The sequence below is a fragment of the Streptomyces sp. NPDC052109 genome, assembly GCF_040680195.1.
GTDB lineage: Bacteria > Actinomycetota > Actinomycetes > Streptomycetales > Streptomycetaceae > Streptomyces.
In genome coordinates this window covers 106,786-219,491 of the sequence record NZ_JBFAWF010000007.1, presented here as the reverse complement: position 1 = coordinate 219,491, position 112,706 = coordinate 106,786, and the positions used below count along the sequence as shown (strand labels likewise).

At 70.8% G+C, this 112,706-nt stretch carries 107 protein-coding genes, 5 tRNA genes and 1 riboswitch (1 of these 113 running past the window's edge); of the genes, 76 read left to right on the top strand and 36 right to left on the bottom strand.

Features of this window, described 5'->3' with window-relative positions; translation table 11 throughout:
- From AB0L59_RS17475 to AB0L59_RS17440, 8 genes are all read right to left on the bottom strand, one after another.
- A protein-coding gene (locus AB0L59_RS17475; protein ID WP_026248371.1) for an ATP/GTP-binding protein crosses the window boundary here: on the bottom strand, window positions 1-221 show its 5' portion. Its footprint begins 361 nt before the window's first position; 221 of the gene's 582 nt are visible here — the first part of the coding sequence; it begins with the start codon at window positions 219-221; its stop codon lies beyond the left edge, outside the window.
- Complete coding sequence (locus tag AB0L59_RS17470; protein ID WP_365584017.1) at window positions 202-771, bottom strand: DUF742 domain-containing protein; 570 nt, start codon at window positions 769-771, stop codon at window positions 202-204. The genes AB0L59_RS17475 and AB0L59_RS17470 overlap by 20 nt, the downstream gene beginning before the upstream one ends.
- A 97-nt stretch (window positions 772-868) precedes the next feature.
- The gene (locus AB0L59_RS17465) at window positions 869-1,282 is read right to left on the bottom strand and encodes a roadblock/LC7 domain-containing protein (protein WP_004983065.1); all 414 of its coding nucleotides are present in this window, start codon (window positions 1,280-1,282) and stop codon (window positions 869-871) included.
- Between the two features lie 10 nt (window positions 1,283-1,292).
- Window positions 1,293-4,505 carry a nitrate- and nitrite sensing domain-containing protein gene (locus AB0L59_RS17460; RefSeq protein ID WP_365584014.1) on the bottom strand — a complete coding sequence of 1,071 codons (3,213 nt, stop codon included), beginning with the start codon at window positions 4,503-4,505 and terminating at the stop codon, window positions 1,293-1,295.
- Between the two features lie 393 nt (window positions 4,506-4,898).
- Window positions 4,899-5,474, bottom strand: coding sequence for an ATP/GTP-binding protein (locus AB0L59_RS17455; protein WP_184970470.1), 576 nt, complete (start codon window positions 5,472-5,474; stop codon window positions 4,899-4,901).
- Window positions 5,455-5,853: a DUF742 domain-containing protein gene (locus AB0L59_RS17450; protein WP_009190816.1), complete on the bottom strand. Its 399-nt coding sequence runs from the start codon at window positions 5,851-5,853 to the stop codon at window positions 5,455-5,457. The genes AB0L59_RS17455 and AB0L59_RS17450 overlap by 20 nt, the downstream gene beginning before the upstream one ends.
- A gap of 112 nt (window positions 5,854-5,965) precedes the next feature.
- Window positions 5,966-6,379 (bottom strand): roadblock/LC7 domain-containing protein, encoded by a 414-nt coding sequence (locus tag AB0L59_RS17445; protein WP_005479910.1) that lies wholly within the window; start codon window positions 6,377-6,379, stop codon window positions 5,966-5,968.
- A 9-nt stretch (window positions 6,380-6,388) separates the two neighbouring features.
- Entirely contained in the window at window positions 6,389-10,240 is a 3,852-nt protein-coding gene (locus AB0L59_RS17440) for a nitrate- and nitrite sensing domain-containing protein (RefSeq protein WP_365584012.1), read from the bottom strand.
- 569 nt (window positions 10,241-10,809) lie between these two features.
- On the opposite strand from AB0L59_RS17440, the gene AB0L59_RS17435 reads away from it, so the two are divergent.
- From AB0L59_RS17435 to AB0L59_RS17395, 9 genes are all read left to right on the top strand, one after another.
- A complete protein-coding gene (locus AB0L59_RS17435; RefSeq protein ID WP_365584010.1) occupies window positions 10,810-10,998 on the top strand; it encodes a hypothetical protein in 189 nt (62 codons plus the stop codon).
- Between the two features lie 336 nt (window positions 10,999-11,334).
- Complete coding sequence (locus AB0L59_RS17430) at window positions 11,335-12,120, top strand: fumarylacetoacetate hydrolase family protein (protein ID WP_365584007.1); 786 nt, start codon at window positions 11,335-11,337, stop codon at window positions 12,118-12,120.
- Window positions 12,113-13,597 (top strand): glutamate--tRNA ligase, encoded by a 1,485-nt coding sequence (gene gltX / locus AB0L59_RS17425; protein WP_365584004.1) that lies wholly within the window; start codon window positions 12,113-12,115, stop codon window positions 13,595-13,597. Before AB0L59_RS17430 ends, gltX begins: the two co-directional genes overlap by 8 nt.
- 253 nt (window positions 13,598-13,850) lie before the next feature.
- Window positions 13,851-14,582, top strand: a complete 732-nt coding sequence (locus AB0L59_RS17420; protein ID WP_365584002.1) for an HAD family hydrolase — start codon at window positions 13,851-13,853, stop codon at window positions 14,580-14,582.
- A 90-nt stretch (window positions 14,583-14,672) separates the two neighbouring features.
- Window positions 14,673-14,744 (top strand) — tRNA-Gln (locus tag AB0L59_RS17415).
- 21 nt (window positions 14,745-14,765) lie between these two features.
- Window positions 14,766-14,838, top strand: a tRNA-Glu gene (locus AB0L59_RS17410).
- Window positions 14,839-14,867: 29 nt separating this feature from the next.
- Window positions 14,868-14,940, top strand: a tRNA-Glu gene (locus tag AB0L59_RS17405).
- A gap of 21 nt (window positions 14,941-14,961) precedes the next feature.
- Window positions 14,962-15,033: transfer RNA gene (locus AB0L59_RS17400), tRNA-Gln, on the top strand.
- Window positions 15,034-15,061: 28 nt separating this feature from the next.
- Window positions 15,062-15,134, top strand: a tRNA-Glu gene (locus tag AB0L59_RS17395).
- A 54-nt stretch (window positions 15,135-15,188) separates the two neighbouring features.
- Here AB0L59_RS17395 and AB0L59_RS17390 read toward each other — a convergent pair.
- Window positions 15,189-15,833 carry a MerR family transcriptional regulator gene (locus AB0L59_RS17390; protein ID WP_365584000.1) on the bottom strand — a complete coding sequence of 215 codons (645 nt, stop codon included), beginning with the start codon at window positions 15,831-15,833 and terminating at the stop codon, window positions 15,189-15,191.
- An 84-nt stretch (window positions 15,834-15,917) separates the two neighbouring features.
- On the opposite strand from AB0L59_RS17390, the gene AB0L59_RS17385 reads away from it, so the two are divergent.
- Window positions 15,918-16,427, top strand: a complete 510-nt coding sequence (locus tag AB0L59_RS17385) for a DUF4188 domain-containing protein (RefSeq protein WP_365583997.1) — start codon at window positions 15,918-15,920, stop codon at window positions 16,425-16,427.
- Between the two features lie 70 nt (window positions 16,428-16,497).
- Here AB0L59_RS17385 and ndgR read toward each other — a convergent pair whose 3' ends face one another.
- Window positions 16,498-17,214 (bottom strand): IclR family transcriptional regulator NdgR, encoded by a 717-nt coding sequence (gene ndgR / locus AB0L59_RS17380; protein WP_009320373.1) that lies wholly within the window; start codon window positions 17,212-17,214, stop codon window positions 16,498-16,500.
- A 195-nt stretch (window positions 17,215-17,409) separates the two neighbouring features.
- Between ndgR and leuC the strand changes: the two genes are divergently transcribed.
- The 4 genes from leuC to AB0L59_RS17360 all read left to right on the top strand — a co-directional run bounded on the left by leuC (window position 17,410) and on the right by AB0L59_RS17360 (window position 20,716).
- Window positions 17,410-18,834, top strand: a complete 1,425-nt coding sequence (gene leuC / locus AB0L59_RS17375; RefSeq protein WP_365583994.1) for a 3-isopropylmalate dehydratase large subunit — start codon at window positions 17,410-17,412, stop codon at window positions 18,832-18,834.
- A 5-nt stretch (window positions 18,835-18,839) separates the two neighbouring features.
- On the top strand, window positions 18,840-19,433 hold the full coding sequence (gene leuD / locus AB0L59_RS17370; RefSeq protein WP_365583992.1) for a 3-isopropylmalate dehydratase small subunit: 594 nt from the start codon (window positions 18,840-18,842) through the stop codon (window positions 19,431-19,433).
- A 265-nt stretch (window positions 19,434-19,698) separates the two neighbouring features.
- A complete protein-coding gene (locus AB0L59_RS17365) occupies window positions 19,699-19,929 on the top strand; it encodes a hypothetical protein (protein ID WP_365583990.1) in 231 nt (76 codons plus the stop codon).
- A gap of 136 nt (window positions 19,930-20,065) precedes the next feature.
- Window positions 20,066-20,716 (top strand): HU family DNA-binding protein, encoded by a 651-nt coding sequence (locus AB0L59_RS17360; protein WP_365583988.1) that lies wholly within the window; start codon window positions 20,066-20,068, stop codon window positions 20,714-20,716.
- A 70-nt stretch (window positions 20,717-20,786) separates the two neighbouring features.
- On the opposite strand, the gene AB0L59_RS17355 is transcribed toward AB0L59_RS17360, so the two are convergent.
- The gene (locus AB0L59_RS17355) at window positions 20,787-20,990 is read right to left on the bottom strand and encodes a hypothetical protein (protein ID WP_365583986.1); all 204 of its coding nucleotides are present in this window, start codon (window positions 20,988-20,990) and stop codon (window positions 20,787-20,789) included.
- Window positions 20,991-21,112: 122 nt separating this feature from the next.
- Window positions 21,113-21,751, bottom strand: coding sequence for a 2-phospho-L-lactate guanylyltransferase (gene cofC, locus AB0L59_RS17350; protein ID WP_365583983.1), 639 nt, complete (start codon window positions 21,749-21,751; stop codon window positions 21,113-21,115).
- Between the two features lie 152 nt (window positions 21,752-21,903).
- Here cofC and AB0L59_RS17345 point away from each other — a divergent pair, with 152 nt between their 5' ends.
- From AB0L59_RS17345 to AB0L59_RS17335, 3 genes are all read left to right on the top strand, one after another.
- Window positions 21,904-22,674 carry a lysophospholipid acyltransferase family protein gene (locus AB0L59_RS17345; protein WP_365583981.1) on the top strand — a complete coding sequence of 257 codons (771 nt, stop codon included), beginning with the start codon at window positions 21,904-21,906 and terminating at the stop codon, window positions 22,672-22,674.
- On the top strand, window positions 22,671-23,681 hold the full coding sequence (locus tag AB0L59_RS17340) for an NAD(P)H-dependent glycerol-3-phosphate dehydrogenase (protein WP_365583979.1): 1,011 nt from the start codon (window positions 22,671-22,673) through the stop codon (window positions 23,679-23,681). The genes AB0L59_RS17345 and AB0L59_RS17340 overlap by 4 nt, the downstream gene beginning before the upstream one ends.
- Window positions 23,682-23,783: 102 nt before the next feature.
- Window positions 23,784-24,941, top strand: coding sequence for a D-alanine--D-alanine ligase family protein (locus tag AB0L59_RS17335; protein ID WP_365583976.1), 1,158 nt, complete (start codon window positions 23,784-23,786; stop codon window positions 24,939-24,941).
- A 9-nt stretch (window positions 24,942-24,950) separates the two neighbouring features.
- On the opposite strand, the gene AB0L59_RS17330 is transcribed toward AB0L59_RS17335, so the two are convergent.
- Window positions 24,951-25,469, bottom strand: coding sequence for a DUF3515 domain-containing protein (locus AB0L59_RS17330; RefSeq protein WP_365583973.1), 519 nt, complete (start codon window positions 25,467-25,469; stop codon window positions 24,951-24,953).
- Between the two features lie 20 nt (window positions 25,470-25,489).
- Complete coding sequence (locus AB0L59_RS17325; protein WP_053137604.1) at window positions 25,490-25,723, bottom strand: Lrp/AsnC ligand binding domain-containing protein; 234 nt, start codon at window positions 25,721-25,723, stop codon at window positions 25,490-25,492.
- A gap of 246 nt (window positions 25,724-25,969) precedes the next feature.
- Here AB0L59_RS17325 and AB0L59_RS17320 point away from each other — a divergent pair, with 246 nt between their 5' ends.
- Both AB0L59_RS17320 and thiD read left to right on the top strand, forming a co-directional pair.
- Window positions 25,970-26,935, top strand: a complete 966-nt coding sequence (locus AB0L59_RS17320) for a thiamine-phosphate kinase (RefSeq protein ID WP_365583971.1) — start codon at window positions 25,970-25,972, stop codon at window positions 26,933-26,935.
- A complete protein-coding gene (gene thiD / locus AB0L59_RS17315; protein ID WP_365583968.1) occupies window positions 26,887-27,717 on the top strand; it encodes a bifunctional hydroxymethylpyrimidine kinase/phosphomethylpyrimidine kinase in 831 nt (276 codons plus the stop codon). Before AB0L59_RS17320 ends, thiD begins: the two co-directional genes overlap by 49 nt.
- Window positions 27,718-27,805: 88 nt before the next feature.
- Here the strand turns inward: thiD and rpmB are convergent, their stop codons facing one another.
- On the bottom strand, window positions 27,806-27,991 hold the full coding sequence (gene rpmB, locus AB0L59_RS17310) for a 50S ribosomal protein L28 (RefSeq protein ID WP_003993230.1): 186 nt from the start codon (window positions 27,989-27,991) through the stop codon (window positions 27,806-27,808).
- A 257-nt stretch (window positions 27,992-28,248) separates the two neighbouring features.
- Here rpmB and AB0L59_RS17305 point away from each other — a divergent pair, with 257 nt between their 5' ends.
- A complete protein-coding gene (locus AB0L59_RS17305; protein WP_365583966.1) occupies window positions 28,249-29,970 on the top strand; it encodes a DAK2 domain-containing protein in 1,722 nt (573 codons plus the stop codon).
- A gap of 48 nt (window positions 29,971-30,018) precedes the next feature.
- On the opposite strand, the gene AB0L59_RS17300 is transcribed toward AB0L59_RS17305, so the two are convergent.
- Together AB0L59_RS17300 and AB0L59_RS17295 are read right to left on the bottom strand one after the other, a co-directional pair.
- Window positions 30,019-32,982: a tetratricopeptide repeat protein gene (locus AB0L59_RS17300; RefSeq protein ID WP_365583963.1), complete on the bottom strand. Its 2,964-nt coding sequence runs from the start codon at window positions 32,980-32,982 to the stop codon at window positions 30,019-30,021.
- Window positions 32,982-34,808: an HSP90 family protein gene (locus tag AB0L59_RS17295; protein WP_365583960.1), complete on the bottom strand. Its 1,827-nt coding sequence runs from the start codon at window positions 34,806-34,808 to the stop codon at window positions 32,982-32,984. Before AB0L59_RS17295 ends, AB0L59_RS17300 begins: the two co-directional genes overlap by 1 nt.
- A gap of 222 nt (window positions 34,809-35,030) precedes the next feature.
- Here AB0L59_RS17295 and recG point away from each other — a divergent pair, with 222 nt between their 5' ends.
- From recG to mutM, 8 genes are all read left to right on the top strand, one after another.
- Entirely contained in the window at window positions 35,031-37,250 is a 2,220-nt protein-coding gene (gene recG, locus AB0L59_RS17290; protein ID WP_365583958.1) for an ATP-dependent DNA helicase RecG, read from the top strand.
- Between the two features lie 80 nt (window positions 37,251-37,330).
- Window positions 37,331-37,918 carry a 16S rRNA (guanine(966)-N(2))-methyltransferase RsmD gene (gene rsmD, locus AB0L59_RS17285; protein WP_365583956.1) on the top strand — a complete coding sequence of 196 codons (588 nt, stop codon included), beginning with the start codon at window positions 37,331-37,333 and terminating at the stop codon, window positions 37,916-37,918.
- A 26-nt stretch (window positions 37,919-37,944) separates the two neighbouring features.
- A complete protein-coding gene (gene coaD / locus AB0L59_RS17280) occupies window positions 37,945-38,424 on the top strand; it encodes a pantetheine-phosphate adenylyltransferase (protein WP_365584371.1) in 480 nt (159 codons plus the stop codon).
- A gap of 57 nt (window positions 38,425-38,481) precedes the next feature.
- Window positions 38,482-39,552, top strand: a complete 1,071-nt coding sequence (locus AB0L59_RS17275; RefSeq protein WP_365583955.1) for an ATP synthase F0 subunit B — start codon at window positions 38,482-38,484, stop codon at window positions 39,550-39,552.
- Between the two features lie 159 nt (window positions 39,553-39,711).
- A complete protein-coding gene (locus AB0L59_RS17270; protein WP_365583953.1) occupies window positions 39,712-40,356 on the top strand; it encodes a YceD family protein in 645 nt (214 codons plus the stop codon).
- A gap of 2 nt (window positions 40,357-40,358) precedes the next feature.
- Entirely contained in the window at window positions 40,359-40,532 is a 174-nt protein-coding gene (gene rpmF, locus AB0L59_RS17265; RefSeq protein WP_003951102.1) for a 50S ribosomal protein L32, read from the top strand.
- A gap of 8 nt (window positions 40,533-40,540) precedes the next feature.
- A complete protein-coding gene (rnc, locus tag AB0L59_RS17260) occupies window positions 40,541-41,401 on the top strand; it encodes a ribonuclease III (protein ID WP_365583951.1) in 861 nt (286 codons plus the stop codon).
- A gap of 81 nt (window positions 41,402-41,482) precedes the next feature.
- Entirely contained in the window at window positions 41,483-42,343 is an 861-nt protein-coding gene (gene mutM / locus AB0L59_RS17255; RefSeq protein ID WP_365583949.1) for a bifunctional DNA-formamidopyrimidine glycosylase/DNA-(apurinic or apyrimidinic site) lyase, read from the top strand.
- Here the strand turns inward: mutM and AB0L59_RS17250 are convergent.
- On the bottom strand, window positions 42,316-42,711 hold the full coding sequence (locus tag AB0L59_RS17250) for a helix-turn-helix domain-containing protein (protein ID WP_365584368.1): 396 nt from the start codon (window positions 42,709-42,711) through the stop codon (window positions 42,316-42,318). The two genes, mutM and AB0L59_RS17250, sit on opposite strands and share 28 nt — an antisense overlap.
- Window positions 42,712-42,849: 138 nt before the next feature.
- Here AB0L59_RS17250 and AB0L59_RS17245 point away from each other — a divergent pair, with 138 nt between their 5' ends.
- Both AB0L59_RS17245 and atpF read left to right on the top strand, forming a co-directional pair.
- Window positions 42,850-43,431, top strand: a complete 582-nt coding sequence (locus tag AB0L59_RS17245) for a flavodoxin family protein (RefSeq protein ID WP_365583947.1) — start codon at window positions 42,850-42,852, stop codon at window positions 43,429-43,431.
- 537 nt (window positions 43,432-43,968) lie between these two features.
- Window positions 43,969-44,478: a F0F1 ATP synthase subunit B gene (gene atpF / locus AB0L59_RS17240; RefSeq protein ID WP_365583944.1), complete on the top strand. Its 510-nt coding sequence runs from the start codon at window positions 43,969-43,971 to the stop codon at window positions 44,476-44,478.
- Between the two features lie 162 nt (window positions 44,479-44,640).
- On the opposite strand, the gene AB0L59_RS17235 is transcribed toward atpF, so the two are convergent.
- Window positions 44,641-45,921 carry a CAP domain-containing protein gene (locus AB0L59_RS17235; protein ID WP_365583942.1) on the bottom strand — a complete coding sequence of 427 codons (1,281 nt, stop codon included), beginning with the start codon at window positions 45,919-45,921 and terminating at the stop codon, window positions 44,641-44,643.
- 191 nt (window positions 45,922-46,112) lie between these two features.
- Here AB0L59_RS17235 and AB0L59_RS17230 point away from each other — a divergent pair, with 191 nt between their 5' ends.
- From AB0L59_RS17230 to AB0L59_RS17215, 4 genes are all read left to right on the top strand, one after another.
- Complete coding sequence (locus AB0L59_RS17230) at window positions 46,113-46,394, top strand: acylphosphatase (RefSeq protein WP_365583940.1); 282 nt, start codon at window positions 46,113-46,115, stop codon at window positions 46,392-46,394.
- Window positions 46,395-46,776: 382 nt separating this feature from the next.
- A complete protein-coding gene (locus AB0L59_RS17225; RefSeq protein WP_031167290.1) occupies window positions 46,777-46,980 on the top strand; it encodes a hypothetical protein in 204 nt (67 codons plus the stop codon).
- 245 nt (window positions 46,981-47,225) lie between these two features.
- The gene (locus tag AB0L59_RS17220; RefSeq protein ID WP_365583938.1) at window positions 47,226-50,921 is read left to right on the top strand and encodes an AAA family ATPase; all 3,696 of its coding nucleotides are present in this window, start codon (window positions 47,226-47,228) and stop codon (window positions 50,919-50,921) included.
- A gap of 255 nt (window positions 50,922-51,176) precedes the next feature.
- Window positions 51,177-52,595 (top strand): sugar porter family MFS transporter, encoded by a 1,419-nt coding sequence (locus AB0L59_RS17215; protein ID WP_365583935.1) that lies wholly within the window; start codon window positions 51,177-51,179, stop codon window positions 52,593-52,595.
- Window positions 52,596-52,901: 306 nt separating this feature from the next.
- Here the strand turns inward: AB0L59_RS17215 and AB0L59_RS17210 are convergent, their stop codons facing one another.
- Window positions 52,902-53,873 carry an LLM class flavin-dependent oxidoreductase gene (locus tag AB0L59_RS17210; protein WP_365583933.1) on the bottom strand — a complete coding sequence of 324 codons (972 nt, stop codon included), beginning with the start codon at window positions 53,871-53,873 and terminating at the stop codon, window positions 52,902-52,904.
- A 92-nt stretch (window positions 53,874-53,965) separates the two neighbouring features.
- Between AB0L59_RS17210 and AB0L59_RS17205 the strand changes: the two genes are divergently transcribed.
- Entirely contained in the window at window positions 53,966-54,166 is a 201-nt protein-coding gene (locus tag AB0L59_RS17205) for a hypothetical protein (protein ID WP_365583931.1), read from the top strand.
- Between the two features lie 6 nt (window positions 54,167-54,172).
- Here AB0L59_RS17205 and AB0L59_RS17200 read toward each other — a convergent pair whose 3' ends face one another.
- On the bottom strand, window positions 54,173-55,624 hold the full coding sequence (locus tag AB0L59_RS17200) for a cytosine permease (RefSeq protein ID WP_365583928.1): 1,452 nt from the start codon (window positions 55,622-55,624) through the stop codon (window positions 54,173-54,175).
- Between the two features lie 170 nt (window positions 55,625-55,794).
- Between AB0L59_RS17200 and ftsY the strand changes: the two genes are divergently transcribed.
- Window positions 55,795-57,003, top strand: coding sequence for a signal recognition particle-docking protein FtsY (gene ftsY / locus AB0L59_RS17195; protein WP_365583925.1), 1,209 nt, complete (start codon window positions 55,795-55,797; stop codon window positions 57,001-57,003).
- 92 nt (window positions 57,004-57,095) lie between these two features.
- On the opposite strand, the gene AB0L59_RS17190 is transcribed toward ftsY, so the two are convergent.
- On the bottom strand, window positions 57,096-57,758 hold the full coding sequence (locus AB0L59_RS17190; protein ID WP_365583922.1) for a bifunctional DNA primase/polymerase: 663 nt from the start codon (window positions 57,756-57,758) through the stop codon (window positions 57,096-57,098).
- Between the two features lie 456 nt (window positions 57,759-58,214).
- Here AB0L59_RS17190 and AB0L59_RS17185 point away from each other — a divergent pair, with 456 nt between their 5' ends.
- The 6 genes from AB0L59_RS17185 (at window position 58,215) to ftsH (ending at window position 67,991) form a co-directional block, all read left to right on the top strand.
- Entirely contained in the window at window positions 58,215-59,696 is a 1,482-nt protein-coding gene (locus AB0L59_RS17185; protein WP_365583919.1) for a hypothetical protein, read from the top strand.
- A gap of 343 nt (window positions 59,697-60,039) precedes the next feature.
- On the top strand, window positions 60,040-61,383 hold the full coding sequence (locus AB0L59_RS17180; RefSeq protein WP_365583916.1) for an ammonium transporter: 1,344 nt from the start codon (window positions 60,040-60,042) through the stop codon (window positions 61,381-61,383).
- Window positions 61,380-61,718, top strand: a complete 339-nt coding sequence (locus AB0L59_RS17175) for a P-II family nitrogen regulator (protein ID WP_030990174.1) — start codon at window positions 61,380-61,382, stop codon at window positions 61,716-61,718. The genes AB0L59_RS17180 and AB0L59_RS17175 overlap by 4 nt, the downstream gene beginning before the upstream one ends.
- A gap of 29 nt (window positions 61,719-61,747) precedes the next feature.
- On the top strand, window positions 61,748-64,192 hold the full coding sequence (locus AB0L59_RS17170; RefSeq protein ID WP_365583913.1) for a [protein-PII] uridylyltransferase: 2,445 nt from the start codon (window positions 61,748-61,750) through the stop codon (window positions 64,190-64,192).
- Window positions 64,193-64,441: 249 nt separating this feature from the next.
- Window positions 64,442-65,992, top strand: a complete 1,551-nt coding sequence (gene ffh, locus AB0L59_RS17165; RefSeq protein WP_365583910.1) for a signal recognition particle protein — start codon at window positions 64,442-64,444, stop codon at window positions 65,990-65,992.
- 58 nt (window positions 65,993-66,050) lie between these two features.
- A complete protein-coding gene (gene ftsH / locus AB0L59_RS17160; RefSeq protein WP_365583908.1) occupies window positions 66,051-67,991 on the top strand; it encodes an ATP-dependent zinc metalloprotease FtsH in 1,941 nt (646 codons plus the stop codon).
- A gap of 100 nt (window positions 67,992-68,091) precedes the next feature.
- Here ftsH and AB0L59_RS17155 read toward each other — a convergent pair whose 3' ends face one another.
- Window positions 68,092-69,024, bottom strand: a complete 933-nt coding sequence (locus AB0L59_RS17155; protein ID WP_365583906.1) for an SAM-dependent methyltransferase — start codon at window positions 69,022-69,024, stop codon at window positions 68,092-68,094.
- A 523-nt stretch (window positions 69,025-69,547) separates the two neighbouring features.
- Here AB0L59_RS17155 and AB0L59_RS17150 point away from each other — a divergent pair.
- From AB0L59_RS17150 to AB0L59_RS17070, 17 genes are all read left to right on the top strand, one after another.
- Window positions 69,548-70,144, top strand: a complete 597-nt coding sequence (locus tag AB0L59_RS17150; RefSeq protein WP_365583904.1) for a hypothetical protein — start codon at window positions 69,548-69,550, stop codon at window positions 70,142-70,144.
- A gap of 305 nt (window positions 70,145-70,449) precedes the next feature.
- Window positions 70,450-70,869, top strand: a complete 420-nt coding sequence (rpsP, locus tag AB0L59_RS17145) for a 30S ribosomal protein S16 (RefSeq protein ID WP_030785131.1) — start codon at window positions 70,450-70,452, stop codon at window positions 70,867-70,869.
- Between the two features lie 5 nt (window positions 70,870-70,874).
- Window positions 70,875-71,114 carry an RNA-binding protein gene (locus AB0L59_RS17140; protein WP_003973401.1) on the top strand — a complete coding sequence of 80 codons (240 nt, stop codon included), beginning with the start codon at window positions 70,875-70,877 and terminating at the stop codon, window positions 71,112-71,114.
- Between the two features lie 82 nt (window positions 71,115-71,196).
- Window positions 71,197-71,754, top strand: a complete 558-nt coding sequence (gene rimM / locus AB0L59_RS17135) for a ribosome maturation factor RimM (RefSeq protein WP_365583901.1) — start codon at window positions 71,197-71,199, stop codon at window positions 71,752-71,754.
- Window positions 71,751-72,584, top strand: a complete 834-nt coding sequence (gene trmD / locus AB0L59_RS17130) for a tRNA (guanosine(37)-N1)-methyltransferase TrmD (protein ID WP_365583899.1) — start codon at window positions 71,751-71,753, stop codon at window positions 72,582-72,584. The genes rimM and trmD overlap by 4 nt, the downstream gene beginning before the upstream one ends.
- Window positions 72,585-72,716: 132 nt before the next feature.
- Entirely contained in the window at window positions 72,717-73,067 is a 351-nt protein-coding gene (gene rplS, locus AB0L59_RS17125) for a 50S ribosomal protein L19 (protein WP_070022289.1), read from the top strand.
- Window positions 73,068-73,130: 63 nt separating this feature from the next.
- A complete protein-coding gene (lepB, locus tag AB0L59_RS17120; protein ID WP_365583895.1) occupies window positions 73,131-73,841 on the top strand; it encodes a signal peptidase I in 711 nt (236 codons plus the stop codon).
- On the top strand, window positions 73,834-74,928 hold the full coding sequence (gene lepB / locus AB0L59_RS17115) for a signal peptidase I (RefSeq protein ID WP_365583892.1): 1,095 nt from the start codon (window positions 73,834-73,836) through the stop codon (window positions 74,926-74,928). Before lepB (AB0L59_RS17120) ends, lepB (AB0L59_RS17115) begins: the two co-directional genes overlap by 8 nt.
- The gene (gene lepB, locus AB0L59_RS17110) at window positions 74,816-75,826 is read left to right on the top strand and encodes a signal peptidase I (RefSeq protein WP_365583890.1); all 1,011 of its coding nucleotides are present in this window, start codon (window positions 74,816-74,818) and stop codon (window positions 75,824-75,826) included. Before lepB (AB0L59_RS17115) ends, lepB (AB0L59_RS17110) begins: the two co-directional genes overlap by 113 nt.
- Window positions 75,827-76,043: 217 nt before the next feature.
- Window positions 76,044-76,829 (top strand): signal peptidase I, encoded by a 786-nt coding sequence (lepB, locus tag AB0L59_RS17105; protein WP_365583888.1) that lies wholly within the window; start codon window positions 76,044-76,046, stop codon window positions 76,827-76,829.
- Window positions 76,819-77,343 carry an NUDIX hydrolase gene (locus AB0L59_RS17100; protein WP_365583886.1) on the top strand — a complete coding sequence of 175 codons (525 nt, stop codon included), beginning with the start codon at window positions 76,819-76,821 and terminating at the stop codon, window positions 77,341-77,343. Before lepB (AB0L59_RS17105) ends, AB0L59_RS17100 begins: the two co-directional genes overlap by 11 nt.
- A gap of 56 nt (window positions 77,344-77,399) precedes the next feature.
- Entirely contained in the window at window positions 77,400-77,708 is a 309-nt protein-coding gene (locus AB0L59_RS17095; RefSeq protein WP_003965949.1) for a DUF2469 domain-containing protein, read from the top strand.
- A 112-nt stretch (window positions 77,709-77,820) separates the two neighbouring features.
- Window positions 77,821-78,186, top strand: coding sequence for a YraN family protein (locus AB0L59_RS17090; protein ID WP_365583884.1), 366 nt, complete (start codon window positions 77,821-77,823; stop codon window positions 78,184-78,186).
- Window positions 78,187-79,812 carry a YifB family Mg chelatase-like AAA ATPase gene (locus AB0L59_RS17085; RefSeq protein ID WP_365583881.1) on the top strand — a complete coding sequence of 542 codons (1,626 nt, stop codon included), beginning with the start codon at window positions 78,187-78,189 and terminating at the stop codon, window positions 79,810-79,812. It begins immediately after the preceding gene.
- Window positions 79,809-80,969 carry a DNA-processing protein DprA gene (dprA, locus tag AB0L59_RS17080; RefSeq protein WP_365583879.1) on the top strand — a complete coding sequence of 387 codons (1,161 nt, stop codon included), beginning with the start codon at window positions 79,809-79,811 and terminating at the stop codon, window positions 80,967-80,969. The genes AB0L59_RS17085 and dprA overlap by 4 nt, the downstream gene beginning before the upstream one ends.
- 331 nt (window positions 80,970-81,300) lie before the next feature.
- The gene (gene whiG / locus AB0L59_RS17075) at window positions 81,301-82,143 is read left to right on the top strand and encodes an RNA polymerase sigma factor WhiG (protein ID WP_365583876.1); all 843 of its coding nucleotides are present in this window, start codon (window positions 81,301-81,303) and stop codon (window positions 82,141-82,143) included.
- A 127-nt stretch (window positions 82,144-82,270) separates the two neighbouring features.
- On the top strand, window positions 82,271-82,828 hold the full coding sequence (locus tag AB0L59_RS17070) for a helix-turn-helix domain-containing protein (RefSeq protein ID WP_365584365.1): 558 nt from the start codon (window positions 82,271-82,273) through the stop codon (window positions 82,826-82,828).
- Window positions 82,829-82,973: 145 nt separating this feature from the next.
- Here AB0L59_RS17070 and AB0L59_RS17065 read toward each other — a convergent pair whose 3' ends face one another.
- Window positions 82,974-83,570, bottom strand: coding sequence for a M23 family metallopeptidase (locus tag AB0L59_RS17065; RefSeq protein ID WP_365583874.1), 597 nt, complete (start codon window positions 83,568-83,570; stop codon window positions 82,974-82,976).
- Window positions 83,571-83,843: 273 nt separating this feature from the next.
- Here AB0L59_RS17065 and rpsB point away from each other — a divergent pair, with 273 nt between their 5' ends.
- The 6 genes from rpsB (at window position 83,844) to AB0L59_RS17035 (ending at window position 89,161) form a co-directional block, all read left to right on the top strand.
- Window positions 83,844-84,740 (top strand): 30S ribosomal protein S2, encoded by an 897-nt coding sequence (gene rpsB, locus AB0L59_RS17060; protein ID WP_365583871.1) that lies wholly within the window; start codon window positions 83,844-83,846, stop codon window positions 84,738-84,740.
- Between the two features lie 184 nt (window positions 84,741-84,924).
- A complete protein-coding gene (gene tsf / locus AB0L59_RS17055) occupies window positions 84,925-85,761 on the top strand; it encodes a translation elongation factor Ts (protein WP_365583869.1) in 837 nt (278 codons plus the stop codon).
- A 201-nt stretch (window positions 85,762-85,962) separates the two neighbouring features.
- The gene (pyrH, locus tag AB0L59_RS17050) at window positions 85,963-86,721 is read left to right on the top strand and encodes a UMP kinase (protein ID WP_365583867.1); all 759 of its coding nucleotides are present in this window, start codon (window positions 85,963-85,965) and stop codon (window positions 86,719-86,721) included.
- Window positions 86,722-86,897: 176 nt separating this feature from the next.
- Entirely contained in the window at window positions 86,898-87,455 is a 558-nt protein-coding gene (gene frr, locus AB0L59_RS17045; RefSeq protein WP_365583864.1) for a ribosome recycling factor, read from the top strand.
- Window positions 87,455-88,588 (top strand): phosphatidate cytidylyltransferase, encoded by a 1,134-nt coding sequence (locus AB0L59_RS17040; RefSeq protein ID WP_365583861.1) that lies wholly within the window; start codon window positions 87,455-87,457, stop codon window positions 88,586-88,588. Before frr ends, AB0L59_RS17040 begins: the two co-directional genes overlap by 1 nt.
- 126 nt (window positions 88,589-88,714) lie before the next feature.
- Window positions 88,715-89,161, top strand: coding sequence for an SRPBCC family protein (locus AB0L59_RS17035; protein WP_365583858.1), 447 nt, complete (start codon window positions 88,715-88,717; stop codon window positions 89,159-89,161).
- Between the two features lie 59 nt (window positions 89,162-89,220).
- On the opposite strand, the gene AB0L59_RS17030 is transcribed toward AB0L59_RS17035, so the two are convergent.
- The 3 genes from AB0L59_RS17030 to AB0L59_RS17020 form a co-directional block, all read right to left on the bottom strand.
- Entirely contained in the window at window positions 89,221-89,883 is a 663-nt protein-coding gene (locus AB0L59_RS17030) for a YceI family protein (protein ID WP_365583856.1), read from the bottom strand.
- A 139-nt stretch (window positions 89,884-90,022) separates the two neighbouring features.
- Entirely contained in the window at window positions 90,023-90,226 is a 204-nt protein-coding gene (locus AB0L59_RS17025) for a hypothetical protein (protein ID WP_365583853.1), read from the bottom strand.
- Between the two features lie 206 nt (window positions 90,227-90,432).
- Complete coding sequence (locus AB0L59_RS17020) at window positions 90,433-90,684, bottom strand: hypothetical protein (RefSeq protein ID WP_365583850.1); 252 nt, start codon at window positions 90,682-90,684, stop codon at window positions 90,433-90,435.
- Window positions 90,685-90,714: 30 nt separating this feature from the next.
- Here AB0L59_RS17020 and AB0L59_RS17015 point away from each other — a divergent pair, with 30 nt between their 5' ends.
- Window positions 90,715-91,014, top strand: coding sequence for a hypothetical protein (locus tag AB0L59_RS17015; RefSeq protein ID WP_365583847.1), 300 nt, complete (start codon window positions 90,715-90,717; stop codon window positions 91,012-91,014).
- A 157-nt stretch (window positions 91,015-91,171) separates the two neighbouring features.
- On the opposite strand, the gene AB0L59_RS17010 is transcribed toward AB0L59_RS17015, so the two are convergent.
- Both AB0L59_RS17010 and AB0L59_RS17005 read right to left on the bottom strand, forming a co-directional pair.
- Window positions 91,172-92,074, bottom strand: coding sequence for an NmrA family NAD(P)-binding protein (locus AB0L59_RS17010; protein ID WP_365583844.1), 903 nt, complete (start codon window positions 92,072-92,074; stop codon window positions 91,172-91,174).
- Window positions 92,075-92,261: 187 nt separating this feature from the next.
- Window positions 92,262-93,818 (bottom strand): MFS transporter, encoded by a 1,557-nt coding sequence (locus AB0L59_RS17005; protein WP_365583841.1) that lies wholly within the window; start codon window positions 93,816-93,818, stop codon window positions 92,262-92,264.
- A 253-nt stretch (window positions 93,819-94,071) separates the two neighbouring features.
- Between AB0L59_RS17005 and AB0L59_RS17000 the strand changes: the two genes are divergently transcribed.
- The 6 genes from AB0L59_RS17000 (at window position 94,072) to AB0L59_RS16975 (ending at window position 101,027) form a co-directional block, all read left to right on the top strand.
- Entirely contained in the window at window positions 94,072-94,668 is a 597-nt protein-coding gene (locus AB0L59_RS17000) for a TetR family transcriptional regulator (protein WP_365583838.1), read from the top strand.
- A gap of 480 nt (window positions 94,669-95,148) precedes the next feature.
- Entirely contained in the window at window positions 95,149-96,255 is a 1,107-nt protein-coding gene (rlmN, locus tag AB0L59_RS16995) for a 23S rRNA (adenine(2503)-C(2))-methyltransferase RlmN (RefSeq protein ID WP_365583836.1), read from the top strand.
- A gap of 23 nt (window positions 96,256-96,278) precedes the next feature.
- Window positions 96,279-96,387: riboswitch (TPP riboswitch) on the top strand.
- A gap of 83 nt (window positions 96,388-96,470) precedes the next feature.
- Window positions 96,471-97,544, top strand: a complete 1,074-nt coding sequence (locus tag AB0L59_RS16990) for a thiamine ABC transporter substrate-binding protein (protein ID WP_365583833.1) — start codon at window positions 96,471-96,473, stop codon at window positions 97,542-97,544.
- A gap of 38 nt (window positions 97,545-97,582) precedes the next feature.
- Complete coding sequence (locus AB0L59_RS16985) at window positions 97,583-99,184, top strand: iron ABC transporter permease (protein ID WP_365583831.1); 1,602 nt, start codon at window positions 97,583-97,585, stop codon at window positions 99,182-99,184.
- On the top strand, window positions 99,185-100,204 hold the full coding sequence (locus AB0L59_RS16980; RefSeq protein ID WP_365583828.1) for an ABC transporter ATP-binding protein: 1,020 nt from the start codon (window positions 99,185-99,187) through the stop codon (window positions 100,202-100,204). It abuts the gene before it with no gap.
- Between the two features lie 25 nt (window positions 100,205-100,229).
- Window positions 100,230-101,027 carry a maleylpyruvate isomerase family mycothiol-dependent enzyme gene (locus AB0L59_RS16975; RefSeq protein ID WP_365583826.1) on the top strand — a complete coding sequence of 266 codons (798 nt, stop codon included), beginning with the start codon at window positions 100,230-100,232 and terminating at the stop codon, window positions 101,025-101,027.
- Window positions 101,028-101,109: 82 nt separating this feature from the next.
- Here AB0L59_RS16975 and AB0L59_RS16970 read toward each other — a convergent pair whose 3' ends face one another.
- From AB0L59_RS16970 to AB0L59_RS16940, 7 genes are all read right to left on the bottom strand, one after another.
- Window positions 101,110-101,805 (bottom strand): LAETG motif-containing sortase-dependent surface protein, encoded by a 696-nt coding sequence (locus tag AB0L59_RS16970; protein ID WP_365583823.1) that lies wholly within the window; start codon window positions 101,803-101,805, stop codon window positions 101,110-101,112.
- Window positions 101,806-101,967: 162 nt separating this feature from the next.
- On the bottom strand, window positions 101,968-103,092 hold the full coding sequence (locus AB0L59_RS16965) for a Rossmann fold nucleotide-binding protein (protein WP_365583820.1): 1,125 nt from the start codon (window positions 103,090-103,092) through the stop codon (window positions 101,968-101,970).
- A gap of 38 nt (window positions 103,093-103,130) precedes the next feature.
- Window positions 103,131-103,538, bottom strand: a complete 408-nt coding sequence (locus AB0L59_RS16960) for a VOC family protein (protein ID WP_365583818.1) — start codon at window positions 103,536-103,538, stop codon at window positions 103,131-103,133.
- A gap of 98 nt (window positions 103,539-103,636) precedes the next feature.
- Complete coding sequence (locus AB0L59_RS16955) at window positions 103,637-105,013, bottom strand: hypothetical protein (protein WP_365583815.1); 1,377 nt, start codon at window positions 105,011-105,013, stop codon at window positions 103,637-103,639.
- On the bottom strand, window positions 104,995-105,735 hold the full coding sequence (locus AB0L59_RS16950; RefSeq protein ID WP_365583812.1) for an ATP-binding cassette domain-containing protein: 741 nt from the start codon (window positions 105,733-105,735) through the stop codon (window positions 104,995-104,997). Before AB0L59_RS16950 ends, AB0L59_RS16955 begins: the two co-directional genes overlap by 19 nt.
- A gap of 206 nt (window positions 105,736-105,941) precedes the next feature.
- Entirely contained in the window at window positions 105,942-107,324 is a 1,383-nt protein-coding gene (locus tag AB0L59_RS16945; protein ID WP_365583809.1) for an aspartate aminotransferase family protein, read from the bottom strand.
- Window positions 107,309-107,830: an Lrp/AsnC family transcriptional regulator gene (locus AB0L59_RS16940; protein WP_365583806.1), complete on the bottom strand. Its 522-nt coding sequence runs from the start codon at window positions 107,828-107,830 to the stop codon at window positions 107,309-107,311. Before AB0L59_RS16940 ends, AB0L59_RS16945 begins: the two co-directional genes overlap by 16 nt.
- A 206-nt stretch (window positions 107,831-108,036) precedes the next feature.
- Between AB0L59_RS16940 and AB0L59_RS16935 the strand changes: the two genes are divergently transcribed.
- The 4 genes from AB0L59_RS16935 to AB0L59_RS16920 form a co-directional block, all read left to right on the top strand.
- Window positions 108,037-109,476, top strand: a complete 1,440-nt coding sequence (locus tag AB0L59_RS16935) for a gamma-aminobutyraldehyde dehydrogenase (RefSeq protein ID WP_365583804.1) — start codon at window positions 108,037-108,039, stop codon at window positions 109,474-109,476.
- Window positions 109,477-109,761: 285 nt separating this feature from the next.
- Window positions 109,762-110,925 (top strand): extracellular solute-binding protein, encoded by a 1,164-nt coding sequence (locus AB0L59_RS16930; RefSeq protein WP_365584363.1) that lies wholly within the window; start codon window positions 109,762-109,764, stop codon window positions 110,923-110,925.
- A 355-nt stretch (window positions 110,926-111,280) separates the two neighbouring features.
- Window positions 111,281-111,781, top strand: coding sequence for a hypothetical protein (locus AB0L59_RS16925; protein ID WP_365583801.1), 501 nt, complete (start codon window positions 111,281-111,283; stop codon window positions 111,779-111,781).
- A gap of 365 nt (window positions 111,782-112,146) precedes the next feature.
- A partial coding sequence (locus AB0L59_RS16920; protein ID WP_365583798.1) for a hypothetical protein occupies window positions 112,147-112,706 on the top strand: 560 nt, incomplete at its 3' end.

Below are 112,706 nucleotides of genomic sequence, written 5' to 3'. Positions count from 1 at the left end.
CCGAAGTCCATGGCCACCGTGGTGGTGGTCTTGTCTCCGGTGTGGGTGAGGTCGTCGATGCCGGCCGAAGCGGACGTCATGACGGCCTCTGTGCGCAGCGGGTTGATCTCCGAGACGGCGCCGACGAACGTGGTCTTGCCCACGCCGAAGCCGCCCGCCACCACGATCTTCGCGGAGGTGGTGGAGCGGGAAGGACCGCCGCTAGAGCTTGCGAAGTCCACTGAGCACCCTTTCGAGCAGTGTCACGTCTGGCTGGCCACCGGCGTTCTCGTCGCCGCCGGGCTGATGGATGGCGACCAGGCCCGCCTCCGCCAAGTCGGCGACGAGGATCCTGGCCACGCCGAGGGGGATTGTCAGGAGCGCGGAGATTTCGGCTACCGACTTGATCTCACGGCAGAGGTTGCAGATCCGCTGATGCTCGGGCAGCTGGCCCTGCATCTGGTGCGGAGCGGCGGTGGTGTGCACCAGCGCCTCGATGGCGAGCTGGTAGCGCGGGCGGGTCCGGCCGCCGGTCATGGCGTACGGACGCACCAAGGGGTTGTTCGACGCGGTCGCCGGCGCCGGCTCGGGGCGGCGCTGCGGCTGCACCGGCTGGATCCGCGGGGCCGGCGGCTGGTCGTACGGCGACGGGCCCGGGCCCTGCGGCGCGTACGGCTGCCGGTGGCTCGGGGCGGAGGGGAAGTTGTACCGGTTCGCCGAACCGTCGCCCTGACCCTGGGCAGGGCCGTACGACCAGTTACCCGAAGACGAACCGCTTGGGGGTGTTGCCACTCTCTTCTCCTCCTCCGACTGCGCCGGGCGCCCATCCCTGTGGAGCCGCGTCCCGAAACCTTACGGCCCCGGGACGCGAATACGCATCGTCCCTTGATTAGTTGAGAAGGCTTCCCTGGAGCTCCGCACGGAGATCCGGAGTGAGGACCGTGCCCGCGCGGTCCACCAGAAGGGCCATCTCGTACCCGATGAGGCCGATGTCCGCTTCCGGGTGGGCCAGAACGGCGAGCGAGGAACCGTCGGAGATGGACATGATGAAGAGGAATCCCCGCTCCATCTCCACAACCGTCTGGTTCACGCTGCCCCCCTCGAAGATGCGGGAGGCGCCTGCCGTCAGAGACGTCAGACCGGAGGCGACGGCCGCGAGCTGGTCGGCGCGGTCGCGGGGGAAGCCTTCGGACATCGCCAGAAGGAGTCCGTCGGCGGAGACCACCACCGTGTGGGACACCCCCGGGGTGTTGTCCACGAAGTTGGTGATCAACCAGTTCAGGTTCTGTGCCGCCTGGCTCATCGGGCTCACACTAACGCTCCTGGTTGTAGGTGCTGTCAGGACCGAAGCCCTGGCCGTTCGTTTCACTGCCTGCGCTGCGTCCGCGCTGGACGCCCCGACGCAGGTTGCTCAGCCTGCCCCGGACGTCCTCCGGGGCGCGGGAGACCTGTGGGCCTCCCTGAGGGGTGGTTTCGGCGGAACCCGAGACCAGATTGGCCTTGGGCACCCGCCGCGGCAGGCCCGAGGCGGTGACCCCGCCTGCCTTGGGCTTCCGGAGCTGCGACGCCTGCTGCCAGCGCTCGTCGTTCTGCGAACGCCAGCCGCTGTCGCCGCCCGTCGCCGGGGTGTTGCCCGGTGCCGGCGTTTCCTGCTGCACGCGCGCCGTGCCGCCCGCGGGACCGGAGCCGTTGGCGCCGCTCGCGACGGATCCGCGGCGGGGCAGCCCGGCGTCGGTCATCTCGTGTGCGGCGGGAGAGGCCGCTCCCGGACGGTCGAAGCCTACGCGGTTCCCCTCACTCGCGTCAGCGGCCTGCGGGGATTCCGTTTCCGGAGCGTAATGGGCCGGGTAGCCGTTCTGGAACGCGTCCTGCTGGGGCTGCTGCGGCCAGTCGTCCTGGTACGACGGGTTCGCCGCCGGCTCCGTGTACGCGGGTTCCGGGTAACCGCCGGTGGGGGAGAAGCCGTCGTGCTGCGGCAGCTCGCCGTTCGGTGCGTAGTACTGCTCGTCGTACGGCTTCTCGTACGAGGCGGAGGGCGACTCCGAGTAGGTCTCCTGGTACGGCTCCTGGTACGCGGCCTGCTGCTCCTCGTACCCGCGCTGCTGTTCCTGGTAGGCGGGCTGCCCGGTGAAGAGCGGGTCCTCGTACGCCGGAGTCTCGGCGGTCTCCCGCTGTGCCTCGGCGGGCTGCTGGCCGTGGCTCTGCGCCTCCAGGGCCGCCCGGCGCTCCTCACGCATCAGGGAGCGGCCGACGGGGTCCAGCTCGCGGATGTCGTCGGGGACCTCCGGGTACTGGCTGTCGTCGAAGCCCAGCTCGGCAGCGGTGCGCATCGGCTGCACCTGCTGGAAGCTCTCGCCCTGGAACTGCTGCTCCGGGATGATCTGCGAGACGGTGAACTCCTCGCGGTCCAGCGGCGCCTCGCCGCCACCGCCGTGCGTGATCGCGTCCGGCAGCATGACCAGGGAGGTCGTACCGGCCTGCTCGCCCGAGGGCCGCAGCTGGACGCGGATGCCGTGCCGGTCGGACAGCCGGCCGACCACGAACAGGCCCATGCGCTGGGAGATCGCGGCGTCCACGGTCGGCGGGTTGGCCAGCTTGTGGTTGATGTCCGCGAAGTCCTCGGCCGTCAGGCCGATGCCCTTGTCGTGGATCTCGATCATGACGCGGCCGTCGGGGAGACGGGTCGCGGTGACGCGGACCTTGGTCTGCGGGGAGGAGAACGTCGTCGCGTTCTCCAGCAGCTCGGCGAGCAGGTGCACGAGGTCGGTGACCGCGCGGCCGTGGATCTCGGCCTCCGGGACGCCGGACAGCTCGATGCGCTCGTACTGCTCCACCTCGGAGGAGGCGGCGCGCAGCACGTCGACCAGCGGGACCGGCTGGTCCCAGCGGCGGCCGGGCTCCTCGCCGGCGAGGACCAGGAGGTTCTCGCCGTTGCGGCGCATACGGGTGGCCAGGTGGTCCAGCTTGAAGAGGTTCTCCAGCTGGTCCGGGTCGGCCTCGTTGTTCTCCAGGTCGGTGATCAGGGTCAGCTGGCCCTCGATCAGCGACTGGTTGCGGCGCGAGAGGTTGGTGAAGATCGCGTTGATGTTGCCCCGCAGCAGGGCCTGCTCGGAGGCGAGCCGGACCGCCTCGCGGTGGACCTGGTCGAAGGCGCGGGCGACCTCGCCGATCTCGTCCTTGGTGGTGATCGGGATCGGGGCGACCCGGGTGTCGACCCGGCCGGGGTCGGTGCGCGAGAGCTGGTCGACCAGCATCGGCAGGCGCTGCTCGGCGATGCCGAAGGCGGCGTTGCGCAGCTGGCGCATCGAGCGGCTCATCTGGCGGGCCACGGCACCGGCCAGGATGAACGCGAGCAGCAGGGCGACCACGACGACGGCACCGGTGATGAAGGCCGAGGTCTTGGCGTTGTCGGCGATGTCCGAGGCCTCGCTCACCGCCTTGTCGGCCATGTCCGACTCGATCTGGCGGTAGGCCTTGTACTTCAGCGTGTTGACCGCGAACCAGTTGTCGGCGGTGATGCCCCTCAGCGCGAGCCCCTGGCGGGTGAGCGCGCTGGTGTCCCTCATGGTGGAGAGCGCCGCGACGATGTCCTTGGGGTCGGACAGGAACTGCGGGTTGCTCGCCTTGGCCTTCGCCGCCTGGGCGGAGACCTCCGCCTTGATCTGGTCCTCGAGGCCGCTCAGCTTCTGCGCGTCGGCCTCGGTGCCACCGCCGATGTACTCCTCCCGGGCAATGCCCTCCAGGTAGGCGTACGAGGACAGGGCCACCCGCTGGGTCGCCAGGTTGGGGGCGTCCGGACCGGGCTTGACCAGCAGATGGGTGCCGATCGACCGCTCCAGCGACAGCGCAGCCTTGGTCAGCGAGATGGCGTAGACGGTACGGCCGTAGGAGGTGATGTTGCCGGTGCCCAGACCCAGCTCGTTGGCGAACTCCATCAGGGGGTGGCTGACGGCGACGTAGCCCTCTTCGGTCTCTACGCCGTGCTCCCTGGAGGTGTACGCGATCTGCCGCAGCTGGCCCAGCTTGGGCTCCGCCTCACGGAACAGCTTCAGCCGGCGCACCAGGCCCGACTTCTGCGGCATGTTCTGCGCCGCCTGGTCGAAGGCGTCGGCGGCGTCGTCCGTGGCCTTGCGGGCCCCGTCCACGATCGCCTTGCTCTTGCTGTCCGTCTTGTGCAGCAGCAAGGGCTCCGCGGTGACGTCACGTTCGTTGTCGAGCGCGTCGGCGTAGGTGAGGGCGGCACGCACCAGGCGGGCGGTGTTCTCGGCGTCCCGGGCCTGCTGCCAGGTGTCGATCGAGCTCTTCACCTGGAAGCCGCCCATGACGAGGCCGACCGCCACGGGTATCAGCAGGATCGCGTTCAGCCTGGTCGGCACGCGCCAGTTTCTCGGCGAGAAACGGCCGCCGCTCGGCGCGGGAGTGGCCGCCGGCTCCGCACCGGGTACGGGGGTGGGCGCCGCAGCGCGCGGCGGCGGGGTGAAGTTGCCCCGCGCCGACGGCTCGGGACCGTTCTTGCTTCGCCTCACTCGACCAACAACCTCTCGGCGGTCGGCACCTACGTCGTGCCGCAGTCTCTCAGAGCCCCGTTCGTCATCGACTGATGAGTACGTCTTCGACTATTGGGCAGTTCAGGCATTCCAGCACGTGGACCAGTGCTCTTCCAAACAGCGGAAACCCCTGAGGGGCACGCTTGTAAGCCCCAGATAAAACGGTCATAAAGAGCGAGCCCCGTCAAAAGGCGGGGCGTTTGTGAGCGCAGCGGTACTGCGTGACCGCGTCGCGTGGTGATGTCAGGGGATTCCTCTGCCGAACTGTTATGAACACCGGAGCCGACCGTGTCAAAGGCCACAGTCGGCTCCAGTGTGTTTACGACAACTGCCGTACCGGACGTCGTACTTGGGTGCGTACGTACGTCCGTGCTACTTGAGGCGCGCCATCAGGGCGTGTTCGACCAGGGTGATCAGGGCGCTCTTGGCGTCGGCCCGGTGCCGGGCGTCGGTCGTGATGATCGGCGTGTCCGGCCCGATCTGCAGCGCCTCCCGCACTTCCTCGGGGGCGTAGGGCTGCTGGCCGTCGAAGCCGTTGAGCGCGACGACGAACGGCAGGCCGCTGTTCTCGAAGTAGTCGACGGCCGGGAAGCAGTCGGCGAGGCGCCGGGTGTCCACGAGCACCACCGCGCCGATCGCGCCGCGTACCAGGTCGTCCCACATGAACCAGAAGCGGTCCTGGCCGGGGGTGCCGAACAGGTACAGGATGAGGTCCTGGTCCAGGGTGATGCGGCCGAAGTCCATGGCCACCGTGGTGGTGGTCTTGTCTCCGGTGTGGGTGAGGTCGTCGATGCCGGCCGAAGCGGACGTCATGACGGCCTCTGTGCGCAGCGGGTTGATCTCCGAGACGGCGCCGACGAACGTGGTCTTGCCCACGCCGAAGCCGCCCGCCACCACGATCTTCGCGGAAGTGGTGGCCCGGCCCGCGTCAGAGCTTGCGAAGTCCACTGAGCACCCTTTCGAGCAGCGTCACGTCCGGAGCGCCGCCGTTGTTCTCGTCGCCACCCGGCTGGTGGATGGCGACCAGGCCGGCCTCGGCGAGGTCGGCGACCAGGATCCGGGCCACTCCGAGCGGCATGGCCAGCAGCGCGGAGACCTCCGCGACCGACTTGACCTCTCGGCACAGGTGGCAGATGCGCTGGTGCTCCGGGAGCAGTCCCATCAGGGCTGCCGGGTCGGCCGTGGTGCTGATCAGCGCCTCTATCGCGAGCTGATACCGCGGCCGGGTCCGGCCGCCGGTCATCGCGTACGGACGGACCAGCGGCTGGTCGCCCTCGTCCCCGTACGGTTCCGCGTACGGATCGTGATGGGCGGTGGGCGGGGTCATGAATCCTCCGGGCGGGACAGCAAGTCGGTCGGTCAAACCGTCTGTCGGGGGCCGGTGGGGGGATTGTGTCGGCCGGACGGTGGTTTGGTGAGGTGGGTGGTGCCGGGGGCGGTCAGTGGAGCAGACTTCCTTGGAGTTCGGCGCGAAGGTCCGGGGTGAGTACCGCACCCGCGCGGTCGACGAGCAGCGCCATCTCGTAGCCGACGAGACCGATGTCGCACTCGGGGTGGGCCAGGACCGCGAGGGACGATCCGTCCGAGACGGACATCAGGAAGAGAAACCCGCGCTCCATCTCGACGACCGTCTGTGCCACGTCGCCGCCCTCGAAGATCCGGGACGCCCCGGCCGTCAGCGAGGTCAGCCCGGAGGCGACGGCCGCCAGCTGGTCGGCGCGGTCCCGCGGGAACCCTTCGGACATCGCCAGCAGAAGGCCGTCGGCGGAGACCACCACCGTGTGCGACACCCCGGGGGTGTTGTCCACGAAGTTGGTGATCAACCAGTTCAGGTTCTGTGCCGCCTGGCTCATCGGACTCAACTAACGCTCCTGCTGGTGAGTGGGGCTCGGGTAGCTGCCGGTCTGGCCGCTGCCGGCCTGACGGCCCTGAGCGATGCCCCGACGGAGATTGGTCAGCCGTCCGCGCACGTCGTCAGGCGCACGCGAGACCTGCGGACCGGCTTGGTGCTGTTGCTGCTGAGCCGTGCCCGGGACGAGGTTCGCCCGGGGCACCCGGCGCGGCAGGCCGGAGGTGGTGACACCGCCCGCGGCGGGCTGCCGGACGCGCTCCGCCTGCCGGACGAGTTCGTCGTTCGGCGAGGTGCGCCAGGAACCGGTGGTGGAGCCGTTGCCGTTGCCGCCCACGGGGCGCTGCGGAGCCGGGGCCGGTGCCTGGGGCTGCTGCGGCGCGGACTCCTGCTGCGGACCGCCGTGGAACCAGTTGGTCTCCAGCGTGTCGTACAGCGGGGTGCGGCCGTCGACCGGACCGCTGGCCGGCGGCAGCGCCTCCGGCTCACGGTGCACCGGACGCTGCTGCTGCGGGGCCGGCGGGCGCGGGGCGCCGAAGTCGCCGCGACCGGCCGGCTGCGGGCGCTCGAACTGACCGGTGTGGGCGGGGTTCTGGCGCCCGGGCAGCGCGTGCCGGCCGGTGGAGCTGCCGTCGTAGCCGCCGTCGAAGTTCTGCGGCGCCGGGAACTGACCGATGTCCTGGCCCGTGTTCCGCGCGGCGTCGTCCTGCCGGGGCGCCGGCGTGCCGAAGACGTCCGAGCGGACGAACGGGCCGGAGCCCTGACGGTCGCCGGGCTGCTCGAAACGGCCGGACGGCTCGGGCGCCTCGGGACGCTGGAACTGGCCGGTCTGCTGGGGGTTGTCGGGACGCGCGAACTGGCCGGTCTGCTGAGGGTTGTCGGGACGCTGGAACTGGCCGGTCTGCTGCGGGTTGTCCGGGCGGGCGAACTGGCCCGTGTTCTGCGGGTCGCCCAGGCCGTTCGGATCGCGGCGCGGGAACTCGCCCGTGGCGGCCGGTCCGTGGGTGTCGATCCGGGGCATCTCCGCGGTCGAGCCCGGGCCCTGCCGGTCGTCGATGCGCGGCATGCGCCCGGTGTGCGCCGGGTCCTGCTCGTCGTGGCCGCGCGGGATGTCCAGCGAGGCACGCGACAGCGGGGCCTGGGTGTCGCCCCAGTCCGGGGTGCGAGGCTGCCGGCCGTCGCCGCCGGGCAGTTCGGCCCGCGGGCCGCCGCGCGGCGGCAGCTGGGGCTGGCGTCCCTGGTCGGAGGCGGCGCCGGGCCGCTGCGGGCCGCGACCGCCGAAGGCGTCCTGCTGCGGTCCGCCCGGATTCGTGGCCTGCGGCCCCTGCGAGGCGCCGGGCGCCTGACCGCCGAAGCCACCCGCACCGGAACCCGCGGGCGCCGGCCGGCCCTGCTGCGGGCCACCGAGGCCACCGGGACCGCCCTGGGGGCCACGCGCACCTGGGCGGCCGCCCTGGCCGGTACCGGGCAGCGCGGCCCGGGGACCCTGGCCGGCGCCGACCTGGCCGCGCGGAGCGGGACCGGCACCGAGCAGACCGCCGCCGGCCGGAGCGCCGCCGAGGGCACCGCCCTGGCCGTTGCCGCCGTTCGCGCGACGGGCCGCGGCCGCACCGGCGGCCGCCTGCGCGGCGGCGGGGCCGCCGGTGCCACCGGGCGCGCCCGGCTTGCCCGGAGCGGGCTTCTTGCCGCCCTGGGCCACGTCCACGGGCAGCATGACCAGCGCGGTCGTACCACCGGAGTCGGACGGGCGCAGCTGGATGCGGATGCCGTGCCGCTGGGACAGACGGCCGACCACGAAGAGGCCCATGCGGCGGGAGACGGAGACGTCCACGGTGGGCGGCGAGGCGAGCCGCTCGTTGATCGCCGCGAGGTCCTCCGGGGAGAGGCCGATACCGGTGTCGTGGATCTCGATCAGCACCCGGCCGTCGGGCAGTGCGTGACCGGTGACCTTGACCTTGGTCTGCGGCGAGGAGAACGACGTCGCGTTCTCCAGCAGCTCGGCGAGCAGGTGCACGAGGTCGTTGACCACGCGGCCGGCGACCTCGGTGGTCGGCACGGAGGCCAGCTCGATGCGCTCGTACTGCTCCACCTCGGACGCGGCGGCGCGGAGCACGTCGACCAGCGGGACCGGGCGGGTCCAGCGGCGGCCGGGCTCCTCACCGGCGAGGACGAGGAGGTTCTCACCGTTACGGCGCATACGCGTCGCGAGGTGGTCGAGCTTGAAGAGCGAGGACAGCTGGTCCGGGTCGGCCTCGCGGGACTCCAGTTCGGAGATGAGCGACAGCTGCCGCTGGATGAGGCCCTGGGAGCGGCGCGAGAGGTTGGTGAACATCGCGTTGACGTTGCCCCGCAGCAGGGCCTGCTCGGCGGCGAGGCGGACCGCCTCGCGGTGCACGTCGTCGAAGGCCGCGGCCACCTGGCCGATCTCGTCCCGGGAGTGCACACCGACCGACTCCACGGAGGTGTCCACGTCCTGCGGGTCGGACTCCGACAGCTGCTTGACCAGGTCGGGCAGGCGGTCCTGAGCGACCTTGGTGGCGGTCTCCTGGAGCCGGCGCAGCGAGCGGATCATGGAGCGGGCCACGACGAAGGCGCCGACCAGCGACACGCCGAGCACGAGCAGGATCAGCGCACCGGAGATGATCGCGTCCTGCTGGGTGGCGCTCTTCAGCTCGCGGGCCTTCTGCTCCATGTCCTCGAGCAGCGTGTGCTCGATCTTCTTCATCTGCTCGATCTTGGTCGAGCTGTCGTCCACCCAGTCCTTGTACGAGCGGGCGTTCAGGCTCTGGAGGCCGTCGGGAGAGTCGAAGACGCGCTTGGCGTAGGTGTCCGCGGACTCGATCGTCGGGTTGCCCTCGTCGATCGGCTTGAGGAGTTCCTCGGCGTTGTTGCTGGCGTAGATCTTCCGGAAGATCGCGATCTCGGAGTTCTCGCTCTCGTACGCCGACTGGCCGTAGAGGCGGTCGTTCGTCGAGAGGTCGCCCTTGGTGGAAGTGGTCGCGGGCAGTGCGGCGGCGATCGTGGCGCGCTGCACGGAGGCGTACTCCTTGGCGGTGGAGAAGGCCGCCAGGGCGCGGGTGCGCGAGATCATCTCCGGGTTGCTGGACGCCTGGGCCATGTCCTGGGACAGGTCGATCAGCTGGGTGATGAGCCGGTGGTAGGCCTCGATCGTCTGGGTCGAGTTGCCCTTCGAGTCATAGGCGCTCTTGCGGATCTTCGCCAGCTGGTCGAGCTGGTTGAAGATGCCGACGAGGTTGTCGCGGACGCCCTGGAGGTTGCCCTCCTTGCTCGCGGCGTCGATCTCCTCGGTGGCGTTCTGGAAGTTCAGCAGGGCGCGGTCGGTCTTGTCCCGGTAGCCCTTGATCGAGTAGTCGCTCGCCGTCAGACCGTGGGACATCGGACCGGCGGACTGGTCGCGCTCCTCCTGGAGCGCGGCTGCCAGCTCGGTGGCCTGCTTGGTCATGTCCGTCAGCAGCTTCATGTTGTCGAGCTGCTGGATGTCGGTGATGTTCTGGTCGATGCGCAGCGCGCCCAGCGAGGTCGCCGCGACCACGGGCAGCGCCAGCAGCGAGACCAGGCGCGTGGAGATGCGCCAGTTGCGCAGGGCCATGCGCGAGCCGGGGCCGGTGGGTCCCTTGACGGGCTTCACGGCCGGCGCGGGGGTGGCGCCGGAGTTGCCGGTCCCGATGGAGGCCGACGAGGCCGACACGCCGGGGCGTCCGCCGCGCTCACCGCCGTCCCCGGACGGGGCCGGGCCCGGGTTCTGGGCGTGCTGGGGCGAGGAGCTGCCCTTCATGGGACCAGTCCCGTCGTGCGACTCCGGCTCCGCCGAAGCGCTGCCATCCCTCTTGAAACGTCCCTGCACTAGTGTCGCAACCTCTGGACCAGGCGCCCCTCCGCGCGAACGGAGGGACACGGTGTCGGCGTTCTGGAGAGCGTCCTGAACACGCCCCCCGGTGGTCTTGAGTGACCGGCGCTGGTTCCCCCCTGTCTCGCCGCCGCTCGGCGCTGCTTCGCGCCCTGTGCGCCGGCTCGATCCCGCGGCGGTCCGTGGAATTCCAGCACAGTGCCGGATCTCCAACAAGAGCCGTGCCCCGAGCTGTGACCTCCGTGACGGGCTGTGAGTGGCGCGTCACCAGCCGTGGACGATGATCCCGAACATAACGGGCGTATCGCTGCGAGTCGTTGCTCGGTGCCAGGTGTCTGAGTCGCCATGATCAGGAGCGGAATGATGGCTTCAGGGAGTCAATGTCCGTTTCATCGGGGCGAGTTGGGGATGCGATTTGACCGAATTGTCCGCGAGGTCGTGAGCAAACTCACACGCGCCGCCTCGGCAGTTGGCGCCATCGGCGGGGAATCGGATGTTTAGCCTGACGCTTTACAAGAGGGACGACTCTGCAAACCCACTCGACCAGAGGGCACAGGACCACAACGGTGAAGACGACGATGATGTTCCACAAGATCGCCAACCCGCGACGCACGACCCTGGCGCATCTGAAGGACGCCGGCGAACTGCAGACGCCCGAGCCGCCGGAGGGCTCCGTCGATCTCCCCGCCCAGACGGCCAACCCCCGGCGCACGATCCTGGAGGTCGTCCCGGCAGGCGCGGCGGCCGCAGAGTAGCCGACCGGCACTCACCTATTCCGCTGAATTTCCGGGATCGCGTTTTCGTACGAGCCCCGGCCCGGTGGTGACGCACCCGCCTGAATTCTCCCGGACCGCATTTCCGGGTGCCTCGGCGATCATCCCGAACGCACCGGCGGCCGCGCTCCCGCGGCCGTCGGCGCAGCGTTCGGCCCAGGTCACGGCGGTGCGGCCGCACACCGAACCCCGCGAACCCGCAATTCCGGCGCCCCCCATTCCCGCACCGGAAAAGCGCTGCCGCCGAACCTGTCCGGGCCCGACCGGTTAACCTGGGGCGTCAGTACGCCGGTTCTCAGTAAGGGGCGCAAGGATCCCGTGCGCATCGCCAGGTTCTCCATCGACGGGAACGTAGCCTTCGGCGCGGTCGAGGGCGACAAGCAGGACGGACTCGTCCTCGACATCATCAAGGGCATCCCGTTCGCGGACTACGAGCTGTCCGGTACGAAGGTGCCGCTGAGCAAGGTCAGACTGCTCCCGCCGGTCCTCCCCAACAAGGTCGTGGCGTTCGGCCGCAACTACGCCGACCACGCGCGCGAGCTGGGCAACGAGGTGCCCGAGGCGCCGTTCGCCTTCTTCAAGCCCTCCACCTCGGTGATCGGGCCCGGCGACGACATCCAGTACCCCTCCTTCTCCGAGGAACTGCACCACGAGGCCGAGCTGGCCGTCGTGATCGGCCGCATGTGCCGCGAGGTGCCGCGCGAGCGCGTCAAGGACGTGATCTTCGGCTACACCTGCGCCAACGACGTCACCGCCCGCGACGTGCAGAAGCGCGAGAAGCAGTGGGCCAGGGCCAAGGGCTTCGACACCTCCTGCCCGCTCGGCCCCTGGGTGGAGACCGACCTGGACCTCGAGCGCGCGAACGACCTGACCGTGCAGCTCACGGTCAACGGCCGGCAGCGCCAGCTGGGCCGCACCAGCGAGATGATCCACCCCATCGAGGACCTGATCGTCAACATCTCCGAGGCCATGACCCTGCTGCCCGGCGACGTCATCCTCACCGGCACCCCCGCGGGGGTCGGCCCCCTGAACGTCGGCGACGAGGTCGCCGTCACCATCGAAGGCATCGGCACTCTCACCAACAAGGTTGTCAAGCGTGGCTAGCGCACCCGGCTCACCCGTACGCGTCCGTTTCTGCCCCTCGCCCACCGGTAACCCCCACGTGGGCCTGGTCCGCACCGCCCTGTTCAACTGGGCGTTCGCCCGGCACCACCAGGGCACCCTGGTCTTCCGCATCGAGGACACCGACGCGGCCCGCGACTCGGAGGAGTCGTACGACCAGCTGCTCGACGCGATGCGCTGGCTCGGCTTCGACTGGGACGAGGGCCCCGAGGTCGGCGGTCCGCACGCGCCGTACCGGCAGTCGCAGCGCATGGACATCTACGCCGACGTCGCGCAGAAGCTCCTCGACGCCGGCCACGCCTACCACTGCTACTGCTCCCAGGAGGAGCTGGACACCCGCCGCGAGGCCGCCCGCGCCGCCGGCAGGCCCTCCGGCTACGACGGCCACTGCCGTGACCTGAGCGCCGAGCAGGTCGAGGAGTACAAGGCCCAGGGCCGCACCCCGATCGTCCGCTTCCGGATGCCGGACGAGACGATCACCTTCACCGACCTGGTCCGCGGGGAGCTGACGTTCACGCCCGAGAACGTGCCGGACTACGGCATCGTCCGCGCGAACGGCGCCCCGCTGTACACGCTGGTCAACCCGGTCGACGACGCCCTGATGGAGATCACCCACGTCCTGCGCGGCGAGGACCTGCTCTCCTCCACCCCGCGCCAGATCGCGCTGTACAAGGCGCTGACGGAGCTGGGCATCGCCAAGCAGACCCCGCGGTTCGGCCACCTGCCGTACGTGATGGGCGAGGGCAACAAGAAGCTCTCCAAGCGTGACCCGCAGTCCTCGCTGAACCTCTACCGCGAGCGTGGCTTCCTGCCCGAGGGCCTGCTCAACTACCTCTCCCTGCTGGGCTGGTCGCTCTCCGCCGACCAGGACATCTTCACGCTCGACGAGATGGTCGCCGCCTTCGACATCTCCGACGTGAACCCCAACCCGGCGCGCTTCGACCTGAAGAAGTGCGAGGCGATCAACGGCGACCACATCCGCATGCTGGATGTGAAGGAGTTCACCGAGCGCTGCCGCCCGTGGCTGAAGGCCCCGTTCGCGCCCTGGGCGCCCGAGGACTTCGACGAGGCCAAGTGGCAGGCGATCGCCCCGCAGGCACAGACCCGCCTGAAGGTCCTGTCGGAGATCACCGACAACGTCGACTTCCTGTTCCTGGCCGAGCCGGTCTTCGACGAGGCCTCGTGGGCCAAGGCGATGAAGGAGGGCTCCGACGCCCTGCTCCGCACGGCCCGCGAGAAGCTGGAGTCGGCGGACTGGACGTCCCCCGAGTCCCTGAAGGGGGCCGTCCTGGCCGCCGGCGAGGCCCATGGCCTCAAGCTCGGCAAGGCCCAGGCCCCGGTCCGCGTCGCCGTCACCGGCCGCACGGTCGGCCTGCCCCTCTTCGAGTCCCTTGAGGTCCTGGGCAAGGAGAAGGCGCTGGCCCGGATCGACGCGGCGCTTGCGAGGCTGGCGGCCTGACACACCCGGCCGCGCAGGGGGCGGTGACGGCCACGGGCTGTCGCCGCCCCCGTGTCACAGGATCGGCTTGGAGTGTCTATGGGGGATTCATGGGGGAGATTTTTCTCCACGGAACTCCGGACGCGGTCTGGTCGGCCCCCTGCGACGGCTCCCTCGTGACCCGGAACCGGCACCGGGGCGGTGGGTCTGGCGGGGCGGGCACGACTGACCTGTTTCCGGGACGCGGTCTCGGGGCCGGGGTTACCGTCGCACCATGAGCATCCGCGCCGTGGTCTGGGACGTCGACGACACGCTTTTCGACTACACGTCGGCGGACCGCGAGGGCATGCGCGCCCACCTCGTGGCCGAGGGCCTGCTCGACGGGTACACATCAGCGGGACAGGCCCTCGCACGGTGGCGCGAGATCACCGATCTGCAGTGGGCGCGGTTCTCGGCCGGGGAGGCGACCTTCGAGGGGCAGCGGCGCGACCGGGTACGGATCTTCCTCGGTGCGGAGCTGACCGACGAGGAGGCCGACGCCTGGTTCCGGCGGTACCTGGGGCACTACGAGGCCGCATGGAGTGTCTTCCCGGACGTCCTGCCCGCTCTGGAGGCCCTCTCCGCCAGCCACCGGCACGCGGTGCTGTCCAACTCCAGCATCGCGGTCCAGGAGCACAAGCTGCGCACCCTCGGCCTGCTCGACCGCTTCGAGGCCGTGCTGTGCGCCGCCGAGCTCGGCGTCTCCAAGCCCGAGGCCGGCGCCTTCCTGGCCGCCTGCGAGGCGCTGGGCCTGCCACCGCACGAGGTGGCGTACGTCGGCGACCACCCGGAGATCGACGGCCGGGGCGCCGCCGAGGCCGGGTTGCTGTCCGTGTGGATCGACCGCGGAACGGCCTCGGTCCGGGCCGTCGGAGAGGTCGTCGCGCACCGGATCGCGACCCTCGCCGAACTCCCCGCGCTCGTCCGCGCGGATACCCGTTTTGGAGCCCCGTCCACCTTCGGGTAATGTTCTTCCTGCGCCGAGGGGAGCGGGCCGGAAGGCCTGAGCCCCGAGGAGCGAACTAGAACGAGAACCCCGCAGGGGCTTGAGTTCCAGTGGCCTATGGTGTAATTGGCAGCACGACTGATTCTGGTTCAGTTAGTCTTGGTTCGAGTCCAGGTAGGCCAGCTCGCAGAGCTTATCTGCAAAGCCCCCGTTGTGTAGCGGCCTAGCACGCTGCCCTCTCAAGGCAGTAGCGCCGGTTCGAATCCGGTCGGGGGTACGGATCCTGATGTTGTCGGGATCGCTAGGGCCCCCGTTGTGTAGCGGCCTAGCACGCCGCCCTCTCAAGGCGGTAGCGCCGGTTCGAATCCGGTCGGGGGTACTGACTGGTCTAAACCATCATTGGTCTATGGTGTAATTGGCAGCACGACTGATTCTGGTTCAGTTAGTCTTGGTTCGAGTCCAGGTAGACCAGCTCGGACCTGCGGAAACGCAGTGTCCACGCCCCCGTTGTGTAGCGGCCTAGCACGCCGCCCTCTCAAGGCGGTAGCGCCGGTTCGAATCCGGTCGGGGGTACGCACAGGAAGGCCCTTCGCTTCGGCGGAGGGCCTTCGTCATGCCCGGCGCCGGCTACTCGAAGCCGTACCGCCGCGTCGACTCCTCCTCCTGGGCCAGCCGGTGCAGCGCCCGCAGCAGCGGCTCGTTGAGGATCGCCCCCAGGACCGCGAACTCGATCCGCTCCGCCTCCGACGGGTGCGTCTCCATGTTGTCCAGGTCGAGGACGGCGGTCCGGTGCATCAACTCGGCGTACGGCGCGACCTGTTCGGCCCCCCAGTCGTAGCCGAGCCGGCGGAACGCGGCCACCGCCACCACCAGCGAGCGGTACGCGGGGGAGATGGATGTGAGCCGCTTCGCGTTCTGCCAGCCGAGCCGGTCCAGGAGCGTGGCGACCTCCTGGTGGGCGGCCTGGACGTACTCGTCGTCCTCGTCCGGCTCCGGCACCTGCGGCAGCGCCCACAGCGCCGCGCCCAGGCGGATCGAGCGGCCCAGGGAGTCGTCGTCCACGTGCCCGAGCACCTCGCGCACCTTGGCCACCGGCACCCGGCCCACCTGGATCATCGCCCGCACCAGCCGCAGCCGGCGCAGATGCCCCTCGTCGTACTCCGCCGTCGTGGCGTTGATCTGGCGGCCGGGTGGCAACAGCCCTTCGCGCAGGTAGTACTTGATCGTCGCGGTGGACACACCGCTGCGTCTGCTGAGTTCGGCCAGCCGCATGTCTTGCGCTCCTTATCGGATAACGGCACTATCCAAGCATCGCTACTCGGATAGCGCTGCTCACCAACGAGGGGGACGTGGGTCATGGTGTCCCGTACGACCGCCGACGCGAGGGGCGAGGTCGTCGTCCTGCTGATCGGCATGCGCATCAACCGCCTCTGGGCCGTGCACCTGTGGCTGCCGGTGATGCTCGCGATGTTCCGCATGCTCCGGGAGCTGGTGAAGGACCCGGGGCGTGGACTGCTCGGCAAGGTCCTGCTGACCGCCTCGCCGCGGTCGTACTACGTCGTGCAGTACTGGGAGTCCAAGGACAAGCTGTACGCCTATGCGACCGCGCCGGACGCGTTCCATCACCGGGCGTGGGCCGTGATCAACCGCAAGGAGCGCAGCGGGAAGCTGCGGGGGCAGGTGGGGATCTGGCACGAGACGTACGTCGTGCCGGAGGGGTCGTACGAGGCGATCTACGGCGACATGCCGGCGTTCGGGCTGGCCGCCGCGCACGGGCAGGTGCCGCTGGAGAAGCGGGGGCGGTACGCGAAGGACCGGTTCGCCCATCGGTCCAGGACGGCACCCGCGGCCGAGAAGGCCGGCTGACGGGGGGGGCGGGGAGGGCCTGCCGCGGCGTTGAGGCGGGCCCTCCCCGGTGTTCCCGGAAGGCTTCCTCTCAGCCCGAGCGGCGCAGGGCCTCCGACAGGCGGGCGGCGGCGTCGATGACGGCCTGGGCGTGCATGCGGCCGGGGTGGCGCGTCAGGCGCTCGATCGGGCCGGAGACGGACACGGCGGCCACCACGCGGTTGGAGGGGCCGCGGACGGGGGCGGAGACGGACGCGACGCCCGGCTCGCGCTCGCCGATGGACTGGGCCCAGCCGCGCCGCCGTACACCCGACAGGGCCGTCGCCGTGAAGCGGGCGCCCTGCAGGCCCCGGTGCAGACGCTCGGGCTCCTCCCAGGCCATGAGGATCTGCGCCGAGGAGCCGGCCTTCATCGTGAGCGTGGAGCCGACCGGCACCGTGTCTCGCAGACCGGACAGGCGCTCGGCCGCGGCGACACAGATGCGCATGTCACCCTGGCGCCGGTAGAGCTGCGCACTCTCGCCGGTGACGTCGCGGAGGTGGGTGAGCACCGGGCCGGCCGTCGCCAGCAGGCGGTCCTCGCCCGCGGCCGCGGCCAGCTCCGCGAGGCGCGGGCCGAGGATGAAACGGCCCTGCATGTCGCGTGCCACCATGCGGTGGTGTTCCAAGGCCACGGCCAGGCGGTGAGCCGTGGGTCGTGCCAGTCCGGTGGCCCCGACCAGACCCGCGAGGGTGGCCGGACCGGACTCCAGAGCGCTCAGGACGAGGGCCGCCTTGTCCAGAACGCCGACGCCGCTACTGTTGTCCATGCAACGATACTCGCGTCTCACTCTGTGAAACGCAAGTTCAATTTTCCGTGGAACGCGCCACCCTGGAATCACACAGCGGCCCGCAGACCAACGGGCCCGGTGGTGGACGCCCGGACACGACACCTGGGGCGCGGGCGTCTCCTCCTCAAGATCTCTAGTTGGGCCGGTGCACGCTTGCCGGCCGGAGGGAAAGCGATGGGTAGGACACTCGCGGAGAAGGTCTGGGACGACCACGTCGTCCGGCGCGCCGAGGGCGAGCCCGATCTCCTCTTCATCGATCTGCACCTGCTGCACGAGGTGACCAGCCCGCAGGCCTTCGACGGGCTGCGCAAGAACGGCCGGCAGGTGCGCCGTCTCGACCTCACCATCGCCACCGAGGACCACAACACCCCGACCCTCGACATCGACAAGCCCATCGCCGACCCGGTCTCCCGCGCCCAGCTGGAGACGCTGCGCAAGAACTGCGCCGAGTTCGGGGTGCGGCTGCACCCGCTCGGTGACGTCGAGCAGGGTGTCGTCCACGTCGTGGGGCCGCAGCTGGGTCTGACCCAGCCGGGCACCACCGTGGTCTGCGGTGACTCGCACACCTCCACCCACGGCGCGTTCGGCGCGCTGGCGTTCGGCATCGGCACCTCCCAGGTCGAGCACGTGCTGGCCACCCAGACGCTGCCGATGGCCCGCCCCAAGACCATGGCCATCACGGTCGACGGCGAGCTGCCCGAGGGCGTCACCGCCAAGGACCTGATCCTGGCGATCATCGCGAAGATCGGCACCGGCGGCGGCCAGGGCTACGTCCTGGAGTACCGCGGCTCCGCCATCGAGAAGCTCTCGATGGAGGCCCGGATGACCATCTGCAACATGTCGATCGAGGCCGGTGCCCGCGCCGGCATGATCGCCCCCGACGAGACCACCTTCGCGTACCTCGAGGGCCGCCCGCACGCCCCCGAGGGCGCCGACTGGGACGCGGCCGTCGCGTACTGGAAGACGCTGCGCACCGACGACGACGCCGAGTTCGACGCCGAGGTCGTGATCCACGCCGACGAGCTGTCGCCGTTCGTCACCTGGGGCACCAATCCCGGCCAGGGCGCGCCGCTTTCGGCAGCCGTCCCCGACCCGGCTTCGTACGAAGACGCTTCGGAGCGCTTCGCCGCCGAAAAGGCCCTGGAGTACATGGGGTTGGAGGCCGGGCAGCCGCTGCGCTCCATCAAGGTGGACACCGTCTTCGTAGGCTCCTGCACCAACGGCCGCATCGAGGACCTGCGCGCCGCCGCGGACCTGCTGCGGGGCCGCAAAGTCGCCGACGGCGTACGGATGCTGGTCGTCCCGGGCTCCGCGCGGGTCGGTCTGCAGGCCGTCTCCGAGGGCCTGGACGTGGTCTTCAAGGAGGCCGGCGCCGAATGGCGGCACGCGGGCTGCTCGATGTGCCTGGGCATGAACCCCGACCAGCTGGCCCCGGGCGAGCGCTCCGCCTCCACCTCCAACCGCAACTTCGAGGGCCGGCAGGGCAAGGGCGGTCGTACGCACCTGGTGTCGCCGCAGGTCGCGGCCGCCACCGCCGTCCTGGGCCACCTGGCCTCCCCCGCCGACCTGTCCGACGCCCTCGCGCCCGCTGGAGTCTGAGAACCATGGAAGCCTTCACCACCCACACCGGCCGGGCCGTCCCGCTGCGCCGCAGCAACGTCGACACCGACCAGATCATCCCTGCTCACTGGCTCAAGAAGGTCACGCGTGACGGCTTCGAGGACGGGCTGTTCGAGGCCTGGCGCAAGGACCCGGAGTTCGTCCTCAACCGTCCCGAGCGGCAGGGCGCCACGGTGCTGGTCGCCGGCCCCGACTTCGGCACCGGCTCCTCCCGTGAGCACGCCGTCTGGGCGCTGCAGAATTACGGCTTCAAGGCCGTGATCTCCTCCCGCTTCGCGGACATCTTCCGGGGCAACTCGCTGAAGAACGGCCTGCTCACGGTCGTGCTGGACCAGAAGATCGTGGACGCGCTGTGGGAGCTGACGGAACAGGACCCCACTGCTGAGGTCACTGTGGACCTTGAGGCTCGTGAGGTTCGCGCGGAGGGCATCACCGCCTCCTTCGAGCTGGACGAGAACTCCCGCTGGCGGCTGCTGAACGGCCTGGACGACATCTCCATCACGCTCCAGAGCGAGGCGGACATCGCTGCGTACGAGGCCAAGCGGCCCACCTACAAGCCGCGCACCCTCCAGGCCTGATCCGCACCCCCTGAGCGGGGCGGGTTTCGGCCACGCCAACACCCCGTCTGTACCCCCGATCGCCACGATCGGGGGTACAGCCGTGTCTGCGCCCGAACAGCCCCGCACGCTCGGCAGATCCTGCTCAACTTCCCACGTTAAGAAGGGTGTTGCCTGGGTACGTGAGTGCTGGGATCGCGGCCTCCGCAAGTGCCTGGAAGGCCATTCGAGGCGGCAGTTGCCCCCTGCGCAGGCGACAACTCGCCCCAGATGGCACAATCTGTGCATGGAACACGACGGCCAACTCCAGCTCTATACGGCGGTCGCGAACCAGCTGAAGGAAGCGCACGCAAGGGTGCGCGCACTGCAAGTCCCGGAGGGCGTACGGATGGCGCTGACCCGGAAGCTGCTGGTCATTACGGCCGCGGCCAAGCACGATCTCGCCGCTGCGGCAAGGCGGCTCGAGCAGTTCAACGCGGACCTCAACGAGGGTCGGATCCCCGACGAGGACCGCTGAACAGCCCGAGATCACCGAGTCCGTTGCGGCACAAGGGTGATTAGCCCGTTTCGTGTTTGATTTGCGGTATATATCTGCCTAACGTGCGAAAAAGCTTGAACACTTTCGTTCTGGCGATGTCTCCGAAGGGGAAGACGTGAACAAGGCGCAGCTCGTAGAAGCGATTGCCGACAAGGTGGGTGGCCGCCAGCAGGCCGCCGAGGCTGTCGATCATGTCCTGGACGCCATCGTCCGCGCGGTCGTCGCGGGCGAGCGGGTCTCGGTCACCGGCTTCGGGTCCTTCGAGAAGGTGGACCGCCCCGCCCGTTACGCCCGCAACCCTCAGACGGGCGAGCGGGTTCGGGTCAAGAAGACCTCCGTGCCGCGCTTCCGTGCCGGTCAGGGCTTCAAGGACCTGGTGAGCGGCTCGAAGAAGCTCCCGCGCGGTGGCGAGGTCTCGGTCAAGAAGGCGCCCAAGGGCAGCCTGACCGGCGGTGCCGCGGCGACGGTCAAGAAGGCCGCCGCGAAGAAGACCACCAAGGCGGCCGCGAAGAAGACCACGGCCAAGAAGGCGGCGCCGGCGAAGAAGACGACCGCCGCCGCGAAGAAGACCACGGCGAAGAAGGCGCCCGCCAAGAAGACCACGGCGACCGCCAAGACCACCGCGGCGAAGAAGACCACCGCCAAGAAGGCGACGGCCAAGAAGGCCCCGGCGAAGAAGGTCACCGCGAAGAAGGCCCCGGCCAAGAAGTCGACGGCCCGCAAGACCACCGCCAAGAAGGCCACCGCCCGCAAGGCGACCGCGTAAGGACGCCATGGCACTCACGCGCCGGGCCGGACTCCCCTGGGAGCCCGGCCCGCGGCGTGTGTAAGGGCAGTTACAGGGTTTGAAGGGTTACGAGGGTGATGCGCAGCCCCTCGCCCCGCCCCTCGGTCTCGATCCGCACGCGCTGCCCGGGGCGCAACAGCAACAGGCCTCCGGCGTCGAACGCGGCGGTGTCGAAGGACACGGGGGTGCCGTCGTCGAGGAGCACCTGTCCGCTGCGGGTTTCGGGGTCGTAGGTGTATGCCGTGGCCTGCATGGCGCCAGCCTAGTGTTCGCCGTTGCGGGACGCGTCGCAGGGCCGCGGGCGCTCTGTGGGGTGCGGGCCCGCCGTGGCCGGGCGCGCGGTTTCCCCGCGCCCCGTCGGGACACCGGGCACCCTCACGACCCCGGGATCAGCAACTTCGCCGACGCCGCGGCCGTGAACGGCCCGACCCCCAACGCCAGGGCCGCCCGCAGATCGCTGCCGGTGTCCACGTCCTGCCGTACCGAATCCACGCCCGCCAGCCGGAGTTCTTCCGCCCCGGACGCGCGGTGACGGGAACGGGAGTCCTCGCCGAACTCCGGCCGCAGTTCCCCCTCCGGCCCCGCCGCCAGCAACGTCGTGCCCAGCTCGGCCGCGTCCGCGAGAAACGCCCTGGAGAACTCCTCCGCCGCCCCCAGTACGACCGCCAGTTCCGCCGGGCGCAGTGCGGGCAGATCGGCGTTCAGGGCCGCAACCGGTGTGCGCGGGCGCATGTCGCGTACGACGGCCGCACCATGCGCCAGAGCGGCGTTCAGGCCACCTGCCGGCGCGTCCGCGACGATCCGGGCCCCCAGCGCCGCCAGCTCGCGCGCCGCCAGCTCGTCGTCCGTGACGACCACCACATCCGCCACCGTTGTACAGGCCACCGCCGCGGCCACCGTGTCCTGCGCGAACGCGAGCGCCAGCCCCGGGCGCAGGCCGTCGCCCGCGGTGTCCGAGAGCCTGCTCTTGGCCCGGGACAGAGGCTTCAGCGGGATGACCAAGGTCCATTGCACCGGCGTACCGTCCCTCTCTCGTCGCGATCATTGTCCCCGTGCCATCTGGCGCCACCTGTGGCGGGGCGTACGGTGTTCTCGACAGACCGGCGGCTCGGAGCGACACTTGTGCGGCCCCCGCCGGGATGACAGCCCTAGAGGAAGGTGTCCTTGTGCCCCGCCGCAGAATCGGCTTCTGGTACCGCTTCGCCGCGGTGATCTGCAAACCGCCGCTGGTGGTTCTGATCAAGCGGGACTGGCGTGGAATGGAGCACATTCCGGCCGAGGGCGGATTTATCACCGCGGTGAACCACAATTCCCACGTGGACCCCTTCGCGTACGCGCACTATCAGTACAACACCGGGCGGGTTCCGCGATTCCTGGCGAAGAGCGGACTTTTCAAGAAGGGGTTCGTCGGCGCCGCCATGCGCGGCACCGGGCAGATCCCCGTGTACCGCGAGTCCACGGACGCGCTCAGCGCCTTCCGGGCCGCGATCGACGCCGTGGAACGCGGCGAGTGCGTCGCCTTCTATCCCGAGGGCACCCTCACCCGCGACCCGAACGGCTGGCCCATGACCGGCAAGACCGGCGCCGCCCGTGTCGCCCTGCAGACCAAGTGCCCGGTCATCCCCATCGCCCAGTGGGGCGCCAACGAACTGCTGCCGCCGTACGCCAAGAAGCCGAACCTCTTCCCGCGCAAGACCCATCACGTGCTCGCGGGCCCGCCCGTGGACCTGTCCCGCTTCTACGACAAGGAGATGACCCCGGACCTGCTGAAGGAGGCCACCGAGGTCATCATGGCGGCGATCACCCGCCACCTCGAGGAGATCCGCGGCGAGAAGGCGCCCGAGACGCCCTACGACCCGCGCCGCGAGCGGATCGAACAGCGGCGCCGCACCCAGGCGCAGACCACGGGCAGGGAACCGGAGGGGCAGACCAAGTGAGCAAGGCGGTTAAGGCGGCGGTCTTCAGCGCCGGTTCGTGGGGCACGGCCTTCTCCATGGTGCTCGCGGACGCCGGGTGCGAGGTCACCCTGTGGGCCCGGCGCGCGGAGGTCGCGGAGGCGATCAACACCACCCGCACCAACCCGGACTACCTGCCGGGCGTCGAACTCCCCGAGAACATGCGGGCGACCACCGACCCCGCCGAGGCCCTGGCCGACGCCGACTTCACCGTGCTGTCCGTCCCGTCCCAGACCCTGCGCGCCAACCTCGCCGAGTGGGCCCCGATGCTCGCCCCGGACACCGTGCTCGTCTCCCTGATGAAGGGCGTCGAACTCGGCTCCACCATGCGGATGAGCGAGGTCCTCGAGGACGTCACCAAGGTCGGCCCGGACCGCATCGCCGTCGTCACCGGGCCCAACCTGGCCCGTGAGATCGCCGCCCGCATGCCCGCCGCCGCCGTCGTCGCCTGCACCGACGAGGCCGTCGCCCAGCGCCTCCAGGCCGCCTGCCACACGCCGTACTTCCGGCCGTACACGGAAACCGACGTCGTCGGCTGCGAGCTGGGCGGTGCGGTGAAGAACGTCATCGGGCTCGCCGTCGGCATCGCGGACGGCATGGGGCTCGGCGACAACGCCAAGGGCTCGCTCATCACCCGGGGCCTCGCCGAGACCGCGCGGCTCGGAGTCGCGCTCGGCGCCGACCCGCTGACCTTCTCCGGACTCGCGGGCCTCGGTGACCTGGTGGCCACCTGCTCCTCGCCGCTGTCCCGCAACCACACCTTCGGCACCAACCTCGGCAAGGGCATGACCCTCGAGGAGACCATCGCCGTCACCAGGCAGACCGCCGAGGGCGTCAAGTCCTGCGAGTCGGTGGCGGATCTGGCCCGCCGGCACGGTGTGGAGATGCCCATCACCGAGACGGTCGTGGACATCGTGCACGAGGGCAAGCCGCCGGTGGTCGCGCTCAAGGAACTGATGTCGCGCAGCGCCAAGCCCGAGAGGCGCTGAATCTCCCTCGCGCGACGCTGAGCGACCGTTGGAGGGACGCTGAGTCACGGCGTCCCGGCGGGCGCTGACTCGGGGGATACCAACGGGTACTCTCAACGCGATATGAGCACCGAGAACCTTCCCCAGAGCCCTGAGCAGCCGTCGCGCAAGCCGCGCGTGGCCGTCGTGTTCGGCGGACGCAGCTCCGAACACGGGATCTCCATGGTCACCGCAGGCGCGGTCCTCAAGGCCATCGACCGGACGAAGTACGACGTCCTGCCGATCGGCATCACGCGGGAGGGCCGCTGGGTGCTCACCGCCGACGAGCCGGAGCGGATGGCCATCACCGACCGCCGTCTGCCCGCCGTCGAGGAGCTGGCGGAGTCGCACGAGGGCGGCGTGGTGCTCCCCGTCGACCCGGCCAGCCGCGAGGTCGTCTACAGCGAGCCCGGCTCGGTGCCCAAGGCGCTCGGCGAGGTCGACGTGGTCTTCCCGGTGCTCCACGGACCGTACGGCGAGGACGGCACCCTGCAGGGGCTCCTGGAGCTGTCCGGGGTGCCGTACGTGGGCGCCGGTGTGCTCGCCTCGGCCGTCGGCCAGGACAAGGAGTACATGAAGCGGATCTTCACCTCCTTCGGGCTCAAGGTCGGCCCGTACGTGCTGATCCGGCCCCGCGAGTGGGAGCAGGACGAGTCCGCCGCCCGCAAGAAGATCATCGACTTCGCCGGTGACCACGGCTGGCCGCTGTTCGTGAAGCCCGCGCGCGCGGGCTCGTCGATCGGCATCACCAAGGTCGACGACCTGTCCGGCCTGGACGAGGCGATCGCCACCGCGCAGGCACACGACCCGAAGATCCTCGTCGAAGCCGCCGTGCGCGGCCGTGAGATCGAGTGCGGGGTGCTGGAGTTCGAGGACGGTCCGCGCGCCTCGGTGCCGGCCGAGATCCCGCCGCCGGACGCGCACGCGTACTACGACTTCGACGCCAAGTACATCGACTCCACTCCCGGCGTCGTCCCGGCGCCGCTCACCGTGGAGCAGACGGCCGAGGTGCGGCGGCTCGCGGTGGAGGCGTTCGAGGCGGTCTCCTGCGAGGGCCTGGTCCGCGCGGACTTCTTCCTCACCGAGGACGGCGAGTTCGTGATCAACGAGGTCAACACCCTGCCCGGCTTCACGCCGATCTCGATGTATCCGCAGATGTGGCAGGCCAGCGGCGTCAGCTATTCCGAGCTGATCGACCGCCTGGTGCAGGCGGCGCTGCGCCGCTCGACCGGGCTGCGCTGAGCCTGCTGCTCACTTCATGGAGGCGATCCCCTCGGGGATCGCCTTCTTCACGGCCGGAGCCAGGTCCGTGAGGATCCCCGTGCCGTCCTCCTGCGCGGACATCCCCTTGGGCAGGCTGATCTGCACATAGGCCGTGCGGTTGGCCGTGGTGAACCGCCAGGTGCCGTCACCCTGCTTCTCCATGAGCCAGTCCACGCCGTTCACCCCGCCCGCGATGGCGTCGGGGTCCCCGCCCTCGGCCACCTTCGGATCGATCATCTTCGGCGGCCGTACGACACCGCAGCGCAGTATGATCGCCGGGTTTCCCCAGCCCGCCGTGTAGGCGGACCGGGGTTCGGGGTCGTTGCGGCTTCGTCCGTCGAGCTTGGACGGCAGCACCCGGTGCAGCTCCCGGCACACCGCCGCCGTCTTCGCGTCGGGACGGGGAACCGCCACGGTGGCGCTGTCGTCTGCGGAGGAGCAGCCCGCGACCGCGATCAGCAGCGCGGGCGCGAGCAGGCCGAGGGGCCGGTGACGGAAGATGTCCACCGGCCAAGGGTAGACGGGGGCTACAGATGCACGACCGGACAGGTCAGGGTGCGGGTGATCCCGTCCACTTGCTGGACCTTCGCGACCACCATGCGGCCGAGGTCGTCGACCGTGTCGGACTGGGCTCGCACGATGACGTCGTACGGTCCCGTCACGTCCTCGGCCTGGATCACTCCAGGGATCTTGCTGATCGTCTCGGCGACGGTCGACGCCTTGCCGACCTCCGTCTGGATCAGGATGTACGCCTGTACCACGGAACCTCCAGGGCGGCCACGAGGATCATGTGGGGAAAAGGAACGCCACGGTATCGCGTTGCCGCTCCCCGCGGGGAGACCTGCGGGAACCGGGCTTGCGCGCCAGGGTGCAGGCACGACGGAAGTTGACGGTCGCAAGACCGTTCCTACGGTCATCCGGACCGTATCGACGGTCACCTCGACCGTATCGGGGACACTGATGACGCGCGAGTGGGCACGGCAAGGCAGAGAAGGGGAGCAAGGTCGATGAAGGGCACTGTTGGTGAGCTCGGGGAGTTCGGGCTCATCAGGGAGCTCACCTCCCGTCTCACCACCACACCGGCGGTCCGGATCGGTCCCGGCGACGACGCCGCGGTGGTCGCCGCGCCCGACCGGCGGGTGGTGGCGAGCACCGACATCCTGCTGGAGGGGCGGCACTTCCGCCGCGACTGGTCCACGGCGTACGACGTCGGGCGGAAGGCGGCGGCGCAGAACCTCGCCGACATCGCCGCGATGGGCGCCGTACCTACCGCCCTGCTGCTCGGCCTGGTCGTGCCGGCCGAGCTCCCGGTGACCTGGCCGAGCGAGCTGATGGACGGCCTGCGCGACGAGTGCCAGGTCGCGGGGGCCTCCGTGGTCGGCGGGGACGTCGTACGCGGCGACACGATCATGGTGTCGATCACCGCGCTCGGCGATCTGCGCAACCAGGAGCCCGTCACGCGCGCCGGAGCGCAGCCCGGCGACCTGGTGGCCGTGACGGGCTGGCTGGGCTGGTCCGCGGCGGGCTACGCGGTCCTCTCCCGCGGTTTCCGCTCTCCGCGCGCCTTCGTCGAGGCCCACCGCCGCCCCGAGCCGCCGTACCACGCGGGCCCGGCCGCCGCCGCGCTCGGCGCGACCGCGATGTGCGACGTGAGCGACGGTCTGATCGCCGACCTCGGGCACATCGCCGAGGCCAGCAAGGTCCGCATCGACATCCGCTCCGGTGCGATCGACATCCCGACCCAGATGAACGACATCGGGCAGGCCGTGGGCGTCGACCCGATGCAGTGGGTGCTGACCGGGGGAGAGGACCACGCGATCGTCGCGACCTTCCCGCCGGACACCAAGCTGCCGGCCCGCTGGAAGGTCATCGGCGAGGTCCTCAACCCCTCCGCGCTGCCCCAGGTGACCGTCGACGGGGCGCCATGGACCAGCAAGGGCGGCTGGGACCACTTCGGGGACATCGAGTCGTGATCCCGCGTGTGCTGACCGTGGCGGGGTCGGACTCCGGCGGCGGGGCCGGCGTCCAGGCCGACCTGAAGACGATGCTGGCGCTCGGCGTGCACGGGATGAGCGTGATCACGGCGGTGACCGCGCAGAACTCGCTCGGCGTGCAGGGCACCTGGGAACTGCCCGTGGAGGCGGTCCGCGCCCAGTACCGCAGCGTCGTGGACGACATCGGCGTCCAGGCCGTGAAGACCGGCATGCTGGCCTCGGCGGAACTGGTCGAGGCGGTCGCCGAGTTGATCTCCGGCACGGACGCGCCGGCCGTGGTGGACCCGGTGGGCGTCTCCAAGCACGGCGATCCGCTGCTGGCCGCCTCCGCGCTGGACTCCCTACGGACGAAGCTGCTCCCGGTGGCGACCGTGGCGACCCCGAACCTCGACGAGGTGGCGCAACTCACCGGGGTGCGGGTGGAGTCGGAGGGCGACCTGCGACGGGCGGCGGCGGCCGTGCTGGAGTACGGGCCGCGGTGGGTGCTGATCAAGGGCGGACATCTCTCCGGGGACGCCGTCGACCTGCTCACGGACGGTTCCGGGGAGTGCTGGCTGCGGGCTCCGCGCCACGACAACCGGCACACGCACGGCACGGGCTGCACGCTGGCGTCCGCCATCGCGTCGGGGCTGGCGAGGGGACTCTCCGTGCCGGAGGCGGTCACGGCGGCCAAGGAGTACGTCACGGGGGCCATCGCGGCCGGATTCGCGCTGGGGGCGGGGATCGGGCCGGTGGATCACGGGTGGCGGTTCAGGGCCTGAGCCCGGGTACGGCAAAAAGCCGGCCCACCCTCGGGTGGACCGGCTCAGTGCAGCGAACCAGGCAGTGGCCGCGCGCTCAGCTGTAGCGTCAGCGCGAGACCTTGCCGGCCTTGATGCACGAGGTGCAAGCGTTCACGCGCTTCGGCGTCCCGCCGACCACGGTACGCACACGCTGGATGTTCGGGTTCCAGCGGCGGGACGTACGGCGGTGCGAGTGCGAGATGTTGTTGCCGAAGCCCGGCCCCTTGCCGCAGACGTCGCAGTTGGCAGCCACGGGTCACTCCAAAGACTTCAGATGCACTTACGGTTAATCCCGGCATGCCGGGATCGAGATCCTAAAACCTGAGATCTTGAGTGGCGTTGCCAGGGGAACGGCCCGATCGGATCGGGCAACCGGAGCAGCATACAACGGCTGCGCCCGTGCAACGAAACTACCATGGCAGCTCAGGGCCCCGCTCCCGGCCCTCTTCCGGTGGACAGGGTTCCTGGGTCTACGCTGCGACCACGTCCAGCCAGCTCAGGGAGGCGCAGGTGGCGCAGGTGCCGCAGACATTCTTCGATGCTCTCGCGGTGCGCACCTGGTGCGGTCTGGCGCTCGGCGCGCTGGGCCGTGCGCGTGAGGAGATCGACGCCATCAACGTCTATCCGGTGGCCGACGGCGACACCGGAACGAACCTCTACCTCACCCTGGAATCGGCGGCGACAGCCGTGGAGGCGGTGTTCGCCGGCTATGGGACGGGCGCCGGGGAGCCGTCCCTGGCCGACGCCGTGCACGCGATGGCCCACGGTGCGCTCATCGGGGCCCGCGGCAACTCCGGGACGATCCTGGCGCAGCTGCTACGGGGCATGTCACAGGTGCTCGCTCAGGGCGGTGACGCCTCCCACATCGACGGCGCGGGGCTGCGGCTGGCGCTGCGGCGGGCCGCCGACTCCGCCCGGCAGGCCGTGGCCCACCCGGTCGAGGGCACGGTGCTGACCGTCGCCTCGGCCGCCGCCGAGGCCGCCGAGGAGACCGAGGGTGACTGCGGGGCCGTCGCGCGGGCGGCCTACGAGGGAGCCCGTAAGGCTCTGGCGGCCACTCCCGGGCAGCTGGCCGTGCTCGGCCGGGCCGGCGTGGTCGACGCGGGCGGACGCGGCCTCGTGGCCGTCCTGGGGGCGCTGGTGGAGGCGTTCACGGGCGAGGCGGTACAGGAGGCTCCGGCCGCGCGGGCGGGCCTCGCGGCACCGCAGGCCATGGTCGTCGGCGAGGCCCCGGACGCCGTTTCCGGCGGGCACGCGCGCGTGGCGGCCGTGTGCGACGCGGACCTGTGCGCCGACGGCACCGGGGCCGGCGGGCCCGCCTACGAGGTGATCTATCTCCTGGAGGCCGGCGACACGGCCGTGGCCCGGCTCCGGGAACGCCTCGACGCGCTCGGCGACTCCCTGGTCGTGGTCGGCGGCGACGGGCTGTGGAACGTCCATGTGCACGTCGACGACGCGGGCGCCGCGGTGGAGGCGGGCGTGGAGGCCGGGCGGCCGTACCGGATCCGGATCACCCACTTCGGGATCGGGGACGTGCACACCGGCGGCGAGCGGCCCCCGCGCGAGCGCGCCGAGCGGGCGGTCGTCGCCGTCGTACCGGGCGAGGGCCTGGCCGGGCTGTACGCCGAGGCGGGCGCCACGACCGTCCTCGCGCGCCCCGGGGAGCCGCCCGCCAGCGGAGAGCTGGTGCAGGCGGTACGGCGCGCCCACGCGCGCGAGGTCGTCCTGCTGCCCAACGACGCCGAGCTGCGCCACACGGCCGCCGCCGCCGCCGAACAGGCCCGCACCGAGGGCATCCGGGTGGCCCTGATCCCGACCCGCTCGGCGGTCCAGGGCATCGCCGCGCTGGCCGTGCACGAGCCGGGGCGCCGGTTCGACGAGGACGTCGTCCAGATGACGGCGGCGGCGGGCGCCACCCGGTACGCCGAGGTCGTGGTCGCCGAACGCCAGTCCTGGACGACCGCCGGCATCTGCCAGGCCGGGGACGTGCTCGGGCTGATCGACGGCGACGTGGCGGTGATCGGCCCGGACGTCACCGCCACCGCCGCGACCGTCCTGGACCGCATGCTCCAGGCCGGCGGCGAACTCGTCACCCTCGTCGTCGGCGACGGGGCCCCCGAGGCCGTCGCCGAGCACCTGGAGGCCCGGGTACGGGAGTCCTACCTGGCCGTGGACACGATGGTGTACCGGGGCGGCCGGCAGGGGACGCTGCTGCTCATCGGCGTGGAGTGAGGGCGGGGGGCCAGGGCCACTGAGGCGAAGGCCCGGTGTGAGCCGGCCTCACGCCTCCTGTCCGAGCATCCGGGCTGCCTCCGCCCGCCGCGCCCGCACGGTCTCGTCCGCGCCGTCGTCACCCTCGTAGGCCGCGAGTACGGCACGCGCGCGTGCCGCCGCCTCGGCAGGCCGGCCGAGGTCCGCCGCCAGCCGGCCCGCGGCGAGTTCGGCGCCCGTACGGTCGTGCAGCCCGGCCGCGCCCAGCGTGCCGAACAGCACGGCCGCCCGGTCCATCTGGACCAGCGCCGCCTCGAACGCTCCCCGGATCGCCGCGTCTTCGGCCTCCTCGGCCGCCGAACGGACCAGCAGGTCACCGAACTGGCGGTGGGTGTGGGCCAGTTCGTCCGTGAGCTGTTCCCGCACCACCGGGCCGGCCACCGCGTCCAGTGCCTCTTCGCACTCCCGCACCGCCCGCGCCATCAGCTCTCGCGCATCCTCCGCCGCGCCCTCCCCGCGCAGCGCCAGCCAGCCGCGGGCGCGCAGCGAGCGGACGAGGAAGGCCCAGTTGCCCAGCGCCCGCCACAGCTCGCCCGCACGCGCGTAGGCCTGATCGGCCTCCTCCAGCAGACCGGCCCTGCTCAGCGACTCGGCGGCGAGGTGGGCGAGCGTGGCGTGGTCCTGCTGCTCGGGCCAGTGCCGGGCGATCTCCGCCGCCCGCAGCCGGTGTTCCGCTGCCGCGCGGTGGTCACCCAGCTCGCTCAGGCAGTCGCCGAGCCACCACTGCGCCTGTACGACGGCGCCGTCGCCGTGCGTCTCGGCGGACAGGTCGGCCAGCGCCGACTCCAGCACCTCGGCGGCCTCCGCGCAGCGGCCCCGGCGGAGCAGCAGCCCGCCCAGCTGCTGCCGCGCCCAGGCGCCCAGCGTGCCGCTCTCGCCGGCCTCGTCGGCCCAGTGCGCGGCCTCCAGCGCATGCTCGGCGGCCTCGTCGACCTCACCGCGGCCGCCGATCACCTCGGCGAGCTGCAGATGCAGCTGGGCCCGCCCGACCGGCTCCACATACGGGCCGCCGTGCTCCAGCGCGGACCGCAGCGCCCGCTCGGCCCCGGCCTGGTCGCCGGCCTCGTGGGCCAGTGCGGCGACCTGCACCTCGTACTCCACGGCGAACCACGGAACCCCGGCGCTCACATACGCGTGGGCCGCCTGCCCGAACAGCTCCGCGGCCCGCCCGGCGTCCCCGCTCAGCCCGGCCAGCTCGGCCAGCATCGCCCGCGCCTCCGCGGCCCGCGCCGCGATCCGCACGTCGTCGCCGGCCCGCCCACCGACGAGCGCCAGCACTTCCCGCACGGCCTGCTCGGCCTGCGTGAGCGCCTCCTGCGCCCGCCCGGGCACCGGCACCCCGGAGGCCGGCCCGTCCGGCGCCCGGTCCTCCCGCACCGGCGCTTCCGCGTGCACCCGCCGCATCAGAACGCGCGCCCGGCTCATCACCACCGACGCCGTCTGCCGTACCCCGGTGGCCTCGTCGGCGTACAGGGCGAGTGCGTCGTCGTACAGCCCGGTGACCGTCTCCAGCGCCGCGTCCACCTCGCCCGCGAGGGCGCGGACGTACGCTCCCCGCGCGCGTGCCGCCAGTGCCTCGCCGGGGTCGCCCGCCTCCGCGTACAGCTCCGCCGCCCGCTCGAACAGCTCGACGCCCTCGGGACCGCGGGCCATCGCCTCGTGGTCGGCGATCTCCGCGCGGTCGCGCGGCTCCAGCTCCGTGCCGCGCGCGGCCCGCGCGACCGCCGCCCAGGCCTCGAGCGCATGCGGTCGCAGCGTGTCCGACAGCCGCCGCGCCTCGGCGAGCAGGGCCGCCAGGTCGGGCTCCTCGTCGTGCACCTGCGGTGACGGGGGCGCGGCCACCGGTGCCGGCGCCGGGCGCACCGTGCGCACGCCCAGCGGCAGGCGGTCCACCAGCGGCCGCTGGGCCATACGCGCGCGTGCCCGGTCGCCGACGCACGACGTGCCGTTGCGCCGGTCGAACCGCTCGGCCAGTTCGAGTGCCTCCACGCGCGCGTGGGCGGCGAGTTCCCCCGCGGTCCAGGTCCGCCCGGCCGGTCCCGGCACCCGCTGTCCGGCGAGCCCCAGCTCGGTCAGCCGGTTCATCAGCAGCGCCACCACGGCCAGGAACTCCAGCCGGCTGCGCGGATGCCCGTTGTCCGTGAAGTACGCCGGGCGCTCGGCGAGCAGTTCCAGCGCACGCGCCTCGTTCCCGGTCAGCGCGCAGAACTCCACGTGGTCGGCGTAGGCGGCGCGCATGCTCTCCATGGGCCGCACCAGCCGGAAGCCGCGCAGATGGTTCGCGCGGGCCTCGTCCACCCGGCCCAGGCGCAGCAGCGGCCCCAGCGACGACGCCAGCACGGTGTGCGGCTCGTGCGCACAGGTGAACTCGCCCCGGAGCACCGGCTGCCAGAGCTCCAGCGCCTCCTCGTCCCGGCCGCGCGTGACCTGCCAGGTGCCCTGCCCGTGCAGCTCGCAGGCGTGGCAGTCGGCCATCGCGTCCCGGTCCGCGGCGAGCCACGCCGCGTACGCCCGCTCCGCCCGCGGCAGGTCCCCGATGTGCTCGGCCACGCTGAACTCGGCGCCGCGCACGGCCCGTTCGGAGTGCCCGGCGAGCCGGTAGCGGTGCTCCATCTCGCCGAGCCACTTCTCGATCGAGGCGAGCGGGATGTGCGGCTGGTCCAGCAGACCCGCCGACATCCACTTGAAGACCCAGTGCAGCGAGTGCGTCTCGTACTCGTCGAAGTCCTCGGGCCGTTCGTCCCACATGCGCAGCAGCCGCGCGAACGGGACGAACATCTTGTCCTTCTCGGAGCTGTAGTTGTAGACCTTCAGCTGGTGCCCGAGCGCCTCGATCACGGCGAGCGGGATGTCCAGCCGCTCGGCCTCGGCCAGCAGCCGCTCCGCGCGCGCGTTGCGGGCCGGGCCCTCCGGCTGCTCGGAGTTCTCCGCCATCGCCCGGCGCAGCGCGTCGAAGTCCGTGATCTCCGCCATCAGTGACCGTTCTCCCCGTGTGTGGCCCACTCCAGCAGGCCGATGAACGCGCGGTTGAGCAGCGCCGAGTCGGCGGGCCGCAGCGGGCGCTGGGCCATCAGCAGCGCCTGTCCGTACAGCGACTCGGTGGCGGTGCCGATCAGTTCCGGGTCCTTGAGCGAACCGATGCGCCGCACCAGCGGGTTGAGATGGTTGAGCACCAGACGCGCGCGCGGGGCGCTGCCGCGCAGCGAGCCGAGGATGCCCGCCCACAGGTCGTCGGCCTGCTCCTCGGCCGCCGCGCGCGCCTGCTCGTGCCGGGCGGCCCGGTCGTCCAGGTGCAGCGCGGGCACCGACAGCGGATGGAAGGCCCGCAGGACGACGTCACAGCCGAGCGGGTCGAGTTTCGCCCGTGCGGCGGCCAGGAAGCCGGACAGGGCCAGCTCCTCGCCCGGGTCGACCGCGTCCAGGTGCGCGGTGACGGTGTCCGCGTCCAGCTCGGCGACCACTGTCCCCGGCCGCACCGACGGCAGCGCCTCGACCAGGTCGCTGTCGTACGTGTAGCCGCCGTTGACGACCCCGACGCCCTGCGCCGAGGCGATCGGCGCGACCTGCCGGTACTCCTCCACGGTCCGCGTGAAGTGCACCACCGGGTGCCGCTGAGCGAACTCCTCCAGGGACAGCTGCCCGTCGGTCGTCTCGAACGGCAGCCAGGGCAGCATCGTGCGCAGCATCTCCCGATCGTGCCGGGCGAGCGACTTCACCCCCAGGTGGTGCACGGCGAGGAAGTCCGTCAGCCGCTCCGGGTCACCGGCGGCGAGACCCGTGAGCCAGGAACGCATCCTTTCGCCGAGCGCCTCCCGTACGGCGGCCAGCGTCTCGTCCTCGTACAGCGATTCCCGCGAGGCCGTGGGCCGCAGGCTGTCGGTGTCGAGCACACAGCGCACGAAGAACGCCCAGTCGGGCAGCAGCTGTTCGGCCCGCTCGGTCAGCAGCATGCCCTTGAGATGCACCCGGTGGGTCGCCCGCTGGGCGGGGCTCACGGCCGACGGCAGGACGTAAGCCACCCCGCGGATCCCGGCCAGCGGCACGTCCAGGTCGATCGCGTCCAGGGGTGTGAACCCGAACAGCTCGTGGCAGTGCCGGGCCAGCGCCACCCTTCGGCGGGAAGGGCTCGGATACGGTCGGTCCCAGGGCGCGGGCAGTTCGGTGACCGGCTCCTCGCCCACCCGGACGTCGTACGGCAGCAGCGAACCGAAGTCCCGGGCCAGCCGCAGGACCCGCTCGGGCGCCAGCCACTCGGCCGCCCCCGCCCGCGCCGTCAGGTACACGGTCGTACCCGGCTCGGGCCGGTCGGCGTCCGGCAGCGTACGCACGGTGTACGAGCCGTCGTCGCGCGCCGTCCACTCCACCGGTGGCGCGCCGGGCGTACGGGCGCTGCGGCTGACCACCCGGATCCGCTCGGCGACCACGAAGCAGGCGAGCAGGCCGATGCCGAACTGGCCGAGGAAGTCCGAGCGGGCCTCCTGCAGGCCCTCGGCCCGCTTGGAACTGCGCCCGATGGTGGCCAGCAGGTCGTGTACGTCCGCCTCGGTGAGCCCGATGCCGCTGTCCTCCACCCGCAGGCCGCCGTCCGCCGGATGCAGCCGGACCAGCGCCGGGGCATCCGGGTCCGCGGCCCGTCGGGCGGTGACGGCGTCCACCGCGTTCTGCAGCAGCTCGCGCAGGTAGACCTTGGGACTGGAGTAGAGGTGATGGGAGAGCAGGTCCACCAGACCGCGCAGGTCGACCTGGAACGTGTGAGGTGTGTGAGGTGACTGGGATGCCTGTGAGGTCTGGGAGTCCATCGTCACTGCGCCGGAGGGGGGAGTGCGTGCGGCGCGGGGTCGGGCGGTCCCGGACGAGCGGTGACCGCGAAGGATGGCCGGAGCGCGCCATCCTAGAGCCGAAAGAGCGCACCTGACCAGGGGTTTCCGGATTCGTCCGGCATTGCGCGAAGAATCCGCGTGCCGCAGTCCCGGGCGCATCCGCAGGGCAGCGCTACGGCATTGTCAGTGCCGTGGTGTGCAATGGATCTCGTGCCCGCACTGCAAGAACCACTGAAGCAGCCACTGAAGTCGGTGCTCGGCCCCGCCACCGCGAAGGTGATGGCCGAGCACCTCGGCCTGCACACCGTCGGCGACCTCCTCCACCACTACCCGCGCAGATACGAGGAGCGCGGCCAGCTCACCCACCTCGCCGACCTCCCCATGGACGAGCACGTCACGGTCGTCGCCCAGGTCGCCGACGCCCGGCTGCACACCTTCGCCTCCGCGAAGGCCCCTCGCGGCAAGGGCCAGCGCCTGGAGGTCACGATCACCGACGGCAGCGGCCGGCTCCAGCTGGTCTTCTTCGGCAACGGCGTGCACAAGCCCCACAAGGAGCTGCTGCCGGGCACGCGCGCGATGTTCGCCGGCAAGGTCTCGGTCTTCAACCGCCGCCTCCAACTGGCCCATCCCGCGTACGAGTTGCTGCGCGGCGACAGCGACGAGACGGTCGAGGACTGGGCCGGCGCGCTGATCCCCCTCTATCCGGCCACCGCCAAACTGGAGTCCTGGAAGATCGGCAAGGCGATCCAGACGGTGCTGCCCACCGCCCAGGAAGCCCTCGACCCGCTGCCGCCCTCCCTGCGCGAGGGCCGCGGCCTGCTTCCGCTCCCCGAGGCCCTCCTCAAGATCCACCGCCCGCACACCAAGGCCGACATCGCCGGCGCCCGCGCCCGCCTGAAGTGGGACGAGGCCTTCGTCCTCCAGGTCGCCCTGGCCCGCCGCTGCCACGCGGACACCCAGCTCCCCGCCGTCCCCCGCACCCCCGAGCCGGACGGCATCCTCACGGCCTTCGACGACCGCCTGCCCTTCACCCTCACCGACGGCCAGCAGAAGGTCTCCAAGGAGATCTTCGACGATCTGGCCACGGAACACCCGATGCACCGCCTGCTGCAGGGGGAGGTGGGTTCGGGCAAGACCCTGGTCGCCCTGCGCGCCATGCTCGCCGTGGTCGACTCGGGCGGCCAGGCGGCCATGCTGGCGCCCACCGAGGTCCTCGCCCAGCAGCACCACCGTTCGATCACCGAGATGATGGGCGAGCTGGCCGAGGGAGGCATGCTGGGCGGCGCCGAGCACGCCACCAAGGTGGTGCTGCTCACCGGTTCCATGGGCGCCGCCGCCCGCCGCCAGGCCCTGCTCGACCTGGTCACCGGTGAGGCCGGCCTCGTCATCGGCACCCACGCCCTGATCGAGGACAAGGTGCAGTTCCACGACCTCGGCCTGGTCGTGGTCGACGAGCAGCACCGCTTCGGCGTGGAGCAGCGCGACGCCCTGCGCGGCAAGGGCAAACAGCCCCCGCACCTGCTGGTCATGACGGCCACCCCGATCCCGCGCACGGTCGCCATGACGGTCTTCGGCGACCTGGAGACCTCCGTCCTCGACCAGCTCCCCGCCGGCCGCTCCCCGATCGCCAGCCACGTCGTCCCCGCCGCCGACAAGCCCCACTTCCTGGCCCGCGCCTGGGAGCGGGTCCGCGAGGAGGTGGCCGACGGCCACCAGGCGTACGTCGTCTGTCCCCGCATCGGCGACGAGGAGGACGACCCCAAGAAGGCCGGCCAGAAGACGTCACCCGAGGACGAGGCGGAGAAGCGCCCGCCGCTCGCGGTCCTGGACGTCGCCGACCAGCTGAGCCGCGGCCCCCTCCAAGGCTTGCGGGTGGAGGTCCTCCACGGCCGCATGCACCCGGACGACAAGGACGCGGTGATGCGCCGCTTCGCGGCCGGCGAGACGGACGTCCTCGTCGCCACCACGGTCATCGAGGTCGGCGTGAACGTCCCCAACGCCACGGCGATGGTCATCATGGACGCCGATCGCTTCGGCGTCTCCCAGCTCCACCAGCTCCGCGGCCGCGTCGGCCGGGGCTCGGCCCCGGGCCTGTGCCTCCTGGTCACCGAGATGCCCGAGGCCGGCGCGGCCCGCCAGCGGCTGAACGCCGTCGCCGCCACCCTCGACGGCTTCGAGCTCTCCCGCATCGACCTCGAACAGCGCCGCGAGGGCGACGTCCTCGGCCAGGCCCAGTCCGGCGCCCGCTCCTCCTTGCGCGTTCTCGCGGTCATCGAGGACGAGGAGGTCATCGCGGAGGCGCGGGAGGAGGCGACGGCGCTGGTGGCGGCCGACCCCGAGCTGGAGCGTCTGCCGGGCCTTCGTACGGCCCTGGACGCCCTTGTGGACGAGGAGAGGGAGCAGTACCTGGAAAAGGGGTGAAGGAGGCGTACCCAGGGGCGCGGGGAACCGCGCCACCAGCCACAATGAACCGTAATGCCGCCCACGAAGAAGGACCCCACATGACCCGCGTGATCGCCGGTACGGCAGGCGGACGGCGCCTCTCGGTACCGCCCGGCACCGGAACCCGGCCGACATCCGACCGCGCACGCGAGGGCCTCTTCTCCACCTGGCAGTCCCTCCTCGGCGGCCCGCTGGACGGCGAACGGGTCCTCGACCTCTACGCCGGCTCGGGCGCCGTGGGCCTGGAAGCCCTCTCCCGGGGCGCGAGCCACACGCTCCTCGTCGAGGCGGACGCCCGCGCCGCGAGGATCGTCCGCGAGAACGTGAAGAACCTGGGGCTCCCGGGCGCCGAGGTCAGAGCAGGCAGAGCGGAACAGATCATCAGGCAACCGGCCCCGGAAAAACCGTACGACCTCGTCTTCCTCGACCCCCCGTACGCCGTCACGGACGACGATCTTCGCGAGATTCTGCTCACACTCCACTCGGAAGGCTGGCTCGCTGAGCAAGCGCTGGTCACCGTGGAGCGCAGCACCAGAGGCGGCGAATTCCAGTGGCCGGACGGCTTCGAGGCGATCCGGTCCCGTCGCTACGGCGAGGGAACGTTTTGGTACGGTCGCGCCGCCTCTACGTGCGAAGACGCACGATGACCGGACCGGAGAGCGAGGGATCACAAGTGCGCCGCGCCGTCTGTCCCGGGTCGTTCGACCCGATCACCAACGGACACCTCGACATCATTGCCCGAGCCTCCCGTCTGTACGACGAGGTGTACGTCGCGGTGATGATCAACAAGTCCAAGAAGGGCCTGTTCGAGATCGAGGAGCGGATCGAGCTGATCCGCGAGGTCACCGCCGACTACTCCAACGTCCGGGTCGAGGCCTTCCACGGCCTCCTCGTCGACTTCTGCAAGCAGCGCGACATCCCCGCCATCGTCAAGGGCCTGCGGGCCGTCAGCGACTTCGACTACGAGCTGCAGATGGCCCAGATGAACATCGGCCTCACCGGCGTCGAAACGCTGTTCGTGCCCACCAACCCCACCTACAGCTTCCTCTCCTCCTCGCTGGTCAAGGAGGTCGCGGCCTGGGGCGGCGACGTCTCCCACCTGGTGCCCGCCCCGGTGCTCCAGGCCCTGAACAAGCGTCTGCGCAAGGATTGATGGGGCTACAGTCGTCCCGTCCGTCTCCAACCCGGCTGTAGAGAGTGGCGAGCACAGGTGGACGTGCAGAAGAAGCTCGACGAGATCGTCTCCACGGTCTCCGGCGCCCGGTCCATGCCCATGTCGGCGTCGTGCGTGGTCAACCGCGCCGAGCTGCTCGCGATGCTCGAAGAGCTGCGCCAGGCGCTGCCCGGCTCCCTCGCACAGGCGCAGGAGCTGATCGGCGGCCGTGAGCAGATGGTCGAGCAGGCCCGGCAGGAGGCCGAGCGGATCATCGAGACCGCGCACGCCGAGCGCGGCTCGCTGATCTCCGACACCGAGATCGCCCGCCGCTCCCAGGCCGAGGCCGACCGGATCCTCGCCGAGGCCCGCCAGGAGGCCGAGGAGATCCGCGCCGACGCCGACGACTACGTCGACTCCAAGCTCGCCAACTTCGAGGTGGTCCTCACCAAGACCCTCGGCTCGGTCGGCCGCGGCCGCGAGAAGCTCCTCGGCACCGGCCCCGGTCTGGACGAGAACGGCTACGAGGACGAGGACGCCCCCGAGCGCAGCCACGACCCGGAGACCCTGCGCCACAACGCCGACCAGTACGTCGACGTCAAGCTCGGCGCCTTCGAGGCGGTCCTCGCCAAGACCCTGGAGGCGGTGGGCCGCGGCCGGCAGAAGCTGCACGGCCGGATCGCCACCGACGACCTCGGCGCCCTGGCCGACGACACCACGACCTTCCAGCACTCCAGCGACGCCGACTACCTCGCCGACCTCGCGGCCCTCGCCGACCAGGACACCCAGGCCGAGCGCGCGGCCCAGCAGCCCCAGCAGCCCCAGCAGCCGGCGTACGAGCCGCAGCCCGCCTATGGGTACGACCAGCAGCAGCCGGACCCCTACGGCGGTTTCCCGCAGCAGCCCACCTACGCCCAGCAGGACCCGTACGGCTACCAGCAGGCCGATCCGTACGCCTACCAGGGCTACGACCAGCAGCAGGCCGCCTACGACCCCCAGCAGGTCCAGCAGCAGGCCGCTCAGCACCAGTCGCAGCAGGGCTACGCCCTCGACGAGACCAGTCTCTTCGACACCGGCATGATCAGCGCGGAGCAGCTGAGGGCGTACGAGCAGGGCCGGGGGCTGTAGGGCCGGGGACGCGCCGCGCGACCGCCCTCCGACCACCGGATTGGGTCGAGAGCGAAAGGTCCAGTATCCTGGCTCTTCGGTCGCACGTACGTCCGCGATCTCCGCTGCCCTGAGCACCGACGGGCGGCGGCCCTCCGAGCTCGAAGATCGAAAGCAGGAATGGCTTCCAACGCCCGCCTCGACCACCGCAACCCCCTTGTGTTCGACACGCACGAGCTGGGTCGGCGTCCTGGCGCGCTGCAGCGCCTGACCCGCACGATCGACGCTCCCGCAGATCTCGGCATCCAAGGGGTCATCGGAGTGCCGGAAGGCGCCCCGGTGGAGCTCGAACTCCGGCTCGAGTCGGTCATGGAAGGGGTGCTCGTCACAGGCACCGCCCGTGCACAGGCCGAGGGGGAGTGCGTAAGGTGTCTGGAGCCGGTCGGGCTGGAGCTCGAAGCGGACTTCCAGGAACTGTTCTCGTACCCTGACGCCGACGACCGGGGCCGCGTGATCGCGGAGCCGGGCGACGACGCCGAGGACGACGAGGACCGGTTCTTCCTCGAGGACGGACTGTTCGACCTCGAACCTCTGCTGCGCGATGCGGTGGTGCTCGCACTGCCGATGCAGCCGGTGTGCCAGGAAGACTGCCCGGGCCTGTGCTCCGAGTGCGGAGCGCGGCTCGCGGACGACCGGGACCACCACCACGACGCCGTCGACATCCGTTGGGCGGCTTTGCAGGGACTCGCCGGTTCACTCGAAGACGGCGAGAAGGACGAGATGAGCGGCGCCGAAGCGGGCGTCGACGAGAAGCAGGAGAAGTAGCCGTGGCTGTTCCGAAGCGGAAGATGTCGCGCAGCAACACGCGCCACCGCCGGTCGCAGTGGAAGGCTGCGGTCCCCACCCTGGTTGCGTGCGAGCGCTGCCACGAGCCCAAGCAGCAGCACATCGCGTGCCCGTCTTGTGGCACCTACAACAAGCGCCAGGTCCTCGAAGTCTGAGCGGGCTGGTGAGAGGCACTGTGTCCAGTCCCAAGAAGGCGGAAGACGCCAAGGCGGACGCACCCGCCAAGAAGAAGGCGGACAACACGGCCTCGTCCCACACGCTTCTGGAAGGGCGGCTCGGCTACCAGGTCGAGTCCGCCCTTCTGGTGCGCGCGCTGACCCACCGTTCCTACGCGTACGAGAACGGCGGTCTGCCGACGAACGAGCGGCTGGAGTTCCTCGGTGACTCCGTCCTCGGTCTCGTCGTCACGGACACGCTGTACCGCACCCACCCCGACCTGCCCGAGGGCCAGCTGGCCAAGCTGCGGGCCGCGGTGGTCAACTCGCGTGCGCTGGCGGAGGTGGGGCGCGGCCTCGACCTGGGCTCCTTCATCCGGCTCGGCCGCGGTGAAGAGGGAACGGGCGGCCGGGACAAGGCGTCCATCCTCGCCGACACCCTGGAAGCGGTGATCGGCGCGGTCTATCTCGATCAGGGCCTCGATTCGGCGTCCGAGCTGGTGCACCGGCTCTTCGACCCGTTGATCGAGAAGTCCTCGAACCTCGGCGCCGGCCTGGACTGGAAGACCAGTCTCCAGGAGCTGACCGCGACCGAAGGGCTCGGCGTGCCCGAGTACCTGGTCACGGAGACCGGTCCCGACCACGAGAAGACCTTCACTGCTGCCGCCCGCGTCGGAGGCGTCTCGTACGGCACCGGCACCGGCCGCAGCAAGAAGGAGGCGGAGCAGCAGGCCGCCGAGTCCGCCTGGCGGTCCATCCGGGCCGCTGCGGACGAGCGTGCCAAGGCGGCCAAGGAAGCCAAGCAGGCCGCCGAGGAGGCCAAGGCGCTCGCCGCCAACGACGGCGACCCGTCGTCCGCTTCCGCCTGACCCACAGCAGTACCGAGCGCCCGCCGCCGTCTCCGACGGGGCGGGCGTTCGGCTCGTCCACCGCTCAGTACGGGGGTCCCGATGCCCGAGTTGCCCGAGGTCGAGGTCGTCCGGCGCGGCCTGGAGCGCTGGGTCGCCCACCGCACCGTCGCCGAGGTCGAGGTGCTGCACCCGCGCGCCGTACGCCGGCACGTCGCGGGCGCCGACGACTTCGCGCACCGGCTCAAGGGCCACCACATCGGCACTCCCAGCCGCCGCGGCAAGTACCTGTGGCTGCCGCTGGAGGAGACCAACCAGTCCGTCCTCGCCCACCTGGGCATGAGCGGCCAGCTGCTGGTGCAGCCGCACCAGGCGGCGGACGAGAGGCACCTGCGCATCCGGGTGCGGTTCGCCGACTCCCTCGGCACCGAACTGCGGTTCGTCGACCAACGCACCTTCGGCGGGCTGTCGTTGCACGACAACACCCCCGACGGGCTCCCGGACGTCATCGCGCACATCGCGCGCGACCCCCTCGACGAACTGTTCGACGACGAGGCCTTCCACCGGTCGCTGCGGCGCAAGCGGACCACCATCAAGCGGGCCCTGCTGGATCAGTCGCTGATCAGCGGCGTCGGCAACATCTACGCGGACGAGGCGCTGTGGCGCGCCCGCATCCACTACGAGCGCCCGACGGCGAACCTCACCCGCCCGGTCACCACCGAACTCCTCGGCCACGTCCGGGATGTGATGCACGCGGCCCTCGCGGTCGGCGGCACCAGCTTCGACAGCCTGTACGTCAACGTCAACGGCGAGTCGGGCTACTTCGACCGGTCCCTGGACGCGTACGGCCGCGAGGGCGAGCCCTGCAACCGGTGCGGTACGCCGATCCGCCGCCGGGCGTGGATGAACCGCTCCAGCTACTTCTGCCCGAAGTGTCAGAGGGCGCCGCGCGTCTCGTCGTAGCGCGCGCGTGCCGCGAGGACGTCGTCCATGGCGCCTTCCACGTAGTGGATGAGCGCCAGCAGCCGCTCCGCGACCTGTCGGCCCAAGGGGGTCAGTTCGTAGTCCACCCGCGGCGGGTTGGTCGGCTGTGCCTCGCGGTGCACCAGGCCGTCGCGCTCCAGCGCGTGCAGCGTCTGGGACAGCATCTTCTCGCTCACGCCGTCGACGCGGCGGCGCAGCTCGTTGAAGCGCAGCGAACCCTCGTACAGCGCGCCGAGCGTCAGGCCGCCCCAGCGTCCCGTGACGTGCTCCAGCGTGCCGCGGGACGGGCAGGCCTTGGCGAAGACGTTGTAGGCGAGGTCGTCGTGGTCCTCGGCGGTGACGCTCATACCGGCACTCATACTCCAAGGGTACCTGCGCATAGCGCTAACCGCGAGGTTGCACTAACCAGAAGTTAGTGCTTTCCTGTGGTCACTGCTTTTGAGCTGCCCACTCCGTCTTTTGGGCCGTCAATCCGAGGAGTTCGTGTGACCACCCCTGTCGTTTCCATCGCCTACCACTCCGGCTACGGCCACACCGCCGTGCTCGCCGAGGCCGTCCGTACCGGTGCCGCCGACGCGGGTGCCGAGGTGCACGTGATCAAGGTCGACGAGATCACCGACGAGCAGTGGGAGACGCTGGACCGCTCCGACGCGATCGTCTTCGGCTCGCCCACCTACATGGGCACCGCCTCCGGCGCCTTCCACGTCTTCGCGGAGGCGACCTCCAAGCGCTGGTTCGGCCAGGACTGGAAGGACAAGCTGGCCGCGGGCTTCACCAACTCGGCCTCCAAGAGCGGCGACAAGCTGCACACCCTGCAGTTCTTCCAGACGCTCGCCGCCCAGCACGGCATGACCTGGGTCAACCTCGGTCTGCTCCCCGGCTGGAACTCCAGCACCGCCTCCGAGAACGACCTCAACCGCCTCGGCTTCTTCGCCGGCGCCGCCGCCCAGACCAACAGCGACGAGGGCCCCGAGGCCGTCCACAAGGCCGACGTGGCCACGGCCGAGCATCTGGGGCGCCGGGTCGCGGAGACGGCGCGGACGTTCGCCCTGGGGCGGGCGGCCTAGCGGCTCACGGACGGTTCAGGGCCCGCCAGGCGTCCGTCACCGAGAGGTGACGGCGCCGCACCGGCGGGGATCCGCCGGATCACCCCAGGTCGTGGGAGCCTGGAGGAGCGCAGGGAACTCGGCGCGGGGGACGGGGACGGGTGCCCCGGGCGGCACCCTCCTGGCCGTCGGGCGCGGTGCACGGCTCTCTGCGGTGCACCTCGACCCAACCGCGATCGTCCAGGCGTAGCACGGCCCGCGCGAGGTCGGCGGGATTGCCGTCGGCGGCGTGGGCGAGCACGCCCCAGGGCTCGACGGCGGAGACGATCGGAAACGGCCCACGGGCCTGTGGGGCCCCAGCTGACGCACACGTCTTCAGCGATCCAGCACATGGCTGGCGCTCAGCCGGTGAGCTGTCGGCTTCGGGCGGTGCTGTGCGCCCGGCGCAAGCTCCGTGCTGGGAGCCTGGAGCACCGGTTCGGAAGAGTGCCGCCCGCGGGGGAGAACTCTTACCTGAAGCACACCATAACGCTTCTGTAACACCACTACGATCTTGGCATGGGCATTCTGATACCTGGATCCGCACAGACGATCGTCGGCGTGGTGACCTTCGCTGTGGTCTTCCTCTGTATGACCAAGGTTCTCCTTCCGCGTATCAACAAGGTGCTCGACGAACGGAAGGACGCGATCGAGGGCCAGGTGGAACGTGCTGAACAGTTGGCGACGGAAGCCGGTGAAGTCCTCGCCGCGTATCGCGAGGAGCTGGCCGAGGCCCGACACGAGGCAGCCCGCCTGCGTCAGGAGGCTTCGGAGCAGGGCGCGCAACTGATCGCCGAGATTCGAGCCGAGGGCCTCCGGGAGCGCGAGGCGATGATTGTGGAAGCTCAGGCGCGGCTCGCGGCCGATCGGGTCATCGCGGAGACGGAGCTCCGGGGAGACATCGCGTCATTGGCCACGGAGCTGGCCGGTCGGGTGGTCGGCGAGCCCCTCGAAGGTGTCGCCGACAGCGAGATCGTGGACCGTTTCTTCTCAGACCTGGATGCCCGGAGCTCGGCGGGCTTGCACTAGGTGTTCTGTCCGGGGAAGTCGTGGAGGCCGGCAGGGCTGCCGCTGGATTCGGAACCGCTTCAACGACCGCGTACGGCGCCGGCGCTGTCGACGCCCGCGGCCCCACGATTGACGGCCCGGACACGCCCCATGAGGTGCATGGCCGTCTGACCTGTGGTTGTCTCAGTACCCGAAGTCCTGGGTCCACCAAGGCCCGCCCGGGCCGAAGTGGACGCCGACGCCGAGGGTCTTGAAGTCGCAGTTCAGGATGTTGGCGCGGTGGCCGGGACTGTTCATCCAGGCCTGCATCACGGCCGCCGCGTCGGCCTGGCCGCGGGCTATGTTCTCGCCGCCGAGGTCGGTGATGCCGGCCGCCGCGGCCCGGTCCCACGGCGTCTTGCCGTCCGGGTCGGTGTGGTCGAAGAAGTCCCGCGCTGCCATGTCGTCGCTGAACGAATCGGCCAGCTTGGTCAGCGAGGAGTTCGCGGCCAGAGCGCTGCACCCGACCTTCGCCCGCTCCTCGTTGACGAGCTTGAGCACCTCCGCCTCGGCCGCGTTCGCCGCCGACACCGTCATCGGCGCGGCACTCGCCTTCGGCGCCTTGGACGCCGTGGCCGACGGAGTGCCCTGCGGCTTGCCGGCCGGCGTCGCCCGCGGCGTCGGCTTCGCGGTCGCCGTCTTCGACGGGGTGGGCGTGGGGGAGGCGGACCGCGATGCCGACGTGGACGGGGAGGCGGACGGGGAGACGGACCGGCTCGGGGACTGCGGACGCGTGGGGGTCCGGCTGGTGACGGCGCCGCCGTCGCGGCCGGCGGCGCTGCCCGAGGTGCCGCCCTGCTCGGCGGCCGTGTTGCTCGGCGCGGCCGCCGCCTGCACGCGCTCCCCACCGGTGGTGTGCGTATCACCGCCGAGCCTGTAGTTCTGCAGGCCGGGCACCACGCCCGAGGCCACCGCTGCCGTACCGAGGGCGACGGCGGCGGACACGCCGATCAAACCCGCGCGCACCGGCCGCGCGCCCTTCTTGCGGCGCCGGTGACCGGGGGAGGGATCACCGTCCGAGGTGAGGCCACCGCCTCCGGGGCCGCCCGGACCCTCGCCGTCCGCCGCGAACAGATAGGCGTGCGCCCTGGCGGTCGCGTCGGCGTAGGCCAGCGGCTGCAGACCGGTCGCCGGCCTGTGCGCCTCCGGGTTCAGATAGGGCGCGATGCCCCGGGGCGCCTGTTCCCGGCGGACGATCTCCCCCGGGTACGCGTGCCGCCGTACCTCACCGGTGTACGAGTCCTCCCAGGGCTCACCCTCGTAGGGGCCAGGCCGGCTCCCGCCCGCGTACGCGTCCTGCCAGGGCTCACCCGAGTACGAGTGCTGCGGGGCGTCGCCTCCGGTGAGGGAGCGCTGTGTGTGGGTGACCCCCGTGGCGCGGCCCGTGGCGGCGCGGCCGGCGGCGGAGCGTCGGTGGCGTCCCATGTCCTTGCCCTCTTCCTCGTCTCGCGGTCGACCGGTTGCCTGCGGGCGCCTGCGCGGCGAATGAGTCCCTCTGGCCAACCCGGCTCACTCGATCGAGTGAGTTTCATATGAGATGCATCGGGGGCGGACGCTACCGCATGCCGCTGAAGGGCGATGTGTCCCGAGCGACATCGGCCGGTTAGGTTGCCCCCATGAGCGAGGAAGTACGACTGGTCGCATGGGTGCGTGGACGCGTGCAAGGCGTGGGTTTCCGCTGGTTCACGCGCGCCAAGGCGCTGGAGATCGGCGGCCTGAGTGGTTTTGCTCTCAATTTGGCCGACGGTCGCGTCCAGGTGGTCGCGGAGGGCTCGCGTGAGGGCTGCGAAGGCCTGCTGGACTGGCTCCAGGGCCACGACACGCCCGGACACGTGGACGGAGTCACCGAGATCTGGGACACACCGCGCGGCGGCTATGACGGCTTCGCCATCCGCTGAGCGGGTTGTGTAAAGGCGCGCAGGCCGGCGCACGGGGAGCTGCCGGGGGCACATGCGCACAGCAGAAACGACCTGGTGGTTGCCAAGAACGGCCCGGCATGGCAGGCTCCGCTGGTACAGCTGATCGTCACGCCCTGAGGGCCCCGGATGAGTCGCAGCGCCGCCGCTTTCCCGGCCGCGCGCCCTGGGGTGCCCACCAATACAGGGCGTGATCGTGTTGACCGTCAAACTTTTTGGTGAGACGCTGAAAGCCCCGCGCACCTTAGCTGTTTGGCATGGAGCAACAGTAGAGCAACACCCGGATGTGCCAAGCACCGCGGGTGCAAATCCCTCACGACCCACACCGCATCGGTCGGTCACTCAGTGTGGAGGACCATCCATCATGGCAAAGGCGCTTCTCGGTTACGTCGGCGGCTCCGACCCTCGACTCCTCGCCGAGATGCGACGGCTGCAGCAGCGCGTCCAGGACCTGGAGTCCGAGCTCGTACGGATCCAGGCGGAGAACGAAGCGCTGTCGGCTGCCGCTTCTCAGGACAGGATCATGGAGAGCATCGACGCACACCAGGCGGAGCCTGCGCTCACCTGATCACTGCATCGCTCCACAAAAAGCAGTCGCAGCGATCGGGCTGCCGTAATCAACCGCTCAGTTGATGGGGCGGCTGCAATCCAGCCGTCAGAGTTGCAAGGGACGCTTCGGCGTCCCTTCGTTCTTCCCCCGCGCATCCTTTCACCTTCTTTAACGTACGGTCTGCCCTGCATGTTCACTGGCGAAACCGCGCGGTTGCGAGGGTTCATGGAGTGAGATAGCGGCTCCGGGTAGAGTCCAGCGGCGTGCACCTCAAGGCCCTGACCCTCCGCGGGTTCAAGTCGTTCGCCTCGGCGACCACGCTCCGGTTCGAACCGGGCATCACGTGTGTCGTCGGACCGAACGGCTCGGGCAAGTCCAACGTCGTGGACGCGCTCAGCTGGGTCATGGGCGAACAGGGCGCCAAGTCGCTGCGCGGCGGCAAGATGGAGGACGTCATCTTCGCCGGCACCACCGGCCGCCCCCCGCTGGGCCGCGCCGAGGTGTCCCTGACCATCGACAACTCCGACGGCGCGCTGCCGATCGAGTACGCCGAGGTCACCATCACGCGGATCATGTTCCGCAACGGCGGCAGCGAGTACCAGATCAACGGTGACACCTGCCGCCTCCTCGACATCCAGGACCTCCTCTCCGACTCCGGCATCGGCCGCGAGATGCACGTCATCGTCGGCCAGGGCCAGCTCGACTCCGTCCTGCACGCCGATCCCATGGGCCGCCGGGCCTTCATCGAGGAGGCCGCGGGTGTCCTCAAGCACCGCAAGCGCAAGGAGAAGGCCCTGCGCAAGCTGGACGCGATGCAGGCCAACCTCGCGCGCGTGCAGGACCTGACCGACGAGCTCCGCCGCCAGCTCAAGCCGCTCGGCCGCCAGGCGGCGGTGGCGAGAAGGGCCGCCGTCATCCAGGCGGATCTGCGCGATGCCCGCCTGCGACTGCTGGCCGACGATCTCGTACGACTGCGCGAGGCGCTGAAGACCGAGATCGCCGACGAGGCGGCCCTGAAGGAGCGCAAGGAAGCCGCCGAACAGGAGCTGAAGAAGGCGCTCCAGCGCGAGGCCCTGCTGGAGGACGAGGTGCGCCGCCTCGCGCCCCGCCTCCAGAACGCCCAGCAGACCTGGTACGAGCTGTCCCAGCTGGCCGAACGCGTCCGCGGCACGGTCTCGCTGGCCGACGCCCGGGTCAAGAGCGCCACCTCCGCGCCCCCCGAGGAACGGCGCGGCCGCGACCCCGAGGACCTGGAGCGCGAGGCCGCCCGCGTCCGCGAGCAGGAGGCCGAGCTGGAGGCGGCCCTGGAGGCGGCCCAGCACGCCCTCGACGACACCGTCGCCCACCGCGCCGAACTGGAGCGGGAGCTGGCCGTCGAGGAACGCCGGCTGAGGGACGTGGCCCGCGCCATCGCCGACCGTCGTGAGGGACTGGCCCGCCTGACCGGCCAGGTCAACGCGGCCCGCTCCCGAGCGGCTTCCGCACAGGCCGAGATCGACCGCCTGGCCACGGCCCGCGACGAGGCGCAGGAGCGCGCCGTACGGGCCCAGGAGGAGTACGAGACGCTCAAGGCCGAGGTCGACGGCCTCGACGCCGACGACGCGGACCTCGCCGAGCGGCACGAGGACGCCAAGCGCCTGCTCGCCGAGGCGGAGACCGCCCTGAGCACGGCCCGCGAGGCACTCACCACGGCCGAACGCAGCCGCGCCGCGACCCAGGCCCGCCACGAGGCCCTGGCCCTGGGCCTGCGCCGCAAGGACGGCACCGGAATACTCCTCGGCGCCCGCGACCGCCTCACCGGAGTCCTGGGCCCGGCGGCGGAACTGCTGACGGTCACCCCGGGCTACGAGGTCCCCCTCGCCGCGGCCTTCGGAGCGGCGGCGGACGCGATCGCGGTCGCGACCACCACGGCGGCGGCGGAGGCGATCCGCCTGCTGCGCAAGCAGGACGGCGGCAGGGCGGCCCTGCTCCTCGCAGCCACCCCGGAGCACGAGCCCGCCCCCGACGACGGCGGCCCGGTGCCCCGGGGGGCGGCGGGCGACGGCGCGCTCGGCCACGACGAAGCGGTGTCCGACGGCGGCGGCCCGATGTCCCAAAGGGCCGCGGGGAACGGCGGGACCAGCCACGGCGGACCCGCGGTCGACCGACAGACCGGCACCCCCCTCCTCGCCGCGGACCTCGTCCGCGGCCCCGCCCACCTCATGCCCGCCGTCCGCCGCCTGCTGCGAGGAGCCGTGGTCGTCGGCACCCTGGAGGACGCCGAGGACCTCGTCTGCGCGCACCCGGAACTCACCGCCGTGACCGCCGAGGGCGACCTCCTGGGCGCCCACTTCGCACACGGCGGCTCCGCCGGGGCGCCGAGTCTGCTGGAGGTGCAGGCCTCGGTCGACGAGGCCGCCGCCGAGCTGGCCGAGCTGGCGGTCCGCTGCGAGGAACTGGCCGAGGCACAGCACACGGCGGCCGAGCGGCGCAGGCAGACCGCCGCACTGGTCGAGGACATCGGAGAGCGGCGCCGGGCCGCCGACCGGGAGAAGTCGGCCGTGGCCCAGCAGCTCGGCCGGCTGGCCGGGCAGGCCCGCGGGGCCGCCGGAGAGGCGGAGCGCTCAGCTGCCGCGGCCGCACGCGCGCAGGAGGCGCTGGAGAAGGCCGTACAGGAGGCCGAGGAGCTGGCCGAGCGACTGGTGGTCGCCGAGGAGATGCCGGTCGAGGAGGAGCCGGACACCTCGGTCCGGGACCGCCTCGCCGCCGACGGGGCCAACGCCCGGCAGACCGAGATGGAGGCCCGGCTGCAGGTCCGTACCCATGAGGAGCGGGTCAAGGGGCTCGCCGGACGGGCCGACTCCCTCGACCGGGCCGCCCGCGCGGAACGTGAGGCACGCGCGCGTGCCGAGCAGCGCCGCGCCCGGCTGCGTCATGAGGCCGCCGTCGCCGAGGCGGTCGCCTCCGGCGCCCGCCAGCTGCTCGCGCACATCGAGGTCTCCCTCGCCCGCGCCGAACGGGAACGCGCCGCCGCCGAGGCCGCCAAGGCCCGGCGCGAGCAGGAACTGACCGCCGCGCGCACCGCCGGACGCGAACTCAAGGCCGAGCTCGACAAGTTGACGGATTCGGTGCACCGCGGCGAGGTACTCGGCGCCGAGAAGCGGCTGCGGATCGAGCAGCTGGAGACCAAGGCGCTGGAGGAGCTGGGTGTCGAACCGGCCGGGCTGGTGGCGGAGTACGGCCCGCACCAGCCCGTGCCGCCCTCGCTCCCCGCCGAGGGCGAGGTGCTGCCCGAGGACCCCGAGCACCCGCGCAACCAGCCCAAGCCCTTCCACCGGGCCGAGCAGGAGCGCCGGCTCAAGGCCGCCGAGCGGGCGTACCAGCAGCTGGGCAAGGTCAACCCGCTGGCGCTGGAGGAGTTCGCGGCGCTGGAGGAACGGCACAAGTTCCTCAGCGAGCAGCTGGAGGACCTGAAGAAGACCCGCGCCGACCTGCTCCAGGTGGTGAAGGAGGTCGACGAGCGCGTCGAGCAGGTCTTCACCGAGGCCTACTGGGACACAGCCCGCGAGTTCGAGGGCGTCTTCGGCCGGCTCTTCCCGGGCGGTGAGGGGCGGCTGGTGCTCACCGACCCCGACAACATGCTCACCACGGGCGTGGACGTCGAGGCGCGCCCGCCGGGCAAGAAGGTCAAGCGGCTGTCCCTGCTCTCCGGTGGCGAGCGCTCGCTGACGGCCGTCGCCCTGCTGGTGTCGATCTTCAAGGCCCGGCCGAGCCCCTTCTACGTCATGGACGAGGTCGAGGCGGCCCTGGACGACACCAACCTCCAGCGGCTGATCCGGATCATGCAGGAGCTGCAGGAGGCCTCGCAGTTGATCGTGATCACGCACCAGAAGCGCACGATGGAGGTCGCCGACGCGCTCTACGGCGTGTCCATGCAGGGCGACGGCGTGTCCAAGGTGATCTCCCAGCGGCTCCGCTAGACCTGAAGATCCACTAGAAGATCAACTACGCCGACGTTCACTTCTTGAACACGAGACCAACGGGCCCATCGAAAAACTCACAGTCGTTGAACTATTGACTTCGAAACTTGAAGGCATAGTCTCTGCAACGTTGCTTTTACCTTCAGGTGTGAGCGGCGCGAAGTTGTGCGCCACTGGAACCACCAAGGATCCGCCCACGCCAGGAAGGGCTCGCCCCCCACCCCGGCAGCGTTGCCGTGGCCCGAGGAGATACACGTGACCAGCACAGCGCAGGCACCTCAGTCAGGAGCCGGTACGGCTCATCCCGAACATCTCGGGCACGTCATCTTCATCGCAGCGGCCGCCGCCATGGGCGGTTTCCTCTTCGGTTACGACAGCTCCGTGATCAACGGCGCGGTCGAGGCCATCCGCAGCAAGTACGACATCGGTTCCGCGGCCCTCGCCCAGGTCATCGCGATCGCCCTGATCGGCTGTGCCATCGGCGCCGCGACGGCCGGCCGCATAGCCGACCGCATCGGCCGTATCCGCTGTATGCAGATAGCCGCGGTCCTCTTCACCATCAGCGCCGTCGGCTCCGCGCTGCCCTTCGCGCTGTGGGACCTCGCCCTTTGGCGGATCGTCGGCGGTTTCGCCATCGGCATGGCCTCCGTCATCGGCCCGGCCTACATCGCCGAGGTCGCCCCGCCCGCCTACCGCGGCCGGCTCGGCTCCTTCCAGCAGGCCGCGATCGTCGTCGGCATCGCCATCTCGCAGCTGGTCAACTGGGGCCTGCTGAACGCCGCCGGCGGCAACCAGCGCGGCCACCTGATGGGCCTGGAGGCCTGGCAGGTCATGCTCGGCGTCATGGTCGTCCCGGCCGTCCTCTACGGTCTGCTCTCCTTCGCGATCCCCGAGTCCCCGCGCTTCCTGCTCTCCGTCGGCAAGCGTGAGCGTGCCAAGGAGATCCTCGCCGAGGTCGAGGGCAAGGGCGTGAACCTGGACGCCCGCGTCGCCGAGATCGAGCACGCGATGAAGAGCGAGCACAAGTCCACCTTCAAGGACCTGCTCGGCGGCGGCTTCTTCTTCAAGCCGATCGTCTGGATCGGTATCGGCCTGTCGGTCTTCCAGCAGTTCGTCGGCATCAACGTCGCCTTCTACTACTCCTCGACGCTGTGGCAGTCGGTCGGTGTCGACCCGACGGACTCGTTCTTCTACTCCTTCACGACGTCGATCATCAACATCATCGGCACCGTGATCGCGATGATCTTCGTGGACCGCATCGGCCGCAAGCCGCTCGCCCTCATCGGCTCGGTCGGCATGGTCGTCGGTCTCGCGCTGGAGGCCTGGGCGTTCAGCTCCCACCTGGTCGACGGCAAGCTGCCGGCCACCCAGGGCTGGGTCGCCCTGATCGCCGCCCACGTGTTCGTCCTCTTCTTCGCCCTGTCCTGGGGCGTGGTGGTCTGGGTCTTCCTCGGCGAGATGTTCCCGAACAGGATCCGCGCCGCCGCCCTGGGTGTGGCCGCCTCGGCGCAGTGGATCGCCAACTGGGCCATCACCGCGAGCTTCCCGTCGCTGGCCGACTGGAACCTCTCCGGCACGTACGTCATCTACACCGTCTTCGCGGCGCTCTCCATCCCGTTCGTCCTGAAGTTCGTCAAGGAGACGAAGGGCAAGGCGCTGGAGGAGATGGGCTGATCCTGCCGGAGAAGCCCCCGAGACCGAGGAGCAGGGGCCAAGACCCCGCTGCCCCTCTCCTCGTACCCCCCGCCGCCCCCGTACCGGCCACTGCCCGGTCCGGGGGCGGCGGTCTGTTCCCGCCGACGGGCGCCTCGTGCAGGTTCCGGTCTCGTCGGCGTGGACGCGGCGTCCGCGACGGCGTGCGGCGGCTCCGCGGGAGGAGGGGCCCGGCCGGGAAGCCAGGCGGCACAGCGACTTCGCGGCTGTCGTCGATCCACAGGCTGGGCGACAGCGTGTGACCCCGAGGTCCTCCGGGCTCCGGACTCAACCGCCCACCCTCGGCACCACGTGCTCCGCGAACAACCGCAGGCTCCGCCAGCCCTCCTCGACCGGCATCCCGCCCACCAGCGGATGCAGGACGAGGCTGTCCAGTCCCGCGCCCGCGCACTCCTCCGGGGTGAGGACGCGGTACACGCCCTCCGTGCGCAGCTCCTCCACCGTCGTGGCCGCCGAGCGCACCGCCGAGCGGATCTGACCGGACTGCCAGGAGGCGTACGTCCGGGCCTCGTGCAGGAAGTGCTCGCCGTACCGCGCCCACGTCCGGTCCGGGTCGTCGGCGATGTGCAGCAGAGGGGTCTCGGCCGCGGGCATCATGACCCAGCCCTCGGTGCCGTACGCGGCGAGCTTCTCCTTGTAGTAGGACTCCAGTTCCGGCAGGTGCGCGCTCGGGAAGAACGGCAGGCCGAGCCGGGCGGCGCGGCGGGCGGCGGCCCTGGAGGAGCCGCCGACCAGCACGAGGGGGTGCGGATCGGTGAAGGGGCGCGGGGTGAGCCGCACCGTACGGCCCCGGTACGCGAACTCCTCGCCGGACCACGCCTTCAGCAGGGTCTCCAGCAGCTCGTCCTGCAGTCGGCCGCGGGCATTCCAGTCGACGTCGAACAGGGCGTACTCCTCGGGCCGGTAACCGATCCCGGCCACCGTCACCAGCCGGCCGCCGCTCAGCAGGTCCAGCACGGCTATCTCCTCGGCCAGCCGCAGCGGGTCGTGCAGGGGGCCGATCACCGCCGAGACGGTCACCGCGATCCGGCGGGTCGCCCCGAACACCGCGCCCGCGAAGGCGAACGGCGACGGCAGCCAGTTGTTCTCGGCGCCGTGGTGTTCCTCGGTCTGCACGGTGCTGATCCCGTGCTCGTCCGCGTACGCGGCCATCTCCAGGGCGGTCCGATAGCGGGCGGAGAGGGCGGCGCGGCCGGCGCCGGGAGCGACGAGGTTGAAACGGACGACCGTGACGGGCATGGGGAGTCCCCCTCCGGTACGACTCGGTGGAGGGGGACGGTAGCTGACGTGGCGTCAGATGGCTATGCAAGGGCAGGAGGTAGGCTCGCGGGATGACCGACGCCGTACCCACGGATCCGCGGACGGAGGCCGGCCGGGGCCGGATCGCCCTCTGGCTCGACCCGGACGACCTGCGGTGGCTCGCCCGGTACTGCTGCTGTCCGGACGACGCCGACCAGCAGACGAAGGACCGCTGCTCCCGCCTCCGCTTCCGCGCGAGCACCGCCCTGTACAAGAGCCGCCGGGGCGGCTGACGCGCGTCAGGCGTCGACGGTCGCCCGCTCCCCGGCCGGCTCGGCGGCCTCCGCCGGCTCCTTCGGTGCCGGCTTGGGCAGAACGAGGTACAGCAGACCCGAGATCACGATCGTGGCGACCCAGCCGAGGCCGTACTCGCCGATGACGTTGTTCTTCGCCAGCGGGCCGGTGAACCAGTCCGAGGTCGTGAACATCAGACCCGAGACCAGGCCGATCGCCCAGGAGGCCACGGCGGCGGGGGAGAAGCCGCCCTTGTACCAGTAGGCGCTGGTGCGGGTGGTGTCGGTCATCGCCTCGCCGTCGTACTCGGTGCGGCGCAGCATGTCCGCGCCGAAGACGCCGACCCAGGCGGAGAAGGCCACCGCCAGCAGCGAGAGGAAGGCGATGAACGAGCCCATGAAGCTCGTCGCCACCAGCATCAGCACCCCGCCGAAGGCCAGCGAGATCACGGCGTTCACCGAGACCGCCCAGTGCCGCGGCACCTTGAAGCCCAGGGTCTGCGCGGTGAAGCCCGCCGAGTACATCGACATCGAGTTGATCAGCAGCATGCCGATCAGCGCGATGAACAGGTACGGCACCGCGATCCACGTCGGCAGGATCTCGCCGAGGAAGGACACGGGGTCGGTCGCCGAGGCCAGGTCCGGCGTGGACACCGCCATCACGGCGCCCATCAGGACCATGGGCAGCACGACGATGCCGGCGCCGCCGACCGCCGTGCCCACGATCGCCTTCGAGGACGCCGTGCGGGGCAGATAGCGCGTGAAGTCCGGCGCCGTCGGGATCCAGCTGACGCCGCCCGCCGCGATCATGCCGACGCCGGTGATCACCGCGGCCGTGGAGCCGCCGCCGTGGTGCAGCACCTTCGACCAGTCGGTGTTCGCGACCAGGTAGACCAGGACCAGCACCGAGAAGACGCCGAAGAGGTAGGTCGCGTACTTGTTGCACTTCTGCACGGCGTTGATGCCGAGCCCGGAGATCGCGAAGGTCGCGACGACGAACACCAGCAGCGTCACCATGTCCAGCACGCTGTTCGCCTTGATGCCGAGCAGGATGTCCAGGATGGTGAGCATCGCGTAGGCGCCCGTGACCGCGTTGATCGTCTCCCAGCCCCAGCGCGCGACCCAGATCAGCGAGCCGGGCAGCAGGTTGCCGCGCTGGCCGAAGACCGCCCGCGAGAGCGCCATGCCGGGCGCGCCGCCGCGCTTGCCGGCGATGCCGATCAGGCCGACCAGGCCGTACGACACGACCGGGGCGGCCACCGCGACGACGAGTGCCTGCCAGATGTTCAGGTGGTACGCCACGACGAGGCTCGCGCCCATCGTCAGCAGCAGCACGCTGATGTTGGCACCGACCCAGGTGGGGAACAGCTCACGGGTCTTCGCGGTGCGCTCGTGATCCGGGACCTGCTCGATGCCTCGGGTCTCGAGAGCGCCTTCGGTCTCGACGGTTTTGCTCATGGAAAAGGGGCCAGACGTGGGAGGACAGGGGACGGTGGGGACTCTACGCGCGTCAATAGAGCCGCCACCATCGTACTTTGCTCCGACTCCTTGCTTTAAGTGGCGTTTGTCTCTCGGAGGAAGCCACAAACGGCCTTCCGTCGTAACCCATGGCTGATACTGGAGCCGTTATGGAAATCGTCATCCTTGCTGTAGTCATCGCCGTGGTCGTGTTCGGCGCGCTCGGTGGGCTGATCGTGGGCAGCCGGCGCCGGAAGCCGCTGCCTCCGCCGCCCCCGAAGGCGCCCGACATCACCGCGCCCCCGGCCGAGCCGCACGTCGGCGACGAGGCCGAGACGCCGCGCGACGAACCGCGCCGCACGATCGAGGAGGTGGATCTCCCCGGCGGCCCCGCGGTCGTCGTCGAAGAGCCCCCCACCGGCCCCGCCGTCGAGGTTCCCGAGCTCGAGATCCCGGAGCCCACCGCCGGGCGGCTGGTCCGCCTGCGCGCCCGTCTGTCCCGCTCCCAGAACGCCCTGGGCAAGGGCCTGCTCACGCTGCTCTCGCGCGAGCACCTGGACGACGAGACCTGGGAGGAGATCGAGGACACGCTGCTCACCGCCGACGTCGGCGTGCAGCCCACCCAGGAGCTGGTCGAGGGCCTGCGCGAGCGCGTGAAGGTGCTCGGCACCCGCACCCCCGAGGAGCTGCGCGGCCTGCTGCGCGAGGAGCTGCTCAAGCTGGTCGGCACCGACGTCGACCGCACGGTGAAGACCGAGCCCGAGGACCGCAAGCCCGGCATCGTGATGGTCGTCGGGGTCAACGGCACCGGCAAGACCACCACCACCGGCAAGCTCGCGCGCGTGCTCGTGGCCGACGGCCGCACGGTCGTCCTGGGCGCCGCCGACACCTTCCGCGCCGCCGCCGCCGACCAGCTGCAGACCTGGGGCGAGCGGGTCGGCGCCTACACCGTGCGCGGCCCCGAGGCAGGCGACCCCGCCTCCGTGGCCTTCGACGCGGTCAAGGAGGGCAAGGAGATGGGGGTCGACGTCGTCCTCATCGACACCGCCGGCCGTCTGCACACCAAGACCGGCCTCATGGACGAGCTCGGCAAGGTCAAGCGGGTCGTGGAGAAGCACGCGCCGCTCGACGAGGTGCTGCTCGTCCTGGACGCCACCACCGGCCAGAACGGCCTGGTGCAGGCCCGCGTGTTCGCGGAGGTCGTGGACATCACCGGCATCGTGCTGACCAAGCTGGACGGCACCGCCAAGGGCGGCATCGTCGTCGCGGTCCAGCGCGAGCTGGGCGTGCCGGTCAAGCTGATCGGCCTCGGCGAGGGCGCCGACGATCTCGCGCCGTTCGAGCCGGAGGCGTTCGTGGACGCGCTGATCGGTGACTGACCGGTCACCGACCGCGGCACTGACAAGAAGCGCCCGCCCCAAGGTGCAGTTGGGGACGGGCGCTTCGCCTTGCGCGGCGGCGCGTGCGCCGATCAGGCCCGCGCCCGCGACCGGTGTGCCACGTACGCCAGCGTGCCCAGCAGCAGCCGGGCCGCCGGAGGCCGCGTCGCCGAGTCCAGCGCGGGCGGCCGCAGCCAGCGCACCGGGCCCAGACCACCCCGGTCGGAGGGCGGCGCGGTGATGTGCGTACCGGGGCCGAGGCCGCGCAGGTCGAGGGCCGAGGGGGCGTCCCAGCCCATGCGGTAGAGCAGCCGGGGGAGGTCGGCGGCGGCGCCGGGCGCGACGAAGAAGTGGGCGCGGCCGTCCGGGGTCGCGGTCACCGGACCGAGGGGCAGCCCCATCCGCTCCAGGCGGACCAGGGCACGGCGGCCGGCGCCCTCGGCGACCTCGATGACGTCGAACGCCTGGCCCACCGGCAGCATCACCGCGGCGCCCGGGACCTCGGACCAGGCCTTGGTCACCTCGTCCAGCGTGGCCCCGGCCGGCACCCGCGCCGCGAAGTCCAGGGGATGGGCGCCCGGCGCCGTGCAGTCGGCGCGGCCGCACGAGCAGACGCCTGCCGCGGCGCGCGCCCCCGGCACCACGTCCCAGCCCCACAGCCCGGTGAACTCGGCGACGGCGGTGCACTCCGACGAACGGCCGCGCCGGCGTGTGCCGGAGCGGATCTCGCGAATGCCGCCGATCGTGAAGCCCATGCCCCCTCCAACGGGTCCGGCGCGCCGGTGGTTACGACGCGGAACGAGACGGAAGCGGAACGTAACGCTACGGCTCCGCCTCCCCGCCCTCGGGCGAGGCCAAGGCGGCGCCTTGAAGCGCATCGGGTGGCGCATCGGGGGGTTCGCGCCCCCGAGTGCATCACTCCGTCCACTTCCGGCCGTCCTATGTCAAGTGAATCGCGTGCGGGCGCCCGTGAGTTCATTCGAAGGGGTGGCGAATGGTGGCGTTTCAGGGATCCCCGTGGCTGAGCGGGTGATCGTAGGATTACTGTGAGTGTGCGAGTCCGGGAGGCATATGCATCCATGGGTTGCCGGAGGCGAGTCGTCAACCCGTTCGAAGGGTGAGAACCGGCGGACGGGAGGCCGTATTTACCGGCATTCTGATAGGGCTTGGCGCACTCGACGACAGGTGGTCTCAGGGATGGGGGCGTTCCAGTGAGCGGCAACAGCGGTAGTGGGACGAACGCCGACAGGCGCCCCAACGAGCTGCTCGGCTCTTGGTTCGTGCGCAGCGGCTGGTCCAAGGGCGAGCTCGCTCGCCAAGTGAACCGCAGGGCACGCCAGTTGGGGGCCAACCACATCTCCACCGACACCTCGCGCGTGCGCCGCTGGCTGGACGGGGAGAACCCGCGCGAGCCGATCCCGCGCATCCTCTCCGAGCTGTTCTCCGAGCGCTTCGGCTGTGTGGTCTCCATCGAGGACCTCGGCCTGCGCGCCGCCCGCCAGTCGCCCTCCGCCTCCGGGGTCGACCTGCCCTGGACGGCCCCCCAGACGGTCGCCCTGCTCAGCGAGTTCTCGCGCAGCGACCTGATGCTCGCCCGGCGCGGCTTCCTCGGCACCTCGCTGGCGCTGTCGGCCGGCCCCACGCTCATCGAGCCCATGCAGCGCTGGCTCGTCCCGAGCCCCACCACCGCCCCGGTCCCCCCCGAGCCCGAGTTCGTCCTCGACTCCCGCAGGCCCGGCCGGCTGTCCAAGCCCGAGCTGGACCTGCTGGAGTCCACCACGCGGATGTTCCGCCAGTGGGACGCCCAGTGCGGCGGCGGCCTGCGCCGCAAGGCGGTCGTCGGCCAGCTGCACGAGGTCACCGACCTGCTCCAGGAGCCCCAGCCCGAGGCCACCACCCGCAAGCTCTTCAAGGTCGCGGCCGAGCTCGCCGAACTGGCGGGCTGGATGAGTTACGACGTCGGTCTGCAGCCCACCGCGCAGAAGTACTTCGTCCTCGCCCTGCACGCGGCCAAGGAGGCCGGCGACAAGCCCCTCGGCTCGTACATCCTGTCCAGCATGAGCCGCCAGATGATCCACCTGGGCCGGCCCGACGACGCCCTGGAGCTGATCCACCTCGCCCAGTACGGCAGCCGCGACTGCGCGAGTCCGCGCACCCAGTCCATGCTGTATGCGATGGAGGCCCGCGCCTACGCGAACATGGGCCAGCCCGGCAAGACCAAGCGTGCGGTCCGCATGGCCGAGGACACCTTCGCCGAGGCCGACGAGTGGGACGAGCCGGACCCCGACTGGATCCGCTTCTTCTCCGAGGCCGAGCTGTACGGCGAGAACTCCCACTCCTTCCGCGACCTCGCCTACGTCGCCGGACGCAGCCCGACCTACGCCTCCCTCGCCGATCCGCTCATGCAGCGGGCGGTGGAGCTGTTCGCCAAGGATTCCGAGCACCAGCGGTCCTACGCGCTGAACCTGATCGGCAAGGCCACCGTGCACCTGCTCCAGCGCGAGCCCGAACGGAGCGCGGACTACGCCTCACAAGCCATGGAGATCGCCAAGAAGGTCCGCTCGGAGCGTGTGAACACTCGTATCCGAAAGACGGTCGACGCGGCCGTACGGGACTACGGCGAGCTCACGACCGTGGTCGATCTCACCGACCAGCTCGCCGTCGACCTGCCGGAGACCGCCGAAGCGGTCTGACGCGCCCGGCTCCCACGCCCCGGCCGCGGCCGGTCCTCCCGAACAGCCCGACTCGGCTCCCCCGCGCCAGGTCATCGAGAGGCCCACCGCGGCCGGCCTGTTTCTCCGGGCGGACCCGCCCGGAGAAGGTTGCGCCACGATAACGATCGCGCCGCCGGACATCTCGCATTTCATCCACGCGTAACACACAGGGCGCCTTCGTCACCCCGGCGAAACAACCAGGGGCTTCCACCGAAACCGCGCTGCGCCAGTCTCATGGCGCATAACCGGCCCGCCCCCACAACCCGCCGGACCGCCCAGGCACCGCCCGCACGGGGCCGTACCAACCGACGAGGAGACGCCGATGGCACCAGCCTTCACGCTTGCCGCGGAGGCACCGAAGCTGTCTGCCGCGAACACAGGCTTCATGCTCATAGCTTCCGCCCTGGTACTGATCATGACGCCGGGTCTGGCCTTCTTCTACGGGGGCATGGTCCGCGTCAAGAGCACCCTGAACATGCTGATGATGAGCTTCATCAGCATGGGCATCATCACCATTCTGTGGGTGCTCTACGGCTTCTCCCTCGCCTTCGGCACACACAACAGCCTCATCGGCTGGGACTCCGACTGGTTCGGCCTCCGCAAGATCGGACTGACGGAGCTCTGGCCCGGCTACACGATCCCGATCTTCGTGTTCATGGTCTTCCAGATGATGTTCGCGATCATCACGCCGGCCCTGATAAGCGGCGCCCTCGCGGACCGCGTCAAGTTTTCGGCCTGGTCGCTCTTCATCGCCCTGTGGCTCACGATCGTCTACGTCCCGGTCGCCCACTGGGTCTGGGGCGCCGACGGCTGGGCCTACAAGCTGGGCGTGATCGACTTCGCGGGCGGTACGGCGGTCCACATCAACGCGGGTGCGGCGGCCCTCGGTGTCATCCTCGTCATCGGCAAGCGCGTCGGCTTCAAGAAGGACCCGATGCGCCCGCACAGCCTCCCGCTGGTCATGCTCGGCGCGGGCCTGCTGTGGTTCGGCTGGTTCGGTTTCAACGCGGGCTCCTGGCTCGGCAACGACGACGGCGTCGGCGCGCTGATGTTCGTCAACACGCAGGTCGCGACGGCCGCCGCCATGCTGGCCTGGCTCGCCTACGAGAAGATCCGGCACGGCGCGTTCACCACGCTGGGCGCCGCCTCCGGCGCGGTCGCCGGTCTGGTCGCGATCACCCCGTCCGGCGGCGCGGTCTCCCCGCTCGGCGCGATCGCCGTCGGCGCCATCGCCGGTGTCGCCTGCGCCGCGGCCGTCGGCCTGAAGTTCAGGTTCGGCTACGACGACTCCCTCGACGTCGTCGGCGTGCACATGGTCGGCGGCATCATCGGCTCCCTGCTCATCGGCTTCTTCGCCACCGGCAAGGGTCAGTCCACCGCCACGGGCGTCTTCTACGGCGACCACAGCTTCACCCAGTTGTGGAAGCAGTGCGCCGGCGTCGGCGCGGTCCTCGCCTACTCGCTGGTCGTCTCCGCCGTCCTCGCCTTCCTGCTCGACAAGACCATCGGGATGCGGGTCACCGAGGACGAGGAGATCTCCGGCATCGACCAGGCCGAGCACGCCGAGACCGCATACGACTTCAGCGGCGCCGGCGGCGGCGTCCTCGGCTCCGCCGGCCACTCCCCGGTCCTGGCCGGCACGCAGACCAAGAAGGTGGACGCATGAAGCTCATCACCGCCGTCGTCAAGCCCCACCGGCTGGACGAGATCAAGGAGGCGCTTCAGGCGTTCGGCGTCCACGGCCTGACGGTCACCGAGGCCAGCGGTTACGGTCGTCAGCGGGGCCACACCGAGGTCTACCGCGGCGCCGAGTACACCGTCGACCTGGTCCCCAAGATCCGTATCGAGGTCCTGGCCGAGGACGACGACGCCGAGCAGCTGATCGAGGTCATCGTCAAGGCGGCCCGCACCGGCAAGATCGGTGACGGCAAGGTCTGGTCCCTGCCGGTCGAGACGGCCGTACGGGTTCGCACCGGCGAGCGCGGCCCGGACGCGCTCTGAGCACCACTTTCGAGAACGGGAGTCGCTGGGTGACGGGAACGGACGTGCGCACGGAAGCAGAGGGCTCGGGACCCAGCGGCTACGCGGCGGCCCGGCTGCGCCTCCTCACCGAGGGGGCGCGGTCCGGGCCGCCGCGCCGTGCGGCCCTCGCGGACCTGACCGACGACTGGCTCGCCGGACTGTTCACGGCGGCGGCCCAGGAGCTCAAGGGCGTCTCCCTGGTCGCCGTCGGTGGCTACGGCCGCGGCGAGCTGTCCCCGCGCAGCGACCTCGACCTCCTGCTGCTGCACGACGGTTCCGACCCGAAAGCGGTCGCCGCCCTGGCGGACCGCCTCTGGTATCCCGTCTGGGACCTCGGGCTCGCCCTCGACCACTCCGTGCGCACGCCGGGAGAGGCCCGCAGGACCGCCGGAGAGGATCTGAAAGTCCACCTCGGCCTCCTGGACGCCCGCCACCTCGCCGGCGACCTCGGCCTCACCGCCGGCCTGCGGACGGCCGTCCTCGCCGACTGGCGCAACCAGGCCCCCAAACGCCTCCCCGAACTCCAGGAACTCTGCGCCGGCCGCGCCGAGCGCCAGGGCGAGCTGCAGTACCTGCTGGAGCCCGACCTGAAGGAGGCGCGCGGTGGGTTGCGGGACGCCACCGCCCTGCGCGCCGTCGCCGCCTCCTGGCTCGCCGACGCCCCGCGCGAGGGCCTCGCGGACGCCCGCCGGCGCCTGCTCGACGTGCGGGACGCGCTGCACCTGGTGACGGGCCGCGCCACCGACCGGCTCGCGCTGCAGGAACAGGACCAGGTGGCGGCCGAGCTGGAGCTGCTGGACGCGGACACGCTGCTGCGGCAGGTATACGAGGCGGCGCGGGTCATCTCGTACGCCAGTGACGTCACCTGGCGCGAGGTGGGGCGCGTGTTGCGTTCGCGCGCTGTCCGGCCGCGCCTGCGCGCCATGCTGGGCGGCGCCAAGTCGGTACCGGAGCGCTCGCCCCTCGCCGAGGGGGTGGTCGAGCAGGACGGCGAGGTGGTGCTCGCCCGCGCCGCGCGCCCCGAGCGTGACCCCGTGCTCCCGTTGCGTGCCGCGGCCGCCGCCGCGCAGGCCGGCCTTCCGCTCTCCCTGCACGCCGTACGGCGCATGGCCGCAACCGTGCGCCAGCTGCCCACGCCCTGGCCCGCCGAGGCCCGCGAACAGCTGGTGACCCTGCTCGGCTCCGGCCGCCCGACCGTCGACGTCTGGGAGGCGCTGGAGGCGGAGGGCCTGATCAGCCGCCTGCTGCCGGACTGGGAACGGGTCCGCTGCCGCCCCCAGCGCAATGCCGTCCACATCTGGACGGTCGACCGGCACCTGATCGAGACAGCCGTCCGCGCCTCCGCACTCACCCGCCGTGTCAGCCGCCCCGACCTGCTCCTGGTCGCCGCCCTGCTGCACGACATCGGCAAGGGCTGGCCCGGCGACCACTCGGTGGCCGGAGAGATCATCGCCAAGGACGTGGCCGCGCGGATCGGCTTCGACCGCGCGGACGTGGCCGTGCTGTCCCTCCTGGTCCGCCACCACCTGCTGCTCATCGAGACGGCCACCCGCCGCGACCTGGACGACCCGGCCACGGTCCGCTCGGTCGCCGAGGCGGTCGGCAGCCAGGGCACCCTGGAGCTGCTGCACGCGCTGACCGAGGCCGACGCCCTCGCCACCGGACCGGCGGCCTGGTCCTCCTGGCGCGGTTCCCTCGTCGCCGATCTGGTACAGCGGGTCTCCGCCGTGCTCGCCGGAGACGCCCCCGACGAGCCGGAGCCCGCCGCACCGACGGCCGAGCAGGAGCGGCTGGCGATCGAGGCGTTCCGCACCGGCGGCCCGGTCCTCGCCCTGCGCGCCCAGACAGAACCGGTCACCGGTGAGGAGCCGCCCGGCGAACCTCTCGGCGTGGAGCTGCTCATCGCCGTACCCGACCAGCCCGCCGTGCTCCCCGCGGTCGCCGGTGTCCTCGCCGTCCACCGCCTCACCGTCCGCACGGCGGAGCTCAGCGCCCTGCGCCTGCCGGACGACGTCGACGACGGCGCGGTGCTGCTGCTCAACTGGCGGGTGGCCGCCGAGTACGGCTCCCTGCCGCAGGCCACCCGGCTGCGCGCCGACCTCGTCCGCGCCCTGGACGGCTCGCTCGACATCGCCGGCCGCCTCGCCGAACGGGACGCGGCCTACCCCCGCCGGCGCGGCTGGGTCGCCCCGCCGCCCCGCGTGACGGTGGCCCCGGCGGCCTCCCACCACGCCACGGTGATCGAGGTCCGCGCCCAGGACGGCCCGGGCCTGCTGCACCGGATCGGCATGGCCCTGGAGAAGGCGGGGGTGCGGGTGCGCAGCATGCACGTGTCGACGCTGGGTTCCAACGCGGTGGACGCCTTCTACGTCACGACCGGCGCGGGGGAGCCCCTGCCGGGAGAGGACGCGGGGTCGCTGGCGCGGGTGCTGGAGGAGACGCTGCGGGAGTGACCTTCCGGCCATACGACGCCTTCACCGGACACGGTTCCCCCCGACACGGTTCCCGCCGACACGGTCCCCGTTGACGTGGGGGCCGAGGCTGTCGTCGGGCGCGTCGGCGTCGCCGACGTGTGCCCCGCCGCACCGCGGTTTCGTCCCCGTTCGCTCATTCGAGCGAGCGGCCGAGGACGAATAGCTTGCGGGGCCGGATACCCTGGAGGGCAGCCCGAACCGACTCCGACCTCGAGGACCGACGCCACCGTGTTCGATACCCTCTCCGACCGCCTCAGCGCGACTTTCAAGAATCTCCGCGGCAAGGGGCGCCTCAGCGAGGCGGACATCGACGCCACGGCGCGCGAGATCCGCATCGCGCTCCTCGAAGCCGACGTCGCCCTGCCGGTCGTCCGCACGTTCATCAAGAATGTCAAGGAAAGGGCACTCGGCGCCGAGGTCTCGCGCGCGCTGAACCCGGCCCAGCAGGTCCTGAAGATCGTCAACGACGAGCTCGTCACCATCCTCGGCGGCGAGACCCGGCGCCTGCGCTTCGCCAAGCAGCCGCCCACCGTGATCATGCTGGCCGGTCTGCAGGGTGCCGGTAAGACCACCCTCGCGGGCAAGCTCGGCCGCTGGCTGAAGGAGCAGGGCCACTCCCCGCTGCTGGTCGCCGCCGACCTCCAGCGCCCGAACGCCGTCAACCAGCTGAGCGTCGTCGCCGAGCGCGCCGGTGTCGCCGTCTACGCGCCCGAGCCCGGCAACGGCGTCGGTGATCCGGTGAAGGTCGCCAAGGACTCCATCGAACACGCGAAGTCCAAGGTCCACGACATCGTGATCGTGGACACCGCCGGCCGCCTCGGTATCGACGCCGACATGATGCAGCAGGCCGCGGACATCAGGGACGCGGTCAGCCCCGACGAGATCCTCTTCGTTGTCGACGCGATGATCGGTCAGGACGCCGTCAACACCGCGGAGGCCTTCCGCGACGGCGTCGGCTTCGACGGCGTGGTGCTCTCCAAGCTCGACGGTGACGCCCGCGGTGGTGCCGCCCTGTCGATCCGGCAGATCACCGGCAAGCCGATCATGTTCGCGTCGAACGGCGAGAAGCTGGACGACTTCGACGCGTTCCACCCGGACCGCATGGCGTCCCGCATCCTCGACATGGGTGACCTGCTCACCCTGATCGAGCAGGCGGAGAAGACCTTCAGCCAGGAAGAGGCCGCCAAGATGGCCTCGAAGCTGGCGTCGAAGAAGGGCCAGGACTTCACCCTGGACGACTTCCTGGCCCAGATGGAGCAGGTCAGGAAGATGGGCTCCATCTCCAAGCTGCTCGGCATGCTCCCCGGCATGGGCCAGATCAAGGACCAGATCCAGAACATCGACGAGCGCGACGTCGACCGCACGGCCGCGATCATCAAGTCGATGACCCCGGGCGAGCGCCAGGACCCGACGATCATCAACGGCTCGCGCCGTGCCCGTATCGCCAAGGGTTCCGGTGTCGAGGTCGGCGCGGTGAAGAACCTGGTCGAGCGGTTCTTCGAGGCCCGCAAGATGATGTCCCGCATGGCCCAGGGCGGCGGAATGCCGGGCATGCCGGGGATCCCTGGCATGGGCGGCGGCCCCGGCCGGCAGAAGAAGCAGGCGAAGAAGGCCAAGGGCAAGCAGCGCTCCGGCAACCCGATGAAGCGCAAGCAGCAGGAGCTGGAGGACGCCCAGCGCCGCGAGGCCGCCGCACAGGGCGGAAACGCCTTCGGGCTCCCGCAGCAGGGCGGTCAGGACTTCGAGCTGCCGGACGAGTTCAAGAAGTTCATGGGCTGAGTCCCCCCGGGTTCCCTTTGCGTGTGCCAGGGGTTGGCCGTTGTCGTACCGTCCGCATATGACCAACCCCGCGCCGCCACGCAAGTCGCCCGAGCAGCCCTGGCGTACCGAGGGTGCCCCCGACGAGCCGCCGCAGCAGCCGCCCGGCGGCCGTCGGATGCGGGGCGGCTGGTGGCGGCTGATCATCACCGCGCTGATCGTGTACCTGATCGCCAACCTGGTGCTGTCCTACTTCGACCAGGCCAACGAGCCGACGATCTCGTACACCGAGTTCAGCAAGCAGGTGAACGACGGCAATGTCGCCAAGATCTACGCCAAGGGCGACTCGATCCAGGGTCAGCTGAGGAAGGGGCGGAAGAACCCCGAGGGCGGCGGGAACTACACCAAGTTCAACACCGAGCGGCCGTCCTTCGCGCACGACGACCTCTGGGCCAACCTGACCAAGCACAACGTGACGGTCACCGCCGAACCGGTCGTCCAGCACCGCAGCTTCCTGGCCAACCTGCTGATCTCCCTGGCGCCGATGCTGATCATCGTCGCCCTGTGGATCTTCGTCGCGCGACGGATGAGGGCCGGGCTCGGCGGCGCGGGCGGCATGCTGGGGCGCAAGGCGCCGCCGAGGCCGGTCGAGCTGGTGCCGGGCCAGAAGCGCACCACCTTCGCCGACGTGGCCGGCATCGACGAGGTCGAGGGCGAGCTCAACGACGTCGTCGACTTCCTGAAGAACCCCGACGCCTACCGCCGCATGGGTGCCAAGATGCCCCGCGGCGTGCTCCTCGCGGGCCCGCCCGGCACCGGCAAGACGCTGCTCGCGCGCGCGGTCGCCGGTGAGGCGGGCGTGGCGTTCTTCTCCGCGTCCGCGTCCGAGTTCATCGAGATGATCGTGGGCGTGGGCGCCTCGCGCGTGCGGGAGCTGTTCGCGGAGGCCCGCAAGGTCGCCCCGTCGATCATCTTCATCGACGAGATCGACACCATCGGCCGGGCCCGCGGCGGCGGCGCCTCGATGGGCGGCCACGACGAGCGGGAGCAGACCCTCAACCAGATCCTCACCGAGATGGACGGCTTCTCCGGCGCCGAGGGCGTCATCGTCATCGCGGCCACCAACCGCGCCGACATCCTCGACCCGGCCCTGACCCGCCCCGGCCGCTTCGACCGGGTGGTCCAGGTCTCGCCCCCGGACCGCGGCGGCCGCGAGGCGATCCTGGAGATCCACACCCGCGACATCCCGATGGCCCCGGACGTCGACCTCGCCCAGGTCGCCCGTACGACCCCGGGAATGACCGGCGCGGATCTGGCCAACCTCGCCAACGAGGCCGCCCTGCTCGCGGTGAAACGCAAACAGGAGCGCGTGACCCAGTCCGACCTGTCCGACGCCCTGGAGAAGGTCCAGCTCGGCGCGGAACGGCCGCTGGTGATGCCCGAGGAGGAGCGCCGGCGCACCGCCCACCACGAGAGCGGGCACGCCCTGCTCGGCATGCTCCAGCCGGGCGCCGACCCGGTCCGCAAGATCACCATCGTGCCGCGCGGCCGCGCCCTCGGCGTCACCCTGTCCACCCCGGACGCGGACAGGTACGCGTACACCGAGGAGTACCTGCGCGGCCGGATCATCGGCGCCCTGGGCGGGATGGCGGCCGAGCAGGTCGTCTACGGCGTCATCACCACCGGTTCCGAGAGCGACCTGGAACAGGTCACCAACATCGCGCGCGGGATGGTGTCCCGCTGGGGCATGAGCCGGGAGGTCGGCCGTCTGTCCGCGCTCCCGAACGACGCCCAGCAGGCCTACGGGCTCGCCGCCGCCCCGCAGACCCTCGACGTGATCGACACCGAGATGCGCCGGATCGTGGACGAGTGCTACGAGGAGGCGTGCCGCAAACTCCGCGACCACCGCGGCCAGTTGGACGCCCTCGCCGAGGCTCTGCTGGCCAACGAGACGCTGGAGGAGGCGGACGCGTACCGGATCGCCGGGATCACGCGCCTGACCAAGGACACCGAGGTATGAGCGTGGGGTGCGGCCCCGAAGGGGCGCGGGACCGCGCGACCGGCCATGACGGCGCCGCGGACGAGGCACCCACCGAAGCGTCCGCGCTGTCGGCGGAGCGCTACCGCACGCGCGCGACCAGATACCGGAAGACGTTCGGCATCCACACGGTCCCGTCCGGGCGCCGGTGCGGGTGCAGGGCCTCCGTCAGCTCCTTGTCGACCTGCTTGGCGTCCGTCGCCGCGATCGCCGCGTCGAACAGCCCGGTCGACAGCAGCCCGCGTACGGCGCTGTCGACGTCGGCGTACCCGAAGGGACAGGTCACCCGCCCCGAGCCGTCCGGTTTCAGCCCGGCACGCTGGGCGACCTCCTCCAGGTCGTCGCGCCGGGCGGGCCGCCAGCTGCGCGCGCTGCGCAGGGGATCGGCCAGTTTCGTCGCCACCCGCAGTACGGAGGAGGTGGCGCAGCGCTCGGGCGGGCCCCAGCCGGCCAGCACCACGGCCGCCCCGCGCGCGGCCCGCGGCAGCGCCTTCGCCAGCAGCTCGCCGAGCCCCTCGGAGTCGCCCGCCAGGCAGCCGATCGGCTCGAAGACGGTCACCAGGGTGTACCCGTCCGTCTCGTCGCCGACCGCGTCGCGGGGCGCGCCGTCGACGGACCGAGACGTGCTGCCGACGGGCCGCGCGGCCGCATGCGCGGGTGTGCCGCTTCTTCCGCCGCGCGTGGCGCGCCCGCCGGGGACGCCGCCGCTCGCGCCGTGCGGGACGTGTGCCGACAGGCGTTCGCGGGCGAGGGCGAGCCGCTCGGGGGACGAGTCGTCGGAACCGGTGACCGTGGCACCTCTGCCGGCCGCCAGCAGCAGCGCCAGCCCCGAGCCGCAGCGCAGGCCCAGCAGCCGGGTGGCGGGACCCACTTCGAGGCGTTCGTAGACGGCTTCGTAGAGCGGCACCAGCATCCGCTCCTGGATCTCGGACCAGTCACGCGCGCGTGCGCACCGGTCGACGCGGGGTGCGGAATCCGCGTGAGACCGGTGCTGCCGCACGAGCGTAGGTGTCATAGGTAAGCGCCCCAATCCGCCGACAGTTCGCCGCTGTGCCCGGTTGCGTGGCCCCCGTGCCGTGCGCGCGCACTTCCCACGTATGCCAGGTAACTCCCGGCTCGCGGCCCCGTCCAGTGGTCGTGGGGCCCCGCTTGGGGTCCGGACGCGACTGTGGCGAGATTTCACATCCCGGCAATCTGGGGGGCCATAAGGTGTCCGCTTCCGGGGAACGGCCCGGTACCGGGCGGTCGGACAGCGCGCGGTAACGCCACGGCCGTCACGGACGCTGACCAAGGTGGGGCGTCGTGACGAGAGCGGCCGAAACGTCTCTTGCGCAATCGCCGATCACTTCCGCACCGGGGTCTACGCGAGGGGTCGTACGGCGGACTACGCACCGGCTTGGTATGAGCTGTGAAGCTTCTCCGCAGATCAGCGCACCCGCCCTCGTCCGGACGCATCAGCGGCAACTGACGGGTACGTGCAAAATATTTGGGATGCCCCGGAATAGGAACACAGCGGCACCCCCGCTCGTTGTCATTACGTGAGCACGACACAGACACCACCTGTTCTCGCCGCAGAGCTGGCGCAGGCGTGGGCCGACATTCAGCGGTACCACCCCGAGCTGCCGGACCTCGCCGCGCCAGAGTCCCTGATCGGAGAGTCGTCGTCCGCGTGCGGACACGAGCTCTCCTTCGAGCGACTGCTTCATGAGGCAGTCCACGGCATCGCCGCCGCCCGCGGAATCCGCGACACCTCGCGCGCCGGCCGGTACCACAACCGCCGTTTCCTCGCGATCGCCGAGGAACTGGGCCTCGACCACCCGGAGGAGCCGCATCCGAGCAGCGGTTTCTCCCTGGTCACGCTCAACCCCGAGGCCAAGCGGCGCTACCGCCCGACCATGGAGCGACTCCAGCGCGCACTGAAGGCGCACACGGCAGCCACCTCCTCGGACACCTCCCGTACCTTCCGCGGCCCCGCCGCGCGGCACGGCTCCTCCGGCGGTGGTGTTCGCGTCAAGGCGGTCTGTGACTGCGGCCGCAACGTCCGCGTGGTTCCCTCGGTCCTGGCCCAGGCCCCCATCGTCTGCGGCGGCTGCGGCAAGCCGTTCAGAATCCCGGAGGTCGCGGGAGCGGCGTGACGCGGGCCGCGCGAAACACCGGCATCTCGTGGGTGCCGGAAGTGGCCGGCAACCGCACAGCACCGGGCGGCGCACCCGACGTGACCTCACCTCCACGCCGGGTGCCTCCCAGGCGTGCCCAGCCCAGCTCACACTCCCTCGGCCCAAAGCGACCGGCGGGGTATGGCACAATGGCTAGCTGTACTCGACAGCCGCACAGGACCCCTCTCTCCTCCGGCTGACGCGTCCATCGGGCACTCGGGTACCGCAACCCCACGCGGCAGCTCGCCGTGCCCAACCACGTCAATCCAGGAGAACCCACTCCCGTGGCAGTCAAGATCAAGCTGAAGCGTCTGGGCAAGATCCGTTCGCCTCACTACCGCATCGTCGTCGCCGACTCCCGTACCCGCCGTGACGGCCGGGCCATCGAGGAGATCGGCAAGTACCACCCGACCTACAACCCGTCGGTCATCGAGGTGGACGCCGAGCGCGTGGCGTACTGGCTGGGTGTCGGCGCGCAGCCGACCGAGCCCGTCCTCGCCATTCTGAAGAAGACCGGCGACTGGCAGAAGTTCAAGGGCGAGCCGGCTCCCGCGCCGCTGCTCGTCGCCGAGCCGAAGCCGGCCCGCCCGTCGTTCGAGGCTCTCGGCGGTGACGACGAGGGCAAGGGTGAGGCGATCACCCAGAAGAAGAAGGCTGAGAAGAAGGACGAGGCCGCGGCTGAGTCCGAGTCGACCGAGGCCTGAGCAGCATGCTCGAAGAGGCGCTTGAGCACCTCGTGAAGGGCATCGTCGACAACCCTGACGATGTGCAGGTCGCCTCGCGCAACCTGCGTCGCGGACGCGTGCTCGAGGTCCGGGTCCACCCGGACGACCTCGGCAAGGTGATCGGCCGCAACGGCCGTACCGCGCGCGCTCTGCGCACCGTCGTGGGCGCCATCGGCGGCCGCGGCGTCCGTGTCGACCTCGTCGACGTGGACCACGTCCGCTGACGCTTCATCGCAACCGGCTCGGGCCGGGGAGGGCCACTGGGCCGTCCCCGGCCCGCAGTCGTATGACAGGAGATTTGGACAGGTGCAGCTGGTAGTCGCACGGATCGGCCGTGCCCATGGCATCAAGGGCGAGGTCACCGTCGAGGTACGTACCGACGAGCCGGAACTCAGACTCGGGCCCGGCGCCGTACTCGCCACGGATCCCGCCTCCACGGGACCGCTGACCATCGAGACGGGGCGCGTCCACAGCGGCCGCCTCCTCCTGCGCTTCGAGGGCGTCACCGACCGCAACGCGGCCGAGGCCCTGCGCAACACCCTCCTGATCGCCGAGGTCGACCCGGAGGAGTTGCCCGAGGGCGAGGACGAGTACTACGACCACCAGCTCATCGACCTCGACGTGGTCACCGAGGACGGCACGGAGGTCGGCCGGATCACCGAGATCTCGCACCTGCCCTCCCAGGACCTGTTCATCGTGGAGCGCCCCGACGGCAGCGAGGTCCTGATCCCCTTCGTGGAGGAGATCGTCACCGAGATCGACCTCGAGGAGCAGAGGGCGGTCATCGCCCCGCCGCCGGGCCTGATCGACGACCGCGCCGAGATCGCGTCGTCCAGGGAAGAGACCGGGGAAGACAGCGAATGAGGCTCGACGTCGTCACGATCTTCCCCGAGTACCTGGAACCCCTGAACGTCTCCCTGGTCGGCAAGGCACGCGCGCGTGGGCAGCTGAACGTCCACGTGCACGACCTGCGCTCCTGGACGTACGACCGGCACAACACCGTCGACGACACCCCGTACGGCGGCGGCCCCGGCATGGTCATGAAGACCGACCCCTGGGGCGACGCCCTGGACACCGTCCTCGCCGACGGCTACGAGACGGGTGCCCAGGCCCCCGCGCTGATCGTTCCCACGCCCAGCGGCCGCCCCTTCACCCAGGAACTCGCGGTGGAACTCGCCGAGCGCCCCTGGCTGATCTTCACCCCGGCCCGCTACGAGGGCATCGACCGGCGCGTCATGGACGAGTACGCCACGCGCGTGCCCGTCTACGAGGTGTCCATCGGCGACTACGTCCTCGCCGGCGGCGAGGCGGCAGTACTCGTCGTCACGGAGGCCGTCGCCCGGCTGCTGCCCGGCGTCCTCGGCAACGCCGAGTCCCACCGGGACGACTCCTTCGCACCCGGCGCCATGGCCGGCCTCCTGGAAGGCCCCGTCTACACCAAGCCGCCCGTCTGGCGCGGCCGGGACATCCCGGAGGTGCTGCTCAGCGGCCACCACGGCAGGATCGCCCGCTGGCGCCGCGACGAGGCCCTCAGACGTACGACCACCAACCGGCCCGACCTCATCGAGCGCTGCGATCCCAAGGCCTTCGACAAGAAGGACCGCGAGATGCTGTCCATCCTGGGCTGGGAGCCGGACCCCGAGGGACACCCGTACGGCCGATTTTGGCGGCGGGCCGAGGGCATGGAAGAATAGACCGCTGTTGTGCGTCCACCCGGCGTGCGCCCCTGCCACAGGGGGACACGACGCCCGCCCCGACCGCACGGCACTCCTGTAAAACCTAGCTCCCGTTGATGACCTGTGGCATCAGCGAAGAAAGCAGACGAAATGTCTCACCTGCTCGACACCGTCGACGCCGCGTCGCTGCGCAGCGACATCCCGGCCTTCCGCCCGGGTGACACCGTCAACGTCCACGTCCGCGTCATCGAGGGCAACCGCTCCCGTGTGCAGCAGTTCAAGGGCGTTGTGATCCGCCGCCAGGGCTCTGGTGTCCGCGAGACCTTCACGGTCCGCAAGGTCTCGTTCTCCGTCGGCGTCGAGCGCACCTTCCCGGTGCACACCCCGATCGTCGAGAAGATCGAGCTGGTCACCCGTGGTGACGTCCGCCGCGCCAAGCTGTACTACCTCCGTGAGCTGCGCGGCAAGGCCGCGAAGATCAAGGAGAAGCGCGAGAGCTGAGTGCCTCCCCGGTGTCTCGGCCCTCACCGGGGTCATAGCGGAGCCGGATAACATCTGGCTCCGATGGACACCGAAGCACAGCCGACGCAACGCGACCGTTCCTCCCACCCGGGTTCCCCGGGCTCGGAGGGACGGTCGCGTTTCGCGTTGCTGGAGCGGGTCACCGACTGGGTGCCCGGCGGCCGGATCACCCTCACCCTCTTCGCCTGCCTGGTGTTTTTGCTGGTCCTCAACGCTTTCGTGGTGCAACCGTTCCAGATTCCGAGCGGATCCATGGAACAGGGCTTGAGGATCGGGGACCGCGTTCTCGTAAATAAGTTGGCGTACCGTTTCGGTGCCGAGCCGCGCCGCGGCGACGTGATCGTGTTCGACGGCACCGGGTACTTCGGGGACGCTGACTACGTCAAGCGCGTGGTCGGGGTGGGGGGAGACCATGTCGTCTGCTGCGACAAGAAGGGGAGGATCGAGGTGAACGGCCGCGCGGTCGACGAGTCGGCGTTCCTCTATCCGGGGGACAGTGCCTCCAGCGTCCCCTTCGACGTCGCCGTGCCCGCCGGGCGCCTGTTCGTCCTCGGCGACCACCGCAGCGACTCCAGCGACTCCCGGGACCATCTGGGCTCGCCCGGCGGCGGCATGATCCCGGTCGGTGACGTCATCGGCCGCGCCGACTGGATCGTGTGGCCGTACGGCCACTGGACGCACCTGACCCGCCCTGCCGCGTACGGGCGCGTGCCGGCGCCGCGGCCGTCGGCGGGGGCGGGCGCCCATGGGTAACCGCGGCAAACCGCGCGGGGTGCCGAGCGACCCCGCCGACAACCTGCTGCCCACCGGAGCCCGGCGGACCTCCTCCGCGCCCGGCGGCGGCCGTACGCGCGCGGAACGGCGAAAACTCCAGCGCAAGGTCAAACGCAAGCGCCGCCGTTCAGCCGTTCGGGAGATCCCCCTTCTGGTCGGTGTCGCCGTGCTGATAGCGCTGGTCCTGAAGACCTTCCTGGTCCAGGCCTTCGTGATCCCGTCCGGCTCGATGGAGCAGACGATCCGGATCGGCGACCGCGTCCTGGTCGACAAGCTCACCCCGTGGTTCGGCTCGAAGCCGCAGCGCGGGGACGTCGTCGTCTTCCACGACCCGGGCGGCTGGCTGGCCGACGAGCAGACGGCCAAGAAACACGACCCGGTCGTCGTCAAGCAGCTCAAGGAAGGCCTCACCTTCATCGGCCTGCTGCCCTCGGACAACGAGAAGGACCTGATCAAGCGGGTCATCGGGGTCGGCGGCGATCACGTCAAGTGCTGTGACGCGCAGGGCCGGGTCACCGTCAACGGCGCACCGCTGACCGAAGGCGACTACCTCTACCCGGGGAACGCGCCCTCCTCCCAGCCCTTCGACATCACCGTGCCCAAGGGCCGGCTGTGGGTGATGGGCGACCACCGGGACGACTCCGCCGACTCCCGCGCTCACCAGAACACCCCGTACGGCGGAACGGTCGCGGAGAGTTCCGTCGTCGGGCGGGCCGTCGTGATCGGCTGGCCGATCGGCCACTGGACACGGCTGAACGAACCTAAAACCTTCGCAAGCGTGGCCGACGCCGCGTCGGGTGCGACCGCTGGTCCCATGCTGTCGCATAGGGTTGCCTCCGAGAATCCGAACGCGATGACCCAGCTCCCGACCCCTGCGGAACTCCCGCTCGTTATGGGAGTGGTGGGCCTGCGCCGTACGTGGGGCAGGCAGCGGCACAGAGTAAGGAGTTGGCGTGGGGGATGTGGCGGTTGGCGCACGGTCGGGGCACGACGGCGAGGAGCACCGCGGGCACCCCGTGGAAGCGAACGCCCCCGTGCCGGACGGCGCCATGACCTCAGGGAATGAAGCGGCGGGCGACCAGGGCGCGCCGGACGACGAGCAGCGGCCCCAGGCCGGGGACTCGGGAGCGGGCGAGACCGGCCGCCGCCCGGCGAAGCCACGCTCCTTCTGGAAGGAGCTGCCGATCCTCGTCGTGATCGCGCTGGTCCTGGCGCTGTTGATCAAGACGTTCCTGGTGCAGGCGTTCTCGATCCCGTCCGCCTCGATGCAGAACACCCTCCAGGTGGGTGACCGTGTCCTGGTCGACAAGCTCACCCCGTGGTTCGGCTCCAAGCCCGAGCGCGGCGAGGTCGTCGTCTTCCACGACCCGGACAACTGGCTGGCGGGCGAACCGGCGCCGACCCCGAACGCCGTGCAGCAGGTCCTCAGCTGGATCGGCCTGATGCCTTCGGCGAACGAGAAGGACCTCATCAAGCGCGTGATCGGCGTCGGCGGCGACACGGTCCAGTGCAAGGGCACCGGCCCGCTGCTGGTCAACGGCAAGCCCCTGAACGAGCCGTATGTGTACGCAGGCAACACGCCGTGCACCGATGACGACCTCGGCGGCCAGTTCAAGGTGACGGTCCCCAAGGGGTTCATCTGGGTGATGGGCGACCACCGCCAGAACTCCCGCGACTCGCGCTACAACCAGTCCGACAAGAACCACGGCATGGTGCCCGTCGACAAGGTCGTCGGCCGCGCGATCGTCAAGGCCTGGCCGATCAACCACTGGGGCACCCTGCCCGTCCCGGACACCTTCGACCAGCCCGGCATCAACGACCAGTCCTCGGCGTCCGTGGCCCTGACGGCGGCCCCACAGGGCGTGGCGGTCGCGGCGGTGCTGCCGGTGGCGCTGTGGCGGCGCCGGCGCGTGAACCGGCTGGAGTCCAAGGCCGAGCAGAGGACGTCCTCGGGCAGCCGGTGACCCGGGAGCGCCCCGGCGCTCCCGACGGGTGGACGGTGGACCGCCTGCGCGCTCACCCGCGGCCGGCGGAGCCGTCCTCGCACAGGGCGGGCCGTCTGCGGGGCGGACCTGGGAGAGGCGATCCGGAACCTGTGAGTCCGACGCCTGCCATGCCTTTGCCCCCGGTCGCGGAACAGGGGCTGCCCCTGCCCGGTACTGCCGGGTAGGGTGCGGGTCCATGGGTGGCGAGAGCACGACGCGTACGGCCCCGCACAGCGGCGGGACAGGCACGACACAGCCCGGCGGCAGCCAGCTCGGACAACGGTTGTCCGGAGTGGCCGTGGCCCTGGGTCTGGTGCTGTTCCTCGGCGGATTCGCCTGGGCGGCGGTGACCTACCGGCCGTACACCGTGCCCACCAGCTCCATGACGCCCACGATCGACGCGGGTGACCGGGTGCTGGCGCAGAAGGTCGACGGCGGCGAGGTGCGGCGCGGTGACGTCGTCGTCTTCGCGGACAAGTCCTGGGTGACCAACGCCAAGGTGGTCAAGCGTGTGGTCGCGGTGGGTGGCGACACCGTCTCCTGCTGCACGAACGGCAAGCTGACCGTCAACGGCAAGCAGATCGACGAGCCCTATCTGCCCAAGGGCAGCCTGGCCGAGATCAAGAACTTCCCGACGGTGACCGTCCCCAAGGGCCGGCTGTTCCTCCTCGGTGACGAGCGTCAGGGGTCCCTGGACTCCACGGCCCACCTCACCGACGCCGCCAAGGGCACGGTGTCCCGCGACGCCGTGACCGCCCGGGTGGACGCAGTGATCTGGCCCTGGAAGGGCCCGCTCCAGCGCCCCACCGGCTTCGAGGCCCTCGGCACCCTCTCGCAACCCGGCCCGCTGCCCACGATCGAGCTGCTGATCGTCGCCGGCGCCGTCCTGGTCCTGGCGGGCGGCGCCTACGGTCCGATCGCGAGCCGCCTGGGCCGCTCCCGGGCCCGTACGGCCCGCCCGGAGGCGGCCGGTGTCCGCTGAGTCCGCGCGGACCGGCGAGGAGCCGTACGACGGCGGACTGCGGAAGGTGGCCCGGGTGGTCCTCCTCGACCCGGAGGACCGCATCCTGCTCCTGCACGGCCACGAGCCGGACGATCCGGCCGACGACTGGTGGTTCACCCCCGGCGGCGGTCTGGAGGGCGCGGAGACGCGCGAGGAGGCCGCGCTCAGGGAACTCGTGGAGGAGACCGGCATCACGGACGTCGAACTCGGCCCGGTGCTGTGGCGGCGCGTGTGCTCCTTCCCGTTCGCGGGCCGTCGCTGGGACCAGGACGAGTGGTACTACCTGGCCCGTACGGCGCAGACGGCCACCGCGGCGCAGGGGCTGACGGAGCTGGAGCGGCGCAGTGTCGCCGGAGCACGCTGGTGGACGTGTCAGGAACTGACCCGGGCACATGAGACGGTGTATCCGACCAGACTCGCCGAGCTGCTGCGTACGCTGCTCGACGAAGGTCCCCCGGCCAGTCCCGTGACCCTCGACGCGGAAATCGTCTGAGGGCCCGTCGGACTGGCGCACAATGGTGGGATCGCACGGCTGAAGGGGAACATGCCATGAGCGCCGAGGACCTCGAGAAGTACGAGACCGAGATGGAGCTGAAGCTCTACCGGGAGTACCGAGATGTCGTCGGTCTGTTCAAATACGTGATCGAGACCGAGCGGCGTTTCTACCTCACCAATGACTACGAGATGCAGGTGCACTCGGTCCAGGGCGAGGTGTTCTTCGAGGTGTCGATGGCTGACGCCTGGGTCTGGGACATGTACCGGCCGGCGCGCTTCGTGAAGCAAGTCCGGGTCCTCACGTTCAAGGACGTGAACATCGAGGAGCTGAACAAGAGCGACCTGGAGCTTCCGGGCGGGTGATGACCCTTGTGCTCGTGGGGGTGACCGAGTTTTCCACAACCGCTGAGTAGCACACCAAGATCAACAACTTGGCCGGGAACGCGTGACGGTTGGCGCCGGAGGTGGTGCCGACATGAGCAACGCACGCAGTGCACTTGGCAGGTACGGCGAGGATCTGGCCGCCCGGCGGCTCGCCGAGGCCGGGATGACGGTCCTGCAGCGCAACTGGCGCTGGGGCCGCTCCGGCGAGATCGACATCGTGGCCCAGGACGGGAACACGCTGGTCGTCTGCGAGGTGAAGACCCGCAGGGGCGGCGGCTACGAACACCCGATGGCCGCGGTGACCCCCGAGAAGGCGGCCAGGCTGCGCGCCCTCGCCGAACACTGGATCCAGACCCACGGAGGGGCACCGCCGGGCGGTGTCCGCATCGATCTGGTGGGCGTCCTGCTGCCCCACCGCGGCGCCCCGTCCGTCGAGCACGCGCGGGGGGTGGCCTGAATGGGATTCGCCCGCACATGTTCCGTGGCCCTCGTCGGCGTGGAGGGTGTGGTCGTCGAGGTCCAGGCCGACCTGGAGCCCGGCGTCGCGGCCTTCACCCTGGTCGGCCTCCCGGACAAGAGCCTGACGGAAAGCCGGGACCGGGTCCGGGCGGCGGTGGTGAACTCGGGCGCGGCATGGCCGTCGAAGAAGCTCACCGTCGGACTGAGCCCGGCGTCGGTGCCCAAAGCCGGCTCCGGTTTCGACCTGGCCGTCGCCTGCGCGGTGCTGGGTGCCGCCGAACGGATCGATCCGCGGGTCCTCGCGGACATCGTCATGATCGGGGAGCTGGGCCTGGACGGACGGGTCCGACCGGTCCGCGGCATCCTTCCGGCCGTACTCGCCGCGGCCGACGCCGGCTACGAGCAAGTGGTCGTGCCCGAGTGCGCCGCCGCCGAGGCCTCGCTGGTGCCCGGCGTCTCGGTCCTCGGGGTGCGCAGCCTGCGGCAGCTCATCGCGGTCCTCACCGAGGAGCCCGTCCCCGAGGAGGAACCCGACGGGCAAGGGCGTCCGGACCCGCTGCTCGCCGGACTGCGCGTGCCAGGCACGGGCGCGGCCACCGGCATGCACAGCGTCGGCGCCGCCCAGCACGAACACGAGCACGACCTCGCGGACGTCGTCGGCCAGACCTCTGCCCGCACGGCTGTGGAGGTGGCCGCCGCCGGCGGGCACCACCTGTTCCTCGAAGGGCCGCCCGGAGCGGGCAAGACCATGCTCGCCGAGCGCCTGCCCGCCGTCCTGCCCCCGCTCACCCGGGCGGAGTCACTGGAGGTCACCGCGGTGCACTCGGTCGCCGGACTGCTGCCGCCGGGCAAACCGCTCATCAACGTCGCTCCCTACTGCGCACCGCACCACTCCGCCACGATGCAGTCGCTCGTCGGCGGAGGCCCCGGGATCGCCCGGCCCGGCGCGGTCTCCCTCGCGCATCGAGGCGTGCTGTTCCTGGACGAGGCGCCGGAGTTCCACAGCCAGACCCTGGACGCCCTGCGACAGCCCCTGGAGTCGGGACACGTCGTGATCGCGCGCAGCGCGGGTGTCGTCCGGTTCCCGGCACGCTTCCTGATGGTGCTGGCAGCCAACCCCTGCCCCTGCGGACGCTTCTCGCAACGCGACTTCCTGTGCGACTGCCCGCCGTCGGCGATCCGCCGCTACCAGTCCCGGCTCTCCGGCCCACTGCTGGACCGGGTGGACCTGCGTGTCGAGGTCGATCCGGTCACCAGGGCCCAGCTCACCGACCCCGACGCCCGCGGCGAGCCCACGGCGACCGTCGCCGAGCGGGTCCGGCAGGCCCGCGAGCGAACGACAGCCCGCCTGGCCGGAACCCCCTGGCGTACCAACGGCGAGGTCCCCGGGCGGGAACTGCGCAGCCGTTACCACCCCGTGGCCGGCGCGATGGACGAGGCCGAACGCAACCTCGAGCGGGGCGTCCTCACCGCCCGCGGTATCGACCGGGTCCTGCGCGTCGCCTGGACGGTCGCCGACCTCACCGGGCATGACCGCCCGGACGCGACCGACGTCGCCCTGGCCCTGCAACTGCGCACCGGAGTCCCCCGAGGGGTGCCGATGGCCATCGGGGCGCTGACGTGACCGGGGGCGAGGACTGCGGAGACGAGCTGCTCGGACGGGTCTTTCTCTGCCGGGTGATCGAGCCGGGGGACGAAGTCGGTGGGCGGTGGGTTCGGGAGTTCGGGGTGGCGGAGGTGGTGCGGAGATTGAGGGACGGGGCCGAAGCGCTGCCGGGGGTGAGCGAGGCGCGGTGGGGCGGGCTCGTCGCGCGGGCCCGGCGGGCCGAGCCGGAGCGGGATCTCGCGACGGCCGGGAAGGCCGGGGCGCGGTTCGTGGGACCCGGGGATGCCGAGTGGCCCGGGCAGCTCGACGACCTCGGGGATGCGCGGCCCCTGGGACTGTGGGTGCGCGGCCGGCCCAGCCTGCGGATGTGGGCGCTCAGGTCGGTGGCCGTGGTGGGCGCCCGGGCCTGCACCGAGTACGGCGCCCATGTCGCCGGCACCTTCGCCGCAGGACTCGCCGAGCGGGGCTGGGTGGTGGTGTCGGGCGGCGCCTACGGCGTCGACGGCGCCGCCCACAGAGGCGCCCTCGCCGCCCGCGGAGCCACCGTCGCCGTCCTGGCGTGCGGCGTCGACCGGCCCTACCCCCGCGGCCACGCCGCTCTGATCGGCAGGATCGCGGAACAGGGACTGGTGGTGGGCGAGTTGCCCCCGGGCGACCATCCGACACCCAGCCGCTTCATCCTCCGCAACCGCGTCATCGCCGCCCTGACCCGGGGAACAGTCGTCGTGGAGGCCGCCTGCCGCAGCGGCTCCCTGGCCACCGCGCGGGCCGCGGGGCGCCTCGGGCGGTTCACCATGGGCGTACCCGGCCCCGTCACCAGCGCACTCTCCGCCGGCGTGCACGAACTGCTGCGGGGAGAGGCGACTGTGGTCACCGATGCGGCGGAAGTCGTCGAACTGGTGGGTGACATGGGTGAGCTGGCGCCGGCCCGCCGGGGCCCTGTCCTCCCGCGTGACCTGCTGGAACCCGACGCACGGGCCGTGCTCGCCGCCCTGCCCGGCAACCGTACGGCCACCGTCCAGGAGATCGCTCTCGGCGCGCCGACCACTCCGGACCAGGCGATCGCGAAACTGTACGAACTCCGAGCACTTGGTTACGTCGAACGACACGGCGACGGCTGGAAGTTGACACGCCAGGCCATGATGTCGGTCCGCACCGGTCACGGTCCGTGCTGACCGAGCGTGTTCGGCCGTCCGGGGGAACGCCCGACGCCCTTGATGTTTCCCGGAGTTGACGCTTCGGCCGGTCACGCAGAGCGAGCCGCGGAACCCGCGCGCGAGCCCGGCCGGAGCGCCCCGCGCACGGGTGGAGCCTCGGTGTTCGCACACCGCGACACCTCAGTCACGCTACGCTCACGAAGACGTCGACGCAGAATGCGCCAACTCGACACCAGACCGACAGCTCACCCAGGTAGCCCACTTCACCCCACGAACCCCAGCCCCCCTCACCTCGCAGTACTTCACAGCACTTCACAGCACTTCACGGCAGAACGGCACAAGGCGACGAATGCCCCAGCACACCTCCGGGTCCGACCGGGCGGCGATCCCCCCAGCCGCCCGCGACGGTGGCAGCGTGCGGCCGCCCGCTCCCTCGACGCTCGACGAGCTGTGGCGGTCGTACAAGGCGACGGGGGACGACCGGCTGCGGGAGCAGCTGATCCTGCACTACTCGCCGCTCGTGAAATACGTCGCGGGCCGGGTCAGCGTCGGTCTGCCGCCCAACGTGGACCAGGCCGACTTCGTCTCCTCCGGCGTCTTCGGGCTGATCGACGCGATCGAGAAGTTCGACATCGACCGGGAGATCAAGTTCGAGACGTACGCGATCACCCGGATCCGGGGCGCGATGATCGACGAGCTGCGGGCGCTGGACTGGATCCCGCGGTCGGTCCGGCAGAAGGCGCGGAACGTGGAGCGGGCCTACGCCACGCTCGAGGCGCGGCTGAGGCGCACCCCGACCGAGAGCGAGGTCGCCGTCGAGCTGGGCATGGAGGTCGACGAACTCCATGCGGTGTTCAGTCAGTTGTCGCTGGCCAACGTGGTCGCGCTGGAGGAGCTGCTGCATGTCGGCAGCGAGGGCGGGGACCGGCTCAGCCTCATGGACACCCTGGAGGACACCGCCGCGGACAATCCGGTGGAGGTGGCCGAGGACAGAGAGCTGCGAAGATTTCTCGCCCGGGCGATCAACACGCTGCCCGAGCGGGAGAAGACCGTGGTCACGCTGTACTACTACGAAGGGCTCACTCTCGCCGAGATCGGCAACGTCCTCGGGGTCACCGAGAGCCGGGTCAGCCAGATCCACACGAAGTCGGTGCTGCAGCTGCGGGCCAAGCTGGCGAGCTTCGGGCGCTGACGGGCGGCGGTGCGGGGCCGCGACGGTGAGGCGGCGTCGTGGTGAGACGGCACGGTGGGCGAGTGGCTCCCGTTCGGGTGGGGGCGTCCGTAAAGTGGTTGACGTGCCAAGGATTCGAGCGGCCTCCGTGGCCGAGCACCGGTCGATGCAGCGAGCCGCCCTGCTGGACGCGGCTCGGTCTCTGCTGTCCGAGGGCGGGACCGAAGCGCTGACGTTTCCCGCACTGGCCGAGCGGACCGGGCTGGCCCGGTCGTCCGTGTACGAGTACTTCCGTTCGCGGGCCGCCGTGGTCGAGGAACTCTGCGAGGTCGACTTTCCGCTCTGGGCGGCGGAGGTGGCCGCCGCGATGGAGCGGGCCGGGTCCGCCGACGACAAGGTCGAGGCGTATGTGCGGCAGCAGCTGGCGCTGGTCGGGGACCGCCGGCACCGGGCGGTCGTCGCCATCTCCGCCAGTGAGCTGGACGCCGGGGCGCGGGAGAAGATCCGCGCGGCGCACGGCGGGCTGGTCGCGATGGTCGTCGAGGCGCTCGGGGAGATGGGCCATGAGCAGCCCCGGCTGGCGGCGATGCTGCTGCAGGGGGTCGTGGATGCGGCGGTGCGCCGCATCGAGCTGGGGGCGGCGGAGGATCCTGCGGTGGTGACGGACGCCGCTGTGGCCATGGCGCTGCGGGGTGTGAAGGGCTGACCGCCGGCTCTGGCGCGGCGGCGCGGGCGCTGCTCGCCGGACGGTGCCACCGCGGTGCCGCGAAGCCGGCGACACCGCGGTTCCCCAGGGCCGTGCCGGACTGCGCGACCAGCCCGGTGTGTCCCCAGCCTGAGTCCTTCCGCGGCTACCCCGGCATCGGTACCCCGAGCACCGGCAGCAGCCTCGGCGGCCCCCTGTGCAGGAGCCAGGGCGGGAGCAGGGACAGCGGGTCCAGGTAGGCCTTCCCCCGGCGCAGGCCCCAGTGGAGGCAGGTGACGGGGCAGTGGAACCTCGTCGGCTCCAGCGTCCCCACCACCTCCCCGGTCTTCACCTCGGCACCTCTGCGCACCGACGGACGCACCGGCTCGTACGTCGTACGAAGATCCGTGCCCGTCAGCTCGACCGAGACGACTCCGTGCCCCGCCACGCGGCCCGCGAAGGACACCCGGCCCGGGGCGACCGCCCGTACCGGGGAACCGGCCGGCGCTGCCAGGTCCGCGCCCCGGTGCGCCGGGCCGTACACCGTCGCCGGTGGCTCCCAGCCCCGTGTCACCCATGGCCGGATACCCACCGGCCAGGTGCGCGCGACGGCCGGGACCAGGACCTGAGCGGGGGGTGCGGGGACCGGGGGAGGGTCCGCCCAGGCCCACGGGGCCACCAGGGCGAGCAGGGGCAGTAGCGTCACCGCCAGAGTCGGCAGCAGGACCAGGCACACCGGGGCGTATCGCATCGCTCGTCGCATGTGGCAACCGTCCCGCACCCCCACCGATCAGGGCGGGAGTCTGTGGACCACGGCCCGGTTGTGGACAGCGGCGTCACCCGGTGCCCCGGCCGTCCCGTACACTTCTTCTGGCGATCCGGGTCACCGGGTCGACTTCGCACGCCCCGACACCGGTCCGTCAAGCGGTCGGTGTCAGCGCCTCTCGGTCCTTCGCGGCAAGGCGCGTCGCGGGCGTCAGGCGCGGGAGCCGTCCGGCATCCGCGGCACAACCGAGACACTCAAGGAGATACGGCCATGGCCGTCGTCACGATGCGGGAGCTGCTGGAGAGCGGCGTCCACTTCGGTCACCAGACCCGTCGCTGGAACCCGAAGATGAAGCGCTTCATCTTCACCGAGCGCAACGGCATCTACATCATCGACCTGCTCCAGTCGCTGTCGTACATCGACCGCGCCTACGAGTTCGTCAAGGAGACCGTGGCCCACGGCGGCACGGTCATGTTCGTCGGCACGAAGAAGCAGGCGCAGGAGGCCATCGCCGAGCAGGCCACCCGCGTCGGCATGCCCTACGTCAACCAGCGCTGGCTGGGCGGCATGCTCACCAACTTCTCGACCGTCTACAAGCGCCTGCAGCGCCTGAAGGAGCTCGAGCAGATCGACTTCGAGGACGTCGCCGCGTCCGGTCTGACCAAGAAGGAGCTTCTCGTGCTCTCGCGCGAGAAGGCCAAGCTGGAGAAGACCCTCGGTGGTATCCGCGAGATGCAGAAGGTGCCGAGCGCCGTCTGGATCGTGGACACCAAGAAGGAGCACATCGCCGTCGGCGAGGCCCGGAAGCTGAACATCCCGGTCGTCGCGATCCTCGACACCAACTGCGACCCCGACGAGGTCGACTACAAGATCCCGGGCAACGACGACGCGATCCGCTCCGTCACCCTGCTCACCCGTGTGATCGCCGACGCCGTCGCCGAGGGCCTCATCTCCCGCTCCCGCGTCGCCACCGGTGACAAGGGCGAGAAGGCCGCGGGCGAGCCGCTCGCCGAGTGGGAGCGCGACCTGCTCGAGGGTGAGAAGAAGGACGAGGCCCCGGCCGCCGAGGCCGCTCCGGCTGCTGAGGCCGCTCCGGCTGCTGAGGCCGCTCCGGCCGCCGAGGCCGCTCCGGCCGAGGAGAAGGCCGCCGAGGGCGAGCAGGCCTGACGCCGGTCCGTCAGCGTTCGACGGCGGGGGCGGTGCTGAGCCGCCGGCACCTCCGCGCGGTGAAGTCCGCCCCCGCCGTTCACCCGTAGGTCGGCGCGCCGTGGGCGCCCTGCGTTCACATGTGGGGAGCGCACACCGTGCTGATCTGAAGATCTTCCAGACTTCGAGAAAGACTCACAGACTCATGGCGAACTACACCGCCGCCGACGTCAAGAAGCTCCGTGAGCTCACCGGCGCCGGCATGATGGACTGCAAGAAGGCGCTGGACGAGGCCGAGGGCAACGTCGAGAAGGCCGTCGAGGCGCTGCGCATCAAGGGCCAGAAGGGCGTCGCCAAGCGCGAGGGCCGCTCCGCCGAGAACGGCGCCGTGGTCTCCATCATCGCCGACGACAACTCCTCCGGCGTCCTGGTCGAGCTGAAGTGCGAGACCGACTTCGTCGCCAAGGGCGAGAAGTTCCAGGCCGTCGCCAACAAGATCGCCGAGCACGTCGCGGCGACCTCCCCGGCCGACCTCGACGCCCTGCTCGCCTCCGAGATCGAGCCCGGCAAGACCGTCCAGGCGTTCGTGGACGAGGCCAACGCCAACCTCGGCGAGAAGATCGTCCTGGACCGCTTCGCGCAGTTCGCCGACGGCTTCGTGCTCGCCTACATGCACCGCACCATGCCCGACCTGCCCCCGCAGATCGGTGTCCTGGTCGAGCTCGACAAGCCGAACGCCGAGGTCGCCAAGGGCGTCGCCCAGCACATCGCCGCCTTCGCGCCGAAGTACCTCGCCAAGGAGGACGTCCCGGCCGAGGTCGTCGAGTCCGAGCGCCGCATCGCCGAGGAGACCACCCGCGCCGAGGGCAAGCCCGAGGCCGCGATCGCCAAGATCGTCGAGGGTCGCCTCAACGGCTTCTTCAAGGACGCCACGCTGCTCGGCCAGCCGTACGCGCTGGACAACAAGAAGTCGGTCCAGAAGGTGCTGGACGAGGCCGGTGTCACCCTGAAGCGCTTCTCGCGCATCAAGGTCGGCATCTGAGCCGGTATCGCGATCGACGCGCGACCCGCGGAGAAATCCCGATAGGGTCGACAGCAGTCGTCCGCGCACACCGCCACACCCGGGTGTGGGGCGGACGGCAGCAGATCTGACGAGGAGGCCATTGCCGCGCATGGGAGCGAAAAGCGACCCCACCGGCAATGGCCTTCTTCGTATGTGCAACACGTGAAAGAGGCGGGATCCATGACCACCAAGGCCCAGAAGAGCGACGACGGCAAAGTACGCGGCCGGTTTCTGCTGAAGCTGTCCGGAGAGGCGTTCTCCGGTGGCGGGGGCCTGGGCGTGGACCCGGACGTGGTGCACAAGATCGCCCGCGAGATCGCGGCCGTCGTCCGTGACGGGGCGCAGGTCGCGGTCGTCATCGGCGGCGGCAACTTCTTCCGCGGCGCCGAACTGCAGCAGCGCGGCATGGACCGCGCCCGCTCCGACTACATGGGCATGCTCGGCACCGTGATGAACTGCCTCGCCCTCCAGGACTTCCTGGAGAAGGAGGGCATCGACAGCCGGGTGCAGACCGCCATCACCATGGGCCAGGTCGCGGAGCCGTACATCCCGCTGCGCGCCGTGCGCCACCTGGAGAAGGGCCGTGTGGTCATCTTCGGCGCCGGTATGGGCATGCCGTACTTCTCCACCGACACCACCGCCGCCCAGCGCGCCCTGGAGATCGACGCCGAGGCGCTGCTCATGGGCAAGAACGGCGTGGACGGGGTCTACGACTCCGACCCGAAGGCCAACCCGGACGCCGTGAAGTTCGACGCCCTGGGCTACGGCGAGGTCATCACCCGCGACCTCAAGGTCGCCGACGCCACCGCCATCACGCTGTGCCGTGACAACAAGCTTCCGATCCTCGTCTTCGAGCTTCTCGCGGAGGGCAATATCGCCCGCGCGGTCAAGGGTGAGAAGATCGGCACGCTGGTGGGTGACCAGGCCGGCCGGGGCTGACCCGGCAGCAACCCGGCCGGTGCTGTGCGGCCCTGTGAGGGGGCCGGACCCTGGCCGGGGGATGGACAATGTCCTGCCGGTCGGGAACCGTGCAGGAATAAGACGCGACGCAGCCGGCCGCCGACCGACTTCAGGAACCGCAGCCGGGCCTTACTCAAGACACGCAGGAGCAAGTGGTGATCGAAGAGACCCTCCTCGAGGCCGAGGAGAAGATGGAGAAGGCCGTCGTGGTCGCCAAGGAGGACTTCGCCGCGATCCGCACCGGCCGTGCGCACCCGGCGATGTTCAACAAGATCGTGGCCGACTACTACGGTGCCCCGACGCCGATCAACCAGCTGGCCTCGTTCTCCGTGCCGGAGCCGCGCATGGCGGTCGTGACCCCGTTCGACAAGAGCGCGCTGCGCAACATCGAGCAGGCCATCCGCGACTCCGACCTGGGCGTCAACCCCAGCAACGACGGCAACATCATCCGGGTGGTGTTCCCCGAGCTCACCGAGGAGCGCCGCCGCGACTACATCAAGGTCGCCAAGGGCAAGGCCGAGGACGCGCGGGTGTCCATCCGCTCCGTGCGCCGCAAGGCCAAGGACAGCATCGACAAGCTGATCAAGGACGGTGAGGTCGGCGAGGACGAGGGCCGCCGTGCGGAGAAGGAGCTGGACGACACCACGGCGAAGTACGTCGCTCAGGTGGACGAGCTCCTGAAGCACAAGGAAGCGGAACTGCTCGAAGTCTGATGAGCGACTCTTCCTGGGGGGCGCCGCCCACGGCGGGGCAGGCCGGCTACTGGGGGCCCACCGCGGGTGGGCCTGCCCCGGCGGGTCCCGCGTACGATGCGCCTGAGGCGCAGCACACTCGCCCCATGCCCATCGTGCCCGACGCACCCGCGTACGGCGGAGACCAGGACGGCGACCGGGGGACCGCTCGGCCGAGTGGCGCCCTGTTCCAGGACGAGTTCCGCCCCGGGCCCCCGCCGGCCCGCACAGTCCCGGCCGAGAACCAGAATCCGGAGCCCATGCCCGACGCCCAGCAGCCGGCGCCAGCGCCGCAGAAGAAGAGCGCGGGCCGTGACCTGAGCGCGGCCATAGGCGTCGGCATCGGGCTCGGTGTGGTGATCATCGCGTCCCTGTTCATCGAGAAGGCCGTCTTCGTCGGCGTGGTCGCGGTGGCCGTCGTCGTGGGCCTGTGGGAGCTGACCAGCCGGCTGCGGGAGCGCAAGGGCATCAGGGCACCGCTGGTGCCGCTCGCGGTCGGCGGTGCGGCGATGGTGGTCGCCGGTTACGTCAGGGGCGCCGAGGGCGCCTGGGTCGCCATGGCGTTGACGGCGCTGGCGGCCCTGGTGTGGCGGATGACGGAGTCACCGGAGGGCTATCTCAGGGACGTCACGGCGGGCGTCTTCGCGGCGTTCTACGTGCCGTTCCTGGCCACGTTCGTCGCGATGATGCTGACGGCGCAGGACGGTCCGTGGCGTGTCCTGACGTTCCTCCTCCTGACGGTCGTCAGCGACACCGGCGCGTACGCGGTCGGCTGGCGTTTCGGCAGGCACAAGCTGGCCCCGCGGATCAGCCCCGGCAAGACCCGTGAGGGCCTGGTGGGCGCGGTGCTGTTCGCGATGGCCGCGGGCGCGCTGTGCATGCAGTTCCTGATCGACGACGGCAGTTGGTGGCAGGGCCTGCTGCTGGGCCTCGCGGTCGCGGCCAGCGCCACGCTGGGCGACCTCGGCGAGTCCATGATCAAGCGCGACCTCGGCATCAAGGACATGGGCACCTTGCTCCCCGGCCACGGCGGCATCATGGACCGCCTGGACTCCCTGCTCCCGACGGCTCCGGTGGTCTGGCTGCTGCTGGTGGTGTTCGTCGGCTCCGCGTGAGTGGCGTCTCGCACCGCTCGCGGCCCTTGTCCCGGCCCGGGGCGGGGGCCGTCGGCATGTGGTCGTGCGGTCGCCGCGGTGGGACGATTCTGGAGGTAAGCCCTCTGTCCGGAAAAGGAGGGCGTCATGTCCGCCTTCCACGAAGTGATCGAGGTCGACCGGAGCCCCGGTGAGGTCTGGGCGTACCTCAGCGACCCCGCTCATCTGCCGGAGTGGCAGAGGAGCGCGGTCTCCGTCGAGGAGATGGACGACGGCCCCTTCGGGCTCGGCTCCCGGATCAGGGTCACGCGGATCGTCCGCGGGCGGGACATGCCGATGGTCATGCAGGTCACCGAGTTCGAGCCGCCGCACGCCTGGAGCGTACGCGGAATCGACGGCGCCGTGCGCGGCCGGGTGCACGGCGAGGTCACCCCGCTCCCGGACGGCCGCACCCGCGTCACCGTGGACCTGGACTTCGAGGCCCACGGCATCGGCAGGCTGCTGCTGCCGCTCGTCGTACGCCCCCAGGTCCGCAGGGAACTGCCGGAGAACGAGCGGCTGCTCAAGGAGCGGCTGGAGCACGCCACCGCGTAGCCATGCCACGCGTAGCCATGCCACGCGCAGGCACGTCAGCGCCCGGCCGGCGGCGGGCCTCAGGTGGCCCGGATCGCCGCGATGTCGAACTGGAGCCGGACCGTCTCGCTCACCATGGCCCCGCCCTGGGCCAGCCGGGCGTCGTAGCTCAGCCCCCACTCGGAGCGGTTGATGGTGGTGGTGCCGTCGAAGCCGACCCGCTCGTCGCCGAACGCGTCGGTGACATGACCGATGTAGGTGAGCTCCAGGACGACCGGGCGGGTGGTGTCCTTGATGGTGAGATCGCCGGTCATCCGGTAGACGTCCTTGCCCGCCAGGTCCACGGCGGTGCTGGTGAAGGTCATCCGCGGGTGTGCCCCGGCGTCCAGGAACTGACGTCCGATCAGGTGGGCGTCGCGCTGCTCGACGCCGGTGTCGACGCTTGCGGTGTACAGCACGATGTCGGCCCGGGAGCCGGCCGGGTCGCGGCCGTCGAAGTACAGGCGGCTCTCGTACTCCGTGAAGGCGCCGCGCACCGTCGTCACCATCGCGTGCCGTACGGAGAACCCGATCCTGCTGTGCGCGGGATCGATCAGCCACTCGCCGGTGAGGCCCGCCAGCTCGGGATCGGGCAGGACGGCGGTGGCGGTGGCACGGGTACGGGCCACCGGGGCGGCGCTCGCCACGGGAGCGGCGGACTGCGGCCCGCGCCGGTGGAAGGAGTTGCGGCCGAAAAGGTTCATGGATCATGTGGTTACGGCAGGGTCACGGGCCGGGACAAGGGCCGACCAGGAAACCCGACCGTTCGTCAGCAGGTCTTCACAGCTGACCGACCGCCCACGGATCTGCGGCGGTGGCAGGACCCGGCGCGGGCCGAGGTGCTCAGCGACGGCCACGCGGGTCCTCGTGGCCGGTGAGGCGGCCCACCACGACGAGCAGGCCGAGAATCCCCGGGCCGAAGGTGCCGAGGACGGTCCGGATCCCCTTGCTATGAGGAGCGACGGCGCTGCCCCCGATCAGCTTCACCTGCCGGACCACCCGAACGATGCTGCCGTCGAAGTCGAGCGCATCCTCAGTCAGACCCACGATCGGTGCTGCACGGACCGCGAGAACCCGGGCGGGCAGCCACGGCACGACACGGCGTTGCTCGGCGGCCGGCCGGCGGGCGGACGGACTTCGCGGAGCACGGGTTTCGGGGCAGCAGCCCGTCGGCCGCCGCACTGCTGCCACCTCACGTTCGCGGTACGCCCTCACTGCCGTGAACGCACCCGCAGATGCGTCGAGGCGGGTTTCTACCCGACGACGCCTTCGGCCACGAGCTGCTTCGCGGCGGCCAGCATGCAGTCGCGCGGCACGATGACGGCCAGCTCGTCGGTGCCGATGGAGGCACCGAGCCGGCGCAGCTCCTCGGCGTCCGGCGCCTGGTCCGCCATGACGACCTTGCCGATGACGAAGTAGTCGCCGTCCTCCATCTCGAAGACGTCGGGGCAGTTGTTCGCTCCGACCGACCCGCGCTCGGCGGGCGTCGATCCGATGCGGCGCATGAGGCTCCTTGCGGTGACAGGATTGGTGTTATGAACACCAATACGGACTGGGCGTACCGGGTGTTCGAGCCGCACGGCTCCGAGGGCTGGCGCCCCTACGGCAGCGACCCCGACCGGTGGCAGGGCGCGATCGTCGCACCCGACTCGGCCGAGGGAGCCAAGCACGCCATCGGTCGCATCGTCGCCGACCTGATGACCGAGTGGGAGAGGACCGGCCTCCACCACGCGATGCACGTGCGGCTCTTCCTCTGGCACGACGAGGAGGGCGACCTCAAGGACGCGGACTTCGTCGTGGACGTCCGGCCCCGGTCGGACTTCGACGCGGCGTGACGGTTCGGGCGGTCCGGCGGCTCGAATCCGCGTCGACAGCGTTAGCCATCCCGGTGGGCATCCCGGTCGAGCACCCGACGTACCCGGCCCCCATCCTGCCCGCCGTCGACCCGGGCGGAGCCGGGCAGACGTCGCCCCTGGCGTCCAGGAGTACGGCTCAGCCCAGGTAGAAGTCCTTGCGGGCGGCCACGAACGCCTCGATCGACTGTGCGGGGACGCCCGTCACGCGCTCGACGTCGTCGGCCGTACGGTCGTAGCGGTTGGCCCGGTGCAGCCGGGCCATGGTGGCGACGTGCTGTTGAAGGTGCGGTGGCATCCCCAGCTTCGGGAGCTGGGCCTCCCACCGCTCCAGCGGCACGTCCACGTAGGACACCGGACGGCCCAGCGCCGAAGAGAATTCTGCGGCCAGCTCCGTCATGTCGACCGAGCGCGGCCCGGTCAGCTCGTAGACCCGTCCGACGTGCGGAGCCGGATCGCGCAGCACGGTCGCGATGACCCGGGCGACGTCGTCCACGGCGACCGGAGAGGTGCGTCCGGTGCCGAACGGCAGCGCGATCGTGCCGCTCTCCTGAATCGAACGCGCGGCCATCGTGGTGAAGAGGGGAGTGTCCAGGAACGCCGTCGGCCGGATGTGCACGACGGGCAGGCCCGACCAATCGAAGACCTGCTCGGCCAGCCAGTGCAGGCGCTGCTGGTGCGACTCCTCGGTACTGGTGGCGGTCATCTGTGACACCGTCATCTGCGACAGGTCGACCAGGGCCTCCAGCTTCCCGTACTCCTTGGCGACGGAGGCCACCACGGTCGCCGCCAGCAGGTGGTCCGGCGACACGCGCATCGCGAAGTACATGCGCGTCACGCCCTGCAGCGCGGCCGCTACCGTCTCGGGCCGGGTCAGGTCGCCGATGACGACCTCCGCACCGAGTGCCCGCAGCTCAGCCGAGCGCTCGTCCTCGCGGCGGACCATGAAACGCACCGGCACATCCCGAGCGTGCAGCTGTTCGAAGACCGTGCGGCCCACGCCGCCGGCACCGGGGATGAGAACAAGGTTGTCGGCAATCATCAGTCGATCTCTCTTGGAGCAATGGAATAGCTGGTTGAGGTGTGGTCGGAGCGTCAGTGGAGCTGTCGGCGAGCGGCCGCAGCGCGGACTCGATGACGCGGTGTCCACGGCGGCGCCGCTGCGGGGACGTCCCCGCCGGGCGGTCGTCTCCGGTGTGTCGCGGGACGGTTCGTGATCACCGGGGGCCTCAGACGGTCTGGCGCCGGGACTTCCCGCCGCCTGCGGCCACTGCGGCGCCCTTGCCCGGCAGGAAGAGCAGCACGACGGCCGCGCCGACCAGGGCGACGGCCGCCGACCCCACGGCGGTGATGTGCATGGCGTGGATGAAGGCGTCGTGCGCGGGCTGCACCAGCGCCCTGCCGGCCGGTCCCAGCTTCTCGGCGACGGCAAGGGTCGCCTGGACGGATTCACCTGCGGCGTGCCGGTCGGTGGCGGGTAGTACGCCCAGGTGGCCGCTGATGCCGTTGCGGTAGGTGGTGGACAGCAGCGACCCCAGTACGGCGACGCCCATGGCCCCGCCGACCTGCCGGAAGGTGTTGTTGACCGCGGATCCCGAGCCGGCCTTCTCCCGCGGCAGCGACGACATGATCATGACGGTGGCGGGTGGCATCACATGGGCCATCCCCGCGCCCATCAGGAAGAACAGCACTTCCAGCACCCAGATGGGGGTGTCCTGGCCGAGCAGCAAGAAGCCGGCGAAGGCCACTGCGGTCAGGACGAGGCCGGCGGCGCAGACGGCGCGGGCACCGAAGCGGTTGACGACCAGCCGGGCCCGCGGGGCGAGGAACATCTGGGAGGTGGCCAGGGGCAGCACGAGCAGACCGGACTGCAGGACGCTGTAGCCGCGCACGCTCTGGTTGTAGAAGACGGAGAAGAACGTGACGCCCATGAGGGCGAAGAAGACCAGGCCGATGGCGGCGACGGAGGCGGAGAACCGCCGGGTGCGGAAGTAGGTGACGTCGAGGGCCGGATGGTCGCTGCGGGCCTCGTACACCACGAAACCGGCGAGGACCGCCAGGCCGCCCAGGATCGTCGCCCACGCCTCGGGCCGGGTGAAGTCGCCCAGCTGGCCGCCCTTGATGATGCCGTAGACCAGCACCGCCAGACCGACGATCGACAGCAGCACGCCGACCGGGTCGAGCCTGCCGGGCCTGGGGTCCTTGGAGTCGGGGACGATCGCCGCCATCGCGACCACCGCGGCGACCACGATCGGCACGTTGACCAGGAAGACCGAGCCCCACCAGAAGTGCTCCAGCAGTACGCCGCCCGCGATGGGGCCGGCGGCTATGGCGAATCCGACCACACCGGTCCAGATGCCGATGGCCTTGGGCTGCTCCGCGGGCTCGAAGACGTTCATGATGATCGCGAGGGTGGCGGGCAGGATGAAGGCGCCGCCGAAGCCCATCACGGCGCGGAAGGTGATGAGCTGCCCTGAGGAGTCCGACAGCGCGGAGAGCACGGATCCCACACCGAACACGGCCATGCCGAAGAGCAGCACCTTCTTGCGGCCGAGGCGGTCACCGAGCAGCCCGGCGGTGAAGAGCAGTCCGGCGAAGACCAGCGTGTAGGAGTTGACCGCCCACTCCAGCTGGCTCTGGGTGGAGCCGAGTCCGGTGGGAGCAGGCTGGGCGATGGTCTTCATCGCCACGTTGAGGATCGAGTTGTCCAGCATCACCACCAGGAGGCTGCACGCAAGCACGGTCAGGATGACCCAGCGTCGGCGGTGGACCGCTTCGGAGACCATCCGTCGCTGGGCAGGCAGCGTGGACGCAGCGGAAGTCGAGGAATCGGTGGGTGGTGATGCCACAGGGGGCCTCCAGTGATGTCGGTGGTTCTGCGAGGGCGAGGGGGAGGCCGTCGGCCTCGATGGCGGGAGGAAGCGCAAGGCCCCGCTTGATCCACCGGGAGACCTCGCCGACGCGAAATAGATGTCGCTGCCAATCTAAACGGGGCCTAGGATAGATGGCAAGTGACATCCATTCGAGGAGAGTGATTCCATGGGCCGCGTGTCCCAGGCGCAAGCACAGGAAAACCGGCAGCGCGTCGTAGCCACCGCCTCCCGGATGTTCCGTGAGAAAGGCACTGCGGTCAGCGTCGCCGACCTGATGAAGGCCGCCGGACTCACCCACGGCGGGTTCTACAAGCAGTTCGCCTCCAAGGAGGACCTGGTCGACGAGGCCATCGCCCACGCCTTCGCCGAGCAGGCGGCACACTCGGCGGTGGCACTCGAGGAGCACGATGCGGAGCGCGAGGCCGCCCGCCGGACGCTGATCGAGGACTACCTCTCGGTCTGGCACCGCGATCACGCCGGGGAGGGCTGCCCCGTCTCCGGATTCGCCGCTGACCTCGGGCGCGAGCCCGACCAGGTCGCACGCGCCCGCCACGCGTACATCAACGGCGTGCGGAACCGGGCCGCTCGGCTGGCCACCGGGGACAACGACGGCATGGCCCAGCTGTGCACCATGGTCGGTGCCCTTGTCCTCGCCCGCGCCACCCGGGGCAACCCGATCTCCGAAGAACTGCTGCAGGCCGCGCGCACGGCTCTCACCGGGAGTGGCACCGGGCGGCCCGAACCTCAGCAGCGCACGGACTGACCCAGAGCCAGCCGGCGTCCACCTCACGAAACCGACGCCGCCATCCTCGGCACGAGCGCGGACCCCGACGTCACTGGCGACGGCTGCTGCACCAGCCGCCCCCCCCGGCGACAGCGGCGGAAACGGGCTGGGAACGGCGGCAACACCGGCGCTCCGGCCCCGGTCGGAAGCGTCCCGGGTCGGCAGCCGGCGTGCGCCCATGGAGGCAACGGGTCAACACCACCTCGCGGGAGGCGTCGGTAACGGACGGCCGAGGTCCCGCGCGCCCTGCGAGGAGGCGCTGGTCGATCCATGGTTCCAGATCTGCTCAGGCCTGAGTGACCGCCTCGACGCCTTCGGCGGCGGCGCCCGAGTGGACGGACTGGGCCGTCCCTGGGCCGTCCGAGGCCGCTCAGCGACGACCACTGACGACTGCTGACGACAGCGGTAGCGAGTCACGGCCGCAGGTCACCCATTTGGATCTGCGACACTGGTAACGCCATGCCTAAGCCCGGAGAACTCACTTTCGTCGCGCCGCGCGGAGCCAAGAAGCCGCCGCGGCACCTTGCCGATCTCACGCCCGCCGAGCGCAAGGACGCGGTGGCCGAGGCCGGTGAGAAGCCGTTCCGCGCCAAGCAGCTCTCGCAGCACTACTTCGCGCGGTACGCGCACGACCCCGAGCAGTGGACCGACATCCCCGCCGGGTCGCGCGGCAAGCTGCGCGAGGCGCTGTTCCCGGAGCTGATGACCGTCGTCCGCCATCTGTCGACGGACGAGGGGACCACCCGCAAGACGCTGTGGCGGCTGTTCGACGGGACACTCGTCGAGTCCGTGCTGATGCGGTATCCGGACCGGGTCACCATGTGCATCAGCTCACAGGCCGGCTGCGGCATGAACTGTCCTTTCTGCGCCACCGGACAGGCCGGGCTCGACCGGAATCTGTCCACCGCCGAGATCGTCCACCAGATCGTGGACGGGATGCGCGCGCTGAGGGACGGGGAGGTGCCCGGGGGACCGGCCCGGCTGTCCAACATCGTCTTCATGGGCATGGGCGAGCCGCTGGCCAACTACAAGCGGGTCGTGGGTGCGATCCGGGCGCTGACCGACCCCGCTCCCGACGGGCTGGGGCTGTCGCAGCGCGGGATCACCGTGTCGACCGTCGGACTCGTGCCGGCCATCCACCGGTTCGCCGACGAGGGCTTCAAGTGCCGGCTGGCGATCTCCCTGCACGCTCCCGACGACGAGCTGCGCGACACCCTCGTCCCCGTGAACACGCGGTGGAAGGTGCGCGAGGTGCTCGACGCCGGGTTCGAGTACGCCGAGAAGAGCGGGCGTCGGCTCTCGATCGAGTACGCGCTCATCCGCGACATCAATGACCAGGCCTGGCGCGGGGATCGGCTCGGGCGGCTGCTCAAGGGCAAGCCCGTGCACGTCAATCTCATTCCGCTGAACCCGACTCCCGGCTCCAAGTGGACCGCCTCGCGGCCCGAGGACGAGAAGGCGTTCGTCGAAGCCATCGCCGCGCATGGTGTACCCGTCACCATCCGGGACACCCGTGGCCAGGAGATCGACGGAGCCTGTGGTCAGCTCGCGGCCACCGAGCGGTAATCTGGCCACGTCCACACATCTTCATATTCCGACAGGGGAGCGCCACAGCGCTGAGAGTGCGGCGGACAGGGCCGCAGACCCTCTGAACCTCGCCCAGGTCATTCTGGGTAGGGAGTTCGGTCATCACTCAAGCTGTTGCGCCCTGCCCGGGTTCTTCCCACCGAAGTCCCGGGCAGGGCCGCGTCTCTTCCTGGCCAACCCCAGGAGGACATCCAGTGCAGAACAAGACCTTCGTGGCCGTGGCGGTCGGGCTCGGCCTGATCGGCCTGTCCGCGTGCGGTTCCGGCGGTGCGAAGCCGGCCGCGGACTCCAAGACCGTGACCCTCGTCAGCCACGACTCGTGGGCCGTCTCCAAGAACGTGCTCCAGGACTTCGAGAAGCAGACCGGGTACAAGGTCAGGGTCCTCAAGGACGGCGATGCCGGACAGGCCGTCAACAAGGCGATCCTGACCAAGGACGACCCGCAGGGGGACGTCTTCTTCGGCGTCGACAACACCCTGCTGTCCCGCGCCCTCGACAACGGCCTGTTCCAGCCGTACTCGGCCAAGGGCCTCGACAAGGTCGGCGCCCCGTACCAGCTCGACCAGGACAGGCACCGGGTCACGCCCGTCGACTACGGCGACATCTGCGTCAACTACGACAAGGCCTACTTCAGCAAGCACAAGCTGACCCCGCCGCGGTCCTTCGCGGACCTCGCCAAGCCCCAGTACAGGAACCTGCTGGTCACCGAGAACGCGGCCACCTCCTCGCCGGGACTCGGCTTCCTGCTGGGCAGCGCAGCCCAGTTCGGCGACACCGGCTGGCAGGACTACTGGAAGAAGCTCAAGGCCAACGGCGTGAAGGTCGTCGACGGCTGGGAGCAGGCCTACTACCAGGAGTTCTCGGGCTCCTCCGAGGGCAAGAAGGCGGGCGGTGACCGGCCGCTGGTCGTGTCGTACGCCTCCTCGCCGCCCGCCGAGGTGATCTACGCCAAGAAGCGGCCCAGCACCGCCCCGACGGGCGTGGCCGACGGCACCTGCTTCCGGCAGATCGAGTTCGCCGGGCTGCTCAGCAACGCGAAGAACCCCAAGGGCGCCAAGGCGTTCATCGACTTCCTGGTCTCCAGGGAGTTCCAGGAGGACATGCCGCTGAACATGTTCGTCTACCCGGTGGTGCAGGGCGCCAAGGTGCCCACCGAGTTCACCGAGTACGGGCCGGCCGCCCAGCACCCCGAGACCATGGCCCCCGGCAAGATCGCCGCCAACCGTGACCAGTGGGTCAGGTCGTGGACCTCGCTCGTACTGAAGTAGCCCGGACCCGGCGGGGAAACGCGGCGCGGCTCGGGCTGATGGCCCTGCCCGTCGCGTTCTTCGCGGCGTTCTTCGCCTGGCCCGTGGCCGCGATCGTCGGACGCGGGCTGAAGGTGGACGGCGCCTGGCGGTTCGGGCGGATCGCGGACGTGGTCACGCAGCCGGACATCCGGCACGTGCTGTGGTTCACCATGTGGCAGGCGTTCGCCTCGACCGCGCTCACGCTGCTGCTCGCGCTGCCCGCCGCCCATGTCTTCGCCAGGCTCGACTTCCCGGGCAAGCAGCTGCTCCGCGCCGTCGTCACCGTCCCGTTCGTGCTGCCGACCGTCGTCGCCGGCAGCGCGTTCCTCGCCCTCGTCGGGCACGGCGGGCTGCTCGACGAACTGTGGGGCGTACGGCTGGACACCACCGTGTGGGCGATCCTGCTGGCCCACGTCTTCTTCAACTACGCGGTCGTCGTACGGACCGTGGGCGGGCTGTGGTCCCAGCTCGACCCCCGGCAGGAGGAGGCCGCCCGGATGCTGGGCGCCTCGCCGTTCCAGGCCTGGCGGAAAGTCACCCTTCCCGCTCTCGCACCCGCCGTCGCCGCCGCCGCGCTGATGGTGTTCCTGTTCACCTTCACCTCCTTCGGCGTCGTCCAGATCCTCGGCGGCCCCACCTTCTCGACCCTCGAAGTGGAGATCTACCGGCAGACCTCCGAGGTCTTCGACCTCTCCACGGCGGCCGTCCTCACCCTCGTGCAGTTCGTAGCCGTCGGCGCGATCCTCGTCGTGCACGCCTGGACGGTACGGCGGCGGGAGACCGCCCTCAGGCTCGTCGACCCGAAGGTGACCGCCCGCCGCCCGCGCGGCGCCGGACAGTGGACCCTGCTCGCCGGCGTTCTCGCCACCATCGCGCTGCTCCTCGTCCTGCCGCTCGCGGTCCTCGTCCGCCGCTCCCTGGACGCGCCCGGCTTCGGCTACTACCGGGCGCTCGCCGACTCCGACGGCGGTACGTTCCTGGTGGCGCCCGTGCACGCCGTGTGGACGTCGCTGCAGTACGCCGTCGCCGCCACCGCCATCGCCGTCGTGATCGGCGGACTGGCCGCCGCCGCGCTGGCCCGCCGGGACGCGGGCCGGCTGGTGCGCGGCTTCGACGCGCTGCTGATGCTGCCCCTCGGCGTGTCCGCCGTGACCGTCGGCTTCGGCTTCCTGATCGCCCTGGACGAGCCGCCACTGGACCTCCGGCAGTCCTGGATCCTGGTGCCGCTCGCCCAGGCGCTGGTCGGCGCCCCCTTCGTCGTACGGACCATGCTGCCCGTACTGCGTGCCGTGGACGCACGTCTCAGGGAGGCGGCGGCCGTGCTCGGGGCCTCGCCGTGGCGGGTGTGGCGGGAGGTGGATCTGCCGCTGGTGCGGCGGGCGCTGCTGGTCGCGGCCGGGTTCGCGTTCGCCGTCTCGCTCGGCGAGTTCGGGGCGACCGTCTTCATCGCCCGCCCCGACAATCCGACGCTCCCGGTCGCCGTGGCCCGGCTGCTCAGCCGCCCCGGGGACCTCAACTACGGCCAGGCGATGGCCCTTTCCACCATTCTGCTGGTGGTGTGCGCCGCCGCGCTCATGATCCTGGAGCGGCTGCGCACCGACCGGACGGGAGAGTTCTAGATGCTGCTGAGCCTCGACGCCGCGACCGTCCGCTTCGGCGGGCGGCCCGTGCTCGACGCCGTTGACCTGGACGTCGCCGAGCACGAGGTCGTGTGTGTGCTCGGGCCCAGCGGCAGCGGAAAGTCGACCCTGCTGCGGGCGGTCGCCGGGCTGCAGCCGCTGTCCGGCGGCCGGATCGTGCTCGACGGCCGCGACCAGTCCGGCGTGCCCGCCCATCGGCGGGGCGTCGGCCTGATGTTCCAGGACCACCAGCTCTTTCCGCAGCGGGACGTCGGCGCGAACGTGGCGTTCGGGCTGCGCATGCACGGCGTCGCCAGGGGCGAACGGGACGCCGAGGTCGGGCAGTTGCTCGAGCTGGTCGGACTGCCGGGGGCAGCCCGGCGGGCCGTGGCCTCGCTCTCCGGTGGCGAGCAGCAGCGCGTGGCCCTCGCCCGCGCGCTCGCGCCCCGGCCCCGGCTGCTGATGCTGGACGAGCCGCTCGGCCAGCTCGACCGCTCGCTGCGGGAACGCCTGGTGGTCGAACTCAGGGAACTGTTCGGGCGGTTGGGCACGACCGTGCTCGCCGTGACCCACGACCAGGGCGAGGCGTTCGCGCTGGCCGACCGGGTGGTGGTGATGCGGGACGGGCGGATCGCGCAGTCCGGTACGCCCCTGCAGGTCTGGCAGCGGCCCGCCGACGCGTTCGTGGCACGCTTCCTGGGCTTCGACAACGTGGCCGAGGCGACCGTCGCGGGGACGGCCGCCGACAGCCCCTGGGGCAAGCTGCCGGTGCCCGACGGCTCCCCGCAGGGCGCGCGCACCCTGCTGGTCCGGCCCGCCGGGGTGCGGCTCGTGGCGGCCGACGCCGGGCTGCCCTGCACGGTGACCGCGCGCACCTTCAGGGGCACCCATGTGGCCGTCCACCTCCAGCCCGCGGACGGGCCGCGCCTGGAGGCGGCCTGCGCGCTGCGGGACGCGCCCGAGGTCGGGGACGGGGTCGGCGTCGAGTTCGACGCGGCCGAAACCGTTGTGCTCGGTTGATCACCGGGCCCCCTAGGGTGAGGGCATGACCTTGCTCGCACACGATCGCTACTGCGACGAAATCGCCCTTCAGCTCGGCCGGTTGAGGACGTTGGTGACCTCGGGCGCCGATCTGTCGGCCACCGTGCCGACCTGCCCCGAGTGGACGCTGGAACGGCTTGTACGGCACCTGGGCGGCTCCCTTCGCTGGGTGGCCACGCTGGTGCGGCTTCGGGCCCGGGAGATGGTGCCGCGCGAGCAGGTGCCGCTCGGTGAGGGACCGGAGGCCGAGGGGGACGCGGCGGCCCTCGACGCCTGGCTCGCGGAGACGGGCGAGCTGGTCGTCGGGGCGCTGCGCGAGGCCGGTCCCGAGGCGAAGGTGTGGTCCTGGACCGGCATCGCCACGAGCGGGTTCTGGGCGCGCCGGATGACCCATGAGATCACCGTTCACCGCGCGGACGCCGCGCTCACCGTCGGGGCGCCCTACGAGGTCGCGCCCGAGGTCGCCGCCGACGCGGTGGACGAGTGGCTGCAGATCGTGGAGTGGGTGCGGCGCTCGGGGGCGCGCGAATGGGCCCAGGAGCTGCGCGGGCCCGGCCGGAGCATCCATCTGCACGCCACCGACGCCGACCCGGCGCTGAACGCCGAGTGGCTGATCGAGCTGGGCGAGGACGCCGTCAGCTGGCGGCGCGGCCATGAGAAGGCCACGGTCGCCCTGCGCGGCCCCCTCACCTCCGTGCTGCTCGCCTTCTACAACCGGCTGCCGCTGGACGCCGCCGGCCTGGAGGTAATCGGCGATCGTGAGCTGCTGGAGTCCTGGCTGAAGCAGGCCACCTTCGGCTGACGGACGACCACGGCCCGTCCCCTGGGGATAGGAGGACGGGCCGCGGTGGTGTACGGAAACCGGTGTAGCAAAAGGCGGGGCGTCAGCCGTTGCCGCGCGCTCCACGACGGCGCATGCCGAAGTAGACAGCGCCACCGCCGACGACGACCAGCGCGCCCGCGACGCCGGCGATCAGGCCGGTGTTGGAGTTGGCGCCGGTCTCGGCGAGGTTCGAGTCACCGGCCGCCGGGGACGGCGCGTTGCTCGGTGCGGCGCTCGCCGGAGCGGAGCTGGAGGCGGAGTCCGACGGAGTCGGGGTCGCCGACTCGGCCGGGGCGGACTTCGACGGCGACGGCTTCGGCGTCGAGGAGGCCGGCGGGGTCGGGGTCGGGGTGTCGGTCTTGCAGGCGGCGGACGGGGTCACCAGGTTCGGCGTGATGTCCTCGTCGACGATGTTGGCCGCCTTGACGTGAACGCGATAGGTCGCGGTCGGCTTCCAGTCCTCCGGGAAGGTGACCGGAGTACCCTCGGCCGAGCCCTTGACCTCCTGCTTGCCCACCTGCGTCTCGACACCGCCCTCGCCCTGGAGGAACACGGTGATGGTGGCGGAGGTTCGGGAGGCGTCGGTGTCGGTGACGACGATGACACCCTTTTCGCCGTCGCACTTGGCTTCGGCCTTGAAGTCACGGATGTTGCACGCGAACGCGGAGCTGGACAGACCCAGCACCACGGCTGCCGAGGCGGAGGCAACACCCAGGATGCGCACGGAACGGTGTGCGCTGCGGCGAGTTATGGACAACGTTTGTCCTTTACAGAGTGCATAACTGCGGGGGGCTGTAGGGGGGTTGAGGCGACGGATGAGGTGAGGCCCCAGCACCCCCAAGAGGCTCACAGGTCTATAAGCGCTCCATAAGCAGTGTCAACGCATATGCCATCAACGGCCGTTGGCTTTACCTTCTTATTAACCACCGAGACGTTTGATCGCGTCCGGAGCCTGCTCGATCCGGTCAACCAGGGCGATACGGGACTCCATCGGCCGGCCCTGGGCCAGCGACCTCAGCAGCGGCCAGGTCGGCAACTCCCTTGTCCAGTGCGCCTCGTCCACCAGTACCATCGGCGTCGGCTCGCCGCGCGACTCGTAGTAGTTCGGCGTCGCGTTGTCGAAGATCTCCTGGACGGTCCCGGCGGCGCCCGGCAGGAACACCACCCCGAAGGTGGAGCGGGCCAGCAGGCCGTCCTCGCGGGTGGCGTTGGCGAAGTACTTGGCGATGTGCGCGGCGAAGGCGTTGGGCGGCTCGTGGCCGTAGAACCAGGTGGGGATGCCCACCGAGGCGCCGCCGCCCGGCCAGCGCCCGCGGACCTCGAAGGCGGCGCGCGCCCAGTCGGTGACCGACGGCCGGAACGAGGGTGCCTTGGCGAGGAGTCGGAGCGCGTCGTCCAGCATCTCGTCCGCGAAGGGGGCGGCGTACGCGCCGAGGTTCGCCGCCTCCATCGCGCCGGGCCCGCCACCGGTGGCGACCGTGAACCCGGCGCGGGTGAGCTCACGGCCGAGCCGGGCGGCGCCGGCGTAGGCGGCCGTACCGCGCTCCATGGCGTGGCCGCCCATCACGCCCACCACCCGGGCGTCGGCGAGGAGTTCGTCGAGGGCGTCGGAGATCGCGTCGTCGTGGATCGAGCGGAGCATCGAGGCGAAGATGTCGCCGTCGGCCCTGGTCTGCTGGAACCAGGCGTACGCCATCGCGTCCGGGGTCGCCTCGTAGCCCTCGCCGAGCGAGTCGAAGAGTTCGTCGGGCGTGTAGACGAAACCGCGGTACGGGTCGAACGGCAGCCCCGGGACGGGCGGGAACACCAGGGCCCCGGAGGCGCGCACCCCGGCGGCCGCCTCGGCGTCCATGGGGCAGCCGAGGAAGACGGCGCCGGTCGTGTCCGTGGTGAGCAGCGCGTCCGTACGGCCTGTCAGATCGACGGCCTGGACGCGGTACCGGGCGAGTGTGCGGTGCTCGGCGACGACCTCGTCGAACTCGGCGAGGGACTCGATCTCGCGGTCGCGGGCGGCACGGTTCGGCTGGGCGGGTGTCGGATGCACCCGCCCATGCTACGCACGGGTGTTCGGGCGGGGAGGGGTCAGCCCTGGACCGCGGCCGGGTCCATCCACATGACCTCCCAGGTGTGGCCGTCGAGGTCGTCGAAGGCGCGGCCGTACATGAAGCCCTGGTCCTGGGTCTGGCCGCTCGCCGTGCCGCCCGCCGCGATCGCCCTGTCGACCAGTTCGTCGACCTTCTCCCGGCTCTCGGCGCTGAGACAGACGAGCACCTCGCTGGCCTTGGTGGAGTCGACGATCTCCTTCTTGGTGAACGTCGCGTAGTGCTGCTTGCCGAGCAGCATCGCGATGATCGTGTCACTGATCAAGACACAGGCGCAGTCGTCCGAGCTGAACTGCGGGTTGATGGTGTAGCCGAGCTCCGTGAAGAACTTCTTGGACGCCTCGACGTCGTCGGTGGCCAGGTTCACGAAGATCATCTGCTGGTACATGGAATCCCTCTCCCGGGGTGGTCCGTACTGGGGTCAGCGTGTTCGGTGGATAGACGGTCGGCCCCGGGAGAACTCATCGGTCGCCGCGGATCTTTTTTTCAGCGGTCCACGGGGAGGGCCGCCAGGGCGGCGACGACGAGGGTGAGCGGGCCGAACAACGCCAGCAGGGCCGCCGCGCGGAGGGCCGCGGCCGCGCGCAGCATCGAGGCCGGGGCGCCGAGCCGGAGCAGCGCGGCGGTCGTGTCGGCCCGGCACTGGCGGGTCTCCACGGCCGCGGTGAGCAGGGTCGCGACCGTGCAGCCGGTGACCAGCAGCGCGCCGAGGATGGTCAGGGGCCCGAACGCCGGTGCCGAGCCGGCGTACAGCGTGGTCATCGCGTAGCCGGCGGAGGCGACCGCGCAGACGACGCCCAGGGGGCGGCCGATGCGGGTGGCCTCCGCCATGAGGACCCGGCCGGCGAGGAGGCGGAGGGCGCCGGGGCGGGTGGACTGCAGGAGGAGGCCGCACAGGTGGGTCAGGCCGGGGGCGGCCAGGACGAGGCCCGTGGCGGTGAGGAGCCAGCCCAGGAGGACCGCCATGTTCGAGTGGTCGGCATAGGCCTGGGCCGCGAGACCGGTGGCCAGCAGGGTGATGCCCCACGGTAGGCCGATGGGGGCGCCGGGGGAGGGACCGGCCGGTCCGGCGACCGGGGCGGGCGGCTCGGGTTCGGTCTCGCCGCTCGGCTCTGCGAAGGTGCCGGCCGCCTCCGTCTCCGGCGCCTCCCCGGCGGCTCGACCCTCCGTGGCGCGCGGGGACTGCTCGCCCGCGTCGGCCTCGGCAGGGTCCTCGGCGGCACGGCTGTCCGTGGGCCTGCGGCCCCGGCGCGCCCCGAACCTCCCGTACGTCCCGAACGTCTCCCGTGCCCCCGAGGAGCTGTACGCCCCGAAGCGGCCGTATCCGCGCGGCACCCGGGCGCTGGGGCGGGGGTCCCTCGGGCGCAGGGCCACGGCCACCGTGACGGAGGCGAGGGCCGGGACCAGCGCCAGCAGCGTCAGTGCCGCCGGGACCGGCAGGTGTGCGCCGGCGGCCAGGAAGCCGGCCGCCGCGCCGTCGAAGGGCGTGCCGGTGAGGTCGCCACGCAGATGGAGGAAGGCCAGCAGGGCCAGCAGCGAGCCCAGGGTGCAGGACAGGGCCGTGGTCAGCGCGGAGATCGCCATCAGGCGGGCCGGACCGAGACCCACGGCGGACAGGCCGGGGCGCGGCCGGGTGCCGGGGTCGGTGCGGGCGACGGCGAGCGCGAAGTACACCGTGGCTGCGACCGGCACCACCGACCAGGCGAGTCGCAGCGCGGCGGCGTCCGCGTGCTCCGGGTGGCCCAGGGCGTAGCCGAGGCAGGCCAGCAGCAGGAAGCCGGTGCCGCCGGCCGCCGCGGCCACCAGAAGGCGGCGCAGCTGTACGGCGGGCCGGGCCGCACGGGTCAGACGGAGAGCGACCACGCGGCGCGGCCTTCCGTCTCGGGGCTGTCCGGCAGCTGCACGGTGCTCACGCGCCGGCCGTCCAGGAGGGCCACCGTGCGGTCGGCCAGGGCGGCGGTGTCGGGGTCGTGCGTGGCGAGGACGACGGTGATGCCGTGCGAGCGGGCGGCCGTGGTCAGGGTGCGCAGCACATGCGTGCGGTCGGCGCGGTGGAGCGGGGCCGTGGGCTCGTCGGCGAAGAGGACCGTGGGTGCCGGGACCAGCGCGCGGGCGATCGCGACGCGCTGGCGCTCGGCCTGCTGGAGCATGTGCGGACGGCTGCGGGCCCGGTCGCCCACGTCGAGCCGTTCCAGCCACTCCAGGGCCGCGACCTTGGCCCTGCGGCGGCTCGTGCCGCGCAGCATGAGCGGGAGCGCGGCGTTCTCCCAGACGTTCAGCTCGGGCACCAGCACCGGCGCCGGATCGATCCAGCCGAAGCGGCCCCGGCGCAGCCGTTCCCGGCCCATCGGGCCGAGGGTGTGCAGGGGCGAGCTGTTGAACCACACCTCGCCCTCGTGCACCGGCACCTGGCCGGACAGACAGCGCAGCAGCGTCGTCTTGCCGCTGCCGCGCGGGCCGGTGACGGCGAGGATCTCGCCCTCGCGCACACCGAGCGAGACCCCGGCGAGCCCGGGGGAGCCGTCGGGGTGCGTGAAGTGCAGGGAGCGTGCCCAGAGCACGTCGTTGTCCGGCGGGGCCTCCATGGGCGTACACCTCGGTTCTGATCCGTTTTCCCGCATCCGTTCCCCCGTCCGGGGGAACGAAGGCTGGGCCGATCGGTCACTGGAACGCTAGGCAGCCGCTCCCGGGAGGCCGGACAGCACACGGCCCCGGGCCGCCGTTCCCACTCGAACGGACGGCACCGGGGCCGTGACGATCATCCAGTCGGATGATCAGGGCGTCTGGGGGCTCAGAGCTTGGTCCACGCCTCCGTCAGCGTCGCGCGCAGGATCTGCTCGATCTCGTCGAAGGTCTCCTGGTTGGAGATCAGCGGCGGGGCGAGCTGGACGACCGGGTCGCCGCGGTCGTCGGCACGGCAGTACAGGCCGTTGTCGTACAGCGCCTTCGAGAGGAAGCCGTACAGGACGCGCTCGGTCTCCTCGTCGTTGAAGGACTCCTTGGTGTGCTTGTCCTTCACCAGCTCGATGCCGTAGAAGAAGCCGTTGCCGCGGACGTCGCCGACGATCGGCAGGTCGTGCAGCTTCTGCAGGGTCTGCAGGAAGGCGCCCTCGTTGTCCAGCACGTGCTGGTTGAGGTTCTCGCGCTCGAACAGGTCGAGGTTGGCGAGACCCACCGCGGCGGAGACCGGGTGGCCACCGAAGGTGTAGCCGTGCAGGAAGGTGTTGTCGCCCTTGTAGAACGGCTCGGCGAGCCTGTCGGAGATGATGCAGGCGCCGATCGGGGAGTAGCCCGAGGTCATGCCCTTGGCGCAGGTGATCATGTCCGGGACGTAGCCGAACTTGTCACACGCGAACATCGTGCCGAGGCGGCCGAAGGCGCAGATGACCTCGTCCGACACGAGCAGGACGTCGTACTGGTCGCAGATCTCGCGCACCCGCTGGAAGTAGCCGGGCGGCGGCGGGAAGCAGCCGCCGGCGTTCTGCACCGGCTCCAGGAACACCGCGGCGACGGTTTCCGGGCCCTCGAAGAGGATCTGCTGCTCGATCTGGTCGGCGGCCCAGCGGCCGAAGGCCTCCGGGTCGTCGCCGAAGATCGGGGCGCGGTAGATGTTGGTGTTCGGCACCTTGTGCGCGCCGGGGACGAGCGGCTCGAAGGGGGCCTTCAGGCCCGGCAGGCCGGTGATCGACAGGGCGCCCTGGGGAGTGCCGTGGTAGGCGACCGCGCGGGAGATGACCTTGTACTTGGTCGGCTTGCCGGTCAGCTTGAAGTACTGCTTGGCGAGCTTCCAGGCGGTCTCGACCGCCTCGCCGCCGCCCGTGGTGAAGAAGACCTTGTTCAGGTCGCCCGGCGCGTAGTCGGCGAGGCGCTCGGCCAGCTCGACGGCCTTCGGGTGGGCGTAGGACCACACCGGGAAGAAGGCCAGCTCCTGGGCCTGCTTGAAGGCGGTCTCGGCGAGCTCCGTGCGGCCGTGACCGGCCTGGACCACGAACAGACCGGCGAGACCGTCGAGGTAGCGCTTGCCCTTGTCGTCGTAGATGTAGGTGCCCTCACCCCGGACGATGGTCGGGACGGGGGAGTTCTCGTACGAGGACATGCGGGTGAAGTGCATCCACAGGTGGTCGTACGCGGTGCGGCTGAGGTCCTTCTGGGTCACGGTTATCGGGTTCCCCACATGTAGGTCTGCTTCTTCAGCTTCAGGTAGACGAAGCTTTCGGTGGAGCGCACCCCGGGCAGCGCCCGGATGCGTTTGTTGATGACGTCCAGCAGGTGGTCGTCGTCCTCGCAGACGATCTCGGCGAGGATGTCGAACGAGCCCGCGGTCATCACCACGTACTCGACTTCCGACATGCCGGTCAGCGCGTCCGCGATCGACTCGACATCGCCCTCGACGTTGATCCCGACCATCGCCTGCCGGCGGAAGCCCACGGTGAGCGGGTCCGTGACGGCGACGATCTGCATCACGCCCTGGTCCAGCAGCTTCTGGACGCGCTGGCGCACGGCCGCCTCCGACAGGCCGACGGCCTTGCCGATCGCGGCGTACGGCCGGCGGCCGTCCTCCTGCAGCTGCTGAATGATGGCGAGGGAGACGGCGTCCAGCTGGGGGCTGTTGCCGTTCCTGGACTCGCGGGTGGAGTCCCTCTGGTCTGCGCTTCGACTGGCCACGACCTCACTGTGCACGACGTCTCGACAGTTTCGCAACCCTCGAGCGATGAAATTCGTTGTTTGAGACTCACACTCTTGCGGATTTCGCAGAAGTGGTCGCCGTGGGGGTGTTGAAAACGTGGCTGCGCCGATTAGGGTGGGGTGTCTCAGTGACTGGACAGCCGGAAGGGCTGGACAACGCTGGACAGCTCGAACCCTCGAACCTGATCAGGAGGCCGGCAGTGAGCACCGAGCTGCGTCGTCTGCGCAACTACATCGACGGTGAGTTCCGGGACGCCGCCGACGGACGGACCACCGAGGTGGTCAACCCCGCGACGGGCGAGGCGTACGCGACCGCGCCGCTGTCCGGGCAGGCGGACGTGGACGCCGCCATGGAGGCCGCCGCCCGCGCCTTCCCCGCCTGGCGCGACACCACCCCGGCCGAGCGGCAGAAGGCGCTCCTGAAGATCGCGGACGCCTTCGAGGAGCGCGCCGAGGAGCTGATCGCGGCCGAGGTGGAGAACACGGGCAAGCCGACCGGGCTGACCCGCTCCGAGGAGATCCCGCCGATGGTCGACCAGATCCGCTTCTTCGCGGGTGCGGCGCGGCTGCTGGAGGGCCGCTCGGCCGGCGAGTACATGGAGGGGATGACGTCGATCATCCGCCGTGAGCCGGTCGGCGTCTGCGCGCAGGTCGCGCCCTGGAACTACCCGATGATGATGGCCGTGTGGAAGTTCGCCCCGGCGATCGCCGCGGGCAACACGGTCGTCCTGAAGCCCTCGGACACGACCCCCGCCTCCACGGTCCTGATCGCCGACATCATCGGCTCGATCCTGCCCAAGGGCGTCTTCAACGTCATCTGCGGCGACCGGGACACCGGCCGTCTGATGGTCGAGCACGACACCCCGGCGATGGCCTCCATCACCGGTTCGGTGCGCGCCGGCATGTCCGTCGCGGAGTCCGCCTCCAAGGACCTCAAGCGGGTCCACCTGGAGCTCGGCGGCAAGGCCCCGGTCGTCGTCTTCGAGGACACCGACATCGCCAAGGCCGTCGAGGACATCTCCGTGGCGGGCTTCTTCAACGCCGGGCAGGACTGCACGGCCGCGACCCGCGTCCTCGTCCAGGAGTCCATCCACGACGAGTTCGTGGCCGCGCTCGCCAAGGCCGCGTCCGAGACGAAGACCGGTCAGCCGGACGACGAGGACGTCCTCTTCGGTCCGCTGAACAACCCGAACCAGCTCAAGCAGGTCTCCGGCTTCATCGACCGCCTCCCGGCCCACGCCAAGGTCGAGGCGGGCGGCCAGCAGGTCGGCGACAAGGGCTACTTCTACGCCCCGACCGTCGTCTCCGGCCTGAAGCAGGACGACGAGATCATCCAGAACGAGGTCTTCGGCCCGGTCATCACCGTCCAGTCCTTCTCCGACGAGGACCAGGCCGTCGCGTGGGCCAACGGCGTCGAGTACGCCCTCGCCTCCTCGGTGTGGACCAAGGACCACGCGCGGGCGATGCGGATGTCCAAGAAGCTGGACTTCGGCTGCGTGTGGATCAACACGCACATTCCGCTGGTCGCGGAGATGCCGCACGGTGGCTTCAAGAAGTCCGGGTACGGCAAGGACCTGTCGGCGTACGGGTTCGAGGACTACACGCGGATCAAGCACGTGATGACGTCCCTCGGCGAGTAAGCACCGGGAACGCCAGGCGCGGCCCCGGACGGGTTCACCTCGCCGTCCGGGGCCGCGCCCGTTCCCTCGGGGCCGTGAGCAGCCGGCGAGGCTCCGACTGGCCGCGCGGAAGCGGGAGTTCGCGACCGGAGGACGAGGCCTGACCGACCTGACGGCGGGCTGACCGTGGCCGATCGACAGGGTGTCGGACAGCCGACGGCATGCTCGACGCAGCGTCGATTGTCGCTTCGCCCGGCGGAAAGGCATCCTTCCGGGGTGTCCCAGACTCCTTCTCGCACCCCCGTGATGTCCCGCCGCTCGCTCCTGCGCGCCCTCGGCGGCTCCGCCGCGCTCGGCGCTCTGGCCGGCTGCGGGGTGCCCGCCGCCTATGTCGCGCCCGGCGACCGTGCCGTGGCCGACGAGTCCGCCGCGGACAAGAAGCTGACCTGGGCGAACTGGCCGCTGTACATCGACACCGATGACAGGAACCCCAACCGGCGCCCCACGCTGGAGGCGTTCGGGGAGCGCACCGGGATCCGGGTGGACTACGTCGAGGAGATCAACGACAACGACGAGTTCTTCGGCAAGATCAGTCCCGCGCTGATGAACCACCAGTCGACCGGCCGCGACCTCATCGTCATCAGTGACTGGATGTGCGCCCGGTTCGTCCGCCTCGGCTGGGTGCAGGCGATGGACCGCGCCCGTCAGCCGAACGTGGCCAAGTACCTTGACCCGCTGCTCCGTTCACCCGCCTTCGACAAGGGCCGCCGGTTCACCGTGCCCTGGCAGTCGGGCATCACCGGCATCGCCTACAACCGAAAGAAGCTGGGCCGCGAGATCCGGCACGTCAAGGATCTCTGGGCGCGCGACCTCAAGGGCCGCGTGACCCTTCTGTCCGGCCTGGACGAGTCCTTCGCGCTGCTGATGCAGGGCAACGGCGTGGACATCACCCGGTGGACGGCGGACGACTTCCACAAGGTCTGCGACGAGGTGGAGCGCGAGGTCCACGGCGGCCAGATCCGCCGCTTCACCGGCAACGACTACACCAAGGACCTGGTCAGCGGGGACGTACTGGCCTGCCAGGCCTACTCCGGCGACGTCATCCAGCTCCAGGCGGACAATCCCGACATCCGCTTCGTCGTGCCCGAGGAGGGCGCCGAGCTGTGGTCGGACTCCTTGATGATCCCCAACCGCGCGAGCCACAAGGCCAACGCCGAGCGCCTGATCGATTACTACTACGACCCCGAGGTCGCCGCGAAGCTCGCCGCCTGGGTCAACTACGTCTGCCCGGTCCCGGCCGCCAAGGAGGTTCTGGCGTCCGCGAAGGACAAGGACACCGCGGCCCTCGCCGACAACCCGCTCATCTTCCCCGACTCCGGCATGCGGGAACGCCTCGCGATCGCGCGGGACATCACGTCCACGGAGCGGGTGGAGTTCGCGAAGCGGTGGAACAAGATCGTGGGACTTTAGCCATCCGGGCCTCGCTGCAATTCGACGCGGGAAACCGCCCAATTTTAGTGCGCGGACTGGGCTGTTTCGGGTGGAAGGCGGAATTCTCGAACGTCCAGGCCGCCGGCGGTGTCCCGGCCGAGCGGAATGATGATCCTGAAACGGGCCGGTCACATGATCTGCCGGACGGGCTCTGGGGTTGAGCGCTCGCGGCGTGCGCACGCAAAACGCTGCTGGAGAGGATGAACGAGTGATCGGGGGGCGCGACACGGGCCGCTGGAAGAAGGTCCATTCCCTGCGCATGTACGTTGAGTGATCTACCCGTTGTGACGGGTAATTCGGTCCTGCACTGCAGACGCACGGAGGGCAAGATTTCATGCGCATGCTCCAAAAGGTTGTGATCGCCGCCGCGGCGGTCGGTGGTCTGCTCGCTCTCGGCTCGGGAAGCGCCTATGCCGCCGGCTACGGCGACTCCCACTGCGGAGGGAGTCAGCCGTGCTTCGCCGTCGGCTTGTTGGACGGCAGCACCCCGCAAGCGCAGCAACCGGTGGGAAAGAAGAGAGAGGCGCAGAAGCGGGCGTCGAAGGTTGTGAAGAAGACGACCGTGCGGCGGGAGAACGCGCAGTCGGGGAGCACACTCGGCGCCGTCAGCCTGCTGGACGGGCTCCTGGAGCTGCCGCGCCAGCTGGTCGGGACAACCTCCGACGGCACCACCCAGAACAACCAGGCAAACAACGTCACCGGCGGCAATAACCAGAACAACCAGGCAATCGGTGACGCCGGCGGCACCAACCAGAACAACCAGGCAAACGGGCCCACGTTCGCTGTCGGCTTGTTCGCGCCGGCCATCCAGCAGTCGAACGTGCAGCAGAAGTAGGCCGCGCCGGGCGGCTGACAACGCCGACCCTGCCGATCGGCTTCCGCCACGCGAACCCGCCACGGTCCTGTGGCGGGTTCCGTCGGTTTCGGGGGGATCCGAATCGGCCCGGCCCTGCCCCTGCGTACGGGGCATCGCGCGCGAGCACGGCACTGACGTGGGGCGACGCCGTGGGACTGAACCATGACAGCCGACTGCGGGAGGTGCTCGTCGGCGGAGGTCGCCGGCGCTGTCACGCCGGCGTCACGCGACGGTGATGCCCGGCGCTCCACGATGACGGGGAGAGGCAAGCGCAGACCTGCCAGGGGAGAGGCAAGCGCAAACCCGCTATTCGCAGGCAAGGAAGCCAGCATAAGGAAGCCACCATGACGAAAAACATCCGGCACCGCATACCTCGCCTGATAGGCGCGTCCAGTCTGGCCGCGGCGCTCGCACTCGGTGCAGGCGTGGGCACCGCCACAGCAGCGCATCAGGAGGTGGCAAAGCCTCAAGCAATCAGTGACGACGGCGGTAATCAGAACAACCAGGCTTCCGGCGACAACGGCGGTAATCAGAACAACCAGGCGTCCGGCGACAACGGCGGTAACCAGAACAACCAGGCGTCGGGGAACAACGGCGGCAACCAGAACAACCAGGCGTCGGGGAACAACGGCGGTAACCAGAACAACCAGGCGTCGGGGAACACCGGGGGCAACCAGAACAACCAGGCGTCGGGGAACAACGGGGGCAACCAGAACAACCAGGCGTCGGGGAACACCGGCGGTAACCAGAACAACCAGGCGTCGGGGAACACCGGCGGTAACCAGAACAACCAGGCGTCGGGGAACACCGGGGGCAACCAGAACAACCAGGCGTCGGGGAACACCGGCGGTAACCAGAACAACCAGGCGTCGGGGAACACCGGCGGTAACCAGAACAACCAGGC

Excerpts from the sequence above, each read along its gene's own strand:
- AB0L59_RS17085 (WP_365583881.1), top strand. The coding sequence starts at position 78,187 with ATGGGATTCGCCCGCACATGTTCCGTGGCCCTCGTCGGCGTGGAGGGT.
- AB0L59_RS17030 (WP_365583856.1), bottom strand. The coding sequence starts at position 89,883 with ATGAACCTTTTCGGCCGCAACTCCTTCCACCGGCGCGGGCCGCAGTCC.
- AB0L59_RS17225 (WP_031167290.1), top strand. The coding sequence starts at position 46,777 with ATGGCAAAGGCGCTTCTCGGTTACGTCGGCGGCTCCGACCCTCGACTC.
- AB0L59_RS16930 (WP_365584363.1), top strand. The coding sequence starts at position 109,762 with ATGTCCCGCCGCTCGCTCCTGCGCGCCCTCGGCGGCTCCGCCGCGCTC.
- AB0L59_RS17465 (WP_004983065.1), bottom strand. The coding sequence starts at position 1,282 with ATGAGCCAGGCGGCACAGAACCTGAACTGGTTGATCACCAACTTCGTG.
- tsf (WP_365583869.1), top strand. The coding sequence starts at position 84,925 with ATGGCGAACTACACCGCCGCCGACGTCAAGAAGCTCCGTGAGCTCACC.
- AB0L59_RS17020 (WP_365583850.1), bottom strand. The coding sequence starts at position 90,684 with ATGCGCCGCATCGGATCGACGCCCGCCGAGCGCGGGTCGGTCGGAGCG.
- lepB (WP_365583888.1), top strand. The coding sequence starts at position 76,044 with ATGGGTGGCGAGAGCACGACGCGTACGGCCCCGCACAGCGGCGGGACA.
- rpsB (WP_365583871.1), top strand. The coding sequence starts at position 83,844 with ATGGCCGTCGTCACGATGCGGGAGCTGCTGGAGAGCGGCGTCCACTTC.
- AB0L59_RS17180 (WP_365583916.1), top strand. The coding sequence starts at position 60,040 with ATGGCACCAGCCTTCACGCTTGCCGCGGAGGCACCGAAGCTGTCTGCC.
- AB0L59_RS17445 (WP_005479910.1), bottom strand. The coding sequence starts at position 6,379 with ATGAGCCAGGCGGCACAGAACCTGAACTGGTTGATCACCAACTTCGTG.
- AB0L59_RS16950 (WP_365583812.1), bottom strand. The coding sequence starts at position 105,735 with ATGGAGGCCCCGCCGGACAACGACGTGCTCTGGGCACGCTCCCTGCAC.
- ftsH (WP_365583908.1), top strand. The coding sequence starts at position 66,051 with ATGACCAACCCCGCGCCGCCACGCAAGTCGCCCGAGCAGCCCTGGCGT.
- AB0L59_RS17200 (WP_365583928.1), bottom strand. The coding sequence starts at position 55,624 with ATGAGCAAAACCGTCGAGACCGAAGGCGCTCTCGAGACCCGAGGCATC.
- AB0L59_RS17005 (WP_365583841.1), bottom strand. The coding sequence starts at position 93,818 with ATGGTCTCCGAAGCGGTCCACCGCCGACGCTGGGTCATCCTGACCGTG.
- AB0L59_RS17040 (WP_365583861.1), top strand. The coding sequence starts at position 87,455 with ATGAGCGACTCTTCCTGGGGGGCGCCGCCCACGGCGGGGCAGGCCGGC.
- ndgR (WP_009320373.1), bottom strand. The coding sequence starts at position 17,214 with ATGGACAACAGTAGCGGCGTCGGCGTTCTGGACAAGGCGGCCCTCGTC.
- AB0L59_RS16960 (WP_365583818.1), bottom strand. The coding sequence starts at position 103,538 with ATGTACCAGCAGATGATCTTCGTGAACCTGGCCACCGACGACGTCGAG.
- thiD (WP_365583968.1), top strand. The coding sequence starts at position 26,887 with ATGGACCAGCAAGGGCGGCTGGGACCACTTCGGGGACATCGAGTCGTG.
- rsmD (WP_365583956.1), top strand. The coding sequence starts at position 37,331 with ATGACCCGCGTGATCGCCGGTACGGCAGGCGGACGGCGCCTCTCGGTA.
- AB0L59_RS17300 (WP_365583963.1), bottom strand. The coding sequence starts at position 32,982 with ATGGCGGAGATCACGGACTTCGACGCGCTGCGCCGGGCGATGGCGGAG.
- AB0L59_RS16925 (WP_365583801.1), top strand. The coding sequence starts at position 111,281 with ATGCGCATGCTCCAAAAGGTTGTGATCGCCGCCGCGGCGGTCGGTGGT.
- recG (WP_365583958.1), top strand. The coding sequence starts at position 35,031 with ATGGATCTCGTGCCCGCACTGCAAGAACCACTGAAGCAGCCACTGAAG.
- leuC (WP_365583994.1), top strand. The coding sequence starts at position 17,410 with ATGGGTAGGACACTCGCGGAGAAGGTCTGGGACGACCACGTCGTCCGG.
- AB0L59_RS17000 (WP_365583838.1), top strand. The coding sequence starts at position 94,072 with ATGGGCCGCGTGTCCCAGGCGCAAGCACAGGAAAACCGGCAGCGCGTC.
- lepB (WP_365583892.1), top strand. The coding sequence starts at position 73,834 with ATGGGTAACCGCGGCAAACCGCGCGGGGTGCCGAGCGACCCCGCCGAC.
- leuD (WP_365583992.1), top strand. The coding sequence starts at position 18,840 with ATGGAAGCCTTCACCACCCACACCGGCCGGGCCGTCCCGCTGCGCCGC.
- AB0L59_RS17270 (WP_365583953.1), top strand. The coding sequence starts at position 39,712 with ATGGCTTCCAACGCCCGCCTCGACCACCGCAACCCCCTTGTGTTCGAC.
- AB0L59_RS17250 (WP_365584368.1), bottom strand. The coding sequence starts at position 42,711 with ATGAGCGTCACCGCCGAGGACCACGACGACCTCGCCTACAACGTCTTC.
- rlmN (WP_365583836.1), top strand. The coding sequence starts at position 95,149 with ATGCCTAAGCCCGGAGAACTCACTTTCGTCGCGCCGCGCGGAGCCAAG.
- AB0L59_RS17320 (WP_365583971.1), top strand. The coding sequence starts at position 25,970 with ATGAAGGGCACTGTTGGTGAGCTCGGGGAGTTCGGGCTCATCAGGGAG.
- AB0L59_RS17175 (WP_030990174.1), top strand. The coding sequence starts at position 61,380 with ATGAAGCTCATCACCGCCGTCGTCAAGCCCCACCGGCTGGACGAGATC.
- AB0L59_RS17205 (WP_365583931.1), top strand. The coding sequence starts at position 53,966 with ATGACCGACGCCGTACCCACGGATCCGCGGACGGAGGCCGGCCGGGGC.
- trmD (WP_365583899.1), top strand. The coding sequence starts at position 71,751 with ATGAGGCTCGACGTCGTCACGATCTTCCCCGAGTACCTGGAACCCCTG.
- AB0L59_RS17140 (WP_003973401.1), top strand. The coding sequence starts at position 70,875 with ATGCTCGAAGAGGCGCTTGAGCACCTCGTGAAGGGCATCGTCGACAAC.
- AB0L59_RS17035 (WP_365583858.1), top strand. The coding sequence starts at position 88,715 with ATGTCCGCCTTCCACGAAGTGATCGAGGTCGACCGGAGCCCCGGTGAG.
- AB0L59_RS17095 (WP_003965949.1), top strand. The coding sequence starts at position 77,400 with ATGAGCGCCGAGGACCTCGAGAAGTACGAGACCGAGATGGAGCTGAAG.
- AB0L59_RS17230 (WP_365583940.1), top strand. The coding sequence starts at position 46,113 with ATGAGCGAGGAAGTACGACTGGTCGCATGGGTGCGTGGACGCGTGCAA.
- AB0L59_RS16980 (WP_365583828.1), top strand. The coding sequence starts at position 99,185 with ATGCTGCTGAGCCTCGACGCCGCGACCGTCCGCTTCGGCGGGCGGCCC.
- AB0L59_RS17335 (WP_365583976.1), top strand. The coding sequence starts at position 23,784 with ATGAGCACCGAGAACCTTCCCCAGAGCCCTGAGCAGCCGTCGCGCAAG.
- AB0L59_RS17210 (WP_365583933.1), bottom strand. The coding sequence starts at position 53,873 with ATGCCCGTCACGGTCGTCCGTTTCAACCTCGTCGCTCCCGGCGCCGGC.
- AB0L59_RS17090 (WP_365583884.1), top strand. The coding sequence starts at position 77,821 with ATGAGCAACGCACGCAGTGCACTTGGCAGGTACGGCGAGGATCTGGCC.
- AB0L59_RS17385 (WP_365583997.1), top strand. The coding sequence starts at position 15,918 with ATGGTGTCCCGTACGACCGCCGACGCGAGGGGCGAGGTCGTCGTCCTG.
- AB0L59_RS17450 (WP_009190816.1), bottom strand. The coding sequence starts at position 5,853 with ATGACCCCGCCCACCGCCCATCACGATCCGTACGCGGAACCGTACGGG.
- AB0L59_RS17365 (WP_365583990.1), top strand. The coding sequence starts at position 19,699 with ATGGAACACGACGGCCAACTCCAGCTCTATACGGCGGTCGCGAACCAG.
- whiG (WP_365583876.1), top strand. The coding sequence starts at position 81,301 with ATGCCCCAGCACACCTCCGGGTCCGACCGGGCGGCGATCCCCCCAGCC.
- AB0L59_RS17355 (WP_365583986.1), bottom strand. The coding sequence starts at position 20,990 with ATGCAGGCCACGGCATACACCTACGACCCCGAAACCCGCAGCGGACAG.
- ftsY (WP_365583925.1), top strand. The coding sequence starts at position 55,795 with ATGGAAATCGTCATCCTTGCTGTAGTCATCGCCGTGGTCGTGTTCGGC.
- pyrH (WP_365583867.1), top strand. The coding sequence starts at position 85,963 with ATGACCACCAAGGCCCAGAAGAGCGACGACGGCAAAGTACGCGGCCGG.
- AB0L59_RS16985 (WP_365583831.1), top strand. The coding sequence starts at position 97,583 with ATGGCCCTGCCCGTCGCGTTCTTCGCGGCGTTCTTCGCCTGGCCCGTG.
- AB0L59_RS17190 (WP_365583922.1), bottom strand. The coding sequence starts at position 57,758 with ATGGGCTTCACGATCGGCGGCATTCGCGAGATCCGCTCCGGCACACGC.
- AB0L59_RS17065 (WP_365583874.1), bottom strand. The coding sequence starts at position 83,570 with ATGCGACGAGCGATGCGATACGCCCCGGTGTGCCTGGTCCTGCTGCCG.
- rplS (WP_070022289.1), top strand. The coding sequence starts at position 72,717 with ATGTCTCACCTGCTCGACACCGTCGACGCCGCGTCGCTGCGCAGCGAC.
- AB0L59_RS17155 (WP_365583906.1), bottom strand. The coding sequence starts at position 69,024 with ATGACACCTACGCTCGTGCGGCAGCACCGGTCTCACGCGGATTCCGCA.
- AB0L59_RS17420 (WP_365584002.1), top strand. The coding sequence starts at position 13,851 with ATGAGCATCCGCGCCGTGGTCTGGGACGTCGACGACACGCTTTTCGAC.
- atpF (WP_365583944.1), top strand. The coding sequence starts at position 43,969 with ATGGGCATTCTGATACCTGGATCCGCACAGACGATCGTCGGCGTGGTG.
- AB0L59_RS17015 (WP_365583847.1), top strand. The coding sequence starts at position 90,715 with ATGAACACCAATACGGACTGGGCGTACCGGGTGTTCGAGCCGCACGGC.
- lepB (WP_365583895.1), top strand. The coding sequence starts at position 73,131 with ATGGACACCGAAGCACAGCCGACGCAACGCGACCGTTCCTCCCACCCG.
- AB0L59_RS16975 (WP_365583826.1), top strand. The coding sequence starts at position 100,230 with ATGACCTTGCTCGCACACGATCGCTACTGCGACGAAATCGCCCTTCAG.
- mutM (WP_365583949.1), top strand. The coding sequence starts at position 41,483 with ATGCCCGAGTTGCCCGAGGTCGAGGTCGTCCGGCGCGGCCTGGAGCGC.
- AB0L59_RS17295 (WP_365583960.1), bottom strand. The coding sequence starts at position 34,808 with ATGGACTCCCAGACCTCACAGGCATCCCAGTCACCTCACACACCTCAC.
- AB0L59_RS17010 (WP_365583844.1), bottom strand. The coding sequence starts at position 92,074 with ATGATTGCCGACAACCTTGTTCTCATCCCCGGTGCCGGCGGCGTGGGC.
- AB0L59_RS17235 (WP_365583942.1), bottom strand. The coding sequence starts at position 45,921 with ATGGGACGCCACCGACGCTCCGCCGCCGGCCGCGCCGCCACGGGCCGC.
- AB0L59_RS17390 (WP_365584000.1), bottom strand. The coding sequence starts at position 15,833 with ATGCGGCTGGCCGAACTCAGCAGACGCAGCGGTGTGTCCACCGCGACG.